The following is a 113,300-nucleotide window of genomic DNA, read 5'->3' on the forward strand; positions in this document are numbered from 1 at the left end:
TTGGCGGAACCGCGGATGATCGGGGTGTCGTCGCCGGGGAAGTTGTACTTGTCCAGCAGTTCGCGGACTTCCATTTCCACCAGTTCCAGCAGTTCTTCGTCGTCCACCATGTCGCACTTGTTCAGGAACACGATGATGTAGGGCACGCCCACCTGACGAGCCAGCAGGATGTGCTCGCGGGTCTGGGGCATCGGGCCGTCAGCGGCCGAGCACACCAGGATGGCGCCGTCCATCTGGGCGGCGCCAGTGATCATGTTCTTGACGTAGTCGGCGTGGCCGGGGCAGTCCACGTGGGCGTAGTGGCGGTTGGCCGTTTCGTATTCCACGTGAGCGGTGTTGATGGTGATGCCGCGGGCCTTTTCTTCAGGAGCCGCGTCGATTTCGTCGTACTTCTTGGCTTCGCCGCCGAACTTGGCGGACAGCACCGTGGCGATCGCTGCCGTCAGCGTCGTCTTGCCATGGTCCACGTGGCCGATCGTGCCCACGTTGACGTGGGGCTTGGTACGTTCGAACTTACCTTTTGCCATTTTGAATCTCCAAAGAGCAATGCCTGTGTCAGGGTTTAACGTCTGCACTCGGTTGCTGAATCGTCCCGCACAGGGCAACAGGACGGCACCGGGTCGCAGATTGCAAGAATCTTGCTACTGAATTCATAGCTGCCAGCACACATAGGATGCGCGCTGGCAGCGTGTTTCTCTCGAAACCGCAGGGCCGGCCGCGTGAGCGGCCCGCCCTGCACGCGCCTTACTTGGCGCGAGCGGCCATGATGGCTTCGGACACGTTGCGAGGTGCTTCGCTGTAGTGCTTGAATTCCATCGTGTAGGTGGCACGGCCTTGCGTTGCGGAGCGCAGCGAGGTCGAGTAGCCGAACATTTCGGACAGGGGGACTTCGGCCTTGATGACCTTGCCGCCGCCGACCATGTCGTCCATGCCCTGCACCATGCCGCGACGCGAGGACAGGTCGCCCATCACGGTACCGGCGTAGTCTTCAGGCGTCTCGACTTCCACGGCCATCATGGGCTCGAGGATGACGGGACCGGCCTTCTTGCAGCCTTCCTTGAAGCCGAAGATGGCAGCCATCTTGAACGCCAGTTCGTTCGAGTCCACATCGTGGTACGAACCGAAGTGCAGCGTGACCTTGACGTCCACCACCGGGTAGCCGGCCAGCACGCCTTGCGTCACGGCTTCGTTGAAGCCCTTTTCCACGGCCGGGATGAATTCGCGAGGAACCACACCGCCCTTGATGGCATCGACGAATTCGTTGCCCTTGCCGGCTTCGTTCGGCTCGATCTTGAGCACGACGTGGCCGTACTGGCCCTTGCCGCCGGACTGGCGCACGAACTTGCCTTCGGCTTCTTCCACCGTCTTGCGGATGGTTTCGCGGTAGGCCACCTGGGGCTTGCCCACGTTGGCTTCCACGCCGAATTCGCGCTTCATGCGGTCCACGATGATTTCCAGGTGGAGCTCACCCATGCCGGCGATCAGGGTCTGGCCCGATTCTTCGTCGGTCTTGACGCGGAACGACGGATCTTCGGCGGCCAGGCGCTGCAGGGCGATGCCCATCTTTTCCTGGTCGGTCTTGGTCTTGGGTTCGACGGCCTGCGTGATCACGGGCTCGGGGAACACCATGCGCTCCAGGATGATCTGGGATTCGAGATCGCTCAGCGTTTCGCCGGTCGTCACGTCCTTCAGGCCCACGCAGGCAGCGATGTCGCCGGCACGGATTTCTTCGACTTCGATCCGCTCGTTGGCGTGCATCTGCACGATACGGCCGATACGCTCCTTCTTGCCCTTGATCGAGTTGTAGACGGTGTCGCCCTTGGTCAGCACGCCGGAATAGACGCGCACGAAGGTCAGCTGGCCCACGAACGGGTCGGTCATCAGCTTGAAAGCCAGCGCGGAGAACTTCTCGCTGTCATCCGCCTTGCGGGTCACGGGGTTTTCGTCTTCGTCGGTACCCTTGACGTCCTCGATGTCCGTCGGCGCCGGCAGATAGTCGATCACGGCGTCCAGCATGCGCTGCACGCCCTTGTTCTTGAACGCGGTGCCGCACAGCATCGGCTGGATCTCGGTGGCGATGGTGCGCGTGCGCAGGCCTGCCTTGATCTCTTCCTCGGAGAGGTCACCCTCTTCCAGGTACTTGTTCATCAGCTCTTCGGAGGCTTCGGCAGCGGCCTCGACCATCTTCTCGCGCCATTCCTTGGCGGACTCGACGAGTTCGGCAGGGATGTCCTTGTATTCGAACTTCATGCCCTGGGAAGCTTCGTCCCAGATGATGGCCTTCATCTTCAGCAGATCGACCACGCCGGTGAAGTTGTCTTCGGCGCCGATCGGGATCACCACGGGCACGGGGTTGGCCTTCAGGCGCAGACGCATCTGGTCATAGACCTTGAAGAAGTTGGCGCCGGTACGGTCCATCTTGTTGACGAACGCGAGACGGGGCACCTTGTACTTGTTGGCCTGGCGCCAGACGGTTTCCGACTGGGGCTGCACGCCACCCACGGCGCAGTACACCATGCAGGCGCCGTCCAGCACGCGCATGGAACGCTCCACCTCGATGGTGAAGTCCACGTGGCCGGGGGTGTCGATGATGTTGAAGCGGTGCTCGGGGTAGGACATGTCCATGCCCTTCCAGAAGCAGGTCGTGGCAGCCGACGTGATCGTGATGCCGCGCTCTTGTTCCTGCTCCATCCAGTCCATGGTGGCAGCGCCGTCGTGAACTTCACCGATCTTGTGGTTCACACCGGTGTAGAACAGGATACGTTCGGTCGTCGTGGTCTTGCCAGCGTCGATGTGGGCCGAGATACCGATGTTGCGGTAGCGCTCGATGGGGGTCTTGCGTGCCATGATGTTTCTTTCGTTTAACGGCCAAGAGCCCGCCCGCCAATGGATGTTGGCAGGTCGGGCTCCCAGCCTTCGAGATATGAGGACGAAACTCGGACTTAGAAGCGGAAGTGGCTGAATGCCTTGTTGGCTTCGGCCATCCGGTGCACTTCGTCACGGCGCTTCATCGCACCGCCACGGCCTTCGGTGGCTTCCAGCAGCTCGTTGGCCAGGCGTTGCGCCATCGACTTCTCACCGCGCTTGCGGGCGGCTTCCTTGATCCAGCGCATCGACAGGGCCAGACGACGCACGGGGCGCACTTCGACGGGCACCTGGTAGTTGGCACCGCCAACGCGGCGGGACTTCACTTCGACCATGGGCTTCACATTGTTGATGGCAACGGTGAAGGCTTCCAGGGGGTCCTTGTCGGGATGCTTCTTCTCGATCAGTTCCAGGGCACCGTAGATGATGCGCTCTGCAACTGCCTTCTTGCCGCCTTCCATGATCACGTTCATGAATTTGGACAGCTCGACGTTGCCGAACTTCGGGTCCGGCAGGATTTCACGTTTGGGGACTTCGCGACGACGTGGCATTTTTCACCTCTATCTTTGCTTCAGTTGGCGCCCTTCCAGGCACCGCGAGAGTCAGCAGGACTCCCACTTACTCGACCCGCGCAGAACGTCTGCGTTTGGGGTCACTACGCTGCTTCACCGCGCCACGCGGGAACAGCACCGAAAATTCTTGTGCAGAAAGCGCAGGGCTTACTTGGCCTTGGGCTTCTTGGCACCGTACTTGGAGCGCGCTTGCTTGCGGTCTTTCACGCCTTGCAAGTCGAGCGAGCCACGCACGATGTGGTAACGCACACCGGGCAAGTCCTTGACACGGCCGCCGCGGACCAGCACCACGCTGTGTTCCTGCAGGTTGTGGCCTTCGCCGCCGATGTAGGAGATGACTTCGAAGCCGTTGGTCAGGCGCACCTTGGCGACCTTACGCAGAGCGGAGTTAGGCTTCTTGGGCGTCGTGGTGTACACACGGGTGCACACGCCACGGCGCTGAGGAGAGTTTTCCATCGCGGGGCTCTTGGACTTGGTCTTTTCGACCTCGCGCCCCTGACGGACCAGTTGATTGATGGTTGGCATTGAAATACGTCCCTAAACGTGAAATGTTTCGTGTAAGCCGTGACGGCTTCGTGAACACGAAAACGCGTGAATCCCTTCGGAAATTCCGAAAAGCCTTCTAATGTAGCAGGTCAGCCCCTGGGAGGCAATCCGTACAGGCTTGATGGCGTGACCCGCCCCAAGCATTTTCCGACGTCCACGGCAAAACGCCCGCGCTGCAGGCAGGGCGGGCGTTCCAAGGGCCAGGGGCGCCCCGCCCTTGCAGGCGAGGCAGCGCGGGGCTGCTGGCTTGCTTACTTACTTGATCCAGAGGCGGATGGCGTCCCAGGCGCGGCCGAAGATGCCAGCCTGCTCGACGGGCTCCAGCGCCACCAGCGGCACTTCGGCGATCTGCTGCTCGCCCAGCGAGACCTTGAGCGTGCCCACCGACTGGCCCTGCGTGAACGGGGCCACCAGCGGGTCCTGGCGCACGATCTGCGTGGTGACCTTGCCGGCGCTGCCCGAGGGAACGGTGACGACGATGGCTTCGGGGCGGCCGATCTTGAGCGTGTTCTGCTTGCCCTTCCAGACGGCCGGCGTGGCGACCGGCTGGCCGGCGTCGAACAGCTTGACCGCGTCGAAGGCCGTGTAGCCCCAGTTCAGCAGCTTCTGGCTTTCGTTGGCGCGGGCGCTTTCGCTGGCCGTGCCCAGCACGATGGAGAGCAGGCGGCGCTGGCCGACGTTGGGGAATTCACGCTTGGCCGTGGCCACCAGGCAGTAGCCGGCGGCCGCCGTGTGGCCGGTCTTCAGGCCGTCCACCGTGGGATCGCGGAACAGCAGCGCATTGCGGTTGTTGCCGTTGGAAGGGGGCGTGCCCGGATACGCGTAGTGCTTGGTCGCGTAGTAGTGCATGTACTCCGGGAAGTCCTTCATCAGCCGCGTGGCGAGGATGCTCAGGTCGCGCGCGGTGGTGACGTGGCCGGGCTCGGTCAGGCCTTCGGGGTTCTTGTAGGCCGTGTTCTTCATGCCCAGGGCCTGGGCCTGGTCGTTCATCAGCTTGACGAAGTTCTCGGCCGTGCCGCCCACGCCTTCGGCCAGGGCCATGGTGGCGTCGTTGCCGGACTGCACGATCATGCCCTTGATGAGGTCCTCGACCGGCACCTGCATCTTGGGGTCGATGAACATGCGCGAGCCGGGCATCTTCCAGGCGCGCACGCTCACGGGCAGCTTCTGATCCAGCGTGATCTTCTTGGCGCGCAGCGCGTCGAACACCAGGTAGGCGCTCATGAGCTTGGTGAGCGAGGCCTGCTCGACGGGCGCGTCGATGTCCTTGGCCGCCAGCACCTGGTTGGCCGTCACGTCCAGCAGCAGGTAGTTGCGCGCGGCGATCTCGGGCGGCTGGGGCGCCTGCACCTGGGCCCAGAGCACGGCGGGCGCGAGCAGGGCCGCGCCGACGAGGTTTCGCAACGATGGCATGAAGGACTGGATGGAGATTTGCACTTGGATCGAAAGGGAGAAAGGGAAAGAGGAAAGAGCGAGGCGGAGCGGAACGCGGCGCGCCGGAAGCGGCCGCGCGGGCCGCCTCACAGGCGGGATTGAAGGTGGCGCACCACCAGGTTCTTGAGCAGCGGCAATTGTCCGTGAAAGAAATGGCCGCCCCCGGGCACGACGGTAACGGGCAGTATCTGCGGGCGCGCCCAGTCCATCACCGAGGCGAGGGGCACCGTGTCGTCGGCCTCGCCGTGCACGACCAGGGTGCGCAGGTGGGCCTCGGGCGGCACGGGCGCGACGCTGAAGCGGCTGGCGGCGGTGCCGACCAGCACGGCGCGGTCGATGTCGGCCTCGCGCTCGGCCCAGAGGCGCGCCAGCGCGTGGCTGGTGACGAAGGCGCCGAACGAGAAACCGGCCAGCGCCAGCGTCCCCTGCGGCGCCACCTGCCGCACCACGGCCAGCAGGTCTTCGAGCTCGCCCCGGCCTTCGTCGTAGGCACCGGCCGTGGCGCCCACGCCCCGGAAGTTGAAGCGCACCGCCGTCCAGCCGCTGGCGACGAAGGCGCGCGCCAGCGTCTGCACGACCTTGTTGTCCATGGTGCCGCCGAAGAGCGGATGCGGATGGGCGATGACGGCCACGCCGCGGGCGCTGCCGCCCTCGGGCACCGTGGCCGCATCGCGCACGGCCTCGATGGCACCGGCGGGGCCTTCCAGGGTCAGGCGTTCAGTCTGGGCGTTCAATTTTTACTACCAATTCAATAGCAATCCGCCCGAGTCGAACCAGGGCTGGATGCCGAAAACTCTTGAGGAAGATATCTGCGTCGCCAGCGGGGACAGAGCCCGTTTCAGCGGCCAAGTTCCGGCGGCGTGAGCAGGCGTTCGACGATCTGGCCGTTCTTCAGGTGCGATTCGACGATCTCGTCGATGTCGCCGTTGTCCACGAAGGTGTACCAGGTGCCTTCGGGATAGACCACGGCGATGGGGCCGCCCGCGCAGCGGTCCAGGCAGCCGGCCTTGTTCACGCGCACCTTGCCGGGGCCGGAGAGCTTGGCCGCCTTGACCTGCGCCTTGCAGTGGTCGAAGGCCGCCTGGGCGCCGTAGTGCGCGCAGCTGGATTCGCCGTTGGTGCGGTCGTTCAGGCAGAAGAAGATGTGGCGTTCGTAGTAGCCGGGGACAGCGGGCGCCGGAGCCGCTGCCGCCAGGGGCTGGGTAGGGGTGTCGCTCATGGCGGCATTCTAGGACGGGCCCTGCGGCGGCCCCTGCGGGGCGGGCGGGACGAGCGGCGCCTCCCGCTCGCGGCTGGAGACGCGCAGCAGCACATAGGCCAGCGCGGCGTAGGGCCATAGCCAGCCCAGCCACTGGCCCAGCCCGAAGAAGCGTATGAACCGCCCCTGCTCCCAGGCCTGCAGCGTTTCGGCGAAGTAGGCGCTGGTGGGCGCCTGGTTCAGCAGGTTCAGGTGCAGCGCCAGCGCCAGCAGCAGCAGGGCCGCGCAGGCGCGCCGGGGCACGCCGACCAGCAGCAGCGCGACGCCCAGGCCGGCCGCCACGCCCAGCTCCGCCGGCAGCGTGATCCACTCCCAGGCATGGGTGGGGCCCCAGCTCATGGCCGCCGACAGCGCCGTGGCCGCCACGCCGACCGCGACGATGCCCACCGAGAAGACCGCGCGCCGGCCCAGGTGCCGCACCACGCAGTAGCCCAGCAGGCAGGGGATGAGCACGCCCAGCAGCACGGCGAGCAGTTCGGCCGCGGGCGAGAGCGGCTCCAGCGGCTCGGTGCGCAGCGGCAGCCAGTCGAGGAACGGGGTGTCGTCCAGCCAGTCGGCCAGGCCGGTTTCGAGCCGCTCCCACATCTGCCCCAGGCCGAAGGGCACGGCGGCCGGGAACAGCAGCGCCATGGGCCAGAGCGCCAGCAGCACCAGGGCGCCGCGCGCATCGGCCACGAACCAGCGCGCGCGCAGCCGGTTCCAGCGGGCGATGGCGCCCAGCCGCTCCAGCAGCCAGGCCAGCAGCGCGCCCAGCAGGGTGCCGGCGGCGTTGAGCGCCAGGTCCATGTTGGAGGGCACGCGGCGCGGCAGGTAGATCTGCAGGAATTCCATCGACAGCGACAGCAGCGTGCCGGCCGCCACCGCCAGCACGACGGCCAGGCGCGGCCAGCCGCTGCGCAGCATGGCCAGCACCAGCAGAAAGCCCAGCGGCGCGTAGCCGGCCACGTTGATGTTGACGTCGAACCACGTCCAGTAGGGCGGCGGCAGCGGCGCGCTCAGGAACACCCAGGGCGAGATGCCCTGGCCGCGCCAGCCCTCGAACGGGAACAGGCTGGCGAAGACGATCAGCGCCGCATAGAGCAGCGCCAGGGGCCAGGCGGAGGTCTTGTGCATCGGGGAGCGCCTCGGTTCCCGCGCCGGGGAACGGTCAGAACGGCTTGACCACCACCAGCACCACGGCGGCCGTCAGCAGCAGCACGGGCACCTCGTTGAACCAGCGGAACCAGCGGTGGCTGCGCCGGCTCTCGCCGCGGATCAGCTTGCGCAGCAGCACGGCGCAGGTATGGTGGTAGCCCACGGCCAGCACCACGACGGCCAGCTTGGCGTGCATCCAGCCGTTGCCCGGGCCCCGGCCGATGCCGTAGCCCAGGTAGAGCCACAGGCCCAGGCCCAGCGCCGGCACGGCCAGCAAGGTGGTAAAGCGCAGCAGCTTGCGCGCCATGAGCAGCAGGCGCTCGCGCTCGGCCGACGAGCCGGGCGGCACCATGGCCAGATTGACGTAGATGCGCGGCAGGTAGAAGAGGCCCGCGAACCAGCTGGCCACGAAGATGATGTGGAAGGCTTTGACCCAGAGCATGCGGGCAGTGTACGGGCCGCAGCGCCCGCAGACCCTTACCGGGACAATGTGGCGCACAATTTCGGGCATGCATCTGTCCAGCCCCACCCCCTTCCCCGCCAACCGCCCGCGCCGCCTGCGCCGCGATGCCTTCACCCGCAACCTGGTGCGCGAGAACACGCTCACGCCGCACGACTTCATCTACCCGGTGTTCGTCCACGAGGGCACCAACCTGCGCCAGGCCGTGACTTCCATGCCCGGCGTGGACCGGCTGAGCCTGGACCTGCTGCTGCCCGTGGCCGAGGACTGCGTCAAGCTCGGCATCCCCGTGCTGGCGCTGTTCCCCTCGCTGGACCCGTCGCTCAAGACGCCCGACGGCAAGGAAGCGCTCAACCCCGACGGCCTGATCCCGCGCGTGGTGCGAGCGCTGAAGAAGGAATTCCCCGACCTGGGCGTGCTGACCGACGTGGCGCTCGACCCCTACACCAGCCACGGCCAGGACGGCGTGCTCGACGAAACCGGCTACATCATCAACGACGAGACGGTGGAGTTGCTGGTGGGCCAGGTGCTCGCGCATGCCGAGGCCGGCGTGGACATCGTCGCGCCCAGCGACATGATGGACGGGCGCATCGGCGCCGTCCGCGACGCGCTGGAAGCGCACGGCCACGTCCACACCCGCATCATGGCCTACAGCGCCAAGTACGCCAGCGCCTTCTACGGCCCCTTCCGCGACGCGGTGGGCACGCGCGGCGCCCTGGGCAAGGCCGACAAGAACGTCTATCAGATGGACCCGGCCAACACCGACGAGGCCCTGCGCGAAGTGGCGCTGGACATCGCCGAAGGCGCCGACATGGTCATGGTCAAGCCCGGCATGCCCTACCTGGACGTGGTGCGCCGCGTGAAGGACGAGTTCCGCGTGCCCACCTTCGCCTACCAGGTCAGCGGCGAATACGCCATGCTCAAGGCCGCCGCCGCCAACGGCTGGCTCGACCACGACGCGGTGATGATGGAAAGCCTGCTGGCCTTCAAGCGCGCGGGCGCGGACGGCGTGCTGACCTACTTCGCGCGGGATGCCGCCCGACTGCTGCGCCGCGCCTGACACTACTAAACTGGTAGCTGTCGGCGCCCACCGGACGGGCGCTGGAGCCCGTCTTGACTGATACCCCTTCCGCCGCAGCCGGCGCCATCCGCGTCTTCCACATCGAGCCCGGCAGCGTGCGCGAGCTGCCCGAGCTGCCCGCCGCGCCGCCCGCGCGCGGCTTCTTCTGGATCGCCTGCACCCGCCCGGCCTTCGGCGCCTCGCTGCCCCGGCTGCAGACCGTGCTGCAGGCCACCGCCGGGCTGCAGCTGGTGGACCTGCACGTCTCCGACCTGCTGAACGCGCAGCTGCCTTCGCACTACGACTACACCTCGCAGTACGACGTGCTGGTCTTTCGCCGCCTCACCGCCACGCAGTGCGCCACCGCCGTGCCCCCGGGCGCAGGCCAAGCAGCAGCGCTGGACAGCCGCGGCGGCCCGCCGGTGCTGCGGCGCATCGACACCAGCCCCGTGGGCTTTGCCGTGTTCGACCAGGTGCTGCTCACCGTCCACCCCGAAGACTGCACCGTGCGCGACGCCTTCGCCGCGCGCCTGCTGGCGCCGCCCCAACCTGTGGCGGCGGCCTCGGCCTCCGCCGGCTCCATGGGGCTGCACCAGCCGCCCGGCCTGGCGGCGTCACAGGCCGGCGCCTCGGAAACCGCCGCGCGCGACCTGCGCAACGCCCCGGTGGCCAACGGCCGCCTGCCGGCCAGCCCGGCCGACCTGATGCTGCGCGTGGTCAACCTGATCGTGGACAACTACCTCGACCTGCGCCGCGAGCTCTCGCGCCAGCTCGACCACTGGCAGGCCGAGTTGCTCAAGCCCCGCGCACGCTTCGCCAACTGGAGCGCGCTGCTCGACGCCCGCCTGACCCTGCACCAGCTCGACGAGATCTGCGAGGACCAGCGCGCCGCCGTGCAGGACTGGGTGGACACGCTGGAGACCTGGACGCCGCCCGACACCATGGCCGCGCTGCGCGAGCTGGACCTGCTCAAGGTCCGCAGCCGCGACGTGCTGGAGCACATCGAGCGGGTGGTGCACCACGTGCGCCGGCTCGAACAGAGCACCGAAACCGCGGTGCAGATGCACTTCAGCGTGCAGAGCAACCGCACCAACGACATCATGCGCACCCTCACGGCCCTCACCGCCGTGTTCCTGCCGCTCAACCTGATCGCCGGCATCTTCGGCATGAACTTCGAATTCATCCCCCTCGTCCACAAGCAGGACGGGTTCTGGTGGGCCATGGGTTCGATGACGGTGATCGCCGTCGCGCTCATCGCGCTCTTCTGGCGCAAGCGCTACCTGGCGCGCACCGGGCAACACTGACGGAGCGGGCGCTCGCAACCCTCGCCACGATCGGCGCGCCCTGCTGCACGCCCATCCGCCGTGCAGCAGGGCGCCAGCCCCGGCGGTTCACGGGCATCCGGCATTAACCCTGACGCCATATCAGCCATGCCAAACACTGCCGGAACATTAATTGTCTAGTCAATTAATATCGGCAGCATGAATTCCACCTCCGAAGACATCTCCGTCTATCTGGACCGCCAGTTGCCCGCGCCGCACCCCGTGGAGCAGCACATGGGCTACCAGCTGCGGCGCATCGTGACGCTGCTGACCGCCCACATCGACCGGCAGGTCGAGCCCCTGGGCCTGACCGATGCCCAGTGGAAACCGCTGCTGCGCCTGCTGCTGGACCAGACCGGCACCGTGGCCGCGCTGGCGCGCATCTGCCAGCTGGACGCGGGCGGCATGACGCGCCTGCTCGACCGGCTGGAAACCAAGGGCCTGGTGCGCCGCGAGCGTTCCCAGGAAGACCGCCGCGTCGTCAACCTCGAACTGACCGACGAAGGCCGCGCCGCCGCGCAGCAGCTGCCGGACCTGCTGCTGGGCATGCAGCGCTCCATGCTCCAGGGCTTCAGCGCCGAGGAAGAAGCGCAGCTGCGCGGCTACCTCGCACGCCTCTACGACAACGTCAAGACGCTCGACCCCGGCCACGACGCCGGCCCGGGCGCCTGAGGCGCAGCGCCGCAGCCCACCCGCCTTTCTCCCTGAGCACAACAGCATGAAAAACCAGCTCCAACCCTCCTCCCAGCCCGCCAGCGCCGCCGATGCCTCGTCGGCCGCCACGCCGGCACGCGGCCGCCTGCAGGGCGCCGCGCTCTACTTCGCCACGCTGGCGCTGGCCATCGCCGCCCTGCCCGGGCTGACCGGCTGCGCCGACATGTCCGGCATCGCCTCGCACGCCACGATGCGCGACGCCGCCTCGCTGGGCCTGGGCACGGCCACGCCCGCCGCCCCGGGCACGCTGCAGGTCGATGCCGCCGTGCCGGCCGACTGGTGGCGCGGCTTCGGCGATGCGCAGCTCGATGCGCTGATCGACCGCGCCCTCGCCAACAATCCCAGCCTGAAGCAGGCCGAGGCCCGCGTGGCGCGCGCCAATGCCTTCACCGAATCGGCCCGCGCCAACGACGGCCCGCGCCTGACCGGCAGCCTGGACGTGAACCGCCAGCTCTACAGCGCCAACGGCCCCTACCCGCCGCCGCTGGCCGGCAACATCTACAACAGCGGCACGGCGCGCCTGACCGGCAGCTGGGAGATCGACTTCTTCGGCGAGCACCGCGCCGCCCTGCAGGCCGCGCTGGGCACGGCCAACGCCGCGCAGGCCGAGGCCCAGTCCGCCCGCCTGCTGCTGGCCGCCAACGTGGCGCGCAGCTATATCCAGTGGGCCCGCCTGCAGGCCCAGCTGGCCGTGGCCGAACGCACGCTGGCCCAGCGCAGCGAAACCCTGAAGCTGGTGCAGGACCGTTTCACCGCCGGGCTCGACACGCAACTGGAACGCCGCCAGGCCGAAGGCGGCCTGCCCGAGGCGCGCCAGCAGATCGAGGCCCTGCGCGAGCAGATGGCCCTGGCCCGCAATGCGCTGGGCGCCCTGGTGGGTGACCCGAATGCGGCGCAGGCCCTGGCAGCGCCTTCGCTGGATGCTCTGCATTCCGTAGCAAGCCCGACGCGCCTGCCGGCCGACCTGCTGGGCCGCCGGCCCGACGTGGCCGCCGCCCGCTGGCGTGTGGAGGCCGCCACGCAGGACGTGGCCGTGGCGCGCGCGCAGTTCTATCCCAACGTGAACCTCACGGCCTTCCTGGGCCTTTCGACCATCGGGCTGGACAACTTCGCCCGGGCGGGCAGCAAGGAATGGGGCGTGGGCCCGGCCATCCGCCTGCCGATCTTCGACGCGGGCCGCCTGCGCGCCAACCTGCGCGGCAAGTCAGCCGACCTGGATGCCGCGGTGGAGAGCTACAACGCTGCCCTGCTCGACGCGGTGCATGACGCGGCCGACCAGATCGCATCCTCCGGCGCCATCGACCGCCAGATCGCCGAGCAGCGCCAGGCGCAGCAGGCCGCCGAATCCGCCTGGGCCCTGGCCCGCGAGCGCTACCAGGCCGGCCTGGGCAACTACCTGAACGTGCTCTCGGCCGAGACCGCCGTGCTGGCCCAGCGCCGGCAGGCCGTGGACCTGGCCGCCCGCCGGCTCGACACCCAGGTGGCGCTGATGCGCGCACTGGGCGGCGGCTGGCAGGACGGCGCGCAGCCCGCCGCGGGCGCCATCCCCGCCACAGCGGCAACGGCGACGACCGCAGCCGCCACCACCGCGCCCTGACGGCGCCTCACCCTCACCGACCAGTGGCCCGAAGCGGCACACGACACGACCGGCCCGACGCCCCGCATCTCCCCTTCTTTCCCAGACATCCATCATGAACGACGCATCGCAACCCTCTTCCTCCTCGCCGGCAGACAAGAAGGCCTCCCGCCGCAAGGCGCTCCTGACGCTGGCCGCCGTGGTCGTGCTGGCCGGCGCCGGCGCCGCCGTCTATGACTGGCTGGTCGCCAGCCACTACGAGGACACCGACAACGCCTACGTGCAGGGCAACCTGATCCAGATCACGCCCCAGACGGGCGGCACCGTCATGGCCATCCTGGCCGACGACACCGACTTCGTGAAGGCCGGCTCGCCCCTGGTGCAGCTGGACCCGGCCGACGCCCGCGTGGCCCTGCAGCAGGCCGAGGCCAACCTGGCCCAGGCCGTGCGCCAGGTGCGCACGCTCTACGTGAACAACAGCGCGCTGTCCGCGCAGATCCGCCTGCGCGAGGCCGACGTGGCCCGCGCCCAGTCGGACCTGAGCCGCGCGCAGGACGACCTGCGCCGCCGGCAGTCGCTGTCGGGCAACGGCGCCGTCTCCAAGGAAGAGCTGGACCACGCCCGCAGCCAAGTGGATTCGGCCCGCACCGCGCTGGCCGCAGCGCAAGCCGGTGCCGCCGCCGCGCGTGACCAGCTGACCAGCAACCAGTCGCTCACCCAGGGCCTGGCCGTCAAGCAGCACCCCAGCGTGCAGGCCGCCGCCGCCAAGGTGCGCGAGGCCTACCTCGCCGAGCGCCGTACCGAGCTGCCCGCCCCGGTGGATGGCTACGTCGCCCGCCGCACCGTGCAGCTGGGCCAGCGCGTGGCCCCGGGCGCGCCGCTGATGACCATCGTGCCGCTGAGCGGCGTGTGGGTGGACGCGAACTTCAAGGAAAACCAGCTGCGCAACCTGCGCATCGGCCAGCCCGCCACCCTCACCGCCGACCTCTACGGCAAGAAGGTGGAATACACCGGCACCGTCGCCGGCCTGGGCGTGGGCACGGGTGCGGCCTTCGCGCTGCTGCCCGCGCAGAACGCCACCGGCAACTGGATCAAGGTGGTGCAGCGCGTGCCGGTGCGCATCGCGCTCGACCCCGCCCAGCTCAAGGACCACCCGCTGCGCGTGGGCCTGTCGATGGACGTGACGGTGAACACCCAGCAGCGCGACGGCGCCCTGCTGCCCACCACGCCGCGTTCCACGCCGGTGGCGCAGACTGCCGTCTATGGCGGCCTGGACGAAGGCGCCAGCGCCGAGGTCGATCGCGTCATCGCCGCCAACCTGGGCACCGGCGCGGCCGGCCACTGATCGCAGGCAGGCACCACCATGGCATCGCCCGAACAACGCTCCCTGCCGCCGCCTCCGCTGGAAGGCAGCGCGCGCATGTGGGGCACGCTGGCCCTCTCGGCCGCGACCTTCATGAACGTGCTGGACACGTCCATCGCCAACGTGTCCCTGCCCGCCATCGCGGGCGACCTGGGCGTCAGCCCCACGCAGGGCACCTGGGTCATCACCAGCTTCGCGGTGGCCAACGCCATCGCCGTGCCGCTCACCGGCTGGCTGTCGCAGCGCTTCGGGCAGGTGCGCCTGTTCGTGGCCAGCGTCACGCTGTTCGTGATCGCCTCGCTCATGTGCGGCCTCGCGCCCAACATGGCCACGCTGATCGCGTTCCGCGCGCTGCAGGGCTTCGTCGCCGGGCCGATGATCCCGCTGTCGCAGTCGCTGCTGCTGTCGAGCTACCCCCGGGCGCTGGCCGGGCTGGCGATGGCGATGTGGTCCATGACCACGCTGATCGCGCCGGTGATGGGGCCGCTGCTGGGCGGCTGGATCACCGACAACATGAGCTGGCCGTGGATCTTCTACATCAACGTGCCGGTAGGCATCGGCGCGGTGCTGGTCACCTGGGCCATCTTCCACAAGCGCGAGACCGAGCGGCGCTCGCTGCCCATCGACTCCATCGGCCTGGCGCTGCTGGTGATCTGGGTGTCCGCCATGCAGGTGATGCTGGACATCGGCAAGGAACACGACTGGTTCGCCTCGCCCTGGGTGGTCGCCTGCTGCGTGGTCGCGGTGGTGGGCTTTCTGGCCTTCATGTTCTGGGAGCGCGGCGAGGACCATCCGGTGGTGGACCTCTCGCTCTTCAAGATCCGCAACTTCTGGGCCGGCGCGCTGGCCACTTCGGTGGGCTACGGCCTCTTCTTCGGCAACGTGGTGCTGCTGCCGCTCTGGCTGCAGCAGTACATGGGCTACACCGCCACGCAGGCCGGCGAGGTGCTGGCGCCGGTGGGCCTGCTGGCGCTGGTGCTCTCGCCCGTGGTGGGCAAGTACATCTCCAAGGTGGACCCGCGCCGCTTCGCCACGCTGGCCTTCCTGATCTTCGCGCTGGTGCTGTGGATGCGGTCGCGCTTCAACACGCAGGCCGACCTGACGACCATCATGGTGCCGACCATCATCCAGGGCATCGCCATGGCGTTCTTCTTCATCCCGCTGGTGACCATCACGCTCTCGGAGATCACGCCCGAGCGCATCCCGTCCGCCTCGGGGCTGTCGAACTTCATGCGGATCACGGCCGGCGCCATCGGCACATCGGTCTCGACCACGCTCTGGGAGCGCCGCGCGGAGCTGCACCATGCGCAGCTGACCGAGGGGCTGCAGCAAGGCGGCCTCGCCGTCACGCAGACGCTGCAGGGCCTGCAGGCCGGCGGCTTCACGCAGCAGCAGGCGCTGGGCCAGGTGGAGCGGCTGGTGAACCAGCAGGCCTTCATGCTGGCGGCCAACGACATCTTCTATGCGTCGGCCGTGCTGTTCCTGCTGCTGATTCCGCTGGTCTGGCTGGCGCACCCGGTGCGCGTGACCGAAGGCAGCGCCGACGCGGCCGCAGGCGCACACTGACGTCCGCCGGCGGGGCGGCAGCGCAGGGCCGCGGGAGGCGCTAACCTCGGCCCTCTTCCCTCCGCCCCCGCCACGCCGCACCATGACCGATTCCACCGCACACCAAGCCCCCACGCAGCTCGCCGCCTTCGGCCAGGCCCTGGAGGGGCTGCAGCAGGGCACGCTGGCGCCGCATGCCTTCAGCGCGCAGGTGCGCGATCTCTCCGCACTGCGCCAGGCCCTGCCGCCGCGCTACGACGAGGTGCTGCTGGGCCTGCTGGACCGGCTGGAATCCGGCGCGCTCTTCGCCGAGGAAAGCTGCTCGTTCAGCCAGCAGGACCTGATCGACAGCCTGCGCATGTGGGCCGGCAAGGCGGCCGGCGTGCTGGGAGCCTAAAAGCGGCCAACCCAACCCAACCCAACCCTGCTGGCGTCTTTGCCGCATCTGGTCGTACGACTCTCGTACTGCCTGCGATGCAGCGCCTCGTCAGAACCCCTTCGCTGGGTTTTGCCAGCCGCTCCATATAGATGAACAGCTGAACGGGCGAGCGGCTGGACGCGGGGCCCGCGCGCTCCGCCTGGTGCTGCACATTCCTGCATCGTCCGGCAGGGCGCAGCCGCCGCCCGCCGCCCGCTGCGGCCCAGCCCCGGCAGCCATCCCCGGGCAGGCCGGCGCTTTGCACGCCGGCATCCAAAGACGCGCCCAGCCCGCCTGCGCCAGGGGCTCGTGCACCGCGCCCATCTCCCGCCTTGGCAGCACACCGCCACCGGCGTGGACTTTCCGCCACGCAGGATGGGCTGTCACACCAATTTCACGCTAATTTCTTACAAATACAAACAATGCATGCAATAGCGTCCGTGCGCGCCATGCAGGGCCTTTCACGGAAAAAACCATACACCAACGACATGACCTCCCCCGCCAACACCCTTCCCCCTTCGCTGCGCCGTGCGCGGCTACCCCTGGCCGTCGCCCTGGCCCTGCCCGTGCTGCTGCTGGCCGCCTGCGGCGGCTCCGGCGACGGCAATGGCTCGACGGCTGCGGCCGAACAGCAAGGCCGCTGGACCACCGGCGACCTGCACACCCACACCGTGCAGTCCGACGATTCGCGCACCACGCAGACGCTGGACTTCCTGCTGGGCAAGGCCTTCACCAGCTACGGGCTGGACTGGATGGCGGTGACCAACCACCTGCGCTCGTCCAAGTACGACAACGCGGCCAACCTGCTGCCCGCGCCCAAGGCTTTTGCCTACGGCATGGAAAGCTACGAAATGCCGCGCATCAAGGCGCTGCAGGACGCCGGCAACTACAAGGGCAAGCTGATCTATTCGGCCTTCGAATGGGACATGCCCACGCATGACCACGTGGGCGTGGGCATCTTCGAAGGCGCCACCGGCAGCTGGAAGACCTCGGCCAACGCGGCCAAGGAATTCCAGTACCTCTTCACCACCGCCTCCGAATCGCTGTTCGACCCGGCCGACGTGGCCCGCTGGAAGACGCAGTACCCGCAGCGCTACAACCAGACCGGCGACGATGCCGTGAAGGCCATCGCCTGGCTGAAGGAAAAGTACCCGGACAACAGCTACGCGCTGATCAACCACCCCTCGCGCAACCCGAACAAATACACCATCGCCGACTTCCGCCAGATGAACGACCTGGCGCCCAAGATCGTGTTCGCCATCGAAGGCATGGTGGGCAACCAGCTCGAACCCGACCGCGGCGGCTACACCTCGGCCTACATCGACGCCAACAAGCCCAACCGCACCTACGGCGGCACCGACTACATCGTGGCCCAGCTGGGCGGCGTGTGGGACTCGCTGCTGGGCGAAGGCCGCCGCATCTGGAACATCGCCGACTCGGACTCGCACTTCGAGATCGACTCGAACAACAACAGCAGCGGCTACTACCCCGGCGAATACGCCAAGACCTACGTCTGGCAGAGCGCCAAGAACGAAGGCAACATCGGCGGCCTGGTGGACAGCCTGCGCTCGGGCCGCACCTTCGGCGTGTTCGGCGACCTGGTCAACGCGCTGGACTTCAACGTCTCGGCACTGAGCGGCAAGGCCGTCATGGGCCAGGAGATCCAGGCCATGCCCGGCGAGAGCGTGACGGTGCGCATCCGCTTCAAGAGCCCGCCCATCAACAACTACCAGCGCCCGGTCTCCAGCGGCAACCTGGGCAACATGACGCCCAAGGTGGACCACATCGACCTGATCGCCGGTGACGTGGGCCCGCGCGCGCAGCCCGGCACGCCCGCCTACCAGCAGGCCACCAACCCCAGCACCCGCGTGGTGCGCCGGTTCACCGCCGCCGACTGGAAGCAGGACGCCGAGGGCTACTACGTGATGGAACTGCCGATCACCATCGTCAAGAACCAGTACTTCCGCCTGCGCGGCACCAACGTGGGCGAGAACGTGGCCGGCCTCACCGCCAACGGCGAGCCGCTGTCCGACAAGGCCGTGACCACGTCGGACGACGCCAAGCGCCACGACCAGATCAACGACCGCAACTACGGCAACCTCTGGTTCTACTCCAACCCGATCTTCGTGTCGGTGCGCTGAGACCCGTCGAGGTGAATGCGAAAGGGGCGCTGCGGCGCCCCTTTTTCATTGCTGGCCGCGCAAGCCCGGCACAGTTGCAGCGCCAGCAAGGCAAGCTCGTCTCCCGGCAATACATGGATGAGTGAGCGGCGGGGGGGGGGGGCCGTCTCAGAAGCTCTCCCACTCATCTTCATTGCCTTTGGCCACAGGGGCCGGGGCCTTGGCCGGCGCGGCGGCCGGGGCGCCGGCCGTCAGCCTGGCCGATGGCGCGCCCTTGGGCCGGCCTGCCACGGCCGTCCTGACCGCCGCCACGGCTGGGGTGGGCGCCGGGGCCAGGCGCGCTGCAGGGGCCGCGGCACGGGGGGTGGGGGCTGGCGCGGCGCTGCGCGCGCTGGCGCCCACGTTGAACACAGCCACCACTTCGGCCAGGCGCAGCGCCTGATCGCGCATGGACGCTGCCGCGGCGGTGGACTCTTCCACCAACGCGGCGTTTTGCTGGGTCATCTGGTCCAGGTTGGCCACGGCCTGGTTGACCTGGGCGATGCCATCGCGCTGCTCGCCAGACGAGGCCGTGATCTCTCCAATGAGGTCGCTCACGCGGCGCACGCTAGAGACGATTTCATCCATGGTCTTGCCGGCCTGGACAACCTGCTCGGAGCCGCTCTCGACGTTTTCGACCGATTGGCCGATGAGGGTCTTGATTTCCTTGGCGGCTTCGGCGCTGCGCCCTGCCAGGATGCGCACTTCGCTGGCCACCACGGCAAAGCCACGGCCTTGCTCGCCAGCGCGGGCCGCTTCCACGGCCGCGTTCAGGGCCAGGATGTTGGTCTGGAAGGCGATGCCGTCGATCACACCGATGATGTCACTGATCTTGCGGCTGCTTTCGGTGATCTGCTGCATGCTGGACACCACCTGGGCGACGACTTCTCCGCCACGGGCTGCGGCCTGCGCGGCGGTGCCTGCAAGTTGGTTGGCCTGGCGGGCGGTGTCTGCCGCTTGGGTGACGGTGGCGGTGAGCTCCTCCATGCTGGAAGCCGTTTCTTCCAGGTTGGCCGCGGTTTGCTCGGTGCGGGCTGAAAGGTCGTGGTTGCCGTTGGCGATTTCGATGGAGGCGCTGGAGACGGAGTCCACGCCCTGGCGCACTTCGCTGACGACGCTGCGCAGGCGGGCAGACATGCCCGACAGGGCGCGCAGCATCTGGCCGAGTTCGTCTTTGCGGCTGGATTGCAGTTCACGTGTCAGGTCGCCTTCGGCGATGGCATTGGTGGTTTCGACGGCCAGCCACAGTGGCCTGGTGATGGAGCGCACCAGCCACCACGCCGTCAACGTGCCCAGGGCGAACAGCAGCAAGGCCGTGATGCCGCCGATCACCCCGGAACGGATGCGCCGGGCCGTGGCCTCCTCGCGCACGGCGCCGCGGCGGCGCTCCAGCACGGAGATGAAGTCGTCCTGCGCCTTGAGATAGCGCTCCACCACGGGCGTCAACTGCTCATCGGCGTAGCGCTGGGTCTCCACGCCGTCGCCCGCACCTTTGAGTTCCCACGTCTTGGCCGTGGCGGCCAGTACCTTTTCACGCGCGGCCAGCACCTTGTCGAGCGCGGCCTTTTCGTCCGGTTCGACAGCACTGGCAACAATGCTTTCCTGGATCTTGTTGATGCCGCCGACGATCTCCTTCACGCGCGCGTCGTACTGCTGGGCCAGCACGGCGTCGGTGGTCACCGCGCCGCCGACCACCATATTGACCATCGTTTCCGTCGCACCGCGCCAGCGCACGGCAGCCACCACACGCCCATCAATCTCCAGCACCGCATCCATGGCGCGGGCCATCGCCGCGTTGCCGCGATTTTGCGCCGTGGCAGACACCACGGCCATGGCGATCATCAGGCCCAGGAAAGCAAACCAGAGCTTGCGTGAAACAGAAATATCGTCGAGTTGCATCGTATTTCCCGCATTCAGATAGGCACTCGGACCAGGGATCGGTCAAGACGCCAGGCAATCCGAAACATTCAATTACAAAACTGCAAGAGTAAGCGAATCGGCTCTCGTGATGCATCCGCCTGGTACGGGGGAAAACCCTTGCGATGGACTGCGCACAGAACTTCAGCACCAGTGGCACCGCGCATGCTGCTCGCCGTCCGTCTGCGGCCCGATGTCCGTGCCGGGGCCGTGTCTGAGCCTCAGCCGGGTGTCGAGCGCGAGCTCCGGCGGCAGCCTGCCGCCGTCGAAGCCGCCGAGTTTGCCCAGGTGCTGCGCGGGCACGCACCGGTGTGCAGCGCGCCCCGCGAAGCCGACGTGTTGGGCTCGGTGGGCTTTGCCCTGCAGGGCTTCCCCTTCCTGCGGCCGCTGCACAGGCAGCCTGTGGTGCGACTCCAACCCGCTCTGCGTGCCGGAGCGCCGAGGACCGTTGAGGTGGATGCAAAAAGGGGCGCTGCTGCGCCCCTTTCTCGTTGCCTGCCTGCCCGGCCTAGCGCGCCGCGCAGGCCTTGCACAGCTGCAGCGCCAGCCGCTGCAGGGCCTGCCAGCCGTCGGCGGGCCAGTCGGGCACCTTCAGGCCCTTGACGATGCCGTCCACCGTGTGGGCGGACTGCAGGAGGCGCGCGGCGGCGGCGTCGGAAAAGCGCGGCACGATGCGCTCGAAGAGCCGTTCCTTGGGGCCCCAGACGCGGTTCTCGCGCAGCGCCATGGGCAGCGGCTTGCCGGCGTTGACGGCGTCCTTCACGCGCTTGAGGGCCCTAATATCTTCGGCCAGCGCCCAGTGCACCAGCACCTCGGCCTCGCCCTCGGCCTGCAGGCCGTCGAGCATGCGCTGCACGCGCAGCACCTGGCCGGAGAGCACGGCCTCGGAAAGCTTGAACACGTCGTAGCGCGCCACGTTGAGCACGGCGGATTCGACCTGGCTCCATGAAAGCTCGCCCGCCGGGTGCAGCAGGGCGAGCTTCTGGATCTCCTGGTGGGCGGCGAGCAGGTTGCCCTCCACCCGGTCGGCGAAGAACTGCAGCGTGCGCTGGCCCTCTTCGCCCGGCGCCACGCGCTGGCCCTGCGCGGCCAGGCGCTGGGCGATCCACTGCGGCAGCGCCGCGCGATCCACCGGGTCGATCTGCACCGAGGCGCCGTGCGATTCGAGCGCGGCGAACCAGGCGCCGGTCTTGGTGGCCTTGTCCAGGCGCGGCAGCAGTACCAGGGTGAGGGTGCTGTCGTTGCCGTCGGCCGAGGCGGCGATCTGCTGCAGCGCGACGCTGCCGTCCTTGCCGGGCTTGCCCGAGGGGATGCGGATCTCCACGATCTGCTTGTCGGCGAAGAGCGAGAGCGAGCCGCCCGCGGCCAGCACGGCGCTCCAGTCGAAGTGCGCGCCCGCAACGGTGTAGCTGCTGCGCTCGGTGTAGCCCTGGGCGCGCGCGGCGGCGCGGATGGCGTCGGCCGCCTCCTGCTGCAGCAGCGGCTCGTCGCCGTGCAGGGTGTAGAGCGGGCGCAAGCCCTTTTGCAGCTGCGCAGCCAGCTGGTTCAGCGCGATCTGCATGCCAACCCCTTCTTACCAGTCAAAAATGCCTGCAGCGCGCCATGGATGCGCGCTTCAAGCTATCAAAAAAGTAGCAGCCCGGTACCGGGCCGCTGGCCGCGCTCACTCGATGGGCGCGGAGGCCGGCGGCGTGGTGGCGCCGGCCGGTGCGTCGTCGGTGGCGGCGGCGCCGGCCTTGACGGCCGACAGGCGCCGCATGAGCTGCTGCACCAGGTCGGTCTGCATGTTGCGGTAGAGCAGCGCCTCTTCGCCTTCCTTGGAGAGGGCGACCGATTCGTTGTAGCTCACGTCGCGCTGCTGCATGAGCGGCGTCTCGGGGATCAGCTCCGCGCCCTGGCGGTTGATGAGGCGAAAGCGCAGCCGCAGGCGCAGCTGCAGCTCGCGCACCTGGCCGGAGGAGTTCACGCCGACGATGACGCGGTCGCGCTGCTCGGAGAGGATCTCCAGCACCGCATCGGCCTGCGGCTTCTGCGCGGCGTCGAGCAGCAGCTGCAGCTTGCCGCCCGAGGCCAGCAGCGTGCGCTGCAGCTCGCGGGTCACGCCCAGGCCGGGCGGCGACTGCACGTAGAGCGAGCGGAAGCTGAACTCCGGCGCGCCCCGCAGGTGAAAGCCGCAGGCGGCCAGCGGCGCGGCCGCCAGCAGGGTGAGGAGGGTACGTTTCTGCATGGGCTTGCCTGTCTTGCTGCGGGGTGGCGGTCGCGGGGCTCGCCGGCTCAGATCACGATGTTGACCAGGCGGCCAGGCACCACGATGACCTTCTTGGGCGTGGCGCCGGCGGCGAACTTCTGGAAGTCCTCGCTCGCGACGGCCACACGCTCGATCTCGGCCTTGTCGGCGGCGGCGGCCACGCGGATGGAGCCGCGCAGCTTGCCGCCCACCTGCAGCATGAGCTCGATCTCGTCCTGCACCAGCGCGCTTTCGTCCACCTGCGGCCAGGCGGCGTCGAGCAGGTCGCCCAGCACGCCGGCGTAGCCCAGGCGGCTCCAGAGCGCATGGGTGATGTGCGGCGTGGCGGGGTAGAGCACGCGCAGCAGGATGCCGAAGCCTTCGATCAGCGCGATCGGGGCGCCGGCGCTGTCCATGGCCTTGAAGCTCTCCAGCGCGTTGATCATCTTCATCGCGCCCGAGACCACGGTGTTGTACTGCATGCGCTGGTAGTCGTAGTCCACCTGCTTGAGCACCGTGTGGATCTCCAGGCGCAGGGCCTTGGCTTCCTTGCCGAAGGGCACGTCCTGCAGGCGGCTGGCGCCGGCCACGCTGGCCAGGGCGACGGAATGGTCGGCCACGGAGAGCTTGTAGCCGAAGTTCCAGACGCGGCGCAGGAAGCGGTAGCTGCCTTCGACGGCGGCGTCGTTCCACTCCAGCGTGGCCTCGGGCGGGGCCGTGAACATGGTGTAGAGGCGTGCCGTGTCGGCGCCGTACTTCTCGATCAGGTCCTGCGGGTCGATGCCGTTGTTCTTGGACTTGGACATGGTGCCCACGCCCTCGTAGTCGATCGGCGTGCCCACGGGCAGGTCGCCCACCGCGTTCTTGAGCTTGGCGCCCACGATCTTGCCGCCCTCATCCAGCACATGCTCCACGTCGTGCGGCCAGAAGTATTCCTTGGCGCCCTTGTCGGTGCGGCGCGAATAGATGTGGTTGAGCACCATGCCCTGCGTGAGCAGGCGGGTGAAGGGCTCATCGACCGTGACCAGGCCCAGGTCGCGCATGACCTTGGTCCAGAAGCGCGCGTACAGCAGGTGCAGGATGGCGTGCTCGATGCCGCCGATGTACTGGTCCATGGGCATCCAGTACTTCGCGCCCTCGGCCACCATGGCCTCGCTGTTCTTCGGGTCGCAATAGCGCATGAAGTACCAGGACGAGTCCACGAAGGTGTCCATGGTGTCGGTCTCGCGTCGCGCGGGCTTGCCGCACACCGGGCAGGTCACGCCGGCGTGGAAGCCTTCGTGCTTGTGCAGCGGGTTGCCCGAGCCGTCCGGGATGCAGTCCTGCGGCAGCACCACGGGCAGATCCTTCTCGGGCACGGGCACGGCGCCGTGCTCGTCGCAGTGGATGATGGGGATGGGCGTGCCCCAGTAGCGCTGGCGGCTCACGCCCCAGTCGCGCAGGCGCCAGGTGGTCTTGAGGTCGCCCAGGCCCTTTTCGTTCAGCGCGTGGGCCACGGCGGCCACGGCTTCCTTGTGGGAGAGGCCGCTGAAGCTGTCGGAATTGACGGTGACGCCGCGCTGCTTGTCGCCGTACCAGTCCTGCCAGCGGTGGTAGTCGTAGGTCTCGCCATCGACCAGCACGACCTGCTTGATCTCGATGCCGTACTTCAGCGCGAAGGCGAAGTCGCGCTCGTCGTGCGCGGGCACGCCCATCACGGCGCCGTCGCCGTAGCTCATCAGCACGTAGTTGCCGACCCAGACCTCCACCGGCTCGCCGGTCAGCGGGTGGGTGACGGTGAGGCCCGTGCGCACGCCCTTCTTCTCCTGCGTGGCGAGCTCGGCCTCGGTCGTGCCGCCGCTCTTGCACTCTTCGATGAAGGCGGCGATCTCGGCGTTGCCGCGCGCGGCGTGCGCGGCCAGCGGGTGCTCCGGCGCCACGGCGCAGAAGGTGACGCCCATGATGGTGTCGGCCCGCGTGGTGAAGACGTACATGCGGCCGTCGCCGATCAGCGCGCCGTCATCGCCGCGGATGTCGTGCGTGAAGGCGAAGCGCACGCCCTCGCTCTTGCCGATCCAGTTCTCCTGCATCAGCTTCACGCGCTCGGGCCAGCCGGGCAGCTGGTCGCCGGTGACGGAGCCCAGCAGCTCTTCGGCGTAGTCGGTGATCTTCAGGTAGTAGCCCGGGATCTCGCGCTTTTCCACCAGCGCGCCGGTGCGCCAGCCGCGGCCGTCGATCACCTGCTCGTTGGCCAGCACGGTCTGGTCCACCGGGTCCCAGTTCACGACCTGGGTCTTGCGGTAGGCGATGCCCTTTTCCAGCATCTTGAGGAACAGCCACTGGTTCCAGCGGTAGTAGTCCGGGTCGCAGGTGGCGATCTCGCGCGACCAGTCGATGGCCAGGCCCATCGACTGCATCTGCTTCTTCATGTACGCGATGTTCTCGTAGGTCCACTTGGCCGGCGGCACGCCGTTCTTCAGCGCCGCGTTCTCGGCCGGCAGGCCGAAGGCGTCCCAGCCCATGGGCATCAGCACGTTCATGCCCTTCATGCGCAGCTGGCGCGTGAGCATGTCGTTGATCGTGTAGTTGCGCACGTGGCCCATGTGCAGCTTGCCGCTGGGGTAGGGCAGCATGGAACAGGCGTAGAACTTGGGCTTGCTCTCGTCCTCCGTCACGCGGTAGGCATCGGAAGCCGCCCAGTGGCTGTGCGCGTCGCGCTCGACATCGGTGTGTTGGTACTTGTCTTGCATGGATAGGCGGGGCCGGTGGGGGCACGGCCGCTGAAGAAGAAGGGAGGGGAAAGCGGAAATCAGCCGGCGATTTTAGGCGCGATGGCAGCGCCGCCCCGCCCGCCCCTGCCCCCGGCCCGCCCATGCCGGCATGCGACACGGGCGGGCCGGCACATCGGCGCTGCGATCAGTGCTGATGCATGTGCTCGTGGCCGCCTTCGCCGCCGCTGGCGCCGGCGGCCTTGGGCGGCTGCACATAGACCTTCACGGTGGTCTCGCCGGCCTTCTCGAACTTCAGCGTCAGGTCGAACCGGTCGCCTGCCTTGAGCGGCTGGCGCAGGCCCAGCAGCATCAGGTGGTAGCGCTGGCCCTGGCGCAGCTGCACTTCCTGGCCGGCGGGCAGGTCGATGCCGGCGACGGCGCGCATGCGCATGATGTCGCCCTCATGGGTCATCTCGTGCAGCTCCACCCGTTCGGCCACGGGCGTGCTGGCGGACACCAGCCGGTCGGGCGCATCGCCCTGGTTGCGGATGCCCTTGAGATAGGCCGCGCCGTTGGTCGTGCCGGCGAGCGAAGGCGGCGCATAGGGGTGGTCGATGATGAGCTGGCCCAGGCGGAAGTCGTGGGCCTGGGCGGCGCCGGCCGCGCCCAGAGCGAGGGCGGTGGCGGCGACGGCGTTCAGCACGGCGCGGCGCGAGAGGCCCCGGGCGATGGCGCTGCGCAAGGATGGGATGGTGGTCATGGTCTGGATCTCCTGTTGGGAACGTTGAAGGGAAAGGGAAAGGGAAAGGGAAAAACGGAAACGCAAGAGCGGTGCGGCGGCCATGGACTACCGCGGCAGGGTGAGCAGCGGGCCTGGAACATAGAGCACGCGCAGCGCCACAAGGTTCTGCCCCTGGCCGGCGATGCGCTCGCGGCCGGCCTCCAGCGCCAGCAGCCAGCCGGGGCGCGGACGCCAGCCCAGCATGGCCGTGAAGCGGCGGGAGGGGTCGTTGGGCAGCAGGTTGGCGTCGGCCGCCACCAGCGCGGCGCCCGGGCCCGCCACGCTGTTGGAGCTGCGCAGCCATTCCTGCCGCACGCCGGCCTCCCACTGCGCGGCGGGCTGCCAGAGCGCCTCCAGCCAGCCGCCGCGGGTGCGGCCGCTGTAGCGGGTGTCGCCGTTCTGCGAATAGAGGCTGCCGCGCTCGCGGCGCAGCGCGCCGGCGGCCGTCAGGCTCAGGCCCCGCAGCGGCGTGGCCCAGCGGGCGCTGGCGCCCATCAGGTCCACCGTGCCGTCGAAGCAGCTGATGTCGCGCAGGCTGGCGCTGCACTGCGGCGCGGTGTGGATGTGGCCGCTGTTGGCGCGCTGCACGTAGGCGCCGCGCCCTCGGGGCTTGAGGCGGCTGTAGAAGGCGTCTGCCTCCCAGTCGCCCCAGGCCTGCCAGCCGGCGCGGGCATGCACGGTGGGCGCCCAGGCGGCGTCTTCGCTGCCGGGAAAGCGGCGCGCGCGCCAGAGGCCCGCATCCACCGCCTGCAGCCAGGCGAAGGCGCCTTCGGCATGCGGGCGCCAGGCCCAGTTGACGCCGTCCTCGATCCAGTCGCCGTTGAAGGCGGCACGCTTGACGAGGGGCATCTGGCCGTAACGGTCCAGGTGCCCCGCCGGGTCGATGACCGGGCCCAGCGGCATGCGGTTGCGGCCCGCGCCCAGCGCGTAGGTGGAATCGGCCGCCGGGCGCGCCTCCACCCAGGCGGCCTCGACGTGGGCGCGCTCGCCGCCGTGCTTGCCCAGGGCCAGAGCCGCGCCCAGCTGGGGCGCGAGCCGCCAGCCCGCGCCCAGCGTGGCGTGCTCCAGCGCCCAGCCGCGCTGGTCGGCGGGCGTGTCGCCCAGGCCCAGCACGCCCGTCAGGCGCGGGGCGGGCACGGGCCGGGTTGCATGCAGGTAGCCCACGGCCGCGGCGGCATCGACCTGCAGGCCGGGCTCGGCGGGGATGGCGGCATCGCCGGCCTCGTGCGCCCGCGCGGGCGAAGACGCGGACGCTGCCAGGCAGAGCAGCGCCGCGGCCGCCAGGGGGGTGGTGCGGCAGTGACGACGAGAAGGGGGTGACAACGGATGGGCCATCTATTGCGCTCCGGCTGCCGCGAACGGGTCGGACAGTTGGGGGTTGGTGAGCAGATCGTGGTCCGTCAGCGTCTTGAGGAAGGCGACGATGTCCGCGCGCTCCTGGGCCGATAGGTCGATCCGGTTGATGAAGTCGTTCTTGTTCGGATGGGCGCGCCCGTCGCCCGCATAGGGGCCCGAGGTGATGTTGCGCCCGCCGGCCGCGTAGAACTCCAGCACCTCTTCCAGCGTGGCGATGCTGCCGTCGTGCATGTAGGGGCCGGTGACCTCCACGTTGCGCAGGCTGGGTGCGCGGAAGCGCCCCATGTCCTTGACCAGCTGCGTCAGCTCATAGACGCCCCGGTTGGGCTCGGGGAAGGCCCCGGTGCCGCCGATGTTGTAGAGGCCGGTGTTGTGGAAGGGCGTTTCCACGATGCGGCTGCCCGCGTGCACGACCTGGTCGTTGAAGTTGAAGCTGCTGTGGCAGTGGAAGCACTCGGCCTTCTCGCCGAAGAACAGGTTCATGCCGCGCTCGGCCGCGGGCGGCAGCGTGGCCTTGCCCTGCAGGTAGCGGTCGTAGAGGCTGCCGCCCGAGAGGATGGTGCGCTGGAACGAGGCGATGGCATGGATGGCGTTGCCCCAGGTGATGGGGTTGCCCTGGCCGGGGTAGGCCTGGGCGAACCGCTCCCGGTAGCCGGCATCGGCCGCCAGGCGCGCCAGGATGGCGTCCTTGTTGCCGTCGTTCACGCCCATCTCCACCGGGTCGGTGCCGAAGAGCGGCGTCTCCATCTGCTTTTCCAGCGTGACCAGCGACGGGTTGGCCCAGGTCAGCGTGGCGTTGTAGGCCACGTTGGCCAGGGCCTGGGCATTGCGCGGGTGGTGCTGGCCGGTGGAGCCGATGGAGGTGGCCAGCCCGTCGGTGAAGGCCTTGGACTGGATGTGGCAGCTGGCGCAGGCCTGGGTGCCGTTGCCCGACAGGCGCCGGTCGTAGAACAGGAAGCGGCCCAGCGCCACCTTGGGCGCGGTGATGGGGTTGGCCTCGGGCACCCGGGGCGTGGGGAAGAACGCCGGCAGGGCCCAGGACCAGCCCGTGCTGCGCCCCGAGTCGTCGCTGACGGAGGTGCCCCCTCCGCCGCAGCCGCCCAGGGCCAGCGCCCCGAGCAGGCCGGCCGCCCGGGCGGCCATCCGCAGGGGCGAATGGTGTCGCGCCATGCTGTTACAGCGCCTCGGCGCGGAACAGGGTCTGGCCGCTGCCGCTGTTGATGGGCTGGCCGGTCGCCAGATCGAGCTGCAGCACCTTGAAGATCGGCGCGCATTCCGGGTCGGTGGCGCCCGACATGCAGCCCGGCGCCCCGCCCTGGTCGGTATTCAGATCGGTGCCGGCATAGAGCGCGGCCAGGTCCAGCACCACCTTCTGCCGGGCGGGGTCGAAGCCGGGCAGGCTGAAGTCCATGCGGTCGGGGCGCGCGCAGCTCACCGTCTCGCCCGTCACCGGGTTGCCGGTGCAGCCGGTGGAGCCCAGGTGCACGTAGAAGGTCTTGCCCGCCGCGGCCGGAGCCGGCCGCGCCACGCCGCCGGCGGGGTTCACCTCGATCTGCGCGAACTTGCGGCCGGCCTGCCAGGACCAGGCCAGGGCCTGCACGTCCATGGGCTTGGCCGCCACGGCGTAGTCGGTGTGGTTCAGGCGGGCGGGCACGCCCACGGTGAGCTTCAGGCCCTGGTAGCTGCCGGCCGGCACCGTGCCCTTGACCTGCAGGTTCATGGCGGCCGTCCCCGCGTCGGCGCAGGCGCCGGTGCCGTCCTCCAGATCGATCAGCGCCACGTCCTGGTTCTGCCAGTCGCTCGCCTCCAGGGTCACGGGCACGGCCTCGCCCTTGTCGTTCAGCAGGGCCACGTTGCTCACGTAGAAGCGCAGATCGTGCAGATCGGCACTGACCCGGCCCGTGCCCAGGCCGGTGATCGGCGTGCCGCATTTCACGGCCTGGGAGCCGGCCTGGGCCGCGAAGGTGATGGCCACGCTCCTGGGGCCGGCGGGCGTGGGAGCGGGGGTCGGCGTGGGATTGGCCGCAGCAGCGTCGCTACCGCCCCCGCCGCCACCGCAGGCCGCCAGGGCCACGGGCAAGGCGAGCGCCAGTGCCCGGCACAGGGCGGTGCGGCTCGCGGCGCGGGATGAAGAAGGCAGAGAGAAGAAAGAAGTCATGGCAATGCGCATTCGAGTCAGGCACCGGCCCTGCATCGCGCGGCGGCCGGCACCCAGGGAAAGTCGGCCCAGGGCCGGCAAGGCGCCAGGCTCTGGAAGGAAAAGATCGGGAGGAGGAGAGGTCGCCGAGCGGACCCATCGCCGCCGCTGCTGTCCACAGCGGCGGCGGCCAGGCGGCTCAGCCCAGCGCGGCGGGTGGTGCGCGTGGCGGCGCCGTGAGCGCGATGTGGGCCAGCGCGCCGCCGGGCGTCGGGGGTGCCTCCGGCGGCGGGGCGCGGTCTTGCAGGGGCCGGGCGAAGCGCAGGTCGCTGCGCGCCAGATCGGGCGCCGCATCGCCCACGAAGCGGCACAGCGGGCAGTGCGGCAGGCCGTCGGCAGAGCCACTTCCCGTGCCGTTGCCACCGGCTGCGTCGTCGGCGGCGTCCGCCTGCGTGTCCTGCTGCGGCTGCAGGCTCACCCAGCGCACGCCCTGGCTGGTGCAGACCTCGACCACCTGGGCGCCGCCCGCAGTGCCGCCGCCCAGCAGCAGCCATGAGGCGGCCAGGGCCGAATGCAGGCTGGCGAACGCCATCCAGACGATCAGCCAGCAGGCCAGGCGGCGGACGAAGCGGCGGTCCATGGGCAGGCTTTTGCCGCTAGACGCGGCAGCAGGCAGAGGGCTCGGGCAGCCGCTGCGCGCGCAAGGGCAGCAGCGTCATGCGGCCGAAGTGATGCACCTCCGCAGCGGCGGCGGGCGCATCGGCGGGCAGTTCATGGCGTTCGGCCTGGAGCGCGGCAGCGGCATAGGCCGCGCCCAGCAACGCCAGGTGCGCGCAGACGAAGGCTGCGATGAACGGGCGGCCGTGCGGCCGCAGCACGGGCAGCCGCGCCCGGGAGGACGGGTCGTGAGACATGTCGTTTCGATTCCTGATGAGTCCGTGGAAACCCGGCGCCCGGACCGGCCTGGGAGCGACCGCGCTGTGCGCCGCACGCAATGGCGTGCGGGGCTCAGGCGGAGCAGGGGCGGAATGCCGGAAGGCGCGCGGGAGAGGCGCTCCGCTCAGGCGGCGCAGCGCGCAGGCTTCTGCGGCGGCACCGGGCTGCGGGGAGCAGGCTCAGGCAACGAAGGCGGGCGGCCCGCGCGGGGGCAGCGGCGCGCCCGCGAGCGCGGCCAGGGTGGCGGCCACGATCGGCCGCAGGGCATGGGCCAGGGGCTGCGGGTGCACGGCCGCCATTGGCTGCGCCTGGGACGGCGGCGCGCTGAAGTGCAAGCACAAGGGGCAGTCCAGCGCGTGATGCGCGGACGGGTTGCCTGCGGGGTCGTCATCCCCCACGACGACCAGCTTCGTGCTGCTGCCGGTCGTGCAGACCAGTTCCATGGCTTGCGGATGCACCAGGGGCGAAGCGATGGCCGCGCCCATGGTCAACACGAACCACGCCAGGATCAGGCGGGCCAGCATCGACGAGGTGCGCAGCAGGTGCATGCGCGGCATTATGGCCGTGAAGCCATGCGGTGCGGCAGGGCATTTTGTCCAGCGCCGCGCACCGGGCCGCCCTGCCCTATCGGCCCGGGCCCGGCGCAGGGGCCTGCGAGGCCGAAGTGCCTGCGCCCGGCGATGCCGGCTCGGCCACGAAGGCGATGCGCGAGAGGCCCGCGGCCTGGGCCGCGCCCATCACCTCCACCACGCGGCCATAGGGCACGGCAGTGTCGGCGCGCAGCTGCACCTCCGCACCCGGGCCGGCCTGCGCGGCGGCCTGGGCCAGCCGGGCGCCGAGCGCATCGGCCGGCACCGCCGCATCGTCGAGGAAGACCTGGCCCGTGCGGTCCAGCGACAGCGTGATCGCCCGGGGCGGCGTGCCCGCCGGCGCCACGCCCTCGGCGCGCGGCAGGTCGAGCCGGATGGAGCTGGCCAGCAGCGGCGCCGTGAGGATGAAGATGACCACCAGCACCAGCATCACGTCCACCAGCGGCGTGACGTTGATGTCGCTGAAGGGCCGGGGCCCGGGGTTGCGCTCGAATCGGCCGAATGCCATGGCGGTGGCGCGGGCGTGGGCCTTCAGTGGCCCGCGCCGGGTGCTGCGTCCAGCAGCAGCTCGCGCAGGTCGTGCGCGAAGCCTTCGAGCTCGGCCTCGACCGCGCCGAGGATGCGGCCGAACACGTTGTAGGCCAGCACGGCCGGCAGGGCGACGGCGAGGCCCGCGGCCGTCATCACCAGCGCCTCGCCCACCGGGCCGGCCACGCGTTCGATGGTGATCTGCCCGGCGCCGGCGATGGCGGTGAGCGCATGGAAGATGCCCCACACGGTGCCCAGCAGCCCCACGAAGGGCGCCGTGGCGCCCACGGTGGCCAGCAGCACCTGGCCGAACTGCAGCCGGGCCACCACGCCCTGCAGCGCACCGCGCAGCAGGCGGGTGAGCTGCTGCGAACGGCTGCCGCGCGTGGCCAGCGTGGCGCCGCGGGCCGCGGCCTGGGCATCGCCGTTTGCTACATCTTCAATAGCAGCCACCAGAGGCAGGACCAGGGCGTTCGGGTCGAAAGGCTGCAGGCGCCGGGGCGCTTCGGCGAGCGAGGGCGCCTGCCAGAACGCAGCGGCGCTGCGCTGCACGTCGCGCCGGGCATGGCGCAGCAGCCAGGCCTTCCAGCAGATCACGACCCAGCTGGAGACGGACATGGCCAGCAGCACCAGGGCCACCCCCTGCGTCACCGCATCGCCCTGACGCCACCAGTGCAGCAGGTCCATGCGCGGCTTTCGGTGGGTGGTGGCGCTGCGCCGTGCTCAGCGCAGGCCGAGCACGTCGAACATGTCGAACAGGCCCGTGCGGTGCGCCTGCAGGAACTGCACGGCCCGCAGGCTGCCCTGGGCGTAGCCGGCGCGGCTGGAGGACTTGTGCGAGATCTCGATGCGCTCGCCCGTGCCGGCGAAGAGCACGGTGTGGTCGCCCACGATGTCGCCGCCGCGGATGGCGGAGAAACCGATGGTGGACGGGTCGCGCTCGCCGGTCACGCCTTCGCGGGCATAGACGGCGCAGTCCTTCAGGTCGCGGCCCAGCGCCTCGGCGATGACCTCGCCCATCTTGAGCGCGGTGCCCGAGGGCGCATCCACCTTGTGGCGGTGGTGGGCTTCGATGATCTCGATGTCGTAGCCGGTGGACAGCGCCTTGGCGGCCATCTCCAGCAGCTTGAGCGTGACGTTCACGCCCACGCTCATGTTGGGCGCGAAGACCACGGCGGTCTTCTGCGCGAAGGCGGCGATCTCGGCCTTCTGCGCCTCGGTGAAGCCCGTGGTGCCGATGACGGCCTTCACGCCCAGCTCGGCGCACAGCGCCAGATGCGCCAGCGTGCCTTCGGGGCGGGTGAAGTCGATCAGCACGTCGGCGTTCTGCAGGCCTTCGCGCAGGTCGGCCGTGATGGCGACGCCGCTGGCCTGGCCCAGGAAGGCCGTGGCATCGGAGCCGATGGCGGGGCTGGTGGGCACGTCGAGCGCGCCGGCCAGCACCAGGCCTTCGGTGGCACGCAGGGCTTCGATGAGCATGCGGCCCATGCGGCCGGAGGCGCCGGCGATGGCGACGCGGCTGGGAACAGAAGAGGTTGCGGTCATGGCAGGAAAGGAATGAGCGGTGCCTGCGCCGGCCCGCCCGTGCAGGCCGGCATGCCTGCGGCCCGGGTGGGCGCGGCGATCAGCGGGCGGAGGATTCGAGCGGCGGGTAGCTCGAGGGCGGCGGCGGCACGGGGGTCGCGGCCGGCTCGGGCTGGGGCGGCGCCTTGGGGAAGCGGGCCAGCTGGGCCTCGGTGGCTTCGAGCTCGGGCACCTTGGCCTTGGCGCGCTTGGAGCCCAGCGAGGCGACGAATTCGGCCTCGGTCGGCATCTCGTCGCCTTCCACGTGATCGAAGGCGTCGCCCTTGAAGAACACGGCGAGCTTGCGCTCCTGCACATCGACGCCCGGGCGTTTCAGGGTGAAGACGTAGTCCCAGCGATCGGCACGGAACAGGCTGGTGACCAGGGGCGTGCCCAGGATTTCCTTGACCTGCTGGCGGGTCATGCCGGGCTGCAGGGCTTGCACCTGCTCGCGGGACACGAAGTTGCCCTGCACCACATCCACTTTATAGGGAGTGACCACGCTGGACACGCGGTTGCTGACACTGTCGAAGCTGCTGCAGGCTGCAAGGCCGGCGCCGATCAACAGGATGGCAGCCCAACGGGCGCTGCAATGGACGAGAGCGGACATGGAAAAGACCATAGCGATATGATCGGATCATTGTAGCGGCAGGTTTTCAGAGCCCGCCCCGCCCTCTTGCGAAGGCCGCACACCGCGCGCAGGAACGCCTGGCGCCCCTCCGAAAGATCCCCTGTCATGACGAATATCGACGAACTCAAGAGCACCGGTCTGAAGGCCACCCTGCCCCGCCTGAAGATCCTTGAGATCTTCCAGAAAGGCGCCCAGCGCCACATGACGGCGGAAGACGTGTTCCGCGTGCTGCTCGAGGAGCGCTCCGACATCGGCCTGGCCACCGTCTATCGCGTGCTCACGCAGTTCGAGCAGGCCGGCATCCTGAACCGCAGCAACTTCGAGAGCGGCAAGGCCGTCTATGAGCTGAACGAAGGCCAGCACCACGACCACTTCATCTGCACCATGTGCGGCAAGGTCGAGGAGTTCTACGACGCCGAGATCGAGAAGCGCCAGCAGATCGTGGCCAAGAACAAGGGCTGGGTGGTGCACGACCACTCCATGGCGCTCTACGGCCAGTGCGCCGACTGCGCCAAGCTGCCTTCGCGCCAGTAATCAGGAATCAAGGATGGGTCCGGCAGAGCGGCCGGCCTCTGCGCAGGGCCGCCGCGGTAGCTCGGATCAGGAGCCGTCGCGCTCCATGGCGCGCCGGTGGCGCTCCACGAATTCCTGGTAGGTATCGATGCCGCGCAGGTTGAGGATGGTGTTGCGCACGGCCGCTTCCACCAGCACGGCGATGTTGCGGCCCGCCACCACCTGGATCACCACCTTGAGCACCGGCACGCCCAGCACGTCCTGGGTCAGCGGCTCGTAGGGCAGGCGTTCGTATTCGCGCTCCAGCGTTTCCTTGCGCACCAGATGCACGATGAGCTTCAGGCGCATCTTGCGGCGCACCGCCGTCTCGCCAAAGATGGCGCGGATGTCCAGCAGGCCGATGCCGCGCACTTCCAGCAGGTTCTGCAGCAGCTCGGGGCACTTGCCTTCGATGGTGGTCTGGTTGATGCGGAAGAGATCGACCGCATCGTCCGCCACCAGGCCGTTGCCGCGCGAGATGAGTTCCAGCCCCAGCTCGCTCTTGCCCAGGCCCGACTCGCCGGTGATCAGCACGCCCAGGCCCAGGATGTCCATGAACACGCCGTGCATGGTGATGCGGTCGGCGAAGTGCTTGGACAGATAGGCGCGCAGCACGTCGATCACGAAGGCCGACGACTCGTGCGTGGAGAACATCGGGATCTGCGCCCGCTCGCACATGGACAGCAGCGCATCGGGCGCGGTCTGCCCGTCGGCCAGCACCAGCACGGGCGGCTCCAGCGTCACGATGCGCGCGATGCGGCGCTTGCAGTCTTCGGGCGTGGGGGCGTTGACCAGGTAGGAGATCTCGCGCTCGCCGAGGATCTGCACCCGGTAGGGATGGATGTAGTTCAGGTAGCCGACCAGATCGGCACCCGAACGGGCCGACCGCACGGCGACCTCGTCGAAGCGCCGCTCGGAGGCACCGAGCCCGGCCAGCCATTCCCACTTCAACGGTCCGCGGAATTCCTCGAAGAGGACATCGGCGCTGACGACATTGGGCTTCACGGCGCGGCGGAGGGGTGGTGCGGCCCGGCGCTCAGGCGGCCTGGGCGGACTGCCAGTTGGCGATCAGCGCATGCAGCTCGACCGCGTCGGTGCTGGACTTGATGCGCTCGCGCAGGGCGCTGTCGCTCAGCAGCTCGGCGATCTCGGAGAGGATCTCCAGGTGCTTCTGCGTCGCGGCTTCGGGCACCAGCAGGAAGATCAGCAGGCCGACCGGCTGTTCGTCGGGGGCGTCGAAGCCGATGGGGTTCTCCAGCTGGAACACCGCCGCCATGGGCGCCTTCAGGCCCTTGATGCGGCCATGGGGAATGGCCACCCCGTGGCCGAGACCCGTGGAGCCCAGCCGTTCGCGGGCGAACAGGCTGTCGGTGATCAGCGCCCGCGACAGGCCGTGCTGACTCTCGAACAGCAGGCCCGCCTCTTCGAAAGCACGCTTTTTGCTGGTGGCATCGACGCTCACCAGCACTTGGGCGGGCGGCAGTATGGAAGCGAGACGGTTCATGGTGTGAAAACGATTATGCACGTCCCGGGGAGGACCCTATCGAAAACCCTCGCAGTGTAACGATGGGCAACAGGCAAGACCAGACAACGAAAAGCCGCCCGTGGTAGGGCGGCTGTGTCGCCGGACCGGCCGGCGCGGGGGTCACGGGCGAGGATTGCCGTGACGCATCGGATGGCGGGGGATGAAAAACGTCCCGGTGAGGATCAGGCTGCCGCTGCGGCAGCGGGTTGCACGGAGGCGCGCTTCAGGGGAGCGTGGCTGTGGTCCTGCAGGCGGTCCTTGTGGCGCACGACCTGGCGGTCGAGCTTGTCCACCAGTTCATCCACGGCGGCGTAGAGGTCGGCATGGCAGCTTTCGGCGAACAGGTCGCTGCCCTTCACATGAACATTGCATTCGGCGCGTTGGCGCTTGTCCTTTTCCTTCTGGTTTTCCACGCTGAGCAGCACCTTCACATCGACCACCTGGTCGAAATGGCGGGTGATGCGTTCGAGCTTGGAGGTCACGTAGCTGCGCAGAGCGGGGGTCACTTCCAGATGATGGCCGCTGATCGTCAGGTTCATAGACGAATCTCCTATGTTTACCGTTGAAAACATGGCCGCCCGTGCCGGTCAGGGGCAGGCCGCGGAACTGAATGCATGCATCGCTCGCCTGGGTTCACTATGCGCCCGCCCCCCGCCAAACGCAAACCCGATCCCTGTGCCAGGTTGCGGGTTAATGAGCGAAGGTGCCGAACTGCCAAAAAAGCTTCACAATCTTCAGGTTGGCCGGAACGCAGCCCCCGGCATGGCGCCCAGCCCCCCGCACCGCAGCCCCTTCCGGCCGGCGCCGCAGGGCCGGCCGCTAGAATCTCTCCGCCCGGCCCGAAGCCTCTGGCCGGGCGTTTTTTCGCTTGCCTTCCGCCCCATTTCCCGCAGCCATGACCTCAACCAGCGCTTCCGCCGCCCTGCACACCTCCGCCCTCACCTCGCTGCCGCTGCTGGCTCGCGGCAAGGTGCGCGACAACTACGCCGTGGGCGACGACCGCATCCTGATGGTGGCCAGCGACCGGCTCTCGGCCTTCGACGTGATCATGGGCGAGCCCATTCCGGGCAAGGGCGAGCTGCTGACGCAGATGGCGCTCTTCTGGTTCGACAAGCTGGGCCACATCGTGCCCAACCACCTGACGGGCGAGGACCCCGAAAGCGTGGTCACGCCGGCCGAGGCGCCCCAGGTGCGCGGCCGCTCGATGCTGGTGCAGCGCCTGCAGCCGATCCCGGTCGAGGCCGTGGTGCGCGGCTACCTGGCCGGCAGCGGCTGGAAGGAATACCAGGCATCGCGCTCGGTCTGCGGCGTGCCGCTGCCCGAGGGCCTGACCAACGCCTCGCGCCTGCCCCAGCCCATCTACACGCCGGCCGCCAAGGCCGCCGTGGGCGAGCATGACGAGAACATCACCTTCGAGCGCACGGTGGAGATGGTCGGCATCGACCTGGCCACGCGCATCCGCGACATCAGCATCGCGCTGTACGAGGCGGCTGCGGCCATCGCGCTCGAAAAGGGCATGATCATCGCGGACACCAAGTTCGAGTTCGGCCTCACGCCGAGCGGCGAGCTGGTGCTGATGGACGAGGTGCTGACGCCCGACAGCTCGCGCTACTGGCCGGTGGAAGGCTACGAGGCCGCCCTGGCTGCCGGCGAGAACCCTTCCAGCTACGACAAGCAGTTCGTGCGCGACTGGCTGGAGCAGGCCCAGGTGGGCGGCAAGCCCTGGGACAAGACCGCCCCCGCGCCGCGCCTGCCGCGCGAGGTGGTGGAGAAGACCGCCGCCAAGTACCGCGAGGCGCTGGAACGCCTGACGGCGGCCTGATACGGCCCGCGCCAGCCCCCAAGAAAAACGGCCCGCGAGGGCCGTTTTTTCATGGCGCCGGGGTCTGCAAGGCCCCGGACCGATCCGCCGATGCGCTCAGCTCAGCACCACGCTGGACAGGCGCCGGCGGTAGGTGGCGAGCACCGGGTCTTCGGGCGGGATCTGCCCTTCGGCGACCTTGACCTTGGGCAGCTCGATGATCTCCAGGATGGCCACATAGGTCTTGCGCGCGGCCTCGTCGTTCCAGGCCTTGTCGCGCATCAGGATCTCCAGCAGCTCGTCCATGGCGTCGGTCCAGCGCTGCTGGGCCATCAGCCACTGCGCGCGGCCGAAGCGGGCGTCGAAGTCGCGCTTGTTGGCGGCGATCCTGGCATCAAACTCGGCGCCAGCGCCCTCGATACCTGCGCCCATAGCTACTGAATCGATAGCATCCATCCAGGCCTTGAGCGCGCCGATCCTGCGCGACACGCCGGCCTTGGCGATGACCGGGGCGAAGGCGACCTTGGCGTCGTCCTCGCGGCCCATCTGCAGCAGCAGCTTGACGTAGTCGAAGCGCGCATCGTCGTTGGCCGGATCGGTGGCGACGGCGTGCTGCAGCTTTTCCAGCGCGGCGGCGGGGTCTTCGGCGCCCGGGGCGGCCGGCGCTTCTTCGGGCTCGGCAGGAGCCTCTTCGCCGGCGGGCGGCACGTGCTTGTCGAGGAAGGCACGCACCTGGCCTTCGGGCTGCGCGCCCATGAAGCCATCGACCGGCTGGCCGTTCATCAGCAGCACGCAGGTGGGAATGCTGCGGATGCCGAACATGCCGGCGATCTGCTGCTCCTGGTCGGAGTCGATCTTCACCAGCTTGAAACGGCCGGCGTATTCCGTCTCCAGCTTTTCCAGCACAGGGCCCAGGGACTTGCAGGGGCCGCACCAGGGCGCCCAGAAGTCCACCAGCACGGGCACTTGCATCGAGGCGGCGATGACCTCGGCTTCGAAATTCTCTACGGTGACATCGATCATTGGTTCAGGCCCGTTGGGTGCGCAACCCCCAGGGGGCGCGCACAAAAGTAAAATCGCGGGTTCCACTTCAGCGCGCCAGAGCAAGACCGGCGCGCGCACTCCACATGAAACCCTTCCAGATCGGTGTGGTCATGGGCTCTTCCAGCGACTGGGAGACCATGCAGCACGCAGTGCAGATTCTCCAGCAATTCGGTGTCGCTCACGACGCGCGCGTGGTCTCGGCCCACCGCATGCCCGACGACATGTTCGCCTACGCCGAGGCCGCTGCCGGCCTGGGGCTGAAAGCCATCATCGCGGGCGCGGGCGGCGCCGCCCACCTGCCCGGCATGATCGCTGCCAAGACCACCGTGCCGGTGCTGGGCGTGCCGGTCGCCAGCCGGCACCTGTCGGGTGTCGATTCGCTGCACAGCATCGTGCAGATGCCCAAGGGCGTGCCGGTGGCCACCTTCGCCATCGGCGCGGCGGGCGCAGCCAATGCGGCGCTCTTCGCCGTGGCCCTGCTGGCGAACGAAGACCCGGCCCTGCGCGCCAAGCTCGAAGCCTTCCGCGCCGAGCAGACCGCCGCAGCCCGCGCCATGACCCTGCCCCCGGTGGCGGCATGAGCGGCGCCCAGCCTTTGCTTCCAGGCGCCACGCTGGGCGTGCTGGGCGGCGGCCAGCTGGGCCGCATGTTCGTGCATGCCGCGCAGGCCATGGGCTATTTCACTGCCGTGCTGGACGCCGACCCGAACAGCCCCGCCGGCCTGGTGAGCCACCACCACATCCGCACCGCCTACGAAGACCCGGACGGCCTGGCGCAGCTGGCCGGCCTGAGCGATGCCGTCACCACCGAATTCGAGAACGTGCCGGCCCAGGCCCTGCGCACGCTGGGCGCCGAGCGCCCGGTGGCGCCCGCGGCCGACGCTGTCGCCATCGCGCAGGACCGCGCCGCCGAGAAGGCGCACTTCGGCCGCTGCGGCGTGCCCTGCGCGCCCTATGCGGTGATCGCCTCGGCCGCAGAGCTGGCTGCCGTCGATGCGGCCCTGCTGCCCGGCATCCTCAAGACCGCCCGCATGGGCTACGACGGCAAGGGCCAGTCCCGCGTGAAGACGCGCGAAGAGCTGGCGGACGCCTGGCAGGCCATGGGCGAAGTGCCCTGCGTGCTCGAGAAGATGCTGCCGCTGGCGCTGGAATGCTCGGTGATCGTCGCGCGCGGCGCCGACGGCGCCTGTGTGCACCTGCCGGTGCAACGCAACCTGCACCGCGCCGGCATCCTGGCCGTGACCGAGGTGCATGAGGGCAACGTACCCGCGGACCTAGCGGAACAGGCCGTGGCCGCGGCGAAATCGATCGCGGAAGGCCTGCGCTACGTGGGCGTGCTGTGCGTGGAATTCTTCGTGCTGCAGGACGGCTCGCTGGTGGTCAACGAGATCGCCCCGCGCCCGCACAACAGCGGCCACTACAGCCAGAACGCCTGCGACGTGTCGCAGTTCGAGCTGCAGGTGCGCACCATGGCCGGCCTGCCGCTCACGCAGCCGCGCCAGCACAGCCCCGCCGTGATGCTGAACCTGCTGGGCGACCTGTGGTTCCCGCAGGGCACGCACGCCCAGCCGCAGACGCCGGCCTGGGCCGCGGTGCTGGCCCTGCCCGGCACGCACCTGCACCTCTACGGCAAGGCCGATGCCAAGCCCGGCCGCAAGATGGGCCACCTGAACGTGACCGCGGCCACGGCCGAGGCCGCCCGCGCCACGGCCCTGCAGGCCGCCGCGCTGCTGGGCATCGAAGCCTTCTGATCGGCGCACCGCCCCGCCACTGCCCACCGCCTGCCATGATCCTCGACGGCCAGCTCCCCGAATCCATCGCCGCCGCTGCCAGCGCCCTGCGCAGCGGCGCGCTGCTGGGCCTGCCGACCGAGACGGTCTATGGCCTGGCCGCCGACGCCGCCAGCGATGCGGCGGTGGCGCAGATCTTTGCCGCCAAGGGCCGGCCCAGCGACCATCCGCTGATCGTCCACGTGGCGGGTGCGGCCGGCATCGCGCACTTCGCGAGCGCGGTGCCGCCCTTCGCCCAGGCGCTGGTCGATGCGTTCTGGCCCGGGCCGCTCACCCTCATCCTGCCGCGCCGCCCCGACATGGCCACGGCCGCCACGGGCGGGCAGGACAGCGTGGGCCTGCGCTGCCCCGACCACCCGGTGGCGCTGGCCGTGCTGCGCGCCTGCGCGTCGGACGACGGCACGCTGCCGGGCCTGCCCGTGCTGGGCGTGGCCGCGCCCAGCGCCAACCGCTTCGGCCGCGTGAGCCCGACCACGGCCCGGCACGTGCAGGACGAATTCGGCGATGCGCTGCTGGTGCTCGACGGCGGGCCCTGCGGCGTGGGCATCGAATCGACCATCATCGACTGCACGCGCGGCGTGCCCGTGCTGCTGCGCCCCGGCGCCATCACGCGCGAGCAGGTGGCCGCCGCCTGCGGCATCGCGCCGCTATCGAAAGAAGAGCTGCCCACCCATACGCCGCGCGCGTCGGGCACGCTCGAAGCCCATTACGCCCCCGCGGCCCGCGTGCGCCTGATGGATGCCCGCGCCCTGCAGGCCGGGCTGGACGTGCTGGGCGCGGATGCGGCGCACCTGGCCGTCTATGCCCGCACGCCGCTGCGCACGGCCTCGTCGCGGGTCGTGCAGCGCCGCATGCCGGACGATGCCGCCGCCACCGCCCAGCAGCTGTTCGCCGCGCTGCGCGGCTTCGACGATGCCGGCGTGAAGCTGATCTGGATCGAGACCCCGCCCGACACGCCCGACTGGGAAGGCGTGCGCGACCGCCTGCAGCGCGCCTCGGCCGCCGGCTGAGCGCCTGCCGGGCGCACTGCGCGGTTGCATGCCCCCGCGCCGGCACCGCCTTTGCACCCGCTTTGCATCTCTTTACCTGACGGACGCCCCCGGGCTGCGCGCCGAAAGCCGGCCTGCGCCAGCGTAATGATTAAACTCACGCCACCTTTCTGGAGAAAAAACACCATGGCAGCAAACTGGATGCGCCGCACCCTCGTGGTCGCCGCTTGCGCGTCGGCCGCGTTGATCGCGGCCTGCGGATCGAGCACCGTTGAATCGGCCTTCACGCCGACGCGGCTCATCGCCTTCGGCGACGGCCTGGCCGATGTCGGCCAAAACGGCGCCAAGTACACCGTGAACGACGGCTCGATCAACAACTGGACGGTGCAGCTCGCCTCGCGCTACGGCGTGACCATCGCCCCGCTGTCCGCCGGTGGCCTGAGCTATGCGCGCGGCAACGCCCGCGTGACGGCCACGCCGGATGCCGCAGGCAACGCTGCCACGCTGACCGTCAAGCAGCAGGTGGATGCCTTCCTGGCCAGCGGCAGCTTCGCCGACGGCGATCTGGTCCTGATCGACGGCGGCGTGAGCGACGTGATCACCGGCATGCGGGCCGTGCAGGCCGGCCAGCAGACCTCCGACCAGTACCTGGCCGCCGCCCGCCAGGCCGGCAAGGACCTGGCCACCCAGGTGCGCCGCCTCTCCAACGCCGGCGCCAAGCACATCGTGGTCACCGGCACCTACGATTTGAGCCGCTCGCCCTGGGCTGCCGCCATCAACAACACCGACCTGCTCGGCAGCGCCAGCAGCGCCTTCAACCAGGGCCTGCTGGTGGACATCGTGGACCTGGGCAGCACCGTGCTCTACGTGGACTCGGCCTACTACGTGAACGTGTTCCAGGGCTCGCCGTCCAGCTACGGCTTCGACAACGCCACTACGCCGGTCTGCACGTCGGTGGACCCGGGCCCCGGCATCGGCATCGGCGCGGGCGAGGTCAACTCCTCCCTCTGCACCACCTCCACCCTGCTGCCCGGCGCGAACCAGGACAAGTACCTGTTCGCCGACAAGGTGTACATCACGCCGTCGGCCCAGCGCCAGTTCGGCAACTACGCCTTCGACCGCCTGCGCGCTCGCTGGTAAGCCAGGCAAGACCCAGGCGCGGGGACGGCCGGCCAACGGCCCATTCCCCGTGCCCCCCGGCTGGCTCAGCCGGGTCGATGACCATGAAAAAAGCCGACCTCTGCGAGGTCGGCTTTTTCGTTGGGTAGGCTGCGCCGTCAGAACCGGTAGCCGATGCCCACCGCGAACACGTTGGGGTTCAGGCGGATGTCCACGGTCTGGCCGGTGGACAGGGTCGTCTTGGTCTTCAGGAAGCTCTTGTAGTAGGCCGCATCGACGAACCAGCGTTCGTTGAAGTTCCACACGAAGCCGACCTGCGGCGTCAGGCCCCAGCGGTCTTCGATGCTGGCCGTGGTGGGGTTGGCGGGGGTGCCGCCGCTCAGCGCGCTCAGCGTGGCCGTGGTGCGTTCCTTGAAGAACTTGGCATAGGTCACGCCCAGGCCCAGGTAGGGGCGGAACTTGGCATTGGCCTCGCCGAAGCGGTACTGAGCGAACACCGTGGCGGGAATCACCTTGGTCTCGCCGACCTGGCCCACGCCGGCGATGGCGCCGTCACCGTAGAACTTGTGCTTGAAGGGCAGGCCCAGGGGCACGTCCACCGCCCAGTTGTCGGTCACCATGTAGTTGATGCCGCCGGTCAGCGCGCTGGCGGACCCGACATCGACCTTGGTGCCCGGAAAGCTCGGCGCGCTCAGGTCGCCGCTCTTCACCTGGGGCGAGATGTGGGTGGCGCCGAGGCGCACGCTCCAGGTGCCGGCGACCTGCGCCTGGGCAGCGCCCGCGAGCGCGAGGGTGGCGAGGGCCGCACCGGCCCAGACGATTTTTTGATGTTGCTTCATGGCAGACAGCTCCTGATGGGTATCGCTCGGTAACGGTCAGAGGGTCAGAGCCAGCCGGCCGAGGCCAGGGTGCGCGAGACCAGTTGGCCGACCAGCTGATGGCCGTAGGGCGTGGGGTGGAAGCCATCGGCGAAGCCGTAGGTCTGCCACCAGGCCGAGCCCCCCGTGGCGCCGGCCGGCGGGGTCGCAGCCGACAGCGCCGCGGCGGTGCAGGTCGGGAAGTTGTAGGTGGGCAGGCCGTCGCTGCCGATGCCCGTGGCCGGGCAGGCCGGAGTGGTCACGTTGGTCAGCTGGTACTGGGCCGGGTTGTTGGCCTGGTCCTTGAACGAGCTGTAGAGGTCGGCCACCGCCAGGCGGCTGTCGCCGGCCAGGCCCGCCGCCAGCTTGGCGTTGAAGGCCTGCACCCAGCCATCGAACAGGGCGCTGGCCTGCGCGGCAGCGGCAGCGCCGCTGTTGGCAGCCACCGACTGCAGCACCAGGCGGAAGCGCGGCGTGAGGGTGACGCCGGGCATGTTCACGACGGCCACGCGCGTGGCGCCCTTGGCCACGGTCTGCGCCTTGATGTTGGCGGCGAACTGGGTCGCCAGGGTCTGCATGTAGAGGCCGCCGACCTGCGCCAGGCCGGTGGCGCCGGCCGCAAAGGCGGCGTTGACCGTGGCAGAGTCGAGCAGCGAGCTGAGCACGGCGCGGTAGGTGGCGCCGTTGTCGCGCTGGATGCTCAGATAGGCGCCGATGAGGTCGGCCGCGTCATTGCCGCCGCCGTCGATCAGCACCAGCTCGGAGCCGTTGTAGCCTGCAGCGCCGGCGTCCTGCAGCTGGCGGGTGATCGAGGCCGGCAAGGTGGGCGCCGTGAAATTGTTGATGCGGCCGCCGCCGACCGCGTAGTTGGAGCAGGTGGCGTTGACACTGAAGCTCCTGCTCGTGGAGACGTAGTGCGGGCACAGCGTCTGGCCGAACGTGGCGGCCACGCGCTCGGGCCAGATGGCGGTGGAGCCGGCGCCGGTGGCCGCCGTGCCCTGCACGGTGAACTTGTAGCCGAAGGTGCCGCTGTCGGCCAGGCTGTCGCCCATGACGCGGACGGAGGAGACGCTGGTGGCGGTACCGGTGTCGGATCCACCGCCGCCGCAGGCGGAGAGCAAGGCGGCGACAGCGGAGGCCACGGCCGCGCGGGCAGCCCATTGCATGCGAGGTTTCATCTAAAGCTCCTGTTATCAAATAGAACGATCGTTCTTTTTTCCAGAGCACATCGTATGCGCAGCGCCTGCGCCCGACTGCCCGGGTAAACACTGACGCGCAAAAAAGCCACTGACAGCGCCGCCGTGAGGGGTTTTCACCGCGGTGCAGCCCTTTCCTCTGCCTGCCATGCGGCGCGCCTCAATGGGCACGCTGCCCGTCGGCCGCAGCCCAGTCGGCCAGCGCCTCGATGGCCGGCCGCGCAGCGGGCGCATTGGCGTGGTTGACGATGGCCACCAGCACGTAGCGCCGGCCGCTGGCACCCAGCACATAGCCGGCCATGGCCGTGACGTCGCGCAGCGTGCCGGTCTTCAGATGGGCGCTGCCGGCGGCGCGGCCCTGCACGCGGCGCAGCGTGCCATCGACGCCGGCGATGGGCAGCGAGGCCATGAGCTCGGGCATCAGGGGCGATGCCCAGGCCGTCTGCAGCAGCCGCGCCAGCGCCGCGGCGCTGATGCGCCCGTCGCGGCTCAGGCCCGCGCCGTTGTCCAGCACGGGCGCATCGGTGGCCGAGCCCATGCGCTGGCGCCACCACTGGCCCAGCACGGCCCGCGCTCCGTCGAAGCTGCCCGTGCCGCCGCGCTGCAGCGCGAGCGTGAGGAACACCTGCTGCGTCATCACGTTGTTGCTGTATTTGTTGATGTCCCGCACCACCTCGGCCAGCGCCGGCGAGCGCAGGCTGAAGGCCGGCTGCAGGCCGGCCGGCACGCGCCCATCGCGCACCGTGCCGGCGAGCCGGCCGCCGACCTCGCGCCACATGCCTTCGATGGCGCGAGCCGCGAAGCCCGCCGGGTCGGCCGATGCCACGGCCCACTGGCGTTCGCCGCAGGCCGCCGGATACACGCCCTGGAAGCCGATGCGCGCCGCCTCGCCCAGTTCGGCCTGCAGGCCGGCACGCCAGTCGCCGCAGGGCGTGCCCGGCGCGGCCAGGGGCACCGTGGGCTGCAGCTGCGCGGGCGCCAGCGGCGGCTCGTAGGCCACGCGGGCGACGCCTGCGGCCGCATCGGGCACGAAGGTCATGACCACGCTCTTGTAGTTGACCAGCAGCGCATCGGGCGCGGCGTTGTAGGGGCGCAGCGGCTCGCCGTCGAACAGGCCCGGGTCCGTGGGCGGCACCTCGAAGGCGCTGCGGTCGAGCACGATGTCGCCCGCGATCGTCTGCACGCCCTGGGCGCGCAGGCGCTGCATCAGCAGCCACAGGCGCTCGACCACCAGCTTGGGATCGCCCTGGCCCTTGATATAGACGTTGCCGCGCAGGGTGCCGCCCTGGGGCGCGGCATCCAGATAGACCGGCGTCTCCCAGGTGAAGGCCGGTCCCAGCAGGTCCAGCGCCGCGTAGGTGGTGACCAGCTTCATCACCGAGGCCGGATTGGCCGGCACCTGGGCCCGGTAGGCAAGACGCGGGGGCACCTGGCCGCCCACCTCCACCACCAGCGCGGACAGGGCATCGCGCGGCACCTTGGCGCGCTGCAGGGCGGCCTCCACCGCCGGGGGCAGCGCGGAGGACGGGGCGATGCCCTGCGCTACGGCAGGCACCGCGTGGGCGCCGGCCAGCAGGGCGATGGCAGCATGCAGCGCCAGAGCGGCTGCGGCAGCAGCCGGAGCACGGCCGCATTGCGAGAGAAATTTCACCATGCGGGCAAGTCTAGGGCCTGATTGCGTCAGCCCCGGCGTGCGCCGACCGCATCCTGCCCGGGGCCATCGCGGCCCGCCGATAATCGGAGCCCGCCTTCCGGCTTTCCCCGGGGCCGGCCGTTCGCGCCGGAGCCCTCAGCGCCTTTTTTCGCCACGATGCATCTGCTAGCCCTCGACACCAGCACCGACACCCTGTCCATCGCCGTGCGCAACGGCGCGGAGGTGCGCGAGCATCGCGGCCCCGGCGGCGCGCAGGCATCGGCCACGCTGATCCCGGCCATCCACGCGCTGCTGGCCGATGCCGGGCTCTCCTTCGACACGCTGGACGCCGTGGTGTTCGGCCGCGGCCCGGGCTCGTTCACCGGGCTGCGCACCGCCTGCGCGGTCGCCCAGGGCCTGGCCTTCGGCGCGCGCGGCGGCCAGGGCGTGCCGGTGCTGCCCATCGACACCCTGCTGGCCGTGGCCGAGCAGGCCCGCGCCGAGCACGGCTGCACCCAGGTGATGGCGGTGCTGGATGCGCGCATGGACGAGGTCTATGCCGCCGCCTTCACCTACCAGGCGGACGGCAGCTGGCTCTCGCCCGAAGACTTCACCCTCTGCGCCCCGCAGGCGCTGGTGGTGCCCGCCGGCTTCACCGTGGCGGGCAACGCGCAGGCCGCCTATGCCGAAAGGCTCGCGCCCGGCGCCCCGCACGTGCAGGCCCTGCCCACCGCCGCCGCGCTGCTGCGGCTGGCGCCGGCGCTGCTGGCGGCCGGCGCGGCCCTGCCCGCCGCCGCCGCGCTGCCGCGCTACATCCGCGACAAGGTCGCGCAGACCACCGAAGAGCGCGCCGCCGCCAAGCTGGCAGCCGCGGCGGCCTCGGCCACCGCCGCGCCCATCACGCCCGCCGCATGAGTGCCCTGCCCCGCCCGCCCAGCGCGCCGCCCGGCACCGAGGTGCGCTTCGAGCCGCTCACGCCGGAGCGGCTCGAAACCCTGCTCGAAGTCGAAAACGCCGCCTATCCGCACCCGTGGACGCGCGGCAACTTCATCGACGCGCTGGCCGCCGGCTACCAGTCGCAGCTGCTGCTGGCCGGCGAGACGCTGGTCGGCTACTTCGTCGCCATGCGCGGCGTGGACGAGGTGCACCTGCTCAACCTCACCGTAGCGCCCGAATTCCAGCGCCAGGGCTGGGCGCGGGTGCTGCTCGACGCGCTGGCCCTGTGGTCGCGCGGCCAGCAGGCCGAGTGGCTGTGGCTGGAGGTGCGCGTGAGCAACCTGCGCGCGCGCCAGATCTATGCCGCGCACGGCTATGCCGTCGTCGGCGAACGCAAGCGCTACTACCCGGCCCATGGGGGCCAGCGCGAAGACGCCATCGTGATGAGCCTGAAACTATGAGCCTGGACCTCGACGCCCGCCAACGCGCCATGCTGCTGGAGATGGGCATCTCCGTCTGGGCGCCCGCGCCCGTGGTGGCGGCACCGGAAGCCGCGCCAGCGGCCGTGCCCGGGCCCGCCCTGGCGCCGGCCGAACCGCCGCCCGCAGCGCTCCGCATGGCGCCATCGCACGCCCCTGCGGCAGCGCAGCCGCCGCACGCCGCGCCGCCCGTTGCCGCGCTCCGCCCCGCTGCGCCGGCTCCCGCGCCGGCCCAGGCTGCGCCCGCCAGCACGCAGGCCGCCGCAGCCGGCCCGGGCCTGGTCTGGCACGCGCCGGTGGCGGCCTACCCGCAGGCCGATCCGGCCGCCACGCCTGCCGCGCTGGGCGCAGGCTGGCTGGTGGTGGTCGAGAGCGCCACGCCCGGACAGCCCCTGCAGGGCGATGCCGGCAAGCTGCTGGACAACATGCTGCGCGCCATGCAGCTGCACCGCCACCCGCGCACCTGGATCGCCACGCTGGGCCGTGGCGGTGCTGCGGCCGAAGGCGCTGCCGAGCCCGCCGACGGCATGGCCCAGGCGCTGGAACAGCTGCGCCCGTCGATGGTGCTGGTGCTGGGCCTGGGCGCCGCACGCGCCGTGCTGGGCAGCCGCGAGCCCCTGGGCCGGCTGCGCGCCGGCGTGCAGTCGCTCACCGGGCCGGGTGGCCTGCAGGTGCCGGCCATCGTGAGCTACGACCCGGCCTATCTGCTGCGCGCGCCCGACGCCAAGGCCGCGGCCTGGGCCGACCTGTGCCGGGCACTGGCCCTGGTGCGCGGCGCGGGCTGAAGAGAGCCCCCGCTGCCGCCCCCGGCGAACGCGTCAACAGGCTTTGAAAGCCCCGCGGCGCGGCTGCGGCACAGCCCGTCGCGGCGGCCTGCGATGCCATAATCCGGCGCTTTCTCGATCATGGAGAACCCTCCCGTGGAAACCTACCCCAGTCGGTAGCTTTCAACGCCCGGCCAGTCGCCTGCCGCGGGGTTGAAAGCGCCTCTCGCCCCGCCCCCTCATCGCAGTCGCCAACCTCATACCGGGAGTGAGCCCGCATGCTCAACATCTTTACGCTGGCCAACGGCCGGCTGGTCCAGGAAGAGATCGAATCCCTGGAAGAGCTCGCGCAATTCCAGCCCATCTGGGTCGATCTGGAATCGCCCACGCTCGAAGAAAAACGCTGGATCAAGCAGCACTACGGCCTGTCCATCCCGGAAGACGCGATGGACGAGGACATCGAGGAATCCGCCCGCTTCTACGCCGAAGACAACGGCGAGCTGCATATCCGCAGCGACTTTCTCATCGATGACGACGAAGACCCGCGCTCGGTGCGCGTGGCCTTCATCCTGAACCTGGTCAACGACTCGCTCAAGAGCAAGGGCGTGCTGTTCTCCATCCACGACGAGGACGTGCCCGTCTTCCGCCTGCTGCGCATGCGCGCGCGCCGCGCGCCGGGTCTGATCGAGGATGCGCGCGAGGTGCTGCTCAAGCTGTTCGACGCCGACGCCGAGTATTCGGCCGACACGCTGGAGAACATCTACGACGAGCTCAAGGAAGTCAGCACCCAGGTGCTGGCCGGCGACGTGACCGACACCCGCGCCGGCGAGGTGCTCTCGGCCATCGCGCGGCAGGAAGACCTGAACGGCCGCATCCGCCGCAACGTCATGGACACGCGCCGCGCCGTGAGCTTCATGATGCGCAGCAAGATGCTGAACGCCGAGCAGTTCGAGGAAGCGCGCCAGATCCTGCGCGACATCGAGTCGCTGGACAACCACACGGCCTTCCTCTTCGACAAGATCAACTTCCTGATGGACGCCACGGTCGGCTTCATCAACATCAACCAGAACAAGATCATCAAGATCTTCTCGGTGGCCAGCGTCGCGCTGCTGCCGCCCACGCTGATCGCCAGCGTCTATGGCATGAACTTCGAATTCATGCCCGAGCTGAAGTGGGACTACGGCTATGCCTACGGCATCGCGCTGATGGTGGCGAGCGCCATCGGGCCGATGTGGTACTTCCGCAAGCGCGGCTGGTTGAAGTAATTCCCCCTGAGCCGCTTCGCGGCTTCCCCCCAGGGGGACGACGCCAGTGGCCCGGCGCAGCCGGTTCCACGGCGTCTGCTGGCCTGGGCCGCGCCTCGTGCGCAATGAGACGGCGCTGCAGCACTGCCGGGCAAGGCGGGGCAATGTGGTGCTCGCCCGGAGTGCGAATTCGTATCAGGCTCCGGGGGCTGCGCCGCGCTCGCGCAGCCACAGCACGATGCCGCACAGCATCACTACCAGTTGCGTGCCGATCAGCATCGCAAAGCCCGCAGAGAAGCCCGCGTTCACGCCGCCATGGACCGACAGCGCGCCGATCACCGCGCCCATGATGGCCGGCATGAAGCCCGCCACCAGGCTGCCCGTGCCGTTGACCACGCCGTAGGCGCTGGCGACGTGCTCGGGCCGCGCGCAGTGCTGCACGGTGCTGGGAATGGCCGGGCTCATCAGGCCCCAGCAGAAGTTGGCGGCGATCAGGCAGTAGGCCGCCGTGTAGCGGTCCTGCGCATGGATGGCGCACCACACGGCCAGCGCCACGCCCAGGCTGCCGGCCACGAAGATCAGAGGAACCTGGCGCCGCGGCACCCGGTCGATGACGATGCCGCCGACCAGCACCGCCAGCACGGTGGCGTACTGCGGCAATGAGGCCAGCCAGCCCATTTCGCGCATCGAGAAGCCGCGCGACTGCTGCAGGTAGGCCGGCAGCCAGTTGCTGCTGCCCCAGAGGTAGGCCAGGAAGGCCGCCGTCAGCAGCGTGACCAGGCCCAGGTAGCGCGTCTGCAGGGCGCCGCGCACGATCTGCCCGACCTGCCCCACGGCCTCGCCCAGGGAGCGCGGGCGCGGCATGCCGGAATCCACCCGGGGCATGCGGATGAAGGCCAGCACCAGCGGAATGCCCAGCACGATATTGATCAGCCCCAGCACATGGAACGAGGTCTGCCAGTCGTGCGCGGCCACCAGGTAGCCGACCAGCGGATAGCCGATCGCCAGCCCCAGGCCCGTGCCCATGTTCACGAAGGAGTTGGGCTTGCCGTTCTCATGGCTCTCGAAATGCGCCTTGATGTAGCTGGCCGCCAGCGAGAAGAGCGGCCCCTCCGACACGCCCAGCAGCACGCGCGAGGCCAGCAGCAGGCCGTAGCTGTTCATGGTGGGCGACAGGAAGGTCACCACGCCCCACAGCAGCAAGCCCGCCGCCAGGCTGCGCCGCACCCCGAACAGCGCGGCGCAGAACGGCGTCAGCACGAAGGAGGAAACGCCGTAGCCCACCATGAAAGCCGTGGCCAGCAGGCCTTGCTGCGTGCGGTCGCCGGCAGCCAGCCCGATGTGGTCCAGGAACGCCGGATCGGTGATGAGGATCGAGATGTTGATCCGGTCCACATAGGAGATGGCGACGATCACGAAGAGGCTGATCACGCCCCACCAACGCGCTGCACGCATGTCTGTCATGGCAAGTCTCTATCGCGCTACGGGCGGATCAGAAGAAGTGGCGCACGCCGACTTCGACCCCGGACGAGCGGCCACCCAGCGTGGTGCCCGGTGCCGACAGGCCCTGCACGCCGATGGACCTGGCCGCGCCGTCCTTGTTCTTGAGGAAGGCCACCGTGCCATAGACCTGGGTGCGCTTGGAGAAGTTGTAGCCGTAGCCCACGCTGAGCTTGTTCCAGTCGGCATTGCTGCCGGCCGTGTCGTAGTGGCCGTAGGAGGCACGCAGTTCCCCGGGCCCCACCGGGGCGGTCACGCCCAGCTGCAGCGCGGTGACCTTGAGCGACCCGCGCTTTTCCGTGGCCCACAGCAGCATGGGCTTGGCCACGCCGAGGTCGTAGCTCAGGCCCACGTTGTTGGCCGTGAGATCGGTCGCCTCGCTGTCGCCATAGAGCTTGCCCGTGGCCAGCGCGCTGTTGAAGGCGCCCTGGCGGTAGCCCAGACGCAGGCCGCGGTAGTCGCCCTGGTTCTTGTTGGGCGCGCTGCGCGACTGCTCGCCCATGGCGACCTGCACCTGGCCGTAGAAGCCGCCCAGGTTCTGCGGCAGGAAGTAGCTGACCGCGTTGCTGATCTGGATGGGTGCCCCCCCGGTGGCCGTGCCCGTGCCGGGGATGCCCAGCATGGTGAAGCCCATGGTGCCGCCCACGCCGTTGGTCAGGAAGGGATCGAAGATCAGCGTGCTCAGGAAGGTCGCCGAATCGTCGCGGCCCAGGCGCAACTCGCCGAAGTTGCCCGACAGGCTGACGGTGGAGCGGCGGTTGAAGCTCAGGCCGCCGCCCGTGGCCTTGCCCGAGCCGCTGTCCACGTCCAGGCCCGCCTCCAGCCAGAAGCCGGCGCGCAGCCCGCCGCCCAGCTCTTCGGTGCCGCGAAAGCCCAGGCGGCTGATATTGGCGCCGCCCGTGGACAGGCCGGTCTTGGACGCACCGGAGCCGCCCAGGTGCGCGACGCCGACATCGACGGTGCCGAAGATCTCGACCTTGGACTGGGCCGAGGCGGCAGCGGGCAAGGACGCCAGGCAGGCGAATGCCACGCCGCTCAGCAGGGGGGTAGGGAGGGCTTTCATGGGGTTTTCTCCTTGGGGTTGAGGCGGAGGAACAGGGGGACGGGAATTGCCTTGCAGGCCTGGTGGCCTGCTCAGATATCGAGCACCAGACGCTCGCTCTTGCAGCCGGAGACGCAGACCATCATCACTTTGTTGCCGGCCTTTTCCTTGGGGCTGAGCACCGAGTCGCGGTGGTCCGGAACGCCTTCGAGCACGCGCGTTTCGCAGGAGCCGCAGACGCCTTCGCAGCAGCTGTGGTCCATCGGGATGCCGGCGTCCAGCAGGGTGTCGAGCAGCGACTTCTCCGGCGTGACCTCGATGAAGCGGCCGCTGCGCCTGAGCTCCACCGTGTAGTTGCTGCGCGCGTCGTCGGCGGCCTTGACCTCCACGGGCGTGAAGCGCTCGACGTGGGCGTTGGCGTGGCCCAGCTCGGCGCAGGCCTTCTCGAAGGCGTCCAGCATGGGCGTGGGGCCGCAGGCGTAGAGGTGCGTGCCGGCGCCGGGCTGGCGCTGCGCCAGCAGCGCGCGCAGGTCGGGCGGGCCGCCGGCCTCGCTGTCGAAGTGCAGGTGCAGCGGCATGCCCAGCGCCTGCAATTCCTCCAGAAAGGCCGCGCCCTTGCGTTCGCGGGCGAAATACAGCATCTCGAACGAGCGGCCCAGCCCCTGGAGGCGGCGCGCCATGCACAGCAGCGGCGTGATGCCGATGCCGCCGGCCACCAGCACCGTGTGCGCGGCGCTCTCATCGAGCGCGAAATGGTTGCGCGGCGCGGAGATGGTGAGGGGCATGCCCACGCGCAGCGCGTCGTGCACGCAACGCGAGCCGCCCCGACTGGCGCGGTCGCGCAGCACGCCGACCACGTAGCGGTGGCGCTCCTCGCTGGGGTTGCTCAGCGAGTAGCTGCGCACCAGGCCGTTGGGCAGGTGCAGATCGATGTGCGAGCCCGGCGTGAAGGCCGGCAGCTCGCCTCCCGCCACGGGCCGCAGGTCCACGCTGATGGTGTCCTGGGCCTCGAAGCGCAGCGTGTGCACGAAGACCTGGAGGTCGTTGCTCATGGTGCGACGCCTTCGTCGATCTGTTCCTGCGCCAGGCGGCGCAGGTGGCGGCGCAGGCGCACCAGGCCGATGTCGTGCTGGTAGAGGTTCTCGCGCTGGTTGGCGTCCAGCTCCATCTGTTCCATCATGATCCGGTCCTGCTCCAGCACGGCCCAGTGGCGCGCTTCCAGGCGGTTGCGGTAGAGGAAGCGCCAGGTGTCGCGCATCCAGCCCTGCACCTTGCGGCAGCGCCAGAAGAACACCGCGCACAGGTCGGCGCTGATGGGCGTGACGCAGGCCACGATGGCGAAGTTGCCGCCCGGGCCGCCAGTCTTGGGGTACGGGATCTCCAGGCGCATCCAGTGCACGCCCGTGCTGCCCCATTCGGTCCAGTCGAAGTTCACGCCGCGCTGGCCCACCTTCTCGAAGACGAAGCCGTCATCGGTCTCGCGCACCTGGAAGGTGGCCTTGCTGTCGCCCTCGGCCATGGAGTGCGACTGCTTGTGCAGGAACGTGCCGTGCATGGGGTCCATGACGTTGTCCAGCGCGTAGCGGTAGTCGCTGCGCCATTCGGCGTAGCAGAGGAAGTTGGAATAGTCGGGCGAGGTGAGCTCTTCGGGCAGCCTGAACTCGGGCGCCTCATCCACGGACTTGTCGCTGTTGTAGAGAAAGATGGCGCCATGCGCCTCGCGCACATGGAAGGCCAGCGCCGCGCGCGAGCCTTCGAGCTTGCAGCCGGGGCTGCCGGGCACCTTGGTCACCGTGCCGTCGCAGCGCACTTCCACGCCGTGGTAGGGGCAGGCCAGGCGGTCGCCCAGCACCACGCCCTGCGACAGCGGCGCGCCGCGGTGCGGGCAATGGTCTTCCAGCGCGTGGACCTGGCCCGCGGCATCGCGCCACAGGGCGATCTTGCGGCCGAAGCGGCGCAGCGAAACGGGCTGGGTCTTCACGAAGTCCGAGGGGCAGACCGCGTACCAGAGGTTCTTCAGGCCTTTGTTGAGCAGGCTGTCCACCGGGTCGATGGTGATGGTTTGTACGTTCATGGGGCTCTCCAGTCCTGCTCGGTATCAATGGCCCAGCCGCGCCATCAGCGCCTGGAAGCTGTCTTCGGTCCAGGCCTCGCCGTTCTCGCCGGCGGGGCCGCTGCGGTTGAGGTGGGCCACCAGCTCGGGCAGGGTCTGCACGCCGGCGCCGAAGGCGCGCTCGATGGCGTCGCCCAGCAGGTCTTCCATCAGGGTGGGTGCACGTTCGCGCGCCTGGTGGGGCTCGAGATAGCGATCAGCAGCCATGGTTCTTTCCTTCGAAAACGGTCTTGTGGGGGATCAGTCGGCGCGGATGTCGAGATCCTTGATGAGCTTGCCGAAGCGGTTGAAATCGGCGGCGTTGGTCTTTTCCAGGCGCGCGGGCTCGCCGCCCGCGGGCAGCGCGCCGAAGGTGGCCATCCTGGAAACCACGTCGGGCATCTTCAGGATCTCGTTGAGCTGGGTGTTGAGCAGCTTGGCGACCTCGGGCGGCATGCCCTTGGGGCCGAACAGGCCCTGCCATGCCGACACCTCCACGCCCTTGATGCCCTGTTCGGCGAGCGTGGGCACGTTGGGAGCCAGCGCGCTGCGCTGGCTGTCGGCCACGGCCAGGGCGGTGGCCTTGCTGCCGACGTAGGGCGCGATCGGTCCCCAGGTCATGAAGGTCACGGGCACATGGCCGCCGATCAGGTCGGTGACGGCCGGCGCCACGCCCCGGTAGGGGATGTGCGCGATGCGCGTGCCGGCGGCGCGGTTGAACATCTCGCCCAGGATGTGCATGGGCGAGCCGCTGCCGGGGCTGGCATAGGTCAGGCCGTCGCCCTTGCCCTGCGCGATCAGCGTCTTCATGTCCTTGATGCCCGAAGCCTGGCTGACGGCCACGAACATCGGCTGGACGCTGGTCTGCACGATGGGCGTGAAGCCGTTCAGCACGTCGTAGCTGCTGCCCGACGCGGTCTTGAGCACGAACTGCGCGATGGCGAAGGTATTGGGCGCCAGCAGCAGCGTGTAGCCGTCCGGCGCGGCCTTGGCCACGTGGGCGGTGCCGATGGTGCCGCTGGCACCGGGGCGGTTGTCCACCAGCACCGGCTGGCCCAGCCGCGTGGACAGCTTCTCGGCAAACAGGCGCGCCATGGCGTCGGTATCGCCACCGGCCGGATAGGCCACGACGATGGTGATGGGCTTGGCCGGATAGGCCTGCGCCATGGCGCTGCCGGCCATGGAGGCTGCAGCCAGAGATGCAGCGGCAAGAAAAACCTGACGACGTGTCTTGTTCATGGTGGGGCCGTGGGAGTGGTGGTGGAGGAATGGGGGGCTTCGCGCGCGGCTTGGCCGGGGTCAGTGCCGCTTGTCGGTGAGGAACTTGCCGTCGCTGGAACCCACGCCCTTCTGGCGCCGGGTATTGCCATCGATGCCGCCATCGATGGCCCATTCGGCGAACACGGTGGGGCCGGGCTCGAACTCGCGCGGCTGCCAGTCGGCGGTGAGCTGGTCCTCGTCGGCGTAGTACTCGACCAGGGCGCCGGCCGGGCTCTTGAAGTACCAGAAGTAGGCCGAGGAGACGGGGTGGCGGCCCGGGCCGAGCTGGGTATCCCAGCCGCAGCGCGAGATGTGCAGGCCGCCGCCGAAGACCTCGTGGATGTCGCGCACCGTGAAGGCCACGTGGTTCAGGCCCGCGTCCCTGGCCGGGCGCTGCAGCAGGAAGAGGTCGTGGTGGCCGCCGTCAGGGGCGCAGCGCAGGAAGGCGCCGCGCTCGGGGTAGCGGTCCGAGGCCGCGAAGCCGAAGTGGTCCACGTAGAAGCGCTCGCAGGCCTGCACGTCCTTGACGAAGAACACCACGTGGCCGACCTCGATGGGCTGGGCGCGCTCGTAGGCCGGGCTGGCCTGGTCGATGCGGTCCTTGCGGCTCCAGGTGTTGTAGGCCGCGCTGGCCACCTGCACCTCGCGCTTTCGCGTGACCTGGAAGCGGACCGAGAGGCCGTTGGGGTCGGTGCATCCGATGCGCGTTCCGTGGGTGCCATCGGTCCTCACGAAGCCCGGCAGCGCGGCGATGCGGTCCGCGTAGAGCGCCAGGTCCGCCTCGCTTTGCACGCCCCAGACCACCTCGCGCAGCGTGGGGCCGGCCTCGATGGCGGGCGGCAGCTCCGGGTGATCCGCGGTGGCGACGATCACGCGGCAGCCGTTGAGGGTCTCGAACACCAGCCGGTCGTCCGCCTCCTGCACCAGCGCCAGGCCCCAGTCCAGGAAGAAGCGGCGACAGGTCGGCAGGTCGTCCGCGCCGTAGGTGATCTCGTCTATGCCCAGTACGCTCATATCCTGCTCCTTCAATTCGCCCAAGCGATCGGGCTTTCGTTCATGCCCCAGTACAGGCTCTTTTGCTCCATGTACTGCTGGATGCCCAGCCGTCCCTTCTCGCGGCCCAGGCCGCTGTCGCGCCAGCCGCCGAAGGGCGTGGAGATGGAGAACTGCTTGTAGGTGTTGATCCAGACCGTGCCGGCCTGCACCGCGCGGCCGATGCGCCAGGCGGCCTTGTAGTCGCGCGTCCAGATGCCGGCGGCCAGCGCATAGACGCTGTCGTTGGCCTGGGCGAGCAGGTCGTCCTCGCCGTCGAACGGCATGGCCACGAGCACGGGGCCGAAGATTTCCTGCTGGCAGATCTGCCAGTCGTTCTTCACGCCGCCGAGGATGGTGGGGCGGTAGTAGTAGCCGCGCTCGAACTGCGCGCCCTCGGGCCGGTGGCCGCCCGTGAGCAGCTGGCCGCCTTCGGACAGGCCCAGCGCCACATAGCCTTCGATGGATTCGCGGTGCTTCGCCGTGATCAGCGGGCCCATCTGCGTGCGCTCGTCGGCCGGGTCGCCCACCCGCAGCGCAGCGGCCTTGGCCGTGAGGCGCTCCATGAACTCGGCGTAGAGGCTGCGGGCCACGAACAGGCGCGAGCCCGCGATGCACGACTCGCCCGAGGAGCTGAAGATGCCGTAGAGCACGCCGTTGACGGCATGGTCGAGATCGGCATCGGCCAGCACCATAGTGGCCGACTTGCCGCCCAGCTCCAGCGAGACCGGCATCATCTTGTCGGCCGCGATGCGGGCGATGTGCTTGCCCGTGGACGTGCCGCCCGTGAACGACACGCGCTTGACCAGCGGGTGCTGGGTGATGGCGTCGCCGATCACCGAGCCCCGGCCCGGCAGCACGCTGACCAGGCCCCTGGGCACGCCGGCCTCTTCGCAGATCCTGGCCAGCTCCAGCGCCAGCAGCGGCGTGGCCTCGGCGGGCTTGACGACCACGGCGTTGCCGGCCGCCAGCGCGGGGGCGAGCTTCTGCGCCTCGCTGGCGATGGGCGAGTTCCACGGCGTGATGGCCGCGACCACGCCCATGGGCTCGTACACGCTCATGGTCATGAAGTCGCCGCGCGAGGGCGTGATGGTCTCTTCCATGGTTTCGCAGGCGGCGGCGAAGAACTGGAAGGTGGCGGCGGCGCTGGCCACCAGCATGCGCGTTTCCTTGATGGGCTTGCCGTTGTCCAGGCGCTGCAGCTGGGCCAGCGGCTCGGCGCGCTCGCGGATCAGCTGGGCCACGCGGTGCAGCACGGCCGCGCGCTCGTGGGGCTTTTTCTGGGCCCAGCCGCTGGTGCGGAAGGCATGGTCGGCCTTCTCGATGGCCTCGTTCACATCCTCCAGGCTGGGCGCGCGCAGGCGGCCCACCACCTCGCCGGTGGCGGGGTAGAGGGTGGCCGATTCGCTGCCGCCGCCCAGGCGCCATTCGCCGGCGATGTTGATGGGGAGCAGTTCCAGGTTCGACATGGGGAGCCTCTCTCGTTCTTGCAGATGCGGCGGCCTCACGCGGCCTTGGCGGTGGCCGGGATCTGGTCCAGCTTGTTCACGGGCGGGCCCGAGAACGTGGCCTTGAAGCTGCCGATGGCGCGCATGTCGATTTCCAGCAGGAACGGGCCCTTCTGGTTCCAGGCGCCCTGCAGCACGGCGGGCAGCTCTTGGAGGTTCTGCACGCGGGCATGCGGCAGATGCAGGGAGGCGCACAGCTGCGCGTAGTCGGGCGTGTGCAGCTCCACGTAGCAGCGGCGGCCGCCGTAGGAGGCGTCCTGGATGTTCTGGATCACGCCGTAGCGCTGGTCGTTCATCAGCACGATCAGGGTGTCGCACTGCTCCTGCACCAGCGTGGCCAGCTCGCCCAGGTTCAGGATGAAGCCGCCATCACCCGCCAGGGCCAGCGTCTTGCGGCCCGAATCGGTCACCGCCGCGCCCACGGCCGCACCGATGGCCATGGGCATGCCCATGCCGATGCCGCCGCCCGTGGCGTGCACGCCCGCGTTGGGCGCGAAGAAGCGCAGCTCGCGGTTGCCCCAGGTGCTGTTGGAGACGGTCACGTCGCGCACCCAGTTGAAGTGGCGGCCGGCCACCTGCTGCAGCTGCTGCACCAATGCGCTGTACGGGCCCAGGCCGTCGCGCATGGTGGCCACGGCCTCGTCGTGCACCTGGCGCAGGTCGGCCAGCAGTTCGGGATCGGCCCGGTAGCCGCGCGCCTCCAGCCGGTCGGCCAGGCCCGTGAGGGCCAGGGCCGAGTCGCCGCAGACGAAGCCGTCGTCGGCATAGCAGCGGCCCTGCTGGGCGGCGTCCACGTCGATGCGCAGCAGCGGGCGCGGCAGCTTCAGCTCGTACTTCAGCGTTTCGTTGCTGCGCAGGCGCGTGCCCACGGCCAGCATGGCGTCGCAGCGCTGGTAGAAGGCCTCGACGGGCTTCTGGATGTTGTAGGCGCCCAGGGAGGCGGGGTCGTCCTCGGCCACGATGCCGCGGCCCTGGCCGGTGCTGACGATGCCGAAGCCCAGCGCCTTCAGGCGCTGCACGGCCGCGACGGCATGGCGGGCGCCGCCGCCCAGCCACAGCAGCGGGCGCCTGGCCTTGGCCAGCGTGTCGGCCAGCGCGTCCAGCGAGGCCTCGCTGGGCGCCAGCACGGCCACCGGCAGCGGCGACAGGTCCGCCGGCATGTCGATCACGGCCTGCTGGATGTCGATGGGGATCTCCACGCTCACCGGGCCGGTGGGCGCGGTCATCGCGGCCTGCACGGCGGCCTTGAGGGTGGACAGGCAGGTCTCGGCGCTGCGCACGCGGAACGCGGCCTTGGACACGGCGCCCAGCATGGTCAGCTGGTCGGGCGCCTCGTGGATGTACGACAGCTTCTGGTCCAGGTACTGCGTCTCGATCTGGCCGGTGATGTGCAGCAGCGGCGTGCCGGCCGTATAGGCTTCCACCAGGCTGCCGGCGATGTTGCCCGCGGCCGGGCCGGTGCTGGTGATGCACACGCCCAGGCTGGAGGTGGAGCGCGCGCAGGCGTCGGCCATGTTGCCGGCGCCGGCCTCGCCGCGCGCCATGACGAAGCGGACGTTGCCCCGTGCATGCATCGCGTCGAGGATGGGCATGTTGTGGATGGAGATCACCCCGAATGCCGCCTTGACGCCGCAATGCTCGAGAAACTCGGCGATGACGGCGCCGACGGTGATTTTTTGGGGACTAGGCATGGCGGGAAAGGCCTCCGGAAACATCGATGTGGCTGCCCGTGGTGTAGGAAGACAGGGGCGTGGCGAGATAGAAGATGGCGCGCGCGGCCTCGTCGGGCGTGCCCAGGCGGCCGAGCGGAATGGATTTCTTGCGGGCGAGATCGGCGCTCCACTGCGCCCAGTCCTGGCCGCGGTCCTCGCGCGCCTCGAAGCGGCGGCGCCACTGGCCGGACTCGATCAGGCCGACCAGGATGCCGTTCACGCGCACGCCCTTGGGCGCGAACTCGGTGGCCATGGAGCGCACCAGGTTCTTGAGGCCGGCCCGCGCGGCCGAGGTGGCGACCATGTGCGGCTCGGGCTGGGACGCCAGCAGCGAGTTCACGCAGACGATGGCGGCCCCTTCGCCCCGTTCGAGCTGGGGCAGGAAGGCGCGGGTGGGGTGCAGCACCGAGAAGAACTTCAGGTGCAGCTCCTCGGTCCAGGCGTCGTCGGTGGTGCTCTCGAAGGTGGAGACGCGGCCCTGCCCTGCGTTGTTGACGAGGATGGTGGCCGGGCCCAGCGCGGCCTCGCTGTCCTGGGCGAACTGCTGCACCTGGGCCGCATCCAGCACGTCGCAGGCCTGGGCGAAGAGGCGGCGCTCGCGCGCCTGCGGATGGCGCTGCAGCAGGTGCTGCACGGCCTGCTCCAGGCGTTCGGGGTTGCGGCCGCACAGGGCCACGCGCGCACCCTGGGCCAGCAGCAGGTCCACGGTGGCCAGGCCGATGCCCGAGGAGCCGCCGGTCACGACGGCCGTCGTGTTGCCGAGTCTGAAATCAAGCATGGCCGCCTCCTGCGCGCCGCGCGTCGATGGACAGGACTTCCGCGCCGTCCTGCGGCCGGTAGTTGAGCTGGGCAGAGAGCTCGTCGGCCGCGGCACGCACGCGCGGCACCAGCTGCGCCTGGTGTTCGGGGTCGATGCGGGCCGAGGCCAGGGTGACCCCCAGCGCGGCGATGACGCGGCCGCTGTGGTCGCGCACGGGCGCGGCGATGGTGGAGATCGAGCTTTCGTAGAAGCCCGAGCCGGCCACGTAGCCGAGCTCGCGGTCGGCCTGGACCAGGTCGAACAGTTCCAGCACGGTCCGGGGCGTCTTGGGCGAATAGCTTTCCAGGTGCGCTTCCGGATAGAGCGCACGCAGCTCGGGCATCGGCAGGTCGGCCAGCAGCAGGCGGCCGAGCAGCGTGGCGTGGGCCGGCAGGCGCGTGCCCACGCGCACCGAGCTGGTCAGCGGGGTGGGCGGCGTGACCTTGGCCACATAGACCACGGAGCGGCCGTCGCGCACCACGATGTTGCAGGGCACGCGGATCTCGGCGCACAGCCGTTCGATCACGGGCTGGCCCAGTTCGGTCAGATCCATGGAGGACATGAATTCGAAGCCCAGGCGGAGCACCGCCAGGCCCAGCCGGTAGTCGGTTCCGCCATCGGCGCGCTGCAGGAAGCCCAGGGTTTCCAGGGTGTTGAGCATGCGGAACACCGTGGCGCGGGGCAGCTTCAGGCGGCGGGCCAGCTCGGGCGCGCCCAGCGTGGCGTTGTCGCGGCCGAATTCCTGCAGCAGGCGCAGGCCGCGCTCCAGCGCGGGCACCATGTACTTGTCGGAGCCGCCGTCGGCGGGAGCGTTGTCGTTGTCACTCATGGCGGTGGCCCTCAGTTCATGACGAAGCCGCCGTTGACGGGCAGCACCTGGCCCGTCACGAAGCGCGCGCCGTCGGACAGCAGGTACGACACGGCGCCCGAGACGTCTTCGGGGCGCTGCTCGCGCTGCAGCGCGCGCTGGTCGATGTAGAGACGGTGGCGGTGCTCGGGCACGTATTCGGTGGCCTCCACCAGCACCAGGCCCGGCGCCACGGCGTTGACGGTGACGTTGTCGGCACCCATCTCGCGCGCCAGGGAATGGGTCATGGCCATCACGGCGCCCTTGCTGGCCACATAGGCCATGAGGTTGGGAGCGCCCCACAGCGCGGTGTCCGACGCCAGGTTGACCACGGCGCCGCGGCCGCTTTCACGCAGTGCGGCGCGGCAGGCGCGCGTCATGAGCCAGACGCCGCGCACGTTGACGTTCATCACCTGGTCCCATTTTTCGAGCGTGATGTCGTCCATGCCCTTGCCGCCCGAGTCGGTGACGGCGGCGTTGTTGACCAGGCCGTCCAGGCCGCCCAGCAACTGCACCGCCTGTTGCGCGCACTGCGCGATGGAGTCGGGGTGGCTGGCATCGAAGCGCACGCCATGGGCCTGCAGGCCCTTGCCGCGCAGTTGCTCCACGGCCTGGACCAGCAGCTCTTCGCGCAGGTCGGCGAGCACGACCTGCGCACCCTGGGTGCACAGCGCCTGGGCGAAGGCGAAGCCGAGGCCGCGGGCGGCACCGGTCACGAGAATCCGGCGCCCGGCCAGCTGGCCCGTGAAATGCATGGCTTGTGTGGTCATCTCGCCCTTTCTTGTTTCATCTGTGAAATGGTGGTTATTTCCTGAAACGCAGGCCAGTTTAGTAACGAATTCTTCAAAAAAGATAAGGGGAAACCCTTATTTGCTGGAACGCCCCCATCCCTCGCTGCGGCAGCCAGGCGTAAAAAAGCCGCGACAAGCGCGGCGAAGGGGTACGGGGTGCAAGGCGACAGGTTCAGGGCTGCTGCCTCCTGGCGCAGCAGATTGCGGACGCGCCCCACTCCAGGGCCGTCGCGGGCACCGCAGGCCACACCCGGCGGCTTATGGACGAAATCAGGCGGTAGCGCTTGCCGATCAAGCGCGTGCAGCTATCAATTAGTGAGCATCTGCCTGGGCAGGCCAGAAGCGCAGGAAGTCCGACACCACCCGCTGGGCGTAGCGGCTGGCCACCGTGCGCACGAAGAGGGCGAAGTCCACGTGGGCGCTGTCATCGGCGCGGTCCGAAATGGTGCGCATGGCGGCGAACGGCACGCCGTAGTCCAGGCAGACCTGGGCCACGGCGGCGCCTTCCATCTCCACGGCCAGCGGGCTGTGGCCCGCCGCCTGCAGCTCGCCGCGCAGGCGGTCGCTGGCCTGGTGCGAGCCGACGAACTGGTCACCGCTCACGATCAGCCCCTGGTGCACGCATGCCGATGCGAAGGCCTCGGCCATGCCGGCCTGCACCGCGCCGGCCGCGGCGCCTGCGAGCGCGTCCGTCATCGCGCCATCGCTGGCCAGGGCACTGCGGCCGTAGCCCGGCAGCTCCCAGCGGGGAAAGATCGGCGAGGCGTCCATGTCGTGCTGCAGGAACTGCCGCGCCACGACGACATCGCCCACGTTCACGCCCGGCCCCAGGCCGCCCGCCACTCCGGTGAAGACGACGGCACGCACCCCGAAGCGCTCGACCAGCGCCGCGGTGGTGGTGGCCGCTGCCACCTTGCCGATGCCCGAGAGCGCGCACACGACCTCGTGCCCATGCAGCCGCCCGCGCCAGAAATCGCGCCCCACGTGGCGCAGGGTCTGCAGGCCGTCCATGGCGTCCACGAGGCCATGTTGTTCTTCGGCCAGGGCGCTGAGGATGGCGATGGTCATGGGCGTCGGGTGCTGGGAAAGAGAGAGGGATTCGGGCGCGGATGAAAGGCCAGAAGCGGCACGGCGCCGCTCCGGTCTTGCGCGAAGAGCGCGATTAAAGCATCACTGCGCCACGATGTGGTGCTCCCTCACCACGGGTGCCCACAGCGCGGTTTCCTTGCGGATCAGCGCGCCGAACGCATCGCCCTTGACCACCCAGGGCGTCATGCCCTGCGCCTTGAGCTGGTTGAGCGCGGCGGGGGATTGCATGATCCTGTCGATGTCCTCGGCCAGCCGATGCACCACGTCGGGCGGCGTGCCCCGGGGCGCCAGCACCCCGTACCAGGAAGAGACCGCGACGCCGGGCACGCCCGCCTCGGCGAGGGTGGGCACGTCGGGCAGGAAGCTGGAACGCACCGCATCCGTGACGGCCAGCGCCCGCAGCTTGCCCGCGCGCACATGGGACAGCACCGCGGGCATGTTGGCGATCAGCATGGGGATCGTGCCGCGCAGCACATCGTTCAGGCCCTGGCCCGAGCCTTTGTAGGCCACGTGGAGGATGTCGGCGCCCGACTTGTCCTTGAACAGTTCGCCCGCCAGGTGCAGGCTGGAGCCCACGCCCGGCGAGGCATAGCTGATGGAATCGGGCCTGGACCGGGACAGGGCCACCAGTTCCTGCACAGTCCGGGCCGGCACCGCAGGATGGACCGCGATCACGTTGGCCGCCCGGCCCAGGGAGGCGACTGGCACGAAGTCGCCGAACACGTCGTAGGGCAGCTTGGGCATCAGCGTGGGGTTGATGGTGAGGTTGCCCTGGGGCACCACGAGCAGCGTGTGGCCGTCGGGCCTGGCGCGCTTGACGATGTCGATGCCGATGTTGCCGTTGGCGCCAGGGCGGTTGTCCACCACGGCGGGCTGCCCATGCGCCTCGGCCAGGCCCGTGGCCAGGATGCGCGAGAGGATGTCCACCGCGCCGCCGGCGGGGAACGGCGCCACGATGGTGAACGGGCCGCCGGAGAGCGGCTCAGGCGCGCCGGCCGCGCGCGCAGGCGCCATGCCGGCGGAGAGTGCGGCGGCGCAGGCCAGCGCAGCGCAGGACTTGAGAAATGCGGAGCGTTGCATGGGGTGTCTCCCGAAGACGCAGGAATCTGCCCGGGTGCCGGGCGCCCGGGGCGCGGGCGCACAGGGCCCCGTGCCGGAGCCGGCTCAGATGGCGACGGCGGCCACGTTGTTCAGGACGGCCCGGACCACGCTGTAGACCGTGAGCGCCGATGTCTTGGGATTGGCCGCCAGCGGCTTGCCGCGCATGGTCAGCTCCATGGCGCCGAAGGCGCCGCGCGCATCGACGTGGTGGACGTTCTCGGTCACCGCCGGGTCCGCGAAGAGGCGCACCCGGGTTCTGTCGTACCCCAGCCCCGCCAGGGCCAGCGTGGCGGCCACGTTGGCGTTCTTCGGATAGAGCCGGGCCGCCTCGCCGGCCGAGCCCTCGAAGATGCAGAAGGCCTCGGTCAGCGCGGACAGGTCGCACCGCTGCTCGGCCGGCGTGCCGCTCCAGGCGAGCGGCGGCTTCCTGCCGGTGTAGGTCACCTCGTCCAGCCCGCCCACGCGCGCCGCGGCCAGCGCGTCGATGCCGCCGATGGCGCCCGACAGCAGCTGCACCTGCGTCCTGCCGGCCTCGGCCGCGGCCTGCAGGCGCTCGGCCATGCCCGGCGCGCTCAGTGCGCCGATCGACGCCACCACGGCGGGAATGCCGCGCGCCAGCGCCGGCAGCACGTGCTCCTGCAGCGCGCCGTGGCCCGCGCATTCCACCATCAAGTCCGGGTGCGCATCGGCAGGCAAGGCCTGCAGCAGCTGCGCCTGCGGCGCCAGGCGCGCCACGGTGTCACGGATGGCGGCACTGGCCTCGGGCACCAGGACCCAGCGGACCTGCAGCCGGGCATCGCCGTGCAGCAATTCCAGAACGCTCGCGCCGATCGCGCCGCAACCAATCAAGGCAATATTCTTCATCTCGCATTTCCTGAAAATTGCGCTGACCGGCCTCGCTCCGGAAGGTCAGCGCAGAAAGTCCGGGTGCTGCTGCCGCAGATGGCCGGACAGGGCCTCGGCGGCGTCGCACACCTGCCGCGCCCAGTGCGCGGTCTGTTCGGCCATCAGTTCGGTGAACGGAATGGCCACGGCCAGGCCCGCCACCACCTCGCCGCCCACGCCACGCACCGGCGCGGCGATGCTGGAGATGCCGGGCTCGTAGAAGCCCTCGCCCATCGCATAGCCGCGCTGGCGGTCCTGCGCCAGCAGCTGCGCCAGGTCTTCCACGTGGCGTGGCGTGCTTTCGGAGAACTGCGGCAGCTCCTCGCCGCCGAAGAGCGCGCTCAGCTGCGCGGCATCCTGGTCCTGCAGCAGGGCCCGGCCGAGCACCGTGGCATGCGCCGGCAGGCGCGAGCCCACGCGCACCGCGCCCTGGAAGGCGCCGGGCGGCGTGATGCGCGCCACATAGACGACGGACGTGCCGTCCAGCAACGCGAGGTTGCTGGTCATGCCCAGCGCATCGCACAGCCCCTGCAGCACGGGTTCGGCCAGCTGCGCCAGCGGCTGGGTCGAGAGGTAGTCGTAGCCCAGGCGCAGCACGGCCAGTCCGAGCCGGTAGTCCGTGCCGCTGCGCTGCAGGTACCCCGAGGTTTCGAGCGTGGTCAACATGCGGAACACCGTGGAGCGCGGCAACTGCAGGCTCCGCGCGAGCTCGGGCGCATTCCATACGGGCTGCGCCGGGCTGAAGCAGGCCAGCAGGCGCAGGCCGCGCTCCAGCGCCGGCACGGTGTAGCGGTCGTTGTCTTGGGTCGAGGTCTCGGTGGTGTCGTTCATGGCTATCGGCTGGTACCTGGAGTCAACAAAGATGCCAGCCCCTGCGCGATCGCGACAGGTTGTTCCACGGGCGAAGCATGGCCGGCGTTCGCTAGCGTACGGTAGTTCGCACCCAGCGATTCGGCCCAGCCACGGCACGCCGCGGGCGGAGTGACCACGTCGTGTTCGCCGACCCAGACATGGACCGGCATGGACAGCCGCCCGGCCGCCCGCCCCAGATCGCCGGAGCACAGCAGCTCCACCGCCTGCGCATAGCCGCTCGCGCCCATGCGGGCCGTGTTCCAGCGCACCCATTCGCGCACCGCCTCCGGTGCCTCGGGCGATACCAGCCGCCGGTCGATCTCCGCCGCCAGCCCGGCCACGCCTTTGTCCGCCAGCGCGGCCAGGCGCGTGCGGCGCACCTCGGCCTGCTGCGCGGCCTGCGCCGGCCCACCGTAGCCGCCCGCGGGGCTGATGAGCACCAGCGCATCGACCCCGCAGGAAGGGCCGTCCGCGGCCGAAGCCGCCCACCGGGCCGCCGTCAGCGCGCCCAGCGAGTGGCCGACCAGGACGCAGCGGCGCACGCCCAGGATCTCCAGGGACTGCGCCAGCACGCGCGCGTAGTCGGCATCGGTGGGTGCCGGCTGCGCCAGCGGCGTCGAAGCCCCGTAGCCCGGCGCATCCCAGGCCAGCACGCGCACCTGCGCCGCCAGCGGCACCGCCACGTCCAGCCACGAGGCCGCGCCCGAGCTGATGCCGTGCAGCATCACCACGGCGAAACCGTCGCCGTCGCCAGCGGCGCACGCCTCGCGCCAGGCGACGTGCGAGCCATCGGGCAGCGCCACCACCCGTTCAGGAAACGCGGCGCCGAGCTGCTGCACCTTGAGGGACAGCCTGTCCTGCGTCATGGCCAGGCTCAGCGCTTGATCGAGGCCAGCGGATGCTCGGGCGGGTAGGTCGGGGTGATGGGCTTCTTGGCGCCCAGCATCACGCACATCAGCGCGTCTTCGTCGCCGATGTTGATCTCTTCGCGGTACACGCCGGGGGGCACGGAGACCACGTCGCGGTCGGTCAGGATGGTCTCGAAGCGCTCGCCGTCCTTCTCCAGCACGAGCTTGATCTTGCCGCGCAGGATGAAGAACACCTCTTCCACGTCCACATGCAGGTGCGACGGGCCTTCATGGCCGGCCGGGATCACCATGGTGGAGAACGTGAAGTGCTCCGAAGGAATGGTGTTGCTGTCCGCCGCCACCCCCGTGCCGCCCGTGCCGATGTAGCGCATCTGGCCGCGGCGGTACTTGGGGTCGAAGTCGGCCTGGAACTTCAGCGCGTCGAAGTCGTACTTGCGCGTGGAAAAGCGCGCGATGCGCGTGTTCATCCAGGCGTCGAAGCTGGCGCCTTCGGGGCGGTCCCAGCTACGGGCGGTGTTGGGCGTGGAATCGGTCATTGGTCTCTCCTGTTACTGCGGGCACATGTCCAAAGCACTGGGCTTATGTTCCACTAATAAAACATAGTTTATTTAGTGGAACAATTATAGAAAGCCTCCTCGCCTTTCCACAAGTGCGGCGCGCGGGGGCGCGGCCGGCCGGCGCCTGTGCCACCGTGGTGATGGCGCCAGCCGGATGGAGAGTGGATAAGAGGGAAATCAGGAAGGCGCACGCGGCCGTGCGCAGAGCCTGGGCATCGGCATGCCTTGCCGGGCATCGTCCGCACCCCTGGCGCGGCGGCCGAGGACTATCGATGGCTGATCGCTACGCGCGCGCGGGCGGCGGGACGGGCGGGCGAGCGCCGCAGCGGTTCGCCGGCACTCAAGACCGCAAGAGAGACATCCACGGAAAAGACAAAGGGTGCCTGAAGCACCCTTTGAATCGCCTGTGGAACGAAGCCGTTCAGCTGCGCAGCTCGCGCCGCAGGATCTTGCCCACCGGCGTCTTGGGCAGTTCGGTGCGGAACTCGATCACCCGCGGCTGCTTGTAGCCCGTGAGGTTGGCCTTGCAGAACTCGCGCACATGCGCCTCGGTCAGCTCCTCGCCCCCCGGGGCGGGCGGGCGCTTGACGATGACCAGCTTCACGGCCTCGCCCGTCTTCTCGTCGGGCACGCCCACCACGGCGCATTCCAGCACGCCGGGCATGGCGGCGACCACGTCTTCCACCTCGTTGGGATAGACGTTGAAGCCGCTGACCAGCACCATGTCCTTCTTGCGGTCCACGATCTTGAAGAAGCCGCGCTCGTCCATCACGCCGATGTCGCCGGAGCGGAAGTAGCCGTCGGCCGTCATCACCTTGGCGGTCTCGTCGGGCCGCTGCCAGTAGCCGGCCATGACCTGCGGGCCCTTGATGGCGATCTCGCCCGCGCGGCCGACGCCGGTCACCTCGCGGCCCTCGTCGTCGATGAGCTTCATGTAGGTGCTGGGCAGGGGCACGCCGATGGTGCCGGTGAATTCCTTGGCGGTGATCGGGTTGCAGCTGGCCGAGGGGCTGGTCTCCGAGAGGCCGTAGCCCTCGCAGATCGGGCAGCCGGTCTTCTCCAGCCAGAGCTTGGCGACCGCGCCCTGCACGGCCATGCCGCCGCCCAGGGAGACGCGCAGGTTCTTCCAGTTCACCGTGCCGAACTGCGGGTGGTTGACCAGGCCGTTGAACAGCGTGTTGACCGCCGGGAAGCTGTGGAAGGTGTGCTTGGACAGCTCCTTGAGCACCGCCGGCAGGTCGCGCGGATTGGGGATGAGGATGGTCTTGCCGCCCGTGCGCAGCGACAGCATCATGTTCACGGTGAACGCGAAGATGTGATAGAGCGGCAGCGCGCAGACGGTGGTGGGCTGCTCGCCGGCCGGCACCCGGGCCATGGCCGGCAGGTTCCAGGCTTCGGACTGCAGCACGTTGGCGATCACGTTGCGGTGCAGCAGCACGGCGCCCTTCGAGACGCCCGTGGTGCCGCCCGTGTACTGCAGCAGCGCCACGTCGTCGGGCTGCAGGCTGGGCTGGGCGAGCGGCATGCCCGCGCCCTGGGCCAGCGCGTCGTTGAAGCGCACCGCGCCGGGCAGCTGGAACGGGGGCACCAGCTTCTTGACGTTGCGCACCACGTAGTTGACCACCGCGCCCTTGAGGAAGCCGAGCCGGTCGCCCATGGAGGCCAGCACCACGTGCTTGACCGGCGTGTGCGCGAGGCAGGACTGCAGCGTGTGCGCGAAGTTCTCGATGATGACGATGGCCTTGGCGCCCGAATCCTTGAGCTGGTGCTCCAGCTCGCGGGGCGTGTAGAGCGGGTTGACGTTGACCACCACCAGCCCCGCGCGCAGCACGGCGGCGACGGCGACCGGGTACTGCGGCACGTTGGGCATCATCAGCGCGACGCGGTCGCCCTTGGCGAGGCCCAGGCCCTGCAGGTAGGCGGCGAAGTCGCGGCTCTGGGCATCGGTTTCGGCATAGCTGACGTCCTTGCCCATGAAGCTGTAGGCCACGCGGTCGCCGTACTTGCGGAAGGACTCCTCCATCAGCGCCACCAGCGAGGGGTACTGCAAGGGATCGATGTCGGCAGGCACGCCCGGGGGATAGCTGCCGAGCCAGGTGCGGTCATTCATGTCCATTGTCTCCAGGTAGATCCCGGCGCCGTCACGCCGGAGGTTGGTCACCTGACCGTTGCCGATCCGAATTCAGCACGGTCGTTCTTTTTTTCGTTCGATTATGCCCCCTCGGTCCGCGATTCAGGCCTTGAGCGCGGCGAGCACCTCGTCCAGCATCTTGCGGGCATCGCCGAAGAGCATGCGGTTGTTCTCCTTGTAGAAGAGCGGGTTGTCCACGCCGGCATAGCCCGAGGCCATGGAGCGCTTCATCACGATGGAGTGCCCGGCCTTCCACACCTCCAGCACCGGCATGCCGGCGATGGGGCTGGCCGGGTCGTCCTGCGCCGCGGGGTTCACGATGTCGTTGGCGCCGATGACGATGGCCACGTCGGTGGCGGGGAAGTCGGCGTTGATCTCGTCCATCTCCATCACGATGTCGTAGGGCACCTTGGCCTCGGCCAGCAGCACGTTCATGTGGCCCGGCATGCGGCCGGCGACGGGGTGGATGGCGAAGCGCACCTGCACGCCCCGGCCGCGCAGCGTCCTGACGATCTCGTTGACCGTATGCTGCGCCTGGGCCACGGCCATGCCGTAGCCGGGCACGATGACGACGCTGCGGGCCTCGCGCAGCATCTCGGCCGTCTCGGCCGCCGTCACGGGCACCACCTCGCCCTGCGGTTCCGCGCCCTGGGCCGCAGGCGCCGCACCGCCGCCCGTGCCGAAGCCGCCCGCGATCACGCTCAGGAAGTTGCGGTTCATCGCGCTGCACATGATGTAGCTGAGGATGGCGCCCGAGGAACCCACCAGCGCGCCGGTGACGATCAGCAGGTCGTTGCCCAGCATGAAGCCCGTGGCCGCCGCCGCCCAGCCGGAATAGCTGTTGAGCATGGAGACCACCACCGGCATGTCGGCCCCGCCGATGGCCATCACCATGTGCACGCCGAACAGCAGCGCGATGGCCGTCATCACCGCCAGCGGCAGCATGCCATCGGCCACCGAGCCGGCCTGCAGGAAGGCCCGGCCGAACCACACCACCACCAGCAGCGCGGCCAGGTTGAGCCAGTGGCGGCCCGGCAGCAGCAGCGGCTTGCCGCCGATGCGGCCGTTGAGCTTGCCGAAGGCGACGAGCGAGCCCGAGAAGGTGACGGCGCCGATGAGGATGCCGACGTAGATCTCCACCTCGTGGATGGCCTTCTCGGCGCCGGCCAGGGGCATCGAGGTGTCCACGTAGCTCGCGAAGCCCACCAGGCAGGCCGCCAGGCCGACCAGGCTGTGCATGAGCGCCACCAGCTCGGGCATCTGCGTCATCTTCACGGCCCGGGCGGCGTAGAGGCCGATGCCGCCGCCGATGGCCAGCGCGCCGACGATCCAGGCGATGCCCGTGGCACCGACCCGGGGGCCGAACACCGTGGCCAGCACGGCCAGCGCCATGCCGGCCATGCCGAAGAGGTTGCCGCGGCGCGCGGTCTCGGGGTTGGACAGTCCGCCCAGGCTCAGGACGAACAGGATGGCGGCGCCGAGATAGGCGGCCGTGGCGAGGTTGTGGGACATGGTGCGGTGCTCCTCGTCGTGGCTGCCGTTATTTCTGGAACATGGCCAGCATGCGCCGCGTGACCGCGAAGCCGCCGAACATGTTGACGGCCGTGAGCACCAGGGCGGCGAAGGCCAGCCAGAGGATCAGCCCGTCCGGGCGCCCGTTGGCCGCGGCCTGCGGCGGCGCGATCTGCACCAGGGCGCCGATGGCGATGATGCTGGAGATGGCGTTGGTCACGCTCATCAGCGGCGTGTGCAGCGCGGGCGTGACGTTCCACACCACCATGTAGCCGATGAAGCAGGCCAGCACGAACACCGTGAAGTGCCCCAGGAAGGCCGCCGGCGCATAGGCGCCGATGAACCAGAAGGCCACAGCCGCGACGGCGAACAGGATGGCCAGCGTCTTCGCCGGCAGCGGGCCGGCGCTGCCATGGCCGTGGCCGCCGGCCTTCTTCTCGGCCACGGGGGCCGCCGCGGGCCTGGCGGCGGCCGGTGCCGGCGCGGCCTTGAGCGGCGGCGCGGGCCAGGTGATCTCGCCCGCCTTGACGACGGTGAGGCCGCGGATGGCGTCGTCCTCCATGTTGACCACGGCCACGCCGTCCTTGGCCTTGCAGAGTTCCTCGGCCAGGCGCAGCAGGTTGGTCGCATAGAGCGTGGACGACTGCTTGGCCAGGCGCGAGGGCAGGTCCGTGAAGCCGAGGATCGTCACGCCGTGGCGCACCACGGCCTCGCCGGGCACGGTGAGCTCGCAGTTGCCGCCCTGCTCGGCCGCCATGTCCACGATGACGCTGCCGGGCTTCATGCTCTGGACCATCTCGGCGGTGATGAGCTTCGGCGCCGGCTTGCCGGGGATGAGCGCGGTGGTGATGATGATGTCCGCGTCCCGGGCCTGCTCGGCGTACATCCGCCGCTGCGCAGCCTGGAAGCCCTCGCTCATGACCTTGGCGTAGCCGCCGCCGCCGGCGCCGTCTTCCTCGTAGTCCACCTTCACGAACTCGCCGCCCAGCGACCTGACCTGGTCGGCCACCTCGGCGCGCGTGTCGTTGGCGCGCACGATGGCGCCCAGGTTGGCCGCCGTGCCGATGGCAGCCAGCCCCGCCACCCCGGCCCCGGCGATGAACACCTTGGCGGGCGGTACCTTGCCCGCGGCGGTGATCTGGCCGTTGAAATAGCGGCCGAAGGCGTTGGCGGCCTCGATCACGGCGCGGTAGCCCGACACGCCCGCGGTGGAGGTGAGCGCATCCATCTTCTGCGCCCGGCTCAGCGTGCGCGGCAGGCAGTCGATGGCCAGCACCGTGGCCTGCCTGGCGGCCAGCTGCGCCATGAGTTCCGGGTGCTGCGCCGGCCAGACGAAGCCCACCAGCAGGCCGCCCGGGCGCATCAGCGCCACTTCGGCGGCGCTGGGCGGGCGCACCTTGAAGACGATGTCCGAGGCGGCCCAGAGCGCTGCGGCATCGGGCAGCACCTCGGCGCCGGCGGCGCGGTAGGCGTCATCGCTGCAGTGCGCGGCCTCGCCCGCACCGGCCTCGACGGCGACCGAGAAGCCCAGCGCCACGAGTTTCTGGACCACTTCGGGCACCGTCGCCACGCGCTTTTCGCCGGCAAAGGTTTCGCGCGGCACGCCGATGCGTTGCGCTGTCGGGCTGGGGCTCGCCTGCATGGGAAGTCTCCTGGAATGTCGCCATGACCATGAATCTCCGGGCAGCACGCGAGACGTGCCGCCCACCGCGTCAACCGGCGGCCAGCTTACATGAAGTGACATTCCGCCCCGTCCCGCAGGCGCTTGGGGCCTGAGAACGTGTTCACGTTCTGAGAAGGAGCACCCCCAAAGCAAAACCGGCAGCGCGAGGCTGCCGGTCTGGAGGGAAAGGGAACGCGCTATGCGATCAGTTCACGATCTGCGACAGCTCGCCCTTGACGTAGCGCTGGGCCATGACCTGCAGGGTGTGGCCCTTGATCTTGGCGCCCTGGCCTTCGCAGCCGAATTCGACGTAGCGCTGCTTGCAGACCTGCTTGGCGGCTTCGCGGGCGGGCTTGAGCCATTCGCGGGCGTCGAACTTGTCGGGGTTCTCGGCCAGGAACTTGCGCACCGCGCCGGTCATGGCCAGGCGGATGTCGGTGTCGATGTTGATCTTGCGCACGCCGTACTTGATGGCTTCCTGGATCTCCTCGACGGGCACGCCGTAGGTTTCCTTCATCTTGCCGCCGTACTGGTTGATGATGGCCAGCAGTTCGGCCGGCACCGACGAGGAGCCGTGCATCACCAGGTGGGTGTTGGGGATGCGGGCGTGGATTTCCTTCACGCGGCTGATGGCCAGGATGTCGCCCGTGGGCTTGCGGCTGAACTTGTAGGCGCCGTGGCTGGTGCCGATGGCGATGGCCAGCGCGTCGAGCTGCGTGGCCTTCACGAAGGTGGCGGCCTCTTCGGGATCAGTCAGCATCTGGCTGTGGTCCAGCTTGCCGACGGCGCCGATGCCGTCTTCCTCGCCGGCATCGCCGGTCTCGAGGTTGCCCAGGCAGCCGAGCTCGCCTTCGACCGTCGCGCCGACCTTGTGGGCCATGTCCACCACCTTGCGGGTGACATCGACGTTGTAGTCGAACGACGACGGCGTCTTGCCGTCGGACATCAGGGAGCCGTCCATCATCACCGAGCCGAAGCCCAGGTTCAGCGCGCCCTGGCACACCTCGGGGCTGGTGCCGTGGTCCTGGTGCATCACCAGGGGGATGTGGGGATACATCTCGGCAGCGGCCAGGATCAGGTGCTTGATGAAGGGCTCGCCAGCGTACTTGCGGGCGCCTGCGCTGGCCTGCAGGATGACCGGGGCGCCCACTTCGTCTGCGGCGGACATCACGGCCTGGACCTGTTCCAGGTTGTTCACGTTGAAGGCGGGAATGCCGTAGCTGTGTTCAGCGGCATGGTCGAGCAGTTCGCGCATCGAGACGAGAGGCATGGGTCAGATCCGTTCAGAGTGGGTAGGAAGGAAGGGCTCTGGGAGCCTGTGCAGTATGGCCGCACGGCACCTGTAACCGCTTGGTAACCGTCGATTTTACTGCCCCGCCGTGTCGGCCGAAACGCCGAAAGCGAGGCGATAGCAGGTGGTGAAGGGCGCGGGCGCCGGAGCGGGCCCGAACCGCCCGCCATGGACGCGGGCCACGCGGGCCACGATCTCGTGGCCCAGGTGCAGGCTGTCCACCGCGCCGGCGCAGGGCGCGGCGCCCGCCCGGGCCCCGTCGTCGCAGACCTGCAGCCAGGCGGCGCTGCCGCCCTGCCCCTCGGCGCCCGTGGCCGGGCCGGCCTGCACCTCGATGCGGGTGCCGGCGGGCGTGTGGCGCAGCGCGTTCTCGATCAGGTTGCGCAAGGCCAGTTCCAGCAGCACGGCGTTGCCCTGCACCTGCACCGGCGCATCGATCGCGATGGCGATGCTGCCGCCATGCTCCCACGCCGCCTGCGCGTAGTCGGCGCCCACGCTGCGCGCCAGCGCGGCCAGGTCCACCGGCGCGGCCACCTCCTGCAGGCGGATGCGGCTGGTGCGCGCCAGCGCCAGCAGCTGGTTCAGCACGTGGCCGGCGCGCAGCGCCTGCTTGCCGATGCTGTCCAGCGCCGCCGTCTGCTGGTCGGCCGGCAGCCCCCGCGCCAGGGCGTCGGCATGCAGCACGATGGACGACAACGGCGTGCGCAGCTCGTGCGCCACCTCGTTGGCCAGCCGGCGCTCGCGCGCCAGCAGCACCTGCTGCCGGTCCAGCAGGGTGTTGATGGAGGCGACCACCGGCGCGAATTCGCGCAGCGGCACGCGGGCGGCGAGCCGCTGCGCGCCCGACACGTCGAGCGCGGCCACGTCGTCCGACAGGGTGTAGAGCGGGCGCAGGCCGCTGCGCACGGCCAGGCCCAGCACCAGCGCCACCACGGGCAGCAGCCAGAGCCCGGGCAGCACCATCTGCCCGGCGATATCCTGGGCCAGCGCATCGCGCTCCTGGACTTCGAGCAGCACCATGACCTTGCGGTCGCCCGCCTGGCTCCACTGCGCGAAGCCGCGCCAGGTGCGGCTCTCGCCCTCGGGCCTGAATTCGGAAAAGCCCAGCGGCGTGCCGAAGGGCGGCAGGGGCACGGCGCCGGTGCGCGTGAGCAGCCGGCCTTCGGCATCCCACATCGCCACGCTCAGGGACTGCTGGTAGTCGTGCGCCTTCAGCCGCGGCAGCCGGGTGCGCTGGGTGGTGCGCGCGGCATCCACGGCGGCGCCGGGCTCCAGGTTGAGCAGCAGCGCCGCCACGCTGGCCAGGTGGCCGTCGGTCAGCTCGTCGGCCTCCTGCACGCCGGTCTGGTAGGCCATGGCGACGAAGCTGGCCCAGACCACGACCAGCGCGCCCAGCGTGCCGCACAGCAGCCGCCAGGTCAGCGAGGGCTGGCGCCGGGCCGCCGCGGCGGGCTGGCGGGCGGCGGCGGGCTCGGGGGAGGACGCGGCGGTCACGGGGCGCTCCTCACTCCGCGGGGATGAAGTAGCCCACGCCGCGCATGGTCACGATGCGCTCGTTGCCCAGCTTGCGGCGCAGGTGGTGGATGTGGACCTCGACGGCGTTGCTCTCCACCACGGTCTGCCAGTTGTAGAGGCGCTCTTCGATCTGCTGGCGCGAGAGCACCCGCCCGCGCGACTCCAGCAGCACCAGCAGCACCGAGAATTCGCGCGGCGACATCTCCACCAGCTGGCCGGCGCGGCGCACGGTGCGCGCGGCCGGGTCCACCTCCAGGTCGCCGTGGCACAGCGTGGGCGCGGCGCGGCCGGCCGAGCGGCGCAGCAGGGCTCGCAGCCGGGCTTCCAGTTCATCGACGTCGAAGGGCTTGACCAGGTAGTCGTCGGCGCCCAGGTCCAGCCCGGCGATGCGCTGGTGCACCTGGTCGCGCGCGGTGAGGATCAGCACCGGCGTGGCCGGGTCGGGCAGCGTGGCGATGCTCGTCGCGCCGCCCTGCGCGCTGGCGCGCAGGCGCTGCAGCAGCTCGCCCCCGTCGCCGTCGGGCAGGCCCAGGTCCAGCAGCACGGCGGAGAAGGATTCCGCGCACAGCGCGCTCCAGGCGCCCGCGAGGCGGTCGCACACATCCACCGCATAGCCACGCTGCTGGAGCGTGGCGCTCAGGCCGGCGGCAATGCCGGCATCGTCTTCGACCACGAGGATTCGCATGCGGCGATTGTGCTTGCGAATGCCGGCCGGCCCGGGCCATAAGAAGCCGTTAAGCCGGCCGGGCTATGGTGCGCGGCCATGATGCCCCCCGCCCCGCCGCCGCCCCTTGCCGCCCCGACGCTGCGCTCGCGTTTCCCACGCCTTCCGCGCATCGACGGCGCGCTGCTGGCCATCGTGGTGGGGGCCGCGCTGCTCGCGCTCTGGGATTCGACTGGCCTGGACCTCGCGCTCGCGCGCTGGTTCGGCAACGCCAACGGCTTTCCGCTGCGCGATGCCTGGCTGTACTCGCGCCTGCTGCACGACGACGCGCGGCTGCTGGGCTGGGTCATCGCCACGGCGCTGATCGTAGGGGTCTGGCTGCCCTGGGGGCCGCTGCGCCGCATCGACCTGGAGCGCCGCGTGGCCCTGGCCGTGGCGCTGCTGCTGTCGCTCGCGGTGGTGTCGATCGCCAAGCGGCTGAACCACACCAGCTGCCCATGGGACCTGGCCGAGTTCGGCGGCGTGGCGCGCTACGTGTCGCACTGGCGCTGGGGCGTGACCGACGGCGGCAGCGGCCACTGCTTTCCCGGCGGCCATGCGTCCGCCGGCTTCGGCTTCCTGGCGCTCTACTTCGCCTGGCGCGACGACGCACCGCGGCTGGCGCGCATCTGCCTGGTGGCGGCCCTGGCGGCCGGCTTCGCGCTGGGCTGGGTGCAGCAGGTGCGCGGCGCGCATTTCATGAGCCACAACCTCTGGACCGCCTGGCTGTGCTGGACCACGGTCTGGGCCGTGGATGCGGTGCGCCAGCGCTTCTTCGCGGCGCCGCGGCCGGCAGGCGCCGTCACGCCGGCCGCCTGAGCGCCTGAACGCCTTTCGCCCCGGCGGCGCCGCCGCGCCCCGCGCTCAGTTCGCCCGGCAGATCTTGAGCATGTTGGTGCCGCCCGGCGCCCCCATGGGTTCGCCGCAGGTGATGACGTAGAGGTCGCCCTGCTGCACGATGTTGCGGGTCTTGAGGTGGCCTTCGGCCTGCTCCAGCGCGGTGTCGCGGTCGGCGCTGGTGTCCATCAGCAGCGGGCGCACGTTGCGGTACATGGCCATCTTGCGCTGCGTGGCCACCTTGGGGGTCAGCGCGTAGATCGGGATGTGGATGCGGTGGCGGCTCATCCAGAGCGCGGTGGAGCCGCTGTCGGTCAGCGCCACCAGCGCCTTGGCGCCCAGGTGGTGGGCGGTGAACAGCGCGCCCATGGCGATGGACTGGTCGATGCGGCCCAGCGTCTGGCCGATGAAGTCGGAATCGCGCTCGGGGTCTTCGGCGGCCTCGGCGGCGGCGCAGATCTTGGCCATCTCCTCCACCGTCTCCAGCGGATAGCGGCCGGCGGCGGTCTCGGCGCTGAGCATCACGGCGTCGGTGCCGTCGAGCACGGCGTTGGCCACGTCGCTCACCTCGGCGCGGGTGGGCACGGCGTTGGTGATCATGCTCTCCATCATCTGCGTGGCGGTGATGACGACCCGGTCCATGTCGCGCGCCATGCGGATCATCTTCTTCTGCAGCGCAGGCACGGCGGCGTTGCCCACCTCCACGGCCAGGTCGCCGCGCGCCACCATGATGCCGTCGGACACGCGCAGGATCTCTTCGAGCAGCGGCACGGCCTCGGCGCGCTCGATCTTGGCGATCAGGCCCGGGCGGTGGCGGTATTCGGCCGCCGCCACGTTGCACAGCTGGCGCGCCATTTCCATGTCGGTGGCGTTCTTGGGAAAGCTCACGGCCACGTAGTCGGCCTGGAAGCTCATGGCGGTCTTGATGTCCTCCATGTCCTTGGCCGTGAGCGCGGGCGCGGTCAGGCCGCCGCCCTGCTTGTTGATGCCCTTGTTGTTGGAGAGCTCGCCGCCGATCTTCACCGTGGTGTGCACGGCCTCGCCGCGCACCGCATCGACGACCAGCACGATCAGCCCGTCGTTGAGCAGCAGCACGTCGCCGGCCTTCACGTCGCGCGGCAGTTCCTTGTAGTCGAGGCCCACGCCGTTCAGGTCGCCCGGCTCGGTGCGCGAGGCGTCCAGCACGAAGGGCTGGCCGGCCTGCAGCATCACGCGGCCTTCGGCGAACTTGCCGACGCGGATCTTGGGGCCCTGCAGGTCGGCCATGATGGCCACCTCGCGGCCGGCGCGCTGCGCGGCCTCGCGCACGGCGGCGGCGCGGTCGATGTGGTCCTGCGCCCTGCCGTGGCTGAAGTTCAGCCGCACCACGTTGACGCCGGCGCGGATCATGCGCTCCAGCAGCTGCGGGTCGCTCGAAGCGGGGCCCAGGGTGGCGACGATCTTGGTGGCGCGGCGGATCTGCATGCGTTTGTCTCTCTTTCTTTATGGGGATGGCATGGAACGCGGTCTTGTAACCGCGTTTCAATTCTGGCACGACCCCGGTTACATGGTGGTTTCATGCGGTATTGCGCAGCCGGCCCGGGTGCCGCACCAGTCTGATTTCCTCACGCTTTGCCAGCATATTTGTGAGAATTATTCTCATTGGTGAAACAATGAACGCGTGAGCCAGAGAACCACCCGGCAAGGCACCGCCGACCGGGCCGACGCGCCATCGCAGTGCAAGGGGTATCCAGCAGACAACCCTTTCCGACACGTCCATGGCTCACCGTCTGCCCACCCGGCCCGCCGCAACTCGGCCCGCCACCCCCCTCCCCCGTTCACTGGCCCTGCGTCCCGCCGCATGGGCCGCCTGTCTCGCCGCGCTGGCCGCCCCCTCGTGGGCCCAGGCGCCCGCCACCGGCCCGGCTGCCGCCATGCAGGGCGCGCAGCTCCAGCAGGTGGACGTGGTGGAAGAGGCCGATCGCCAGCCCGGCACTGTCACCACGATCAGCGGCGATGCGCTGGAAAGCGCGAACAGCATGAAGGACATCGTGCGCAACCAGCCCCTGGTGGCCGCGCCGGGCACGGTGGCCGGCACCAGCCGCAACCGCAGCAGCTTCGACCGGTCCGGCACCACGGGCTACAACATCCGCGGCATCGAGGGCAACCGCGTCGGCCTGGACGTGGACGGCGTGGAGATGCCCGATGCCACCACGCGCCCCTACGTGAGCCGCGCCGGCGTCAACACCTTCGGTGCCGGGCGCGACTTCATCGATCCGGAGATGTTCTCGTCCGCCCAGATCCTGTCGGGCACCACGCCGGCACGGCGCACGGCCGGCGGCATCGGCGGCGCGGTGAGCTTCCGCACCAAGGCAGCCAGCGACTATCTGCGCGACGACAAGCCCTCGTACCTGGGCGCGAGGATCGGCTACGACTCGGCAGACCGGTCCTGGAACGAGAGCTTCACCGGAGCGCTGCGCAGCGGCGATGCCGACGGGCTCGTCGCCTACTCCCGCCGCGACGGCCACGCCCGCCGCAACCACAGCCCCACCGTGGACAGCTATCCCGACGACTGGCACTCCGACGCGCTGCTGCTCAAGGGCGGCCTGCGCGTGGACGGCGCCCACCGCCTGGAACTGTCGGCCGACCTGTACCGCCGCAAGAACCACACCGTCTTCGAGGGATGGAACAACGCCGGCACGGCCCTCACCGAGGCATCGCGCCAGGCGAGCGACACCGAGCGCAACACGCTGCAGCTCACGCACCAGTGGACGCCGCGCAATGCCTGGATCGACCAGGCGGACACGCGCCTGTTCCACCAGGACACGGCCACCCGGGACGTGACCGACACCACCACGCTGGCCTCCGGCGTCACCGGGCGCAACCTGTCCGAGAACCTGACGCGCACCTGGGGCCTGTCCACCACGGCCGGCAAGCGCATCGGGCGCCACGCGCTGAGCTTCGGCGCCAACGCCTCCACGCAGGACGTGGACCGCCCGTGGAGCGTCGGCTATCCGCAGCCATACATGAAGCCCCAGCCCGACACCACCACGGATCGCGTGGGCGCCTTCGTGCAGGACGAGATCGTTGCCGACGCCGGCGGCAAGCGGCTGGCCGTGATCCCCGCCCTGCGCGTGGACCGCGTGAGGATCAGGACGCGCGACCTCTCCAACTTCGTCGGCGGCGTGCTCACCGAGCAGGACGTGCAGCGGCTCTACGGCAGCCCTCCGGCCACCACCATCGTCAGCCCCGGCCTGGCCGTCACCTACGACGTCGCGCCGCGCCTGCGCAGCTACGCGCAGTACAGGCGCGGGGGCCGCGCGCCATCGCCCGGCGAGATCTTCGGCTCCTGGAACATGGCGAGCAACTACGCCGCGGGCAACCAGTACGCCCTGGTCGGCAACCGCGACCTGAAGGAGGAGAAGAGCAATGCCTTCGAAGTCGGCGTGACCGGCCATCCCGCACCCGGCGTGGCGCTGCACAGCGCGCTGTTCTATACCCGCTACAGCGACTTCATCGCCTACACGCGCTACACGCGCGCCAGCGCGCCGAGCCTGTTCACCAACGTGCCGGCCCACATCGGCACCATCTACCAGGCCGAGAACCGCGACGAGGCCACGATCTACGGCTTCGAACTCAGCGCCCGGCTGGAGCACGGCCAGTGGAGCCCCGCCGCCCAGGGCCTGTACACGACCTGGGCACTGGGCCTGAGCCGGGGCACGTCCCGGTCGAACTACGCGGGCGACCGCAAGGTGGACCTCGACTCCGTGCTGCCGCGCAAGGCCATCCTCGGCGTGGGCTACGACGCGCCCATGCGCCGCTGGGGCATGAACCTCACCGGCACCTTCGTGGCCGGCAAGCAGGCTGCGGCCACCAACCGCGACAGCTTCACCAACAACCCGGGCGCCACGCTGACGGACGCCACCACCGAACTCTTCCGCGTGCCCGGCTACGCCACGTTCGACCTGAGCGGGTACTGGCAGATCCGCCCGGGCGTGCGCCTGCAGGCCGGCATCTACAACCTGGGCGACAAGCGCTACTGGGACTACGCGAGCGCCCGCAGCCTGCAGCCCGCGCTGGCCCGCGACCGGCGCGACATCGAGCTGCTGACGAACGCCGGCCGCACCGTGGCGGTGTCGATGTCAGTCGCTTTCTGAGAACGTGTTCACGATCTCCCAGGGGTCGCGCGCCTCTTTCTCCACCCCACCCCGACCGCAAGGACCACTTCCATGACGCATCACCACTCCCTGCCGGCCCGTCCGTTCCGTCTGGCCGCCATCGCGGGCGCGGCCGCGCTGCTCGCCGCATGCGCCGCCGCCCCCTCCACGACCGAAGGCACGGGCCCCGCCCGTCCCGCGGGCGGCCACGGCCATGCCGCCTTCATCAGTGGATACGACGCCAACAACGACGGCCGGGCGCACCGCGCCGAATACGACGCGGTGCGCCAGCAGCGCTACACGGCGGCCGACACCAACCGCGACGGCTGGCTGAGCGAGACCGAATACGTGGCCGAGTTCCAGGGCCGCCTCCAGCAGCAATATGCCGACCAGAAGCGCCTGCCCGACGACGCCTATGCCCGCTCCCTGCGGCAGGCGCACGTGCGCTTCGGCATCCTGGACACGAACAAGGACGGCCGCCTGACCCTGGACGAAGAGCAGGCCATCGCCGACCGGACCTTCCGGAGCGCGGACACCAATGGCGACGGCGTGGTGGACGCGGCCGACGCGAAGAAGCCGTGAGCCCACCCGGCTCGCCGCGCCCGGCGCACGGCCGGCTCGATGGCGCACGGGACGTGCGGCGGCCCGATGCGCGGCTTGGGGCCCGCGTCAGCCGCGCATCAGCGCTTCGATCTCGTCGGCGCGCACGGGCACGCCCCGGGTGATCAGCTCGCAGCCGCCGTCGGTGACGATGGCGTCGTCCTCGATGCGGATGCCGATGTGGTGGAAGGCCTCGGGCACGCCGGGCGCGGGGCGCACGTAGAGGCCGGGCTCGATGGTCAGCACCATGCCCGGGTGCAGGATGCGGCTGGGCCGGTTGGTGATGGCCTCGCCCGAGAGCGGGTCGCGCCGCTGGCTGGTCTGGCCGATCTCGGTGGGCTCCACGTAGCTGCCGCAGTCGTGCACGTCCATGCCCAGCCAGTGGCCGGTGCGGTGCATGTAGAACTGGAAATAGGCCCGTTTTTCGATCACGTCCTGCACCGTGCCGACCTTGTTCCCGTCGAGCAGGCCCAGGTCCAGCAGGCCCTGCGACAGCACGGCCACGGTGGCGTCGTGCGGGTCGTTGAAGCGGGCGCCGGCCCGGGTGGCGGCCACGGCCGCTTCCTGGCTGGCCAGCACCAGGTCGTAGAGCGCGCGCTGCGGGCCGGTGAAGCGGCCATCGGCCGGGAAGGTGCGGGTGATGTCGCTGGCGTAGCCGTCGAGCTCGCAGCCCGCGTCGATCAGCACCAGCTCGCCGGCGCGCACCGGGGCGGCGTCGGCGCGGTAGTGCAGCACGCAGGCATTGGCGCCGGCCGCGACGATGGAGTTGTACGCCACGGCCTGCGAGCCCTGGCGGCGGAATTCGTGCAGCAGCTCGGCGTCGAGGTGGTATTCGCGCACGTCCTCGCCGGCGCGCAGCATGCGGGCGCTGCACTGCATGGCGCGGATGTGGGCCTGGGCGCTGATGGCGGCGGCGCGGCGCATCACGTCCTGCTCGTAGGCATCCTTCACCAGCCGCATCTCGTCCAGCAGCGTGCAGAGATCGCCCTGCTCGGCCGGGCAGAGCGCGCCGAAGCGCACCCGCGCCCGCACCTTGCCGAGCCAGCCTTCCACGCGGGCGGCCAGGCCCTCATGCGTGGCGAAGGGGAACCAGACGCGGCTGCGGTTTTCCAGCAGGCGCGGCAGCTGCGATTCCAGCGTGGCCGACGAGTGCGCGGCATCCACGCCCAGGGCGGCGATGGCGGCCTCGGGGCCCAGGCGGTAGCCGTCCCAGATCTCGCGCTCCAGATCCTTGGGCTGGCAGAACAGCGTGCTGGTGCCGTCCGCGGCCAGCACCAGGCAGGCGCCGGGCTCGGTGAAGCCGGTCAAGTAATAGAAGTAACTGTCGTGTCGGTAGAGGAAGTCGCTGTCGCGGTTGCGCGCGCTTTCCTTGGCCGTGGGGACGATGGCGATGCCGCCTTCGCCCAGCTGCGAGGCGAGGCGGGCGCGGCGCTGGGCGTAGAGCGCGGTGTTCGGCAGGGGGGTCATCCGCGCATTTTGGATCGAACGAAAGGCCCGCCTGGCGCCGCGGCGGCCACTTTACATTTCGCTGCAATCGCGGGCGATGGATCTGCCCGCGCCCGCCCCCCGCGCAGGCCTTCAGCGATTGAGCTCGGCCAGCCGCTCGGGCGTGCCCACGTCGGTCCAGCGGCCGGTGTAGAGCGCGCCGGTGACGCGGCCCGCATCCATGGCGCGGCGCAGCAGGGGCGCGAGCGGCGCGGGCTGGCCCTGCGGGTTGCCGGGCGCGATGTCGCACCAGGGCGCGGCGAAGAGTTCGGCGCGCAGCAGGGCGATGGTGCTGTAGGTGTGGCGCGGGCCGGGGTGATCTGCCGGCAGGTTGAGCAGGCGGCCGTCGGGCGCTAGGCCGAAGTCGCCGCGCGGGTGGTGCGCCGGGTTGGGCACCAGCCACAGGTGGGCCAGCGCGTCGCTGGCGGCGAAGCGGGCCGCGGCCTCGGGCGCGAAGACGAAGTCGGGCGCGAACACGTCGCCCGCCGCCAGCCAGAACACCGGCCCCAGCTGCGGCAGCGCGCGGGCGATGCCGCCGGCGGTCTCCAGTGCGCCGCCGAAGTCGCGGCCTTCGTGGGAGTATGAAATCGATAGCGCACTGCGCCCATCGGATGCGGGCTGCAGCCCGAATTCGCTGCCGAAGGCATCGCCGATCTGCCCGCCCAGCCAGGCGGTGTTGATGACCGCGCGCGGCACGCCGGCCGCCGCCAGGGCGCGCAGATGCCATTCCAGCAGCGGCCGGCCCTGCACGGCCAGCAGCGGCTTGGGCGTGGCATCGGTCAGCGGGCGCATGCGCTCGCCGCGGCCGGCGGCCAGCAGCATGGCGGAGGGCTGCGCGGGCAGCGGACGGGTCGGGGCGGCGTGATCGGCGGGGATGGGCAGGTCGGACATGCGCCGCACTGTAGTGCAGGGCGAGGCCCTTGCGGGCCTGCCGGCGGCGGCCCGCCCGGGCAGGGGGCGAAGGGCGCCGGTAAAATGCGCGGTTTCCTCCCACAGCCCTTCCGGAGCCGCCCTCGATGGCCAATTCTCAACAGATGGCGAATGCGATCCGCGCACTCGCAATGGATGCAGTTCAACAGGCCAATTCCGGCCATCCCGGCGCCCCGATGGGCATGGCCGACATGGCCGTGGCGCTCTGGGGACGCAACCTCAAGCACAACCCGGCCAACCCGCAGTGGGCCGACCGCGACCGCTTCGTGCTGTCCAACGGCCACGGCTCCATGCTGCTGTATTCGCTGCTGCACCTGACCGGCTACCCGCTGCCGATCGAAGAGCTGAAGAACTTCCGCCAGCTGCACAGCAAGACGGCCGGCCACCCCGAATACGGCATCACGCCCGGCGTGGAAACGACGACCGGCCCGCTCGGCCAGGGCATCACCAACGCCGTGGGCTTCGCGCTGGCCGAGAAGCTGCTGGCGACCGAATTCAACCGCGAAGGCCATGCCATCGTGGACCACAACACCTTCGTGTTCCTGGGCGACGGCTGCCTGATGGAAGGCATCAGCCAGGAAGCGATCTCGCTGGCCGGCGCCTGGAAGCTGAACAAGCTCATCGCGCTCTACGACGACAACGGCATCTCCATCGACGGCCAGGTCGCCCCCTGGTTCATCGACGACACCCCCGCCCGCCTGCGCGCCTGCGGCTGGAACGTGCTGGGCCCGGTGGACGGCCATGACGCCGACGCCGTGGACGCCGCCATCCGCCAGGCCAAGACCAGCACCGACAAGCCCACGCTGATCGTCTGCAAGACGGCCATCGGCAAGGGCTCGCCCAACCGTGCCGGCACCTCCAAGGCCCACGGCGAACCGCTGGGCCCCGACGAGATCACGCTGACGCGCAACGCCATCGGCTGGAGCAGCGCACCGTTCGAGATCCCCGCCGAGGTCTATGCCGACTGGGACGCCAAGGCCGCCGGCACCGCCGCCGAAGCCGCCTGGAACGAGCGCTTCGCCGCCTATTCCGCCGCCTTCCCCGAGCTGGCCGCCGAATTCACCCGCCGCATGGCGGGCGACCTGCCCAAGCACTTCGCGCAGACCGCCGTCGATACCGTGGTGGGAGCGCACACCAAGGCCGAGACCGTGGCCAGCCGCAAGGCCAGCCAGCTGGCGCTGGAATCGTTCACCGCAAAGCTGCCCGAACTGCTGGGCGGCTCGGCCGACCTGACCGGCTCGAACCTCACCAACACCAAGAGCACGCCCGCGCTGCGCATCGACGAAGCTGGCCGCGTGGTGCAGACCGAAGTGGCCGTGGGCGCCGACACCGTCAAGGTGGGTGGCCGCCACATCAACTACGGCGTGCGCGAATTCGGCATGGCCGCGATCATGAACGGCATCGCCCTGCACGGCGGCTTCATCCCCTACGGCGGCACCTTCCTCACCTTCAGCGACTACAGCCGCAACGCCATCCGCATGGCCGCGCTGATGAAGCTGCGCGTGGTGCACGTGTTCACGCACGACTCCATCGGCCTGGGCGAAGACGGCCCCACGCACCAGTCGATCGAGCACGCCGCCAGCCTGCGCCTGATCCCGAACCTGGACGTCTGGCGCCCGGGCGACACGGCCGAGACCGCCGTGGCCTGGAGCGTGGCCCTGTCCAACCGCGACAAGCCCACCGCGCTGCTGCTGTCGCGCCAGAACCTGCCCTACGCGCCCAAGCGCGACCTGGGCGACATCTCGCGCGGCGCCTACGTGCTGAGCGAACCGGCCGACGCAGGCATCAAGAAGAAGGCCCAGGCGGTGATCATCGCCACCGGCTCCGAAGTGCAGCTGGCGCTGGCCGCACAGAAGCTGCTGGCCACGATGAAGATCGCCGTGCGCGTGGTCTCCATGCCCAGCACCACCACCTTCGACCGCGAAGACGCCAAGTACAAGGCCAGCGTGCTGCCGGCCGGCGTGCCGCGCATCGCCGTCGAGATGGGCTCCACCGACGGCTGGTGGAAGTACGGCGTCGCCGCCGTGGTCGGCATCGACACCTTCGGCGAATCGGCCCCGGCGCCGGTGCTGTTCAAGCACTTCGGCTTCACGCCCGAGAACGTGGCCGACACCGTGCGCGTGGCCATCGGCGCCGCCCGCCTGAAGAAGCAGCCCGCCGCCAAGAAGAAGGCGCACTGATCCATCCCCCGCCCGTCGCGCCGGCCCGCAGCGGGCGGGCGTGTCGTGGTGGCGGTTCCGAGTTTTCAACTTTGCAACTTTGGAGAGACAAACCATGACGATCAAGATCGGTATCAACGGCTTCGGCCGCATCGGCCGCAACGTGCTGCGCTCGGCCGTGCAGAACTTCAGCGACATCGAAGTCGTTGCCATCAACGACCTGCTGGAGCCCGACTACCTGGCTTACATGCTGCAGTACGACTCGGTGCACGGCCGCTTCGACGGCCAGGTCTCCGTCGAAGGCAACACCCTGGTCGTCAACGGCAAGAAGATCCGCCTCACGCAGGAACGCGACCCCGCCAACCTGAAGTGGAACGAAGTCGGCGCCGACATCGTGATCGAATCCACCGGCCTCTTCCTGGACAAGACCACCGCGCAGAAGCACATCGACGCCGGCGCCAAGAAGGTGCTGCTGTCGGCCCCGTCCAAGGACGACACGCCCATGTTCGTCTATGGCGTGAACCACCAGACCTACGCCGGCCAGGCCATCATCTCCAACGCTTCCTGCACCACCAACTGCCTGGCCCCGCTGGCCAAGGTGCTGAACGACAAGTGGGGCATCAAGCGCGGCCTGATGACCACGGTGCACGCTGCCACCGCCACGCAGAAGACGGTGGACGGCCCCTCCAACAAGGACTGGCGCGGCGGCCGCGGCATCCTGGAAAACATCATTCCCTCCAGCACGGGCGCTGCCAAGGCCGTGGGCGTGGTGATTCCCGAACTCAACAAGAAGCTGACCGGCATGTCCTTCCGCGTGCCCACCTCCGACGTGTCGGTGGTGGACCTGACGGTGGAACTGAACTCGGAAGCCACCTACGAAGAGATCAAGGCCGAGATGAAGGCCCAGTCCGAAGGCGCGCTGAAGGGCGTGCTGGGCTACACGGAAGACAAGGTCGTCGCCACCGACTTCCGCGGCGACACCCGCACCTCCATCTTCGACGCCGACGCCGGCATCGCCCTGGACAAGACCTTCGTCAAGCTCGTGTCCTGGTACGACAACGAATGGGGCTACTCCAACAAGTGCCTGGAAATGGTGCGCGTGATCGCTGGCAAGTAAGCCGGCCACCAGCCCGCGCTGCATCCCGGCCTCTGCCGGGATGCAGCGCAGCGCCATGCAGAAAAGCCCGAGGCCGTCACGGCCCCGGGCTTTTTTTCTTGGCACCGGCGCTGAGGGTGGCGCTGCGCCACCGCAAACCCGTATCAGGGCTTGAAGCTTTTAAGGCCTTCAGCCCGCGCCCCAGCTGCGCAGGCAACTATGAAAACAGGAGCAATTCCTCAGTCGATGCGCACGCCGGCCGCCTTCACCAGCGCGCCCGCAGCCACGTCGTCGGCCCGCAGCAGCGCCTGGAAATCGGCAGCGGGCAGGGTGCCGGCCTCGACGCCCACGCGCGCCAGCCGCTCCTGCACCACCGGGTCGGCGAGCACCTTGCGCACGGCGGCGTTGAGGCGCTCCACCTCGGCCGCAGGGGTGCCGGCCGGTGCCAGCAGCCCCAGCCAGGAATCGAAGGCATAGCCCGGCAGGCCGGACTCGGCCACCGTGGGCAGCTCGGGCAGGAAGCGCGAGCGCGCCGTGCCGGAATAGGCCAGCAGCCGGACGCGCGGATCGTTGCGGAAGGCGATCATGCCGATGGTGGCGCCGGTGACCACCTGCACGCGGCCGGCCAGCAGCTCGGTCGTGGCGTCGCCCGTGGACTTGAACGGAATGTGCTGCAGCTGGATGCCCGCGCGCGCCGCCAGCGAGGCCGTCGCCAGGTGCGACGCGCTGCCGTTGCCCGCCGACGCGTAGTTGAGCACGCCGGGCTGCGCCTTCGCCTTGGCGATCAGGTCCGCGATGGAGGTGATGCCCGAGGACGCGGGCACGCCCACGACGTAGCCCGTGCGGCCCAGGAACGACACGCCGACGAAGTCCTTGAGCGGGTCGTAGGGCAGCTTGGCATAGAGGTGGCTCGCCAGGTGGTGGCTCGCGGCGGCGAGCACCAGGGTGTTGCCGTCGGGCGCGGCCTTGGCGACCTGCGCCGTGCCCAGCGTGCCGCCCGCGCCGGCGCGGTTGTCCACCACGACGGTGGCGCCCAGCGCCTGGCCCAGCTCGTTGCTGAAGGTGCGGGCCACCGTGTCCTGCGTGGCGCCGGGGCCGAAGGGCACGACGATGCGGATCACGCGTTCGGCCTGCGCGGCGCCGGCCAGGCCCAGCCACAGGCATGCGGCCAGCAGGTGGCGGCGTCGGGAAGATGCGATGGGCAACATGGGCTCAGGTCCTGTCGGGGTGAAGCCACCGCTCGGCCAGCCGCACGAAGTAGCTGGCGCCGGTGGCGAGGATGTCGTCGTTGAAGTCGTACGACCGGTTGTGGATCAGGCACGGGCCGCTACCGTGGCCGGGCAGGCGGTGGTCGCCCGGCCCGTTGCCGATGAAGGCGTAGCAGCCGGGCCGCGCCTGCAGCATGTGGGCGAAGTCCTCGGCGCTGAGCACGGCGGGGAACTGCTCGTCCACCCGGTCGTCGCCCGCGATCTCGCGCATGGCCTCGGCGGCGAAGCGGGCCTCGGCCGCGTGGTTCACCACGGGGGGCGATGCGCGGCGGAACTGCACGCCGGCCGTGCAGCCGTGGGCCTGGGCGGTGTGCTCGGCCAGGGTGCGCAGCGCGGCCTCGATGGCGTCGAGCGCGGCCACCGAGAAGGTGCGCACCGTGCCGCCCACCCAGGCCGTGTCGGGGATGACGTTGGGCGCGTCCGAGCCCTGGATCTGCGTGACCGCCAGCAGGGCGCGCTCGCGCGAATCCACATGCCGCGACACCAGCGCCTGCAGCTGCTGCGCCAGGTTGATGGTGGCCGCCACCGGGTCGATGCCGGTGTGCGGCAGCGAGGCGTGCGTGCCGCGTCCGGTGAGGGTGATGCGGAAGGTGTTGCTCGACGCCATCAGCGCGCCGTGGTTGAGCGCGAAGGCGCCCACGTGCTCCAGCGCGAAGTTGTGCAGGCCGAAGACCGCATCGCACGGGAAGCGCTCGAACAGCCCCTCGTCGATCATCCTGCGGGCCCCGGCCTTGCCCATCTCCTCGGCCGGCTGGAAGATCAGATGCACGGTGCCCGCGAAGTCCCGCGTTCGCGCCAGGTGCCAGGCGGCGGCCAGCAGCATGGTGGTGTGGCCGTCGTGCCCGCAGGCATGCATGCGGCCCGCGTGCTGCGAGCGATGGGCGAAGTGGTTCTCTTCCTCCAGCGGCAGCGCATCCATGTCGGCACGCAGGCCGATGGTGCGCGAGCCGGGCTGGCTGCCGCGGATGACGCCGACCACGCCCGTGCCGGCGATGCCCGTGTGCACCTCGATGCCCCAGTCCCGCAGGCGATCGGCCACCAGGGCGCTGGTGCGGTGTTCTTCGAAACCCAGCTCAGGGTGGGCATGCAGGTCGCGCCGCAGGGCCACGAAGGGGGCCATGTCGGCGAAGCTTTCGATCAATCGTGGCAAGGGGCGGTGACTCCGGCAGCGCCGCCCGCAGCGGCATCGGATGCTCCCGCTCCCGCCGGCGGCGAAAGGCGCATTCTGGGGAGCCAACCCGCCACGGCCAAACGCGGAAAACGCATAAGCAACCGCGTTCTCCGATCCCCCTGCGCTGCGCCGATCACCTACGCGCGTGCGCGCGCCAGCCGGAGATACTCCCGCCCATGACCGCACACGACGACATCCTCCACTTCTGGTTCGAGCAATCCACGCCCGCCCAATGGTTCAAAAAGGACGACGCCTTCGACGCCGCCATCCGCGAACGCTTCGGCGCGCTGCATGCCCGCGCAGCGCAGGGCGAACTCTGGGACTGGCGCCATGACGCCGCCGGCCGGCTGGCCGAGGTGATCGTGCTGGACCAGTTCTCGCGCAATCTGCTGCGCGGCCGGCCCGAGGCCTTCGCGCAGGACGGCATGGCCCTGGTGCTGGCGCAGGAGGCCGTCGCCCGGGGGCTGGACGCGCAGCTCGCGCCCGAGCGCCGCGCCTTTCTCTACATGCCCTTCATGCACAGCGAATCGGCGCGCATGCAGGAGGAATCGGTGCGGCTCTTCACCGCCCTGGGCCAGGCCAACAACCTGGACTACGCCCACCAGCACCAGGCGATCGTGCAGCGCTTCGGCCGCTTTCCGCACCGCAACGCCACGCTGGGCCGGGCGACGACGGACGAAGAAGCCGCCTTCCTGCAGCAGCCGGGCAGTTCGTTCTAGCCGACCAATCCGCAAGGCCAGGAATAAGCATCAAAATCACCTTCTGCCCTTTATCCACAAGGGCTGATAGCTACATTTAACATAGCAATTGGCAAGACAGGCCGCAAGGTCTTGCCCAGCGGATTCCCTCAAAACACTGTAAATTATCACAGTGCTCACGGAATCCAAACTCGCCATCCTCGCCGACGCCGCCAAGTACGACGCCTCCTGCGCGTCCAGCGGCACGTCGGCGCGCAATTCGGTGGGCGGGCGCGGCATCGGCTCCAACGAGGGCATGGGCATCTGCCACAGCTACGCGCCGGACGGGCGCTGCATCTCGCTGCTCAAGATCCTGCTCACCAACTACTGCCAGTACGACTGCCTCTACTGCGTGAACCGCGTCAGCAGCAACGTGCCGCGGGCGCGCTTCGCGGTGCAGGAGGTGGTGGATCTCACGCTCGACTTCTATCGCCGCAACTGCATCGAGGGGCTGTTCCTCTCCAGCGGCATCATCCAGAGCCCGGACTACACCATGGAGCGCGTGGTGGAGGTGGCCCGCGTCCTGCGCGAGGAGCACGACTTCCGCGGCTACATCCACCTCAAGACCATTCCCGACGCGTCGCCCGAGCTGCTGCAGCGCGCCGGCCGCTATGCCGACCGGCTCAGCATCAACATCGAACTGCCCACCGAACAGGGCCTCGCGGCCCTGGCGCCCGAGAAGGACGGCGCCGCCATCCAGCGCTCCATGGGCCGGCTGGCGCTGCACATCGACGACGCCCGCCAGCAGGCCCGCGACCAGCGGGGGCGCCCGGGCAGCCCGCAGATCGTCTCGCTGCCCGGCCGCACGCGCCGCGCCGAGGCCCCGCGCTTCGCGCCCGGCGGGCAGAGCACGCAGATGATCGTGGGCGCCGACGCGGCCGACGACCGCACCATCCTCGCCACCAGCGCCCGGCTCTACGGCGGCTACGGGCTGCGGCGGGTGTATTACTCGGCGTTCAGCCCGATTCCCGACGCCTCGCGCGCCCTGCCGCTGGCCGCGCCGCCGCTGGTGCGCGAACACCGGCTCTACCAGGCTGACTGGCTGATGCGCTTCTACGGCTTCACGCACGACGAGATCGTGCCGCCGGCCGCCTCCCTGGGCGACAGCGAAGCGCGCAGCAGCGGCATGCTGTCGCTGGAGATGGACCCCAAGCTCGCCTGGGCCGTGGCCCATCCCGAATGCTTTCCGGTGGACCTGAACACCGCCCCGCGCGAACGCCTGCTGCGCGTGCCCGGCCTGGGCGTGCGCACGGTCGAAAAACTGCTGGCCGCCCGCCGCGTGCGCCGGCTGCGCCATGCCGACCTGGGCCGGCTGCACCTGCCGCTGGCCAAGGTGCTGCCCTTCGTCGCCGTGACCGACCACCTCCCGCACGACCGGCTGCGCGCGCCCGCGCGCCTGCGGGCCCAGCTGGCGCCCGCGCCGGTGCAGGCATCGCTCTTCGCCTGAAGGCCGAGGCCCGCCGCCATGCAGCGCAGCATCACCCTGAGCCACGCGGCCGACTGGCCGGGCTTTCGCCAGGCCGCCCGCGCCTGCCTGCAGGCCGGCCTGCCGCCCGAGGCCGTGCATTGGCAGGTGGCAGGCGATGCCGAAAGCGATCTGTTCGCGGCCGAGCCGCTGCCCACGGAAGCAGCGCCGGCCGACGCCGCCAGCGATGCCAACGAGGGACAGCCCCAGCCCCCCACAGCCCGCGTGCCCCGCGCCTTCCTGGCGCTGGCCGAGCACGCGGCCCTGCACAGCGACCCGGAGCGCCACGCGCTGCTCTACCGCGCCCTGTGGCGCCTCGCGCGCGAGCCGGCGCTGCGCCACGATGCGCTCGACCCCGACCTGGCGCGCCTGCAGCGCCTGGCGGCCGCCGTGCGGCGCGACATGCACAAGATGCGCGCCTTCGTGCGCTTTCGCGCCGTGGACGACGGCCAGGCCCAGCCGCTGCACGTGGCCTGGTTCGAGCCCGACCACCACATCGCCCGGGCCAATGCCGCGTTCTTCGTGCAGCGCTTCACGCAGATGCGCTGGGCCATCCTCACGCCCGAATGCAGCCTGCGCTGGGACGCGGGCGCGCTGCAGACCGGGCCCGGCGCCACGCGCGCCGAAGCGCCGCCGCCCGATGCGGGCGAGGCGCTCTGGCTCACCTATTACCGGCACACCTTCAACCCGGCGCGCCTGAAGCTGGACATGATGCGGCGCGAGATGCCCACGCGCTACTGGAAGAACCTGCCCGAGGCGGCGCTCATCGACGGGCTGGCGCGCGATGCGCACGAGCGCAGCGCACGCATGGTGGCGGCCGGCGGCACGGTGCCGCAGCGACGCATCACCGCCACCCGGTAGGCACTACTCCGATCAGGCCAGGCCGCTTTCGGCCGTGCGGATGGTCTCGCGGCCGGCGCGGTCGCGCAGGCGGCCCTGGTCGGTGTCGAGCGCGCGGACCAGCTTGTCGATGGCGGCGGTGAAGGCCTCAGGCACCTTGGCCGCATCGGCGTTCACGGCCACGGGCGGGCGGCCGGCGACGCGCGCCTCGACGTTGCAGCGCTTGTCGGCGCCGTTCGAGCGGCCGCCGTCCAGATCGGAGAAATGCACCTCGACCCGCGTCAGATGGTCGCGGAACCGGGCCAGCCGGCTGATGGTTTCCGCCTCGATCCAGCGGTTCATGGCCTCGCTGCCCTCGATGTGATCGTCGGTCTGTACTTGTACTTGCATGGCGGACTCCTTGTGGTTGGCACCTTCAGTGTGGGGCTGCCGCGCCACGCTTCAATCGGGTTTTGCGAATGCTTGCCAAACGTTGCGTTTGCTCAAGGTCTCTTCACGCTTGGGCTCGCGCGCGCTGCCGCGCCCGAACCCGGCCGCGCGGCGCCTGCCCGGCCACCCACCACGCCACCACGCCACCGCGCCCCAGCCGGCCAGCACCGCCCCGGCGGGAAACACCGGCGGCCACCACAGCCCGCGCTGGAACAGCAGCCACGAGGCGCCCACCGCGCCTGCGGCCAGCAGCAGGGCGAACGGCGCCGCCACCACGGGCCAGCGCCAGCCGGCGGCCAGCAGCAGGGGCAGCGCTAGCATCAGCACCACCGGCGACCAGCCGGAGTCCACGCTGCGCAGGCGCGCGCCGGTGAGCTGGTTGTCGATCAGCGTGGCATGCAGCTCCATGGGCGGGAACGGGCGCGCATCGCTCCAGCCCCAGCTGAAGGGGGAGCGCAGGCCCGCCTGCACGGCGCCGACGAGCACCACCTTGCCCCGGAAGAAGTCCGGCGGCAGCCGGCCGGGCAGGAGCGCGGCCTCGTAGGGCAGCGTGTCGAAAGTGCCCGGCGGCCCGCGATAGACCACGTATTCGGAGGGCGCCGCCGCCCGCGCCTCCCGCGCGGCGCGGGCATCGGCCAGGGCTGCCAGGCGGCTCGCCAGGCTGTGGACGTGCACCGAGGCCCGGCGCACCACGCCGTCGCCATCGGGCTGCAGCGACGCATCGCCCACCAGCGCCCCCGCGGAGACGAAGCGCCGCAGCGGCCTGCCGGCGTCGCCCGCCCCCTCGGCGGGCAGCACCACCGCGGACGATGCGGCGATGGCCTGCTCGAAAGCCGCGTCGTCCTCGGGCGTCGAAGGCTCCGAGAACGGCAGGTCGAACCCCACCGCGGCCGCGCCGCCGGCATGCAGCCGCTGGAGCAGCCGCGCATGCGTGCGCCGCTCGGGCAAGCTGGAGGGCGACGCGCCGTCCACGGCCAGCAGCACCACGGGCAGCGTGCTGCGGCCGGGCGCGGACAGCCGCGTGAAGGCGTCGAAGGCCATCGTCTCCAGCCGGTTCCAGGGCTGCGACAGGCTGGCGGCCCAGACCAGCAGCACGGCCAGCGCGCCCACCGCCGCCACCTGCGCGAAAGGCGGCCGGCGCGCCCGCAGGCGCCTGGCCGAAAAGAGGAACGGAATACCTCGCATGGGCAAAGTATGGTGCCGCGCCACCGGCGGCCGGGAACGAAATGCATCAAGGCCTACGCGCCAGCAACAGGCCCGACGCGGCGCAGGGGCGCGTTCCTACAGCCACACGGCGCGTTCGGAGTTACAACCGGAACCATGCTTTCTGCACAGCGGACCCCAGCGCCAGCGCGCCCAGCCATGACATCCACCTCCGCCCGCCTGAAGATCGGCCTGTCCGCCTGCTTCTCGCACGCCGACCCCGCCCGCTCCCTCTTCACCAACAAGACGCTGCAGTACGTGGAGCAGTCCATCGCGCACTGGATCATGTCGGCCGGCGCCATGGTGGTGATGGTGCCCTGCCCCACCGGCGAGACGGCGCGCGGCGACGTCACGCTGGCGCATTACGCCGAATGGCTGGACGGGGTGGTGATGCATGGCGGCGCCGACGTCTGGCCCGGCAGCTATGGCGAGGTGCCGCTCAAGGACGCCTGGCTGGGCGACCGCGTGCGCGACCTCTACGACCTGGCCGTGGTCGAGGCCTTCGAGCAGGCGGGCAAGCCCATCTTCGGCGTCTGCCGCGGGCTGCAGCTCATCAACGTGGCCTTCGGCGGCACGCTCTACCAGGACATCGAGACCCAGCACCCCGGCGCGCAGCAGCACCGCAACGCCGTCACCTACGACCAGCATTTCCACGAGATCGACATGGTGCCGGGCACGCGGCTCTCGGCGCTCTACCCGCAGCAGGAGCGCGTGGTGGTCAACAGCATCCACCACCAGGGCATCAAGAACCTGGCGCCGGGCTTCGACGTGGAGGCCTGGAGCTACCCGGACGGCGTGCCCGAGGCGATCCGCCGCCGCCCCAGCCGGGGCAAGGGCTACATCGCGGCCACCCAGTGGCACCCGGAGTTCCGCGCCAAGGACACGGTGGCGCTGGACGACACGCCCATCCTGCAGGACTTCCTCGCCGCCTGCGCGATGGCCAAGGTGCGCCCCGCCCCCGGCCACAGTCCGTTCCAGATCCGCGACCGCGCTTCGCGGCTCTTGCGCCAGGCACTGCTGCTGCGCCGCTGAGAGCCGCTCAAAAAGCCCTTCTGGCATCGTCGCCGCATCTTGCCGTAGCGCTGCTACTGCCTGCGATGCGGCGCCTCGCCAGAACCGCTTCGCCGGGCTTTGCGAGCCGCTCTGGAAATATGCGGCGTTCTCAGGCGCTGGCCTTGCACACCCGCAGCACATCCGCCCCGTAGGCTTCGAGCTTCTTGGCCCCCATGCCGCTGATGCCCTGCAGGTCGTCCAGCGAATGTGGGTCGCGCTCGGCGATGGCGGCCAGCGTCGCGTCGTGGAAGATCACGTAGGCCGGCAGGTTGTGCTCGCGCGCCACCTCGGCGCGCCAGGCCTTGAGGTTGATGAAGCGCACCTGTCCGTCGGGCCCCAGATTGGCTGCGGCGGCCGGCGGCGCCGTGCTGCGGCGGGTGCGTTTGGCCGGCGCGCTGGCCGTGGATTCGCGCAGCAGCACCGGCGTCTGGCCCTTGAGCACGGGGCGCGAGCCGTCGGTGAGGCTCAGCGTGTCGAAGCTGTGGCCGCTCTCCAGCATGACCTTGTGCAGGCCCACCGCGCCCGTGGCGAGCAGCTGGCGCAGCACGCCGCGCAGCTGCGCTTCGGAATATTCCTTGCCCAGCCCGAAGGTGGAGAGCTTGTCGTGCCCGAACTGCTTGACCTTCTCGGTGTCCTTGCCGCGCACGATGTCCATGATGTGGCCGGTGCCGAAGGTGAGGCCGCTGGCCTCGTGCACGCGGTAGATGGTCGAGAGCAGCTTGCGCGCCGCGTCCGTGCCGTCCCACACCGCGGGCGGGTTCAGGCAGTTGTCGCAGTTGCCGCAGGGCTCCGAGGCCTCGCCGAAATAGCCCAGCAGCCGCACGCGCCGGCAGTCGGTGGCTTCGGCCAGGCCCAGCAGCGCGTCGAGCTTGCCGCGCATGACCTGCTTGAATTCCTCGCCCGCCGGACTCTCGTCGATCATGCGGCGCTGGTTCACCACATCCTGCAGGCCGTAGGCCATCCAGGCATCGGCGGGCAGGCCGTCGCGGCCGGCACGGCCGGTTTCCTGGTAGTAGCCCTCGATGTTCTTGGGCATGTCCACGTGGGCGACGAAGCGCACGTCGGGCTTGTCGATGCCCATGCCGAAGGCGATGGTCGCCACCATGACGATGCCCTCCTCGCGCAGGAAGCGGTCCTGGTTCTCCTGGCGCACCTCGGGCGGCAGGCCAGCGTGGTAGGGCAGCGACTTCAGGCCTGCATCGACCAGCGCGGCGGACATCTCCTCCACACGCTTGCGGGACTGGCAATAGACCACGCCCGCGTCCTCGGGGTGTTCGCGCTCGATGAAGCGCAGCAGCTGGGCGAGCGGCTCCTTCTTCTCTTCGATGCGATAGCGGATGTTGGGCCGGTCGAAGCTGGAGACGAAGTGCTGCGCGCCTTCGAGCTGCAGCCGCTCCACGATGTCGGCGCGGGTCAGCTCGTCGGCCGTGGCGGTGAGCGCGATGCGCGGCACGCCGGCATAGCGTTCGTGCAGCACGGTGAGCGCGCGGTATTCGGGGCGGAAGTCGTGGCCCCACTGGCTCACGCAATGCGCCTCGTCGATGGCGAACATCGACAGCTGCCCGCGCTGGTGCAGGCCGTCCAGCAGCTCCAGGAAGCGCGGCGTGGTCAGCCGCTCGGGCGCCGCATAGAGCATGGTGATGTCGCCGCGCGCCACGCGCCGCTCCAGCTCCTGCGTCTGCTGCCAGTCGAGCGTGGAATTGAGATAGGCAGCATCCACCCCGGCCTCGTGCAGCGCGCCGACCTGGTCGTGCATGAGCGCGATCAGCGGCGAGACCACGATGGCCACGCCCTTGCCCGCATCGCGCCGCACGATGGCCGGCACCTGGTAGCACAGCGACTTGCCGCCGCCCGTGGGCATGAGCACCAGCGCATCGCCGCCGGCGATCACGTGCTCGACGATGGCCTGCTGGGGGCCGCGGAACTGGTCGTAGCCAAAGACGTCGTGCAGGACGAAATGCGCGGGGGACAAAACTCGAAGACTCTCTTTTTGATAGCTGGCAGCGCCCTGGGGATGGGCGCTGCAGGCCGATAGGGCATGAATCCGCCGCCACGGCCAGCCTGCCGGGCCGCCGTTGCGAAGGGGCTCTATTGTGCGCCGCCCGTGTGCCACCCGTGCAATGGCCGCAGACGCACAGCGACTTCGACGATTCGCAATGCGAATGGACCGCTCCGATTATTCAATTGGACGCAAATCGCCGCGGCCGACAAGATGCCCCCGAGCCGCACCCCAAGCAGGTGCCACGGCCGCCCCAAGACAAGGAGACAAGACATGCAGCGATTGATCAGGGCCACCCTGTTGGCCTGCGCCGTGGCGGCGACCAGCCTGCCCGCGCCCGCCCAGCAACCCGCGGCCTACCCCAGCACGCCCATCACCCTCATCGTGCCCTTCGCTGCCGGCAGCGGCACCGACGCCGTAGCCCGCACCGTAGGGCAGAAGCTGTCGGAGCGCCTGAAGCAGCCGGTGTTGGTGGACAACAAGCCGGGCGCCAACGCCCAGGTGGGCGCAGTGCTGGCGGCCCGGGCCAAGCCCGACGGCTACACGCTGTTCATGACCACGAACACCTCGCACTCGGCCAATCCGGCTCTGTATTCCAGCCTCAAGTACGACCCCATCAAGGACTTCACGCCCGTGGCCCGCGTGGGCGAGCTGCCTTTCGCGCTCGCGGTGAGCCCGGCCCTGCCGGTGAAGACGCTGGCCGAATTCCTTGACTACGCCCGCGCCCGTCCCGGCACGTTGAGCTACGCCACGCCCAACAGCACCTCGCTGGTGGCCATGGAAACCATCAAGCGCATCGCCAAGGTGGACCTCCTGGGCGTGCCCTACAAGTCCAGCCCGCAGGCGCTCACCGACCTGCTAGGCGGGCAGGTTCAGGCCTACGTGGTGGACCTGGGCTCAGGCAAGAGCATGCTCACAGGCGACAAGCTGCGCACGCTGGGCATCACCACCGCCCAGCCCTCGCCCCTGCTGCCGGGCGTGCCGCCCATCGGGCAGACGGTGAAGGGCTTCGACCTCACTTCCTGGAACGGCATCTTCGGCCCGGCCGGCATGCCGCCCGCCGTGGTGCAGCGCCTGAACACCGAGCTACAGGCCGTGCTGGCCGACAGGGACACGCAGGACAAGCTCGCGCAGATCGGCTTCCAGGTCTGGCCCAGCAAGACGCCCGAAGAATTCGCGCAGTACGTGGCGCAGCAGCTGGCGCACTGGCGGACGTTGATCCAGCAAGCCGGGATTCAGCCGACAACCCCCTGAGCGGCGGGGCGGCCCTTGCGCGGCATCTGCTGGTCTGGGCCGCGCCTATGCAAAGGCCTCGGGCGCAGGTGACACCGCCCAGCGGATCTGCCTAATGGGACATGACATGACAGACGACTCTTCTTCCCCTGCTCAATCCGCACCCCGCACCGGCCCGCTGGCAGGTGTGCGGGTGCTCGATCTCACCTCGGTGATCATGGGGCCGTTCGCCACGCAGATCCTCGCGCAGCTGGGCGCGGAGGTGCTCAAGGTGGAAACGCCCGAGGGCGACAACATGCGCCACGTGGGGCCGATGCGCCATGCGGGTATGGGCCACATCTTCCTGCACGCCAACGCCGGCAAGCAGAGCATCGCGCTGGATCTGAAGCATCCCGAAGGGCGCGAGGCGGCGCTGCGGCTGGCCGAGCAGTGCGACGTGCTCATCAGCAACGTGCGCCCGCAGGCGCTGGCCCGGCTGGGGCTGGATTACGAGACGGTGCGCGCGCGCAACCCGCGCATCGTCCACGTGAGCTGCTGCGGCTTCGACCAGGAGGGGCCGGATGCCGCACGCCCCGCCTACGACGACCTGATCCAGGGCGCCACCGGAATTCCCTGGCTGATGCAGCAGTACGGCGCGCCGGAGCCATCGTATGCGCCGACCACGCTCTCGGACCGGGTGACCGGCCTGCACGCCGTCTATGCCGTGACGGCGGCGCTCTACGCCCGCGAGAAGACGGGCCAGGGCCAAGCCATCGTCGTGCCCATGTTCGAGGCCATGGCGCAGTTCGTGCTGGGAGACCACATGGCGGGGCTGACCTTCGAGCCGCCGCTGGGCGAGCCCGGCTATGCCCGCCTGCTTACCGCGCACCGCAAGCCCTACGCCACGGCCGACGGCATGCTCTGCGTGCTGATCTACAACGACAAGCACTGGCGCAGCTTCTTCGCCGCCATCGGCGAGGACGGCAGCCGCGGCCTGGCGCAGGACCCGCGATTCGCCACGCACAGCGCGCGCGCCGCGAACATCGACGCCGTCTATGCCGAGGTGGCGCGCATCCTGCGCACGCGCACCACGGCCGCATGGCAGGCGCTGCTGGACACGGCCGACGTGCCCAACATGCCCATGAATTCCCCCGCCGACCTGCTGCACAGCCCGCAGTTGCGCGCCACCGGCTTCATGCACGACACCGAGCACCCCAGCGAGGGCCCCATGCACGCCATGGCCCATCCCACGCGCTGGTCCTTCACGCCCCCGGCGCGCAGCCTGCCGCCCGCGCCGCGCCTGGGCGAGCACACCCGCAGCCTGCTGACCGGCGCCGGCTATACGCCCGTGCAGATCGACGCGTTGCTGGCGCAGGGAGCCTGCCGCGCCGCCGAAGACAGCGCCTGAGCTTTCCGATCGATCACCTCCACGCCCAAGCCATGACCACACCCAGCCCCCACTCCCGCTACCTGGTGCGCGCCGCCCAGGTGCCCGGCTACCAGCCGGCCAACCACCACCACACCGTGAACCAGCGCCTGATCGGACCCGAGACCGTGGGCGCCCGGCAGATGGAAGTGCTGCTCGGCACCCTGCACAAGGGCGGCGGCGCGTTGCCGCATGCGCACCCAGGCATCGAGCAGGCCTGCTACCTGCTGGAGGGCACGGCCCGCGCCGAGGTGGAGGGCGAAGCCTTCGACATGGTGCCAGGCGACATGTGCTTCTTTCCGGCCGACCACATGCACGTCTTCACCGTCACCAGCGCCGCGCCCGTGAAGCTGCTGGTGATCTACAGCCCACCCTACGGCGAGTCGCCCGACAAGGTGATCCGCCCGGCGGCGAAAGGCGTGTGATGGACTTCGCCCTCTCGCCGGAACAGGAACAGATCCGGGACGCCATCGAGCGCGTCTGCGCGCCCTTCGACGCCGACTACTGGCTCGCGAAAGATCGCGATGGCGGCTTTCCTCACGACTTCCACCAGGCGCTGGCCGATGCCGGCTGGCTGGGCATCGCCATGCCCGAGGCCTACGGCGGTGCGGGCCTGGGCATCAGCGAGGCCGCGCTGATGATGCACACCATCGCCGCCACGGGCGCAGGCCTGTCGGGCGCCTCGGCCGTGCACATGAACATCTTCGGGCTGCACCCGGTGGTGGTCTTCGGCACCGAAGAGCAGAAGGCGCGCTGGCTGCCACCGCTGATCCAGGGCCGCGACAAGGCCTGCTTCGGCGTGACCGAGCCCAACACTGGTCTGAACACGCTCAAGCTCAAGACCCGCGCCGTGCGCGAGGGCGACCACTACGTGGTGCACGGCCAGAAGGTGTGGATCAGCACCGCCCAGGTGGCCAGCAAGATCCTGCTGCTGGCGCGTACCACGCCGGTGGAGGAATGCCGCGGCACCGAGGGCCTGAGCCTGTTCTACACCGACCTGGACCGCAGCACGGTGGAGGTGCGCGAGATCGAGAAGCTCGGCCGCAAGTGCGTGGATTCCAACCAGGTGTTCATCGACGGGCTGCGCATTCCCGTGGAAGACCGCGTGGGCGATGAAGGCAAGGGCTTCCAGTACATCCTGCACGGCCTCAACCCCGAGCGCATCCTGATCGCCAGTGAAGCCGTGGGCCTGGGCCGCGCGGCGCTGGCGCGCGCGGCCGGCTACGCGCAGGAGCGCGAGGTGTTCGGCCGCCCCATCGGGCAGAACCAGGGCATACAGCACCCTCTGGCGCAGTCGTGGATGGAGCTGGAGGCCGCGCACCTCATGGTGCACAAGGCCGCTTGGCTCTACGACCGGCACCAGCCCTGCGGCGCCGAAGCCAACGCCGCCAAGTACCTTTCGGCCGAGGCCTGCTACCACGCCTGCGAGCGCGCCATCCTCACCCACGGGGGCATGGGCTACGCCAAGGAATACCACGTGGAGCGCTACCTGCGCGAATCGTGGATTCCGCGCCTCGCGCCCGTGAGCCCGCAGTTGATCCTGTGCTTCATCGCCGAGAAGGTGCTCGGCCTGCCGAAGTCTTACTGACCTCCCATTGGGCGGCTGCGCCGCTTCAGCGCCCTGGCTCCTCGGGCCCCGCAGCGGCTGGCATGATTCCCCGCATGAAACTGCACCTGCTGCGCTATTTCGCCGTGCTGGCCGAGGAACTGCATTTCGGCCGGGCGGCAGAGCGGCTCGCCATCACCCAGCCACCGCTCAGCTCGGGCATCAAGGCGCTGGAGGACGAACTGGGCGTGAAGCTGTTCGACCGCAGCAGCAAGCACGTGGCGCTCACGCCCGCGGGCCTGGCCTACCTGGACGAAGTCCGCGTGGTGCTGGACCGCGTGGCGCGGGCGGGCGACACGGCGCGGGCCGTGGCAGCCGGCCGGCGCGGCCGGCTGGATATCGGCTTCACCGGCTCCATGGTCTACCGCGACATGCCGGCCATCGTGCGCGCCTTCGGCGAACGTGCGCCGGGCATCGAGGTGCACCTGCGCGAGATGTCGTCGCGCGAGCAGACCGAGGCGCTGCTGCACCGCCAGTTGCATGCCGGCTTCATCAATGCCCGCCTGGTGCCCTCGCCCCTGCGCAGCCTGCCCCTGGCGCCAGACCATTTCGTGGCCTGCCTGCCTCAGGACCACGCGCTGGCCAACGCCGCGCAGGTGGACCTGCATGCGCTGGCCGACGAGACCTTCGTGATGTTCGCGCGCGACGTGGCGCCAGCCAACCACGACAACGTGATCGCCCTCTTCCAACGGGCCGGCATCCAGCCGCACACGCGCCACGCTGCGCGCCAGTGGCTGACCGTGGTGGCCCTGGTCGCCATGCGCATGGGCGTGGCGCTGGTGCCGGCCACGATGGCGCAGGCGGCGGTGCAGGGGGTGCGCTTCGTGCCCATCGCCCACCTGGAACATCCCACGGTAGGCGTGCTGGCCTGGCATGGCGACGCCATGACCCAGGCGCTGGAAACCTTTCTGGCAGTGGCCTCTGAGGGCCCGGGCTGAGGCCGCTTTTCCTACAATCGCGGGATGAACCTGCCCCGCTACACCCGCGCCGCCCAACTGCCCGCCATCCTGGCCCAACGCATCGCCATCCTCGACGGCGCCATGGGCACCATGATCCAGCGCTTCAAGCTGGGCGAGGCCCAGTACCGGGGCGAGGGCTACCAGGGCGCGGACGGCGCGGGCGACCGGTTCAAGGACTTTCCGCGCGACGTGAAGGGCAACAACGAGCTGCTCTCGCTGACCCGGCCCGACGTGATCCGCGACATCCACGAGGCCTACCTGGCCGCGGGCGCCGACCTGATCGAGACCAACACCTTCGGCGCGACCACCATCGCGCAGGAGGACTACCACATGGCCGACCTGGCGCGCGAGATGAACCTCGCCTCGGCCAAGCTGGCGCGCGCGGCCTGCGACAAGTTCTCCACGCAGGACAAGCCCCGCTTCGTGGCCGGCGCCTTGGGGCCCACGCCCAAGACGGCCAGCATCAGCCCCGACGTGAACGACCCCGGCGCGCGCAACGTCGATTTCGAGCAGCTGCGCGCCGCCTACTACGAACAGACCGAAGCCCTGGTCGAAGGCGGCGCCGACGTGCTGCTGGTCGAAACCATCTTCGACACGCTCAACGCCAAGGCCGCGCTCTTCGCCATCGACGAATTCTTCGAAAACAGCGGCGAGCGCCTGCCCCTCATCATCAGCGGCACCGTCACCGACGCCTCCGGCCGCATCCTCTCGGGCCAGACCGTGACCGCCTTCTGGCACAGCGTGCGCCACGCCCGCCCGCTGGCCGTGGGCCTCAATTGCGCGCTGGGCGCCACGCTGATGCGCCCCTACATCCAGGAGCTGAACCGGGTCGCCGAAGACACCTTCATCAGCTGCTACCCCAACGCCGGCCTGCCCAACCCCATGAGCGACACCGGCTTCGACGAGACGCCCGACGTCACGAGCCGCCTGGTGCATGAGTTCGCCGCCGAGGGCCTCGTGAACATCGTGGGCGGCTGCTGCGGCACCACGCCGGACCACATCGCCGCCATCGGCCGCGCCGTGGCGCCCGTGCCCACGCGCCGGCTGTTCTACCCCGAAGCGGCCTGACGCCCGAAGCGGGCCGCCCGCGCTGCGGACCCGCCTTTCTCCTACCAGCCGGGCCGGCCGCCGCCGTTAACATCCGCCGTCCCTCACTCCGATGGCCTGCCGTGCGGTCCTTGCGCGTTCAACTGATCCTGTTCTGGGCGTTCCTGCTGGCCGCCTGCGCGCTGGTGGCGGCCATCATCGTCGTGCTCTACCAGACCGGCCCCGGCGCCCAGGTGGCCGCCAGCCAGGCGAGCGCCACCCAGGCCTGCGAGAACATCGCCAGCCGCTATGCCAAGTCGGTGCCCGGCGTGGCGGCCGACGCACCCCAGGCCGACCTGCTGCGCGTGCTGCTGCACGTGGTGCTGCTGGAGGCGCCGCAGGTCGAAGGCGGCGTCTGGAGCGCCAGCGCCAATCCCCCGGGCGGCAGCATGCTGGCCTATGCCTACCCCACCTATGAAGGCAGCAGCGCCAAGATCGACGTGCCCGCCGCCGAATCGCCGCTGATCGTGGAGACCGCCCGCCAGGCCGGCAGCACCGGCCGCACCGCCGTGAACCTGGTGCGCGGCAGCCGCGAGGTGCTGATCGTCGCCGCCTGCCCGCTGGCCGCCCACCCGGGCACGGCCGTCTGGACCATGACCCGCGCCCACTCCGGCGCCATCACCGCGCAGAAGAGCCTGCGCACCGCCATCGCCCTGCTGGCGCTGCTGGTGGTGGCCTCGGGCGTCTGGCTGGGCTGGGTGCTGCTGCGCGGGCAGCGCCAGATCCGGCGGCTGGAAGAGGCCCTGGCCAGCGCGGCGGACGGCACCGTGCCCCAGCTGGAGCGCACCGGCATCCGCGAGCTGGACCGCATCGTCGATGGCTTCAACGCCTTCGGCACGCGCCTGCAGGACGCCCGCGCCCGCCTCAAGGAAGCCCTGGCCCAGCGCCACCGCGACCTGCGCCTGACGGCCCTGGGCCGCATGACCGCCTCGGTCGCGCACGAGATCCGCAACCCCATCGCCGCCATGCGCCTGAAGGCCGAGAACGCCCTGGCTGCGCCGCCCGCCCGCCATGCCGATGCGCTGGGCGCCATCGTCACGCAGATCGACCGGCTCGAAGGGCTGGTGCAGAGCCTGCTCTCGCTGGTGCAGCCGCTCCACCTGCAGCCCCGCAGCGTGGCGCTGGCCGCCTGGCTGCAGGAGCGGCTGGACACGGCCCGCCCCGCCGCCCAAGCGCGCGGCGTGCGGCTGGCGCTGCAAGGCGGCGCGCCGGGCGGCACGGCCGAAGCCGTCTTCGATCCCGCGCATGCCGCGCGTGCGCTCGACAACCTGCTGGACAACGCCGTGCGCCACGCACCCGAAGGCGGCGAGGTGCTGCTCTCGGCCCAGGTGGACACGGCCCGCGCCCTCTGCACGCTCACCGTGGAAGACGACGGCCCCGGCGTGCCCGAGGCGCTGCAGGCCCAGCTCTTCGAACCCTTCGCCACCGGCCGCGCCGACGGCAACGGCCTGGGCCTGGCGCTGGCCCGCGAGGTGGCGCTGGCCCACGGCGGCGAACTGCATTACGCGCCCCGCCATGCCGACGGCAGCGGCGGCGCACGATTCACACTGGAGCTGCCATGGCGCGCCTCTTAGTCGTCGATGACGACGCCGCCTTCCGCGAATCCCTGGTCGAGACCCTGCAGAGCCTGGGCCACGAAGTGCATGCCGCCGGCGGCGGCGAAGAGGCGCTGCGCCGGGTCGAAAGCCACCGCTACGGCGCCATCTTCCTGGACCAGCGCATGCCCGGCATGGACGGCCTGCAGACGCTGGCCGCGCTGGCCGCACGCACGGCGCGGCTGCCGCCCGTGCTGGTGCTGACGGCCTATGCCAGCGGCTCCGGCACCATCGAGGCGATGCGCCTGGGCGCCTTCGACCACCTGACCAAGCCGGTCAGCCGTGCCGCCGTGGTGGAAGTGCTCGACCGCGCCCTGCGCGCGAGCGCCGAAGCCGGCGCTGCCCTGGCCGCGCCCGCGCCGGACGCCGAGGCGGCGCAGGACGGCGAACTCATCGGCATCAGCGAAGCCATGCGCGAGGTGCACAAGCGCATCGGCCTGGCCGCCGCCAGCGAGGCGCCGGTGCTCATCGAAGGCGAGACCGGCACCGGCAAGGAGCTGGTGGCGCGCGCCCTGCACCGGCATTCGGCGCGCTCGGGCGGGCCCTTCCTGGCGCTCAACTGCGCGGCCATCCCCAAGGAGCTGCTGGAAAGCGAGCTGTTCGGCCACGTCAAGGGCGCCTTCACCGGCGCGCAGGCCGACCGGCCCGGGTGCTTCCGCGCGGCCGAGGGCGGCGTGCTGCTGCTCGACGAGATCGGCGACATGGCGCTGGACGTGCAGGCCAAGCTGCTGCGCGCGCTGCAGGAAAGCGAGGTCACGCCGCTGGGCAGCCACCGGCCGGTGAAGGTGAACGTGCGCGTGGTGGCCGCCACCCACCGCGACCTCGCCGCCGCCGTGCGCGAGGGGCGCTTCCGCGAAGACCTGCGCTTCCGGCTGGACGTGCTGCACATCGTGCTGCCGCCACTGCGCGAGCGGCTGGCCGACATCGTGCCGCTGGCCGAGCACTTCCTGCGCCGCGCCGCCGCGCCGCAGCCCGCCCGGCGCCTGTCGGCCGAAGCCGCCCGCGCGCTGCTGGACCACCCCTGGCCCGGCAACGTGCGCGAGCTGCGCAACGCCATGGAGCGCTGCCAGGCGCTGCAGCGCGGCGCGGTGGTCTCGGCCGCCGACCTGGACCTGCGCGCCGACGCGGGGGCCACCGCTGCGGGAGCTGCCGACGCCGCCCTGCCCGCCGCCTGGCTGGATGCGCCGCTGCCCGAGGCCGTCGAACGGCTGGAGCGGCTGATGCTGGAGCACGCGCTGCGCGAGTCCGACGGCAACCGCTCGCAGGCTGCGCGGCGTCTGGGCATCCACCGCCAGCTGCTCTACAGCAAGCTGACGCAGTACGGGCTGGGGTGATGAAGAAGGCGACCGGCATGGCGACACGGCACCGCTGCAGGCGTCCGGAAACCGGACAGCCTGTCGCCATTCCACCCAGCCCCACGGCCGGCACGGCGACGCAAGTGCTTGATTCGCAAGGGTTTCGCAGGTGGCACGCATCTTGGGATACCTGTGGCGTCACCAACCCTCAAGGATGATTGCCATGCAACCGAATTTCCATCCCATCGCCCGTACCGGACTGGCCCGCGCAGCCCTCGCCAGCGCAGCCGCCCTGATGCTGGCCGCCGGCGCCCAGGCCCAGCCCGCACCCGCTCCGCGCGGCCCGGCGCCGCAGCTGGTGCAGACCGCGCCGATGGAGCAGGCCACGGTCAGCGGCACCGTGCAGCGCTGGCTGGTCAACCCCAACGGCGAAGCCGACGGCCTGCTGCTGCAGGACGGCACGCAGATCGCCTTCCCGCCCCATCTCTCGGCCGAGCTGACCTCCTGGCTGCGCGTGGGCGACGCGGTGCAGGCCACCGGCTGGAACCGCCGCGACATCGGCGTGCTGCGCGCCGTGAGCCTGCAGTCGCAAGGCCGCGTGGTGCAGGACACGCCCCCCGTGCCCGGCCAGCGCCCGCTGCCCCCGCCGCAGGAAGCGCTGACCGCGCTGCAGGCCGACGGCCGCGTGGCCCGCGTGCTGTTCAACAGCCGCGGCGATGCCCACGGCCTGCTGCTGGAAGACGGCACCGTCGTGCGCTTTCCGCCGCACATGGGCAGCGCCGTGATGCCGCTGCTCAAGACCGGCGCCACCGTCTCGGTGCGCGGCTGGGGCACGCGCAACGCGCTGGGCACCGGCATCGAGGCCGCGCAGCTGGGCGCCTCGCCCAGCACGCTGCAGGACATGCTGGCCCCACCCGGCGGCCCCGGCGCGCCCGGCCTGCCCGGCGCTCCCATCGGCCCCGTCGGCCCGCGCCCCTGAATGGCCGCCATGCACTGCACCAGAGGAGCCCGCACACCATGAGCCGCCCCCAGGAAAGCAAGCAGGTCTGGTCGCTGGAAGGCCGTTACCTGTACCCGCTCTACAGCCCGCGCGGCACTGTCGAAGGCGTCCTGATCGACGTGGGCGGCACGCCCGCGCAGTTCACCTTCGCCCCGCACGATGACGATGCCGCCCGCGCCTTCGATGCCGTGCGCGCCGGCCAGCAGGTGCTGGTCGAAGGCACGCAGGCCCCGCCCCCGCGCCACGGTGCGGCGGTGCATGAGGTCTATGCCTTCGAACGCCTGGTGGCCGTCGATGGCAAGCCGCACGCGCCGCAGGAGCCGGTGCGCGAGGTCAACGGCCGCGTCGCCCGCATCCACCACGCCCGCCATGGCGAGCCCAACGGCGTGGTGCTCGATACCGGCGACTTCATCCATACCCGGCCCGAAGGCTACGCCGCGCTACGGCTGCAGCCCGGCGACGCGGTGACCGCCGCCGGCCCCGCCCGGCCCCTGCGCGGCGCAGGCGCCACCGGCTACGTGATCGAAGCGCACACCCTCAACGGCCAGCCGCTGGCCGGACCATCCCCCCGCCCTCAGGAGTGACACCACCATGACCGCCGCACGCACCCCCACTGGCTCAGAGCCCCGGCCTTCTTCGTCGGAACCGCCTTCTGCCAGTGCGGGAGCGACTGCGGCGGCCACCGGCGCGTCCCTCACCGCGCTGGCCTGGATGGCCTTCTTCATGGCCGACGTGCGCGACGGCCTGGGCCCGTTCCTCGCCACCTACCTGCAGGCCCAGCGCATCGACCAGACCATGATCGGCCTGGTGCTCACCGCCGGCGGGCTGGCCGGCATGGCCGCCACGCCGCTGGCCGGCGCCTTCGTGGACCGCACCCGGTCCAAGCGGGCGCTGGTGGCGGTGGCGGCCCTGCTGGTGCTGGGCGCGAGCGCGCTGGCCTTCTCCACGCGCTCGTCCGGCATGCTGATCGTCTCGCAGGTGCTGACCGGCACGGCCGGCGCGGTGCTGGCGGCGGCCCTCGCGGCGCTCACGCTCGGGCTGGCGCGCAGCAGCGGCCTGCGCCACCAGACCGGCCGCAACGAGGCCTACAGCCACGCCGGCAACATCGTCTCGGCGCTGGGCGCTGCCGCCTTCGCGCACTGGCTGGGCGCACCTTGGATGCTGGTCGTCATGACGGCCATGGCCGTGGGCGCGCTGGCCTGCCTGCGTGCCATCCGGCCGGGCGACATCGACCATGTGGCCGCGCGCGGCGGCGATGCCGAGCCGGCCGCGCCAGCGCCTTCCGCATCCTCCAACGACCCGCGCGCCGTGGCCCCCGAGGGCCTGCGCGCCTTCCTGCGCCACCGGCCGCTGTGGTGCTTCGGCCTGGCCTGCGCGCTCTTCCACCTGGGCAATGCGGCCATGCTGCCGCTGCTGAACCAGCGGCTGGCCGCCACCGTGCCCGACTCGTCCCCGCTGCTGTGGACGGGCATCGCCATCGTCGTCGCGCAGCTCACCATGGTGCCAGTGGCGCTCTGGGTCTCGCGCAGCCGCAAGTGGGACCTGCAGGTCTTCATCTACATCGCCATCTGCGCGCTGCCCGTGCGCGGCATGATCGCCTGGGCCATTCCCGACGCCTGGGCCAACATCCCCGTTCAGGTGCTCGACGGCATCGCCGCCGGCGCCCTGGGCGTGGCCACGCCGCTGATGGTGGAACGCTACGTGCGCGGCAGCGGCCGCTACAACACCGCCCTGGGCCTGGTGATGACCATGCAGGGCGTGGGCGCCGCCATGAGCCCGGCCGTCGCCAACACCATCGTGGGTGCGGGCGGGCATTTCGGCCTGGCCTTCGCCGTGCTCGCCGGCTGCGCGCTGCTGGCGCTGCCCGCCTTCTGGATGGCCCAGCGCCTGGCCACCCAGCGCAGCGCAGCGGCCCACCCGGCCGGCGCCGCCGTGCCGGCCTGAACGGGCCAAAAACGCGGGCCGCACGCGACAGGCGGCTGACGGCGGCCGCGGCATGCCGTACGCTCGTGCCCTCCGGCCGCACGTGGCGGCCGGCCCTTCGCTGGAGCCGCCCATGCCTGCTGCCGCCTTCGCACACGTCGCCCGAACCGGCCTGGTGGCCTTGCTGGTCTGCGGCTGCACCACGCAGGGGGTGCCACCACCGCCACCCGCACCGGAGAGCCCCGACGCAGCCGCGCAGGAAGCGCTGCGCGCCCGCTACCCCGCCGACCTGCGGGACTGCCGCGCCCAGGCCAGCCAGGTCGGCGTGCTGCAAGAGACGCTGAACGGCATGGTCGAAGGCGCCGTGGCCGCCGCCGCCCTGGTCTGGGCCCTGGGCCGCAGCCACACGGCGGTGCAGGATTGGGCCGCGGGCGGCGCGGTGCTGGGCGCGGGCCAGTACGGTGCCGAGGCCCTGCAGCGCCAGCAGCGCCTGCTGCAGACCTGCATGGCGGCGCGCGGCCATGGCGGCGGCCCGCAGCCCTATGCCTACGGGCCCGTGGTGCCCGCCACGCCTGCGGCCCCCTTCGTGCCGCCCCGCCCTACCGGCACAGACACCTTCAACGCCGAACGCCTGGCCCGCGACCGTGCCTGCAGCGCGCAACCCCTGGCCACGCTGGCCGCCAAGGGGCCGGGCTTCGAGACTTACACCGTGCCTTGCGACAACGGCGACGCGCTGGCCGTGCGCTGCGAGTTCGGCAACTGCCGGGTGTTGCGCTGAGCGGCCGCCAGTGGCCGCCAGGGTCAGCGGGTGGCAGCGAACTGCAGCCTCGGAATCCCCTGGCGATCTCGCAGGGGACGCCGAAAGGCCCTCAGAACGTGTTCACGATCTCAGAGCTGCAGGAACACCTTGCCCTGCTCGATGCGCACCGGGTAGCTGCGCAGCGCCTCGGTGAGCGGGGCGCAGAGCGCACGGCCGTCGCGCACGTCGAAGCGGCCCTGGTGCAGCGGGCATTCGATCTCGTGCCCTTCCAGGAAGCCGTCGCACAGCCGCGCGTTGCCGTGGGTGCAGAGGTTGTCGGTGGCGAACACTTCGCCCTCCACCGTGTAGAGCGCCACGTCGCGCCCGGCGACGGTCACGCCGATCACGTCGTCTTCGGGCAGGTCGCCCAGGGCGGCGGCCTCGGTCCATGCGGTATCGATGGCGGTCATGGTGTGTCTCCTCGGATCAGATCGGGTAGATGATGGAATTCAGGATCATTTCGCTGTCGTAGATGCATTCCTTGCGGGCGAAGCGCAGCCCCTCGGGCGTGCGCACCACCACGTCGAGGTAGCGGCCCACGTTGAACACGGTGGAGGGCTCCGACAGCTTGGTGCGCAAGACGGCGTAGTTCGTCTCGCATTCCCAGCGGCCCTCGTCCGCCGTCAGCAGCCGGGGCACGCCGATCACGTGGCGCTGGTAGTACGGGTCGTGGAACAGCGTCTCGCGGATGCCGTAGACGCGGTCCTTCAGCATGCCCTGGCTGTCGAACGAGAGCGTGGCCAGCGGCAGGCCGCGTTCGTGGTTCTCGCGCGGCTGCAGGCGATAGACACAGTCTTCGGTGAAGAAGCCCGGCCAGCGGTCCCACTGGGCGGCGTCGAGCGCGGCGGCGTAGTCGGCATAGAGCTGCTGCAGCGCGAACCAGTCGGCGAAGTCGATGGGGTTGGTGTTGTTGGTAGCCATGGCGTCAGTCCTCCTTCTCCATCACGCCGCGCCAGTATTCGTACATGCCGCGGATCAGCGTCTCGGTCACCATGTGGTCGGTGTCGCCCACCCCGTGGCCGCCCAGTTCCACCAGCGCGCGGTGGAAGGGCTTCTGCTCGAAGCCCTGCTGCGAGAACTCGATCACCTCGCCGTCGTCGGCCGAGACGAAGCCCGCCGGGCCGAACAGGTTGGACTGGCGCAGGCGGCGCTCGGTCATCTCGTCGGTGTCGTCCTCGTAGCCGAAATGCGTCCACACGAAGTCGAAGGCATCGTGGCCCACGGGCTGGATGTGGCGCGTGGAGACGCTGTTGACCTGCTGCTGCAGGATCACGCTGGGGAACAGCGTGGTCATCACCGCCGTGGGGCCGCCCCACCAGGGCTCGGGCACGATGTCGAGAAAGCGCGGGTCTTCCAGCTGCATGCCGGCCTTGAAGCTGGAGACATTCGACACGTCGGACGCCTGCTTCTTGACCTCGCCGCGCGTGGAAACCATGGCCGCATGGCGGTGGCGCTCGTCCATCTTCAGTTCGGACTTGTTGTCCGCACGCCAGAGGCCGAAGGTGACGAACCAGGTGTGCAGCAGGCCGGGGTGGTACGGGTCCTTGATGTTCTCCTGCATCAGCTTCCAGTTGCCCGGAATGCGCTGGCGGTTGTAGCCCAGGATCTTCAGCTTGCGGCCGTTGAACATGCGGTCGAAGTAGCCCAGGATCACCGGGCCCATGAAGTCCTCCAGCGATTCCACGTCGTGGTCGAACGAGGCGAACACCACACCGCCGCGCACGGCCACCTTCAGCCGCGTGAGGCTGTGCTCTTCCAGCTTGAAATCCGCCGGCATGCCGCCGTGGACCTTGCCGTCCTGCTTCACGCCGCGGCGGAAGGGCACGCCCTGCAGCGCGCCGTCGAGCTTGTAGTTCCACTGGTGGTAGGGGCAGACGAACTCCTTGCGGTTGCCGTGCCGCTCGCGGCAAAAGCGCATGCCGCGGTGCGCGCAGACGTTCTCCACCACATGCAGCTGCATGTCCTCGCCGCGCGTGAGGATCACCGAGCGCTCGCCGATCGCCGTGCGCTTGAAGTCGCCCGGGTTCGGCACCTCGGCCTCCAGGCCCACGTAGCACCAGTGGCCGCGGTAGAAGAAGCGCTCCAGCTCGCGGCGGTAGATCTCCTCGCTGGTATAGGCCGCGAAGGGCACGCGGTGGGTGCCTGAGCTTTCCCAGACGGGCTGCAATGGAAAGACGGGGTGGGGCGAACTGCTCATGTCGTTGTCTCCTTGGGACTTGTTCTTGGGCGTTGCGGAAAAAATCAGGAAGGCCGGGCACGGCCCCCGGGGACTCAAGGCGTGCTGGCGTAGAAAGCGTCGGCGTAGAGGTGCTCGGGCGCGATGCCGCGCTGGCGCGCCAGCAGCGACACGGCCTCCACCATGGGCGGCGATCCGCATAGGTAGGCGCGCCAGCCTTCCAGGCTCGGCCAGTCTTCGGCGATGGCGTCGGTGACCAGGCCCATGCGCTGGCCCGGCGCCGCATCGGCGGCGGCCACCACGGCATGCACGTGCAGCTGCGGGTAGCGCTGCTGCAGCGCGGAGAGCCACTGC

General features: G+C 70.1%; 106 protein-coding genes (1 of these 106 running past the window's edge). 39 read left to right on the top strand and 67 right to left on the bottom strand.

From position 1 onward, the window contains the following. From BM070_RS19395 to BM070_RS19435, 9 genes are all read right to left on the bottom strand, one after another. Positions 1-527: GTP-binding protein (locus tag BM070_RS19395; protein ID WP_139222889.1), on the bottom strand; the 527-nt coding region annotated here is incomplete at its 3' end. 217 nt (positions 528-744) lie between these two features. Continuing rightward, positions 745-2,847, bottom strand: a complete 2,103-nt coding sequence (gene fusA / locus BM070_RS19400; RefSeq protein ID WP_092940998.1) for an elongation factor G — start codon at positions 2,845-2,847, stop codon at positions 745-747. A 95-nt stretch (positions 2,848-2,942) separates the two neighbouring features. After that, positions 2,943-3,416, bottom strand: a complete 474-nt coding sequence (gene rpsG, locus BM070_RS19405) for a 30S ribosomal protein S7 (RefSeq protein ID WP_056668881.1) — start codon at positions 3,414-3,416, stop codon at positions 2,943-2,945. Between the two features lie 168 nt (positions 3,417-3,584). Beyond that, complete coding sequence (rpsL, locus tag BM070_RS19410; RefSeq protein ID WP_015012185.1) at positions 3,585-3,962, bottom strand: 30S ribosomal protein S12; 378 nt, start codon at positions 3,960-3,962, stop codon at positions 3,585-3,587. A gap of 276 nt (positions 3,963-4,238) precedes the next feature. Beyond that, entirely contained in the window at positions 4,239-5,396 is a 1,158-nt protein-coding gene (locus BM070_RS19415; RefSeq protein WP_092941156.1) for a D-alanyl-D-alanine carboxypeptidase family protein, read from the bottom strand. Positions 5,397-5,503: 107 nt separating this feature from the next. After that, positions 5,504-6,151 carry an alpha/beta hydrolase gene (locus tag BM070_RS19420; protein ID WP_092940999.1) on the bottom strand — a complete coding sequence of 216 codons (648 nt, stop codon included), beginning with the start codon at positions 6,149-6,151 and terminating at the stop codon, positions 5,504-5,506. Between the two features lie 104 nt (positions 6,152-6,255). Further along, on the bottom strand, positions 6,256-6,636 hold the full coding sequence (locus BM070_RS19425; protein WP_092941000.1) for a (2Fe-2S) ferredoxin domain-containing protein: 381 nt from the start codon (positions 6,634-6,636) through the stop codon (positions 6,256-6,258). Positions 6,637-6,645: 9 nt separating this feature from the next. Next, on the bottom strand, positions 6,646-7,788 hold the full coding sequence (locus BM070_RS19430; protein WP_092941001.1) for a VanZ family protein: 1,143 nt from the start codon (positions 7,786-7,788) through the stop codon (positions 6,646-6,648). 34 nt (positions 7,789-7,822) lie between these two features. After that, the gene (locus BM070_RS19435; RefSeq protein ID WP_092941002.1) at positions 7,823-8,251 is read right to left on the bottom strand and encodes a CopD family protein; all 429 of its coding nucleotides are present in this window, start codon (positions 8,249-8,251) and stop codon (positions 7,823-7,825) included. 67 nt (positions 8,252-8,318) lie between these two features. Here BM070_RS19435 and hemB point away from each other — a divergent pair, with 67 nt between their 5' ends. The 8 genes from hemB (at position 8,319) to BM070_RS19475 (ending at position 18,408) form a co-directional block, all read left to right on the top strand. Next, positions 8,319-9,329 carry a porphobilinogen synthase gene (gene hemB, locus BM070_RS19440; protein ID WP_092941003.1) on the top strand — a complete coding sequence of 337 codons (1,011 nt, stop codon included), beginning with the start codon at positions 8,319-8,321 and terminating at the stop codon, positions 9,327-9,329. A 53-nt stretch (positions 9,330-9,382) separates the two neighbouring features. Further along, on the top strand, positions 9,383-10,633 hold the full coding sequence (locus tag BM070_RS19445) for a magnesium transporter CorA family protein (RefSeq protein ID WP_092941004.1): 1,251 nt from the start codon (positions 9,383-9,385) through the stop codon (positions 10,631-10,633). A 177-nt stretch (positions 10,634-10,810) separates the two neighbouring features. Further along, complete coding sequence (locus tag BM070_RS19450) at positions 10,811-11,323, top strand: MarR family winged helix-turn-helix transcriptional regulator (protein WP_092941005.1); 513 nt, start codon at positions 10,811-10,813, stop codon at positions 11,321-11,323. Between the two features lie 46 nt (positions 11,324-11,369). After that, entirely contained in the window at positions 11,370-12,962 is a 1,593-nt protein-coding gene (locus BM070_RS19455; protein ID WP_092941006.1) for an efflux transporter outer membrane subunit, read from the top strand. Between the two features lie 94 nt (positions 12,963-13,056). Continuing rightward, the gene (locus BM070_RS19460; protein ID WP_092941007.1) at positions 13,057-14,286 is read left to right on the top strand and encodes an HlyD family secretion protein; all 1,230 of its coding nucleotides are present in this window, start codon (positions 13,057-13,059) and stop codon (positions 14,284-14,286) included. Positions 14,287-14,304: 18 nt separating this feature from the next. Then, positions 14,305-15,870 (top strand): DHA2 family efflux MFS transporter permease subunit, encoded by a 1,566-nt coding sequence (locus BM070_RS19465; protein WP_092941008.1) that lies wholly within the window; start codon positions 14,305-14,307, stop codon positions 15,868-15,870. A gap of 82 nt (positions 15,871-15,952) precedes the next feature. Further along, a complete protein-coding gene (locus BM070_RS19470; protein WP_092941009.1) occupies positions 15,953-16,246 on the top strand; it encodes a hypothetical protein in 294 nt (97 codons plus the stop codon). A gap of 509 nt (positions 16,247-16,755) precedes the next feature. Beyond that, positions 16,756-18,408: a CehA/McbA family metallohydrolase domain-containing protein gene (locus BM070_RS19475; RefSeq protein WP_092941010.1), complete on the top strand. Its 1,653-nt coding sequence runs from the start codon at positions 16,756-16,758 to the stop codon at positions 18,406-18,408. Positions 18,409-18,555: 147 nt separating this feature from the next. On the opposite strand, the gene BM070_RS19480 is transcribed toward BM070_RS19475, so the two are convergent. The 15 genes from BM070_RS19480 to BM070_RS19550 all read right to left on the bottom strand — a co-directional run bounded on the left by BM070_RS19480 (position 18,556) and on the right by BM070_RS19550 (position 33,761). Then, positions 18,556-20,325 (bottom strand): methyl-accepting chemotaxis protein, encoded by a 1,770-nt coding sequence (locus BM070_RS19480; RefSeq protein ID WP_092941011.1) that lies wholly within the window; start codon positions 20,323-20,325, stop codon positions 18,556-18,558. A gap of 526 nt (positions 20,326-20,851) precedes the next feature. After that, complete coding sequence (gene holA / locus BM070_RS19485) at positions 20,852-21,904, bottom strand: DNA polymerase III subunit delta (RefSeq protein ID WP_092941012.1); 1,053 nt, start codon at positions 21,902-21,904, stop codon at positions 20,852-20,854. A 102-nt stretch (positions 21,905-22,006) separates the two neighbouring features. Beyond that, positions 22,007-22,570 carry an LPS-assembly lipoprotein LptE gene (locus tag BM070_RS19490; RefSeq protein WP_092941013.1) on the bottom strand — a complete coding sequence of 188 codons (564 nt, stop codon included), beginning with the start codon at positions 22,568-22,570 and terminating at the stop codon, positions 22,007-22,009. A gap of 47 nt (positions 22,571-22,617) precedes the next feature. Next, complete coding sequence (gene leuS / locus BM070_RS19495; protein WP_092941014.1) at positions 22,618-25,299, bottom strand: leucine--tRNA ligase; 2,682 nt, start codon at positions 25,297-25,299, stop codon at positions 22,618-22,620. 166 nt (positions 25,300-25,465) lie between these two features. Continuing rightward, positions 25,466-26,020 carry a copper chaperone PCu(A)C gene (locus BM070_RS19500; protein ID WP_092941015.1) on the bottom strand — a complete coding sequence of 185 codons (555 nt, stop codon included), beginning with the start codon at positions 26,018-26,020 and terminating at the stop codon, positions 25,466-25,468. Between the two features lie 87 nt (positions 26,021-26,107). Continuing rightward, on the bottom strand, positions 26,108-27,364 hold the full coding sequence (locus BM070_RS19505) for a hypothetical protein (RefSeq protein WP_245785303.1): 1,257 nt from the start codon (positions 27,362-27,364) through the stop codon (positions 26,108-26,110). Positions 27,365-27,376: 12 nt separating this feature from the next. After that, complete coding sequence (locus tag BM070_RS19510) at positions 27,377-28,567, bottom strand: methanobactin export MATE transporter MbnM (RefSeq protein WP_092941017.1); 1,191 nt, start codon at positions 28,565-28,567, stop codon at positions 27,377-27,379. Positions 28,568-28,571: 4 nt separating this feature from the next. Continuing rightward, on the bottom strand, positions 28,572-29,555 hold the full coding sequence (locus tag BM070_RS19515; RefSeq protein WP_092941018.1) for an MbnP family copper-binding protein: 984 nt from the start codon (positions 29,553-29,555) through the stop codon (positions 28,572-28,574). 178 nt (positions 29,556-29,733) lie between these two features. Further along, a complete protein-coding gene (locus tag BM070_RS19520; RefSeq protein ID WP_092941019.1) occupies positions 29,734-30,174 on the bottom strand; it encodes a DUF2946 family protein in 441 nt (146 codons plus the stop codon). Between the two features lie 16 nt (positions 30,175-30,190). After that, positions 30,191-30,448 (bottom strand): hypothetical protein, encoded by a 258-nt coding sequence (locus BM070_RS19525; RefSeq protein ID WP_092941020.1) that lies wholly within the window; start codon positions 30,446-30,448, stop codon positions 30,191-30,193. A 201-nt stretch (positions 30,449-30,649) separates the two neighbouring features. Further along, on the bottom strand, positions 30,650-31,018 hold the full coding sequence (locus BM070_RS19530) for a DUF2946 family protein (RefSeq protein ID WP_092941158.1): 369 nt from the start codon (positions 31,016-31,018) through the stop codon (positions 30,650-30,652). A 76-nt stretch (positions 31,019-31,094) separates the two neighbouring features. Beyond that, a complete protein-coding gene (locus BM070_RS19535; protein WP_092941021.1) occupies positions 31,095-31,568 on the bottom strand; it encodes an ExbD/TolR family protein in 474 nt (157 codons plus the stop codon). Positions 31,569-31,591: 23 nt separating this feature from the next. Then, complete coding sequence (locus tag BM070_RS19540) at positions 31,592-32,275, bottom strand: MotA/TolQ/ExbB proton channel family protein (protein WP_092941022.1); 684 nt, start codon at positions 32,273-32,275, stop codon at positions 31,592-31,594. A 36-nt stretch (positions 32,276-32,311) separates the two neighbouring features. Continuing rightward, positions 32,312-33,133 (bottom strand): 4-hydroxy-tetrahydrodipicolinate reductase, encoded by an 822-nt coding sequence (gene dapB, locus BM070_RS19545; protein ID WP_092941023.1) that lies wholly within the window; start codon positions 33,131-33,133, stop codon positions 32,312-32,314. A gap of 79 nt (positions 33,134-33,212) precedes the next feature. After that, a complete protein-coding gene (locus BM070_RS19550; RefSeq protein WP_092941024.1) occupies positions 33,213-33,761 on the bottom strand; it encodes an outer membrane protein assembly factor BamE in 549 nt (182 codons plus the stop codon). A gap of 126 nt (positions 33,762-33,887) precedes the next feature. Here BM070_RS19550 and fur point away from each other — a divergent pair, with 126 nt between their 5' ends. Continuing rightward, positions 33,888-34,316 (top strand): ferric iron uptake transcriptional regulator, encoded by a 429-nt coding sequence (fur, locus tag BM070_RS19555; protein WP_092941026.1) that lies wholly within the window; start codon positions 33,888-33,890, stop codon positions 34,314-34,316. Between the two features lie 66 nt (positions 34,317-34,382). Here fur and hprK read toward each other — a convergent pair whose 3' ends face one another. From hprK to hpf, 3 genes are all read right to left on the bottom strand, one after another. After that, the gene (hprK, locus tag BM070_RS19560; protein ID WP_092941027.1) at positions 34,383-35,339 is read right to left on the bottom strand and encodes an HPr(Ser) kinase/phosphatase; all 957 of its coding nucleotides are present in this window, start codon (positions 35,337-35,339) and stop codon (positions 34,383-34,385) included. 31 nt (positions 35,340-35,370) lie between these two features. After that, positions 35,371-35,838, bottom strand: a complete 468-nt coding sequence (locus BM070_RS19565; protein WP_092941028.1) for a PTS sugar transporter subunit IIA — start codon at positions 35,836-35,838, stop codon at positions 35,371-35,373. 203 nt (positions 35,839-36,041) lie between these two features. Then, positions 36,042-36,398: a ribosome hibernation-promoting factor, HPF/YfiA family gene (gene hpf / locus BM070_RS19570; RefSeq protein ID WP_092941030.1), complete on the bottom strand. Its 357-nt coding sequence runs from the start codon at positions 36,396-36,398 to the stop codon at positions 36,042-36,044. A 356-nt stretch (positions 36,399-36,754) separates the two neighbouring features. On the opposite strand from hpf, the gene BM070_RS19575 reads away from it, so the two are divergent. Continuing rightward, on the top strand, positions 36,755-37,681 hold the full coding sequence (locus BM070_RS19575; protein ID WP_092941032.1) for a phosphoribosylaminoimidazolesuccinocarboxamide synthase: 927 nt from the start codon (positions 36,755-36,757) through the stop codon (positions 37,679-37,681). A gap of 96 nt (positions 37,682-37,777) precedes the next feature. Here the strand turns inward: BM070_RS19575 and trxA are convergent, their stop codons facing one another. After that, entirely contained in the window at positions 37,778-38,683 is a 906-nt protein-coding gene (trxA, locus tag BM070_RS19580) for a thioredoxin (protein WP_092941034.1), read from the bottom strand. A gap of 104 nt (positions 38,684-38,787) precedes the next feature. Between trxA and purE the strand changes: the two genes are divergently transcribed. The 4 genes from purE (at position 38,788) to BM070_RS19600 (ending at position 42,622) form a co-directional block, all read left to right on the top strand. Next, positions 38,788-39,285: a 5-(carboxyamino)imidazole ribonucleotide mutase gene (gene purE / locus BM070_RS19585; RefSeq protein WP_092941036.1), complete on the top strand. Its 498-nt coding sequence runs from the start codon at positions 38,788-38,790 to the stop codon at positions 39,283-39,285. Then, on the top strand, positions 39,282-40,454 hold the full coding sequence (locus tag BM070_RS19590; protein ID WP_092941038.1) for a 5-(carboxyamino)imidazole ribonucleotide synthase: 1,173 nt from the start codon (positions 39,282-39,284) through the stop codon (positions 40,452-40,454). The genes purE and BM070_RS19590 overlap by 4 nt, the downstream gene beginning before the upstream one ends. A gap of 35 nt (positions 40,455-40,489) precedes the next feature. Continuing rightward, a complete protein-coding gene (locus BM070_RS19595) occupies positions 40,490-41,503 on the top strand; it encodes an L-threonylcarbamoyladenylate synthase (protein ID WP_092941040.1) in 1,014 nt (337 codons plus the stop codon). 165 nt (positions 41,504-41,668) lie between these two features. Then, positions 41,669-42,622: an SGNH/GDSL hydrolase family protein gene (locus BM070_RS19600; protein ID WP_092941042.1), complete on the top strand. Its 954-nt coding sequence runs from the start codon at positions 41,669-41,671 to the stop codon at positions 42,620-42,622. A gap of 137 nt (positions 42,623-42,759) precedes the next feature. On the opposite strand, the gene BM070_RS19605 is transcribed toward BM070_RS19600, so the two are convergent. From BM070_RS19605 to dacB, 3 genes are all read right to left on the bottom strand, one after another. Continuing rightward, a complete protein-coding gene (locus BM070_RS19605; RefSeq protein ID WP_092941044.1) occupies positions 42,760-43,440 on the bottom strand; it encodes an OmpW/AlkL family protein in 681 nt (226 codons plus the stop codon). A gap of 44 nt (positions 43,441-43,484) precedes the next feature. Then, positions 43,485-44,624, bottom strand: a complete 1,140-nt coding sequence (locus BM070_RS19610) for an SGNH/GDSL hydrolase family protein (protein WP_245785304.1) — start codon at positions 44,622-44,624, stop codon at positions 43,485-43,487. A gap of 190 nt (positions 44,625-44,814) precedes the next feature. Further along, positions 44,815-46,308, bottom strand: coding sequence for a D-alanyl-D-alanine carboxypeptidase/D-alanyl-D-alanine endopeptidase (gene dacB / locus BM070_RS19615; protein ID WP_092941048.1), 1,494 nt, complete (start codon positions 46,306-46,308; stop codon positions 44,815-44,817). Between the two features lie 156 nt (positions 46,309-46,464). On the opposite strand from dacB, the gene tsaB reads away from it, so the two are divergent. The 4 genes from tsaB (at position 46,465) to corA (ending at position 49,731) form a co-directional block, all read left to right on the top strand. Further along, a complete protein-coding gene (gene tsaB, locus BM070_RS19620) occupies positions 46,465-47,202 on the top strand; it encodes a tRNA (adenosine(37)-N6)-threonylcarbamoyltransferase complex dimerization subunit type 1 TsaB (protein WP_092941050.1) in 738 nt (245 codons plus the stop codon). Next, positions 47,199-47,684, top strand: a complete 486-nt coding sequence (gene rimI / locus BM070_RS19625; protein WP_092941052.1) for a ribosomal protein S18-alanine N-acetyltransferase — start codon at positions 47,199-47,201, stop codon at positions 47,682-47,684. The genes tsaB and rimI overlap by 4 nt, the downstream gene beginning before the upstream one ends. Next, entirely contained in the window at positions 47,681-48,487 is an 807-nt protein-coding gene (locus BM070_RS19630) for a uracil-DNA glycosylase family protein (protein ID WP_092941054.1), read from the top strand. Before rimI ends, BM070_RS19630 begins: the two co-directional genes overlap by 4 nt. A gap of 257 nt (positions 48,488-48,744) precedes the next feature. Then, a complete protein-coding gene (gene corA, locus BM070_RS19635) occupies positions 48,745-49,731 on the top strand; it encodes a magnesium/cobalt transporter CorA (RefSeq protein ID WP_092941056.1) in 987 nt (328 codons plus the stop codon). Between the two features lie 174 nt (positions 49,732-49,905). Here the strand turns inward: corA and BM070_RS19640 are convergent, their stop codons facing one another. The 24 genes from BM070_RS19640 to BM070_RS19755 form a co-directional block, all read right to left on the bottom strand. After that, complete coding sequence (locus tag BM070_RS19640) at positions 49,906-51,174, bottom strand: MFS transporter (RefSeq protein WP_092941058.1); 1,269 nt, start codon at positions 51,172-51,174, stop codon at positions 49,906-49,908. Between the two features lie 28 nt (positions 51,175-51,202). Next, positions 51,203-52,273, bottom strand: a complete 1,071-nt coding sequence (locus BM070_RS19645; protein WP_092941060.1) for a porin — start codon at positions 52,271-52,273, stop codon at positions 51,203-51,205. 71 nt (positions 52,274-52,344) lie between these two features. Then, on the bottom strand, positions 52,345-53,304 hold the full coding sequence (locus BM070_RS19650) for a PDR/VanB family oxidoreductase (RefSeq protein WP_092941062.1): 960 nt from the start codon (positions 53,302-53,304) through the stop codon (positions 52,345-52,347). After that, the gene (locus tag BM070_RS19655) at positions 53,301-54,326 is read right to left on the bottom strand and encodes a Rieske 2Fe-2S domain-containing protein (RefSeq protein ID WP_092941064.1); all 1,026 of its coding nucleotides are present in this window, start codon (positions 54,324-54,326) and stop codon (positions 53,301-53,303) included. The genes BM070_RS19650 and BM070_RS19655 overlap by 4 nt, the downstream gene beginning before the upstream one ends. Before the next feature lie 24 nt (positions 54,327-54,350). Then, the gene (locus BM070_RS19660) at positions 54,351-54,572 is read right to left on the bottom strand and encodes a recombinase-like helix-turn-helix domain-containing protein (protein WP_092941065.1); all 222 of its coding nucleotides are present in this window, start codon (positions 54,570-54,572) and stop codon (positions 54,351-54,353) included. A 33-nt stretch (positions 54,573-54,605) separates the two neighbouring features. Further along, positions 54,606-55,583, bottom strand: coding sequence for a Bug family tripartite tricarboxylate transporter substrate binding protein (locus BM070_RS19665; protein ID WP_092941067.1), 978 nt, complete (start codon positions 55,581-55,583; stop codon positions 54,606-54,608). Positions 55,584-55,643: 60 nt separating this feature from the next. Beyond that, a complete protein-coding gene (locus BM070_RS19670; protein WP_092941069.1) occupies positions 55,644-56,618 on the bottom strand; it encodes a VOC family protein in 975 nt (324 codons plus the stop codon). 11 nt (positions 56,619-56,629) lie between these two features. After that, positions 56,630-58,105 carry an aldehyde dehydrogenase gene (locus BM070_RS19675; protein ID WP_092941071.1) on the bottom strand — a complete coding sequence of 492 codons (1,476 nt, stop codon included), beginning with the start codon at positions 58,103-58,105 and terminating at the stop codon, positions 56,630-56,632. Positions 58,106-58,140: 35 nt separating this feature from the next. Beyond that, positions 58,141-59,835: a thiamine pyrophosphate-binding protein gene (locus BM070_RS19680; RefSeq protein ID WP_092941160.1), complete on the bottom strand. Its 1,695-nt coding sequence runs from the start codon at positions 59,833-59,835 to the stop codon at positions 58,141-58,143. Then, positions 59,828-60,634 carry an SDR family oxidoreductase gene (locus tag BM070_RS19685; RefSeq protein ID WP_092941073.1) on the bottom strand — a complete coding sequence of 269 codons (807 nt, stop codon included), beginning with the start codon at positions 60,632-60,634 and terminating at the stop codon, positions 59,828-59,830. The genes BM070_RS19680 and BM070_RS19685 overlap by 8 nt, the downstream gene beginning before the upstream one ends. Continuing rightward, on the bottom strand, positions 60,627-61,484 hold the full coding sequence (locus BM070_RS19690; protein ID WP_092941075.1) for an IclR family transcriptional regulator: 858 nt from the start codon (positions 61,482-61,484) through the stop codon (positions 60,627-60,629). The genes BM070_RS19685 and BM070_RS19690 overlap by 8 nt, the downstream gene beginning before the upstream one ends. Before the next feature lie 11 nt (positions 61,485-61,495). Further along, entirely contained in the window at positions 61,496-62,272 is a 777-nt protein-coding gene (locus BM070_RS19695; RefSeq protein WP_245785305.1) for an SDR family oxidoreductase, read from the bottom strand. Between the two features lie 333 nt (positions 62,273-62,605). After that, complete coding sequence (locus tag BM070_RS19700) at positions 62,606-63,361, bottom strand: 5'-methylthioadenosine/adenosylhomocysteine nucleosidase (protein WP_092941077.1); 756 nt, start codon at positions 63,359-63,361, stop codon at positions 62,606-62,608. A 102-nt stretch (positions 63,362-63,463) separates the two neighbouring features. Next, on the bottom strand, positions 63,464-64,462 hold the full coding sequence (locus BM070_RS19705; RefSeq protein ID WP_092941079.1) for a Bug family tripartite tricarboxylate transporter substrate binding protein: 999 nt from the start codon (positions 64,460-64,462) through the stop codon (positions 63,464-63,466). 84 nt (positions 64,463-64,546) lie between these two features. Beyond that, the gene (locus tag BM070_RS19710) at positions 64,547-65,347 is read right to left on the bottom strand and encodes an aspartate dehydrogenase (RefSeq protein WP_092941081.1); all 801 of its coding nucleotides are present in this window, start codon (positions 65,345-65,347) and stop codon (positions 64,547-64,549) included. Between the two features lie 45 nt (positions 65,348-65,392). Beyond that, positions 65,393-66,199 (bottom strand): IclR family transcriptional regulator, encoded by an 807-nt coding sequence (locus BM070_RS19715; RefSeq protein ID WP_092941083.1) that lies wholly within the window; start codon positions 66,197-66,199, stop codon positions 65,393-65,395. Positions 66,200-66,201: 2 nt separating this feature from the next. Further along, entirely contained in the window at positions 66,202-67,086 is an 885-nt protein-coding gene (locus BM070_RS19720; protein WP_092941085.1) for an alpha/beta fold hydrolase, read from the bottom strand. A gap of 8 nt (positions 67,087-67,094) precedes the next feature. Then, entirely contained in the window at positions 67,095-67,625 is a 531-nt protein-coding gene (locus BM070_RS19725; RefSeq protein WP_092941087.1) for a cupin domain-containing protein, read from the bottom strand. 442 nt (positions 67,626-68,067) lie between these two features. Then, positions 68,068-69,756 carry a long-chain-fatty-acid--CoA ligase gene (locus BM070_RS19730; RefSeq protein ID WP_092941164.1) on the bottom strand — a complete coding sequence of 563 codons (1,689 nt, stop codon included), beginning with the start codon at positions 69,754-69,756 and terminating at the stop codon, positions 68,068-68,070. Between the two features lie 123 nt (positions 69,757-69,879). Further along, the gene (gene pntB / locus BM070_RS19735) at positions 69,880-71,289 is read right to left on the bottom strand and encodes a Re/Si-specific NAD(P)(+) transhydrogenase subunit beta (RefSeq protein ID WP_092941088.1); all 1,410 of its coding nucleotides are present in this window, start codon (positions 71,287-71,289) and stop codon (positions 69,880-69,882) included. Positions 71,290-71,317: 28 nt separating this feature from the next. Beyond that, positions 71,318-72,931, bottom strand: a complete 1,614-nt coding sequence (locus BM070_RS19740) for a Re/Si-specific NAD(P)(+) transhydrogenase subunit alpha (protein WP_092941090.1) — start codon at positions 72,929-72,931, stop codon at positions 71,318-71,320. A gap of 226 nt (positions 72,932-73,157) precedes the next feature. Then, the gene (fba, locus tag BM070_RS19745) at positions 73,158-74,222 is read right to left on the bottom strand and encodes a class II fructose-bisphosphate aldolase (protein WP_092941092.1); all 1,065 of its coding nucleotides are present in this window, start codon (positions 74,220-74,222) and stop codon (positions 73,158-73,160) included. 96 nt (positions 74,223-74,318) lie between these two features. After that, entirely contained in the window at positions 74,319-75,737 is a 1,419-nt protein-coding gene (locus BM070_RS19750) for a histidine kinase dimerization/phospho-acceptor domain-containing protein (RefSeq protein WP_092941094.1), read from the bottom strand. Positions 75,738-75,747: 10 nt separating this feature from the next. Then, entirely contained in the window at positions 75,748-76,443 is a 696-nt protein-coding gene (locus tag BM070_RS19755) for a response regulator (protein WP_092941096.1), read from the bottom strand. 81 nt (positions 76,444-76,524) lie between these two features. Between BM070_RS19755 and BM070_RS19760 the strand changes: the two genes are divergently transcribed. Beyond that, a complete protein-coding gene (locus tag BM070_RS19760; protein ID WP_092941166.1) occupies positions 76,525-77,280 on the top strand; it encodes a phosphatase PAP2 family protein in 756 nt (251 codons plus the stop codon). Between the two features lie 45 nt (positions 77,281-77,325). On the opposite strand, the gene pyk is transcribed toward BM070_RS19760, so the two are convergent. Further along, positions 77,326-78,762 (bottom strand): pyruvate kinase, encoded by a 1,437-nt coding sequence (gene pyk / locus BM070_RS19765; RefSeq protein WP_092941098.1) that lies wholly within the window; start codon positions 78,760-78,762, stop codon positions 77,326-77,328. Between the two features lie 293 nt (positions 78,763-79,055). Between pyk and BM070_RS19770 the strand changes: the two genes are divergently transcribed. Further along, positions 79,056-81,434: a TonB-dependent hemoglobin/transferrin/lactoferrin family receptor gene (locus BM070_RS19770; protein ID WP_092941100.1), complete on the top strand. Its 2,379-nt coding sequence runs from the start codon at positions 79,056-79,058 to the stop codon at positions 81,432-81,434. A 72-nt stretch (positions 81,435-81,506) separates the two neighbouring features. Continuing rightward, positions 81,507-82,016, top strand: coding sequence for an EF-hand domain-containing protein (locus tag BM070_RS19775; RefSeq protein ID WP_092941102.1), 510 nt, complete (start codon positions 81,507-81,509; stop codon positions 82,014-82,016). Positions 82,017-82,103: 87 nt separating this feature from the next. On the opposite strand, the gene BM070_RS19780 is transcribed toward BM070_RS19775, so the two are convergent. Both BM070_RS19780 and BM070_RS19785 read right to left on the bottom strand, forming a co-directional pair. After that, positions 82,104-83,501, bottom strand: a complete 1,398-nt coding sequence (locus BM070_RS19780; RefSeq protein WP_092941104.1) for an aminopeptidase P N-terminal domain-containing protein — start codon at positions 83,499-83,501, stop codon at positions 82,104-82,106. A 111-nt stretch (positions 83,502-83,612) separates the two neighbouring features. Beyond that, the gene (locus BM070_RS19785; protein WP_092941106.1) at positions 83,613-84,410 is read right to left on the bottom strand and encodes a nucleotidyltransferase family protein; all 798 of its coding nucleotides are present in this window, start codon (positions 84,408-84,410) and stop codon (positions 83,613-83,615) included. Positions 84,411-84,535: 125 nt separating this feature from the next. Between BM070_RS19785 and tkt the strand changes: the two genes are divergently transcribed. Beyond that, positions 84,536-86,629 carry a transketolase gene (gene tkt / locus BM070_RS19790; RefSeq protein ID WP_092941108.1) on the top strand — a complete coding sequence of 698 codons (2,094 nt, stop codon included), beginning with the start codon at positions 84,536-84,538 and terminating at the stop codon, positions 86,627-86,629. A gap of 94 nt (positions 86,630-86,723) precedes the next feature. Further along, positions 86,724-87,725 (top strand): type I glyceraldehyde-3-phosphate dehydrogenase, encoded by a 1,002-nt coding sequence (gap, locus tag BM070_RS19795; RefSeq protein ID WP_092941110.1) that lies wholly within the window; start codon positions 86,724-86,726, stop codon positions 87,723-87,725. Between the two features lie 218 nt (positions 87,726-87,943). Here gap and BM070_RS19800 read toward each other — a convergent pair whose 3' ends face one another. Both BM070_RS19800 and BM070_RS19805 read right to left on the bottom strand, forming a co-directional pair. Next, positions 87,944-88,912 (bottom strand): Bug family tripartite tricarboxylate transporter substrate binding protein, encoded by a 969-nt coding sequence (locus BM070_RS19800; RefSeq protein WP_092941112.1) that lies wholly within the window; start codon positions 88,910-88,912, stop codon positions 87,944-87,946. Positions 88,913-88,916: 4 nt separating this feature from the next. After that, a complete protein-coding gene (locus tag BM070_RS19805) occupies positions 88,917-90,092 on the bottom strand; it encodes a M20 aminoacylase family protein (protein ID WP_092941168.1) in 1,176 nt (391 codons plus the stop codon). 227 nt (positions 90,093-90,319) lie between these two features. Between BM070_RS19805 and BM070_RS19810 the strand changes: the two genes are divergently transcribed. The 3 genes from BM070_RS19810 (at position 90,320) to BM070_RS19820 (ending at position 93,206) form a co-directional block, all read left to right on the top strand. Next, the gene (locus BM070_RS19810; protein ID WP_092941114.1) at positions 90,320-90,862 is read left to right on the top strand and encodes a DUF924 family protein; all 543 of its coding nucleotides are present in this window, start codon (positions 90,320-90,322) and stop codon (positions 90,860-90,862) included. A gap of 151 nt (positions 90,863-91,013) precedes the next feature. Continuing rightward, positions 91,014-92,327: a putative DNA modification/repair radical SAM protein gene (locus BM070_RS19815; RefSeq protein WP_092941116.1), complete on the top strand. Its 1,314-nt coding sequence runs from the start codon at positions 91,014-91,016 to the stop codon at positions 92,325-92,327. 18 nt (positions 92,328-92,345) lie between these two features. Then, positions 92,346-93,206 (top strand): TIGR03915 family putative DNA repair protein, encoded by an 861-nt coding sequence (locus BM070_RS19820; RefSeq protein WP_092941118.1) that lies wholly within the window; start codon positions 92,346-92,348, stop codon positions 93,204-93,206. Between the two features lie 12 nt (positions 93,207-93,218). Here BM070_RS19820 and BM070_RS19825 read toward each other — a convergent pair whose 3' ends face one another. Both BM070_RS19825 and BM070_RS19830 read right to left on the bottom strand, forming a co-directional pair. Beyond that, on the bottom strand, positions 93,219-93,575 hold the full coding sequence (locus BM070_RS19825) for an HPF/RaiA family ribosome-associated protein (protein WP_092941170.1): 357 nt from the start codon (positions 93,573-93,575) through the stop codon (positions 93,219-93,221). A gap of 51 nt (positions 93,576-93,626) precedes the next feature. Then, a complete protein-coding gene (locus BM070_RS19830) occupies positions 93,627-94,799 on the bottom strand; it encodes a CHASE2 domain-containing protein (protein WP_092941120.1) in 1,173 nt (390 codons plus the stop codon). A 177-nt stretch (positions 94,800-94,976) separates the two neighbouring features. Here BM070_RS19830 and BM070_RS19835 point away from each other — a divergent pair, with 177 nt between their 5' ends. Continuing rightward, a complete protein-coding gene (locus BM070_RS19835; RefSeq protein WP_245785307.1) occupies positions 94,977-95,849 on the top strand; it encodes a gamma-glutamyl-gamma-aminobutyrate hydrolase family protein in 873 nt (290 codons plus the stop codon). Positions 95,850-95,979: 130 nt separating this feature from the next. Here the strand turns inward: BM070_RS19835 and recQ are convergent, their stop codons facing one another. Then, entirely contained in the window at positions 95,980-97,842 is a 1,863-nt protein-coding gene (gene recQ / locus BM070_RS19840; RefSeq protein ID WP_092941124.1) for a DNA helicase RecQ, read from the bottom strand. A gap of 300 nt (positions 97,843-98,142) precedes the next feature. Here recQ and BM070_RS19845 point away from each other — a divergent pair, with 300 nt between their 5' ends. The 12 genes from BM070_RS19845 to BM070_RS19900 all read left to right on the top strand — a co-directional run bounded on the left by BM070_RS19845 (position 98,143) and on the right by BM070_RS19900 (position 110,749). Next, a complete protein-coding gene (locus tag BM070_RS19845) occupies positions 98,143-99,123 on the top strand; it encodes a Bug family tripartite tricarboxylate transporter substrate binding protein (RefSeq protein ID WP_092941126.1) in 981 nt (326 codons plus the stop codon). A gap of 106 nt (positions 99,124-99,229) precedes the next feature. After that, positions 99,230-100,489 carry a CaiB/BaiF CoA transferase family protein gene (locus BM070_RS19850; protein WP_092941128.1) on the top strand — a complete coding sequence of 420 codons (1,260 nt, stop codon included), beginning with the start codon at positions 99,230-99,232 and terminating at the stop codon, positions 100,487-100,489. A 32-nt stretch (positions 100,490-100,521) separates the two neighbouring features. Beyond that, on the top strand, positions 100,522-100,932 hold the full coding sequence (locus tag BM070_RS19855; protein WP_092941130.1) for a cupin domain-containing protein: 411 nt from the start codon (positions 100,522-100,524) through the stop codon (positions 100,930-100,932). After that, positions 100,932-102,095, top strand: a complete 1,164-nt coding sequence (locus BM070_RS19860) for an acyl-CoA dehydrogenase family protein (protein ID WP_092941132.1) — start codon at positions 100,932-100,934, stop codon at positions 102,093-102,095. Before BM070_RS19855 ends, BM070_RS19860 begins: the two co-directional genes overlap by 1 nt. 74 nt (positions 102,096-102,169) lie before the next feature. Further along, complete coding sequence (locus BM070_RS19865) at positions 102,170-103,051, top strand: LysR family transcriptional regulator (protein WP_092941134.1); 882 nt, start codon at positions 102,170-102,172, stop codon at positions 103,049-103,051. 24 nt (positions 103,052-103,075) lie between these two features. Beyond that, positions 103,076-104,140 carry a homocysteine S-methyltransferase family protein gene (locus BM070_RS19870; protein WP_092941136.1) on the top strand — a complete coding sequence of 355 codons (1,065 nt, stop codon included), beginning with the start codon at positions 103,076-103,078 and terminating at the stop codon, positions 104,138-104,140. A gap of 101 nt (positions 104,141-104,241) precedes the next feature. Next, positions 104,242-105,732 (top strand): sensor histidine kinase, encoded by a 1,491-nt coding sequence (locus BM070_RS19875; RefSeq protein WP_245785308.1) that lies wholly within the window; start codon positions 104,242-104,244, stop codon positions 105,730-105,732. After that, positions 105,717-107,087, top strand: coding sequence for a sigma-54-dependent transcriptional regulator (locus BM070_RS19880; RefSeq protein WP_092941140.1), 1,371 nt, complete (start codon positions 105,717-105,719; stop codon positions 107,085-107,087). The genes BM070_RS19875 and BM070_RS19880 overlap by 16 nt, the downstream gene beginning before the upstream one ends. Positions 107,088-107,271: 184 nt before the next feature. After that, positions 107,272-108,027, top strand: a complete 756-nt coding sequence (locus tag BM070_RS19885; protein WP_139222890.1) for a hypothetical protein — start codon at positions 107,272-107,274, stop codon at positions 108,025-108,027. A gap of 38 nt (positions 108,028-108,065) precedes the next feature. Beyond that, positions 108,066-108,632, top strand: a complete 567-nt coding sequence (locus tag BM070_RS19890) for a hypothetical protein (protein WP_092941142.1) — start codon at positions 108,066-108,068, stop codon at positions 108,630-108,632. Between the two features lie 7 nt (positions 108,633-108,639). Beyond that, entirely contained in the window at positions 108,640-109,992 is a 1,353-nt protein-coding gene (locus BM070_RS19895; RefSeq protein ID WP_245785309.1) for an MFS transporter, read from the top strand. Positions 109,993-110,104: 112 nt separating this feature from the next. After that, complete coding sequence (locus tag BM070_RS19900; RefSeq protein WP_245785310.1) at positions 110,105-110,749, top strand: glycine zipper family protein; 645 nt, start codon at positions 110,105-110,107, stop codon at positions 110,747-110,749. 110 nt (positions 110,750-110,859) lie between these two features. On the opposite strand, the gene BM070_RS19905 is transcribed toward BM070_RS19900, so the two are convergent. From BM070_RS19905 to BM070_RS19920, 4 genes are all read right to left on the bottom strand, one after another. Beyond that, a complete protein-coding gene (locus BM070_RS19905) occupies positions 110,860-111,180 on the bottom strand; it encodes a non-heme iron oxygenase ferredoxin subunit (RefSeq protein ID WP_092941146.1) in 321 nt (106 codons plus the stop codon). A gap of 16 nt (positions 111,181-111,196) precedes the next feature. Beyond that, positions 111,197-111,691, bottom strand: a complete 495-nt coding sequence (locus BM070_RS19910; protein ID WP_175518557.1) for an aromatic-ring-hydroxylating dioxygenase subunit beta — start codon at positions 111,689-111,691, stop codon at positions 111,197-111,199. Positions 111,692-111,695: 4 nt separating this feature from the next. Continuing rightward, positions 111,696-112,967: an aromatic ring-hydroxylating dioxygenase subunit alpha gene (locus tag BM070_RS19915; RefSeq protein ID WP_092941148.1), complete on the bottom strand. Its 1,272-nt coding sequence runs from the start codon at positions 112,965-112,967 to the stop codon at positions 111,696-111,698. A 74-nt stretch (positions 112,968-113,041) separates the two neighbouring features. Then, positions 113,042-113,300, bottom strand: partial view of a 2Fe-2S iron-sulfur cluster-binding protein gene (locus BM070_RS19920; RefSeq protein ID WP_092941150.1) — the 3' end only. It continues 737 nt past the right edge of the window; 259 of the gene's 996 nt are visible here — the last part of the coding sequence; its start codon lies off the right edge, out of view — the gene reads right to left on this strand; its stop codon occupies positions 113,042-113,044.

The sequence above is a fragment of the Paracidovorax wautersii genome (genome assembly GCF_900113035.1).
In the GTDB taxonomy this organism is placed as follows: domain Bacteria; phylum Pseudomonadota; class Gammaproteobacteria; order Burkholderiales; family Burkholderiaceae_C; genus Paracidovorax; species Paracidovorax wautersii.

Coding starts and splice junctions, on each gene's coding strand:
- fusA (WP_092940998.1), bottom strand. CDS start 2,847: ATGGCACGCAAGACCCCCATCGAGCGCTACCGCAACATCGGTATCTCG.
- rpsG (WP_056668881.1), bottom strand. CDS start 3,416: ATGCCACGTCGTCGCGAAGTCCCCAAACGTGAAATCCTGCCGGACCCG.
- rpsL (WP_015012185.1), bottom strand. CDS start 3,962: ATGCCAACCATCAATCAACTGGTCCGTCAGGGGCGCGAGGTCGAAAAG.
- BM070_RS19415 (WP_092941156.1), bottom strand. CDS start 5,396: ATGCCATCGTTGCGAAACCTCGTCGGCGCGGCCCTGCTCGCGCCCGCC.
- BM070_RS19425 (WP_092941000.1), bottom strand. CDS start 6,636: ATGAGCGACACCCCTACCCAGCCCCTGGCGGCAGCGGCTCCGGCGCCC.
- BM070_RS19430 (WP_092941001.1), bottom strand. CDS start 7,788: ATGCACAAGACCTCCGCCTGGCCCCTGGCGCTGCTCTATGCGGCGCTG.
- BM070_RS19435 (WP_092941002.1), bottom strand. CDS start 8,251: ATGCTCTGGGTCAAAGCCTTCCACATCATCTTCGTGGCCAGCTGGTTC.
- hemB (WP_092941003.1), top strand. CDS start 8,319: ATGCATCTGTCCAGCCCCACCCCCTTCCCCGCCAACCGCCCGCGCCGC.
- BM070_RS19450 (WP_092941005.1), top strand. CDS start 10,811: ATGAATTCCACCTCCGAAGACATCTCCGTCTATCTGGACCGCCAGTTG.
- BM070_RS19455 (WP_092941006.1), top strand. CDS start 11,370: ATGAAAAACCAGCTCCAACCCTCCTCCCAGCCCGCCAGCGCCGCCGAT.
- BM070_RS19460 (WP_092941007.1), top strand. CDS start 13,057: ATGAACGACGCATCGCAACCCTCTTCCTCCTCGCCGGCAGACAAGAAG.
- BM070_RS19465 (WP_092941008.1), top strand. CDS start 14,305: ATGGCATCGCCCGAACAACGCTCCCTGCCGCCGCCTCCGCTGGAAGGC.
- BM070_RS19470 (WP_092941009.1), top strand. CDS start 15,953: ATGACCGATTCCACCGCACACCAAGCCCCCACGCAGCTCGCCGCCTTC.
- BM070_RS19475 (WP_092941010.1), top strand. CDS start 16,756: ATGACCTCCCCCGCCAACACCCTTCCCCCTTCGCTGCGCCGTGCGCGG.
- BM070_RS19480 (WP_092941011.1), bottom strand. CDS start 20,325: ATGCAACTCGACGATATTTCTGTTTCACGCAAGCTCTGGTTTGCTTTC.
- holA (WP_092941012.1), bottom strand. CDS start 21,904: ATGCAGATCGCGCTGAACCAGCTGGCTGCGCAGCTGCAAAAGGGCTTG.
- BM070_RS19490 (WP_092941013.1), bottom strand. CDS start 22,570: ATGCAGAAACGTACCCTCCTCACCCTGCTGGCGGCCGCGCCGCTGGCC.
- leuS (WP_092941014.1), bottom strand. CDS start 25,299: ATGCAAGACAAGTACCAACACACCGATGTCGAGCGCGACGCGCACAGC.
- BM070_RS19500 (WP_092941015.1), bottom strand. CDS start 26,020: ATGACCACCATCCCATCCTTGCGCAGCGCCATCGCCCGGGGCCTCTCG.
- BM070_RS19510 (WP_092941017.1), bottom strand. CDS start 28,567: ATGGCGCGACACCATTCGCCCCTGCGGATGGCCGCCCGGGCGGCCGGC.
- BM070_RS19515 (WP_092941018.1), bottom strand. CDS start 29,555: ATGACTTCTTTCTTCTCTCTGCCTTCTTCATCCCGCGCCGCGAGCCGC.
- BM070_RS19520 (WP_092941019.1), bottom strand. CDS start 30,174: ATGGACCGCCGCTTCGTCCGCCGCCTGGCCTGCTGGCTGATCGTCTGG.
- BM070_RS19525 (WP_092941020.1), bottom strand. CDS start 30,448: ATGTCTCACGACCCGTCCTCCCGGGCGCGGCTGCCCGTGCTGCGGCCG.
- BM070_RS19530 (WP_092941158.1), bottom strand. CDS start 31,018: ATGCACCTGCTGCGCACCTCGTCGATGCTGGCCCGCCTGATCCTGGCG.
- BM070_RS19535 (WP_092941021.1), bottom strand. CDS start 31,568: ATGGCATTCGGCCGATTCGAGCGCAACCCCGGGCCCCGGCCCTTCAGC.
- BM070_RS19540 (WP_092941022.1), bottom strand. CDS start 32,275: ATGGACCTGCTGCACTGGTGGCGTCAGGGCGATGCGGTGACGCAGGGG.
- dapB (WP_092941023.1), bottom strand. CDS start 33,133: ATGACCGCAACCTCTTCTGTTCCCAGCCGCGTCGCCATCGCCGGCGCC.
- BM070_RS19550 (WP_092941024.1), bottom strand. CDS start 33,761: ATGTCCGCTCTCGTCCATTGCAGCGCCCGTTGGGCTGCCATCCTGTTG.
- fur (WP_092941026.1), top strand. CDS start 33,888: ATGACGAATATCGACGAACTCAAGAGCACCGGTCTGAAGGCCACCCTG.
- BM070_RS19565 (WP_092941028.1), bottom strand. CDS start 35,838: ATGAACCGTCTCGCTTCCATACTGCCGCCCGCCCAAGTGCTGGTGAGC.
- hpf (WP_092941030.1), bottom strand. CDS start 36,398: ATGAACCTGACGATCAGCGGCCATCATCTGGAAGTGACCCCCGCTCTG.
- BM070_RS19575 (WP_092941032.1), top strand. CDS start 36,755: ATGACCTCAACCAGCGCTTCCGCCGCCCTGCACACCTCCGCCCTCACC.
- trxA (WP_092941034.1), bottom strand. CDS start 38,683: ATGATCGATGTCACCGTAGAGAATTTCGAAGCCGAGGTCATCGCCGCC.
- purE (WP_092941036.1), top strand. CDS start 38,788: ATGAAACCCTTCCAGATCGGTGTGGTCATGGGCTCTTCCAGCGACTGG.
- BM070_RS19590 (WP_092941038.1), top strand. CDS start 39,282: ATGAGCGGCGCCCAGCCTTTGCTTCCAGGCGCCACGCTGGGCGTGCTG.
- BM070_RS19595 (WP_092941040.1), top strand. CDS start 40,490: ATGATCCTCGACGGCCAGCTCCCCGAATCCATCGCCGCCGCTGCCAGC.
- BM070_RS19600 (WP_092941042.1), top strand. CDS start 41,669: ATGGCAGCAAACTGGATGCGCCGCACCCTCGTGGTCGCCGCTTGCGCG.
- BM070_RS19605 (WP_092941044.1), bottom strand. CDS start 43,440: ATGAAGCAACATCAAAAAATCGTCTGGGCCGGTGCGGCCCTCGCCACC.
- BM070_RS19610 (WP_245785304.1), bottom strand. CDS start 44,624: ATGCAATGGGCTGCCCGCGCGGCCGTGGCCTCCGCTGTCGCCGCCTTG.
- dacB (WP_092941048.1), bottom strand. CDS start 46,308: ATGGTGAAATTTCTCTCGCAATGCGGCCGTGCTCCGGCTGCTGCCGCA.
- tsaB (WP_092941050.1), top strand. CDS start 46,465: ATGCATCTGCTAGCCCTCGACACCAGCACCGACACCCTGTCCATCGCC.
- rimI (WP_092941052.1), top strand. CDS start 47,199: ATGAGTGCCCTGCCCCGCCCGCCCAGCGCGCCGCCCGGCACCGAGGTG.
- BM070_RS19630 (WP_092941054.1), top strand. CDS start 47,681: ATGAGCCTGGACCTCGACGCCCGCCAACGCGCCATGCTGCTGGAGATG.
- corA (WP_092941056.1), top strand. CDS start 48,745: ATGCTCAACATCTTTACGCTGGCCAACGGCCGGCTGGTCCAGGAAGAG.
- BM070_RS19640 (WP_092941058.1), bottom strand. CDS start 51,174: ATGACAGACATGCGTGCAGCGCGTTGGTGGGGCGTGATCAGCCTCTTC.
- BM070_RS19645 (WP_092941060.1), bottom strand. CDS start 52,273: ATGAAAGCCCTCCCTACCCCCCTGCTGAGCGGCGTGGCATTCGCCTGC.
- BM070_RS19650 (WP_092941062.1), bottom strand. CDS start 53,304: ATGAGCAACGACCTCCAGGTCTTCGTGCACACGCTGCGCTTCGAGGCC.
- BM070_RS19655 (WP_092941064.1), bottom strand. CDS start 54,326: ATGAACGTACAAACCATCACCATCGACCCGGTGGACAGCCTGCTCAAC.
- BM070_RS19660 (WP_092941065.1), bottom strand. CDS start 54,572: ATGGCTGCTGATCGCTATCTCGAGCCCCACCAGGCGCGCGAACGTGCA.
- BM070_RS19665 (WP_092941067.1), bottom strand. CDS start 55,583: ATGAACAAGACACGTCGTCAGGTTTTTCTTGCCGCTGCATCTCTGGCT.
- BM070_RS19670 (WP_092941069.1), bottom strand. CDS start 56,618: ATGAGCGTACTGGGCATAGACGAGATCACCTACGGCGCGGACGACCTG.
- BM070_RS19675 (WP_092941071.1), bottom strand. CDS start 58,105: ATGTCGAACCTGGAACTGCTCCCCATCAACATCGCCGGCGAATGGCGC.
- BM070_RS19680 (WP_092941160.1), bottom strand. CDS start 59,835: ATGCCTAGTCCCCAAAAAATCACCGTCGGCGCCGTCATCGCCGAGTTT.
- BM070_RS19685 (WP_092941073.1), bottom strand. CDS start 60,634: ATGCTTGATTTCAGACTCGGCAACACGACGGCCGTCGTGACCGGCGGC.
- BM070_RS19690 (WP_092941075.1), bottom strand. CDS start 61,484: ATGAGTGACAACGACAACGCTCCCGCCGACGGCGGCTCCGACAAGTAC.
- BM070_RS19695 (WP_245785305.1), bottom strand. CDS start 62,272: ATGACCACACAAGCCATGCATTTCACGGGCCAGCTGGCCGGGCGCCGG.
- BM070_RS19700 (WP_092941077.1), bottom strand. CDS start 63,361: ATGACCATCGCCATCCTCAGCGCCCTGGCCGAAGAACAACATGGCCTC.
- BM070_RS19705 (WP_092941079.1), bottom strand. CDS start 64,462: ATGCAACGCTCCGCATTTCTCAAGTCCTGCGCTGCGCTGGCCTGCGCC.
- BM070_RS19710 (WP_092941081.1), bottom strand. CDS start 65,347: ATGAAGAATATTGCCTTGATTGGTTGCGGCGCGATCGGCGCGAGCGTT.
- BM070_RS19715 (WP_092941083.1), bottom strand. CDS start 66,199: ATGAACGACACCACCGAGACCTCGACCCAAGACAACGACCGCTACACC.
- BM070_RS19720 (WP_092941085.1), bottom strand. CDS start 67,086: ATGACGCAGGACAGGCTGTCCCTCAAGGTGCAGCAGCTCGGCGCCGCG.
- BM070_RS19725 (WP_092941087.1), bottom strand. CDS start 67,625: ATGACCGATTCCACGCCCAACACCGCCCGTAGCTGGGACCGCCCCGAA.
- BM070_RS19730 (WP_092941164.1), bottom strand. CDS start 69,756: ATGAATGACCGCACCTGGCTCGGCAGCTATCCCCCGGGCGTGCCTGCC.
- pntB (WP_092941088.1), bottom strand. CDS start 71,289: ATGTCCCACAACCTCGCCACGGCCGCCTATCTCGGCGCCGCCATCCTG.
- BM070_RS19740 (WP_092941090.1), bottom strand. CDS start 72,931: ATGCAGGCGAGCCCCAGCCCGACAGCGCAACGCATCGGCGTGCCGCGC.
- fba (WP_092941092.1), bottom strand. CDS start 74,222: ATGCCTCTCGTCTCGATGCGCGAACTGCTCGACCATGCCGCTGAACAC.
- BM070_RS19755 (WP_092941096.1), bottom strand. CDS start 76,443: ATGCGAATCCTCGTGGTCGAAGACGATGCCGGCATTGCCGCCGGCCTG.
- BM070_RS19760 (WP_092941166.1), top strand. CDS start 76,525: ATGCCCCCCGCCCCGCCGCCGCCCCTTGCCGCCCCGACGCTGCGCTCG.
- pyk (WP_092941098.1), bottom strand. CDS start 78,762: ATGCAGATCCGCCGCGCCACCAAGATCGTCGCCACCCTGGGCCCCGCT.
- BM070_RS19770 (WP_092941100.1), top strand. CDS start 79,056: ATGGCTCACCGTCTGCCCACCCGGCCCGCCGCAACTCGGCCCGCCACC.
- BM070_RS19775 (WP_092941102.1), top strand. CDS start 81,507: ATGACGCATCACCACTCCCTGCCGGCCCGTCCGTTCCGTCTGGCCGCC.
- BM070_RS19780 (WP_092941104.1), bottom strand. CDS start 83,501: ATGACCCCCCTGCCGAACACCGCGCTCTACGCCCAGCGCCGCGCCCGC.
- BM070_RS19785 (WP_092941106.1), bottom strand. CDS start 84,410: ATGTCCGACCTGCCCATCCCCGCCGATCACGCCGCCCCGACCCGTCCG.
- tkt (WP_092941108.1), top strand. CDS start 84,536: ATGGCCAATTCTCAACAGATGGCGAATGCGATCCGCGCACTCGCAATG.
- gap (WP_092941110.1), top strand. CDS start 86,724: ATGACGATCAAGATCGGTATCAACGGCTTCGGCCGCATCGGCCGCAAC.
- BM070_RS19800 (WP_092941112.1), bottom strand. CDS start 88,912: ATGTTGCCCATCGCATCTTCCCGACGCCGCCACCTGCTGGCCGCATGC.
- BM070_RS19805 (WP_092941168.1), bottom strand. CDS start 90,092: ATGGCCCCCTTCGTGGCCCTGCGGCGCGACCTGCATGCCCACCCTGAG.
- BM070_RS19810 (WP_092941114.1), top strand. CDS start 90,320: ATGACCGCACACGACGACATCCTCCACTTCTGGTTCGAGCAATCCACG.
- BM070_RS19820 (WP_092941118.1), top strand. CDS start 92,346: ATGCAGCGCAGCATCACCCTGAGCCACGCGGCCGACTGGCCGGGCTTT.
- BM070_RS19825 (WP_092941170.1), bottom strand. CDS start 93,575: ATGCAAGTACAAGTACAGACCGACGATCACATCGAGGGCAGCGAGGCC.
- BM070_RS19830 (WP_092941120.1), bottom strand. CDS start 94,799: ATGCGAGGTATTCCGTTCCTCTTTTCGGCCAGGCGCCTGCGGGCGCGC.
- BM070_RS19835 (WP_245785307.1), top strand. CDS start 94,977: ATGACATCCACCTCCGCCCGCCTGAAGATCGGCCTGTCCGCCTGCTTC.
- BM070_RS19845 (WP_092941126.1), top strand. CDS start 98,143: ATGCAGCGATTGATCAGGGCCACCCTGTTGGCCTGCGCCGTGGCGGCG.
- BM070_RS19850 (WP_092941128.1), top strand. CDS start 99,230: ATGACAGACGACTCTTCTTCCCCTGCTCAATCCGCACCCCGCACCGGC.
- BM070_RS19855 (WP_092941130.1), top strand. CDS start 100,522: ATGACCACACCCAGCCCCCACTCCCGCTACCTGGTGCGCGCCGCCCAG.
- BM070_RS19860 (WP_092941132.1), top strand. CDS start 100,932: ATGGACTTCGCCCTCTCGCCGGAACAGGAACAGATCCGGGACGCCATC.
- BM070_RS19865 (WP_092941134.1), top strand. CDS start 102,170: ATGAAACTGCACCTGCTGCGCTATTTCGCCGTGCTGGCCGAGGAACTG.
- BM070_RS19870 (WP_092941136.1), top strand. CDS start 103,076: ATGAACCTGCCCCGCTACACCCGCGCCGCCCAACTGCCCGCCATCCTG.
- BM070_RS19880 (WP_092941140.1), top strand. CDS start 105,717: ATGGCGCGCCTCTTAGTCGTCGATGACGACGCCGCCTTCCGCGAATCC.
- BM070_RS19885 (WP_139222890.1), top strand. CDS start 107,272: ATGCAACCGAATTTCCATCCCATCGCCCGTACCGGACTGGCCCGCGCA.
- BM070_RS19890 (WP_092941142.1), top strand. CDS start 108,066: ATGAGCCGCCCCCAGGAAAGCAAGCAGGTCTGGTCGCTGGAAGGCCGT.
- BM070_RS19895 (WP_245785309.1), top strand. CDS start 108,640: ATGACCGCCGCACGCACCCCCACTGGCTCAGAGCCCCGGCCTTCTTCG.
- BM070_RS19900 (WP_245785310.1), top strand. CDS start 110,105: ATGCCTGCTGCCGCCTTCGCACACGTCGCCCGAACCGGCCTGGTGGCC.
- BM070_RS19905 (WP_092941146.1), bottom strand. CDS start 111,180: ATGACCGCCATCGATACCGCATGGACCGAGGCCGCCGCCCTGGGCGAC.
- BM070_RS19910 (WP_175518557.1), bottom strand. CDS start 111,691: ATGGCTACCAACAACACCAACCCCATCGACTTCGCCGACTGGTTCGCG.
- BM070_RS19915 (WP_092941148.1), bottom strand. CDS start 112,967: ATGAGCAGTTCGCCCCACCCCGTCTTTCCATTGCAGCCCGTCTGGGAA.